Here is a 115,343-nt window from a genome sequence, read left to right on the forward strand (position 1 = left end):
CCCGGAGTCCGTGAGCGACGCCGAACTGCGCGGCTTCAGCTGGTTCACCTTCAAGGAGAACGTGGCGATCGCGCTCGCCGTCGCCGAACTCGTCGGTGTGGAGCGCCAGACCGCGCTCCAGGGCATGTGGGACGCCCCGCCGGACCCGGGCGTGCTGTCGGTGGAACGTTACGTCACCCCCGAGGGCAAGCGGCTGCGCTTCGCCAACGTCTTCGCGGCCAACGACCCCGAGTCGACGCTGATGAACGTCAAGCAGCTCGAGGACCTGGGCGCGATCCGGCGCCCGCTCAACGTGATCATCAACTGCCGTCCGGACCGCGTCGAGCGCAACGGCCAGATGGGTGCGATCGTCCCCGACCTCGCCCCCGAGACGGTCTTCTTGATCGGCCACCCCACCAAGAGCGCCCGCGACGCCATCCCCGCCGGCTTCACCGGACAGGTGGTGGACCTCGGCGGCGACCGCCGCGACCCCGAGGAGCTGACCGCCGACATCCTCGCGGAACTCGGCCCCAGCTCCTCCCTGGTGGCGATCGGCAACATCCACGGTCAGGGCGAACTGTTCCTGGAATGCCTCGCCGAACTGCCCGTGGACGATTCCGAGGACGAGCTCGTCTCCGTTCCCGCCGGCGGCGGCCTGGACCAGGAGACCATGCAGTTCGCCCTGCCCCGGCACATCGCGGTCTCCCCGCCGCCCGCACCCGAGCCGTACAGCTGGGTGGCGCCGCTGGAGACCCCGGCTCACGGCTTCCACATCCCCGGGCAGCGCGAGCTCGCCCGCCGGGCAGCCGCCCGCAACGACCGGTCCGGTGACGGGCGCCCCGAAGCAGACGCGTACCCCTCCTACGATCCCCACCAGTCCCCGAGGAACCGTTAGTGATTCCCGCTCATCTCACCGCTCAGACCGCCGCGCTCGGGATCGCCCTCGGGCTGGTCTTCTCGCTCGTCTGCTACCTGACCACCAACCTCTCGCCCGGGGGAATGATCACCCCGGGCTGGATCGCCCTCACGCTCGTCACCGACGTGCAGATGGCGGCGCTGATGGTCGGTGTCGCGGCGCTCACCTACTTCCTGACGAAGCTGCTGCAGCGCACCGTGATCCTCTACGGCAAGCGGCTGTTCGCCGCCGTCGTGCTGTGCGCGGTCCTCACCCAGACCACGGTGATGCTCGCCCTGAACCACGAGTTCCCGCTGCTCTACACCTCGCAGACGCTCGGCTTCATCGTCCCCGGCCTGGTCTCCTACCAGATGGTCAGGCAGCCGCTGGGGGCCACGCTCATCTCGACCACGGCGGTGACGCTGGCCACGTACGTGGTGCTGGTCGTCGGACTCCTGCTCGGCGCCCTGCCCGTGGCCTGACCCCCCGCCCACCGCCCCTCACCCCGCATCCCCAAGGAGAACCGGCCATGCATTCCGAACCCGCAGGCAGGAGCAAGAGTCCGAACCGCCGTGCCGTACTCGGCGCGGTCGCCGGAGTGGCCGTCGCCGGGGCGGTCGGCGGCTATTTCTGGGAACACCGCGGCAGCGGCGGAGACAGCGGCTCCGGCGGCTCCGGCGGCGGCACGGGCACCGGCGGCGGGCCCCGGACCTTCGAGCGGCTGGCCGACCCCGCCCGCACCGTCGTCCGCGACGCCGACGGCGGCACGCTCGCCACCTTCACCGACGGCGCCCGGACCGTCGTGGTCGCCGGCTCCACCCGCACCTTCAGCGAACCGCGCACCACCGACGCCAAGGTGACCACCGACGCCTGGGTGCGGGTGCTGCCGCACGAGTGGCAGCAGGGCATGGAGAAGGCCGGCTGGTTCAAGGCCTGGTTCGACAAGGCGCTCGACGACTCCGAGCCGGACGTCTTCGCGATCGCCTTCCAGTACAGCAGCGCCGGCGCGCCCGACAAGCACAACAGCCGCGGCGTGCGCTACGCGGGCACCGCCCACTTCGGACCCCGCAACCAGGAGGTCGCCAACCCCCTGGACTTCGCCTACCACGACGAGCAGTCCGACTTCTACGACTACCTCGGCACCCCCTGGACCTTCTCGGACGGCACCAGCGCGCAGCCCGAGCAGGCCCGCTACGGCGACGTCGACTGCTCCGGGTTCCAGCGCCTGGTGTGGGGCTACCGCATGGGCCTGCCGCTGCACAACACCAACGCCAAGGGCGCCGGCATGCCGCGCCGCGCCTTCGCCATCGCCGCCGACGGCCCCGGCCGCCTGGTGATTCCGCACACCAACAAGCAGCCCACCGAACTGGGCGTCCTGCAGCCCGGCGACCTGGTCTTCTTCGCCATCATCAAGGACCGGCCGAACTTCATCGACCACTGCGGCATGTACCTGGGCCTCGACGACCAGGGCCGGCACCGCTTCTACTCCAGCCGCTCCGCCGCCAACGGTCCGACCATGGGCGACATGTCGGGCCGCTCGCTCCTGGACGGCACCGACTTCTACGCCCGCGGGTTCAGGGCCGCCCGCCGCCTGTGACCACGCCGCCGCACCCGCCCGCTGATCCGAGGACCACTGCCATGGCCACCCCCGAATCCCCGTTCACCAGCACGCTCCAGATCCGACGGGTGGAGCAGCCGCCGCCCGCCCGGCCGGAGACCGCGCCGCGCTGGGAGCGGCCGGCACTCGCCGGCGTACTGGCCGTCGCCGCGGTGCTGTACTCCTGGGGCATCGGGCACGCCGCCCTCCACCCCTTCTACGGCGCGGCGATACGGTCGATGGCCGGCGGCTGGCGCGCCTTCCTCTACGGCGGACTCGACGCCGGCGGCTCCATCACCCTCGACAAGCTCCCCGGCGCCTTCTGGCCCGAGGCCGTCTCCGTCTGGCTGTTCGGCCCGCACACCTGGGCGGCCGCGCTCCCGCAGGTCGTCGAGGGCGTGCTCACGGTCTGGCTGCTGCACCGGATCGTCCGGGCCTGGGCCGGGCCGTTCGCCGCGATCATCGCGGCGCTGGCGCTCACCCTCACCCCGGTCACCGTGGCCCTCAACCGCGCCACCATCCCGGACACCGCGCTCACCCTGCTGCTGGTCGCGGCCGCCGGCGCCCTCCAGAAGGCGGTGCGCACCGAGCGGCTCCTGCCGCTGATCACCTGCGGCGTCTGGGTCGGCCTCGCCTTCCAGGCCAAGATGCTCCAGGCGTGGCTGGTGCTGCCCGTCTTCGCCCTGGTGTACCAGTTCACCGCGCCCGGCGCGCCGCTGAAGAGGGCGCTGCGCGCGCTGCTGGCCGGCGTGGTCGCCGTGGCCGTCTCCTGCTCCTGGACGCTGCTCGCCTGGCTGACGCCGGCCGCCGACCGCCCGTACTTCGACGGCACGTCCAACAACAATCCGTTCACCCTGGTCTTCGGCTACAACGGCCTGAGCCGCTTCAGCAGCGACGCCACCGCGCTCGGCGCCGTCGCGGGCACCGACGCCAGCCGCACCAGCGGCAACACCGGCTGGCTGATGCTGGTCAACGAGACGGTCGGCCCCCAGGTCTCCTGGCTCCTGCCGCTCGCCGTGGCCGCCGCGGTGCTGGGCGTCCTCTGGAGCTCCGGCAAGCCGCGCACCGACCCGCTGCGCACCGGTTTCCTGCTCTGGGGCGGCTGGCTGGCCGTCCACACCGTGGTGTTCAGTCTCTCCAACGGCAACCACGCCTACTACACCGCGGTCATCGCCCCGGCGATCGCCGCCCTCGCCGGCGGCGGCGTCCAGCTGCTGCGCAACGCGTACGCGGAGGGCGGCCGCCGGCGCGCGGCACTGCCGGCCGCCATCATGCTGACGGCGCTCTGGGCGCTGGCGCTCGACTGGCACACCCGCTTCGTCTCCTGGCTGCTGCCGATCGCCGTGATGCTCGCCCTGTGCGGCGCGGTGGGCCTGTGGGTCCTCGGCTCCCGCACCTCCCCGCGCCTCGTCCGCAGCGCCTTCGCCGCGGGGATCGCGGCCATGCTGGTCGTCCCGGCCGGCTGGTCCTTCGCGAGCCTCGACCCCATGTATGCGGGCATCTCCACCTCGCCGATGGCCGGTCCGGTCGGCAACGCGTACGCCGAGGCGGTCCAGAACCACGGCCCGCTGTCCCGGGTGGGCCTCGGAGAGCCGAGCACCCGTGACACCGCGCTGCTGCGGTACCTCACCACGCACCGCCACGGCGAGAAGTACCTGCTCGCCACCCAGGCCGCCTACGCCGCCGAGCCCCTGCTGCGCGCGGCGTCCGAGCCCATGCTCGTCATGGGCGGCTTCACCGGCATCACGCCCTACCCGACGGCCCGGCAGACCGGCTCCCTCGTCGCCGGCCACCAGCTGCGCTACGTCCTGCTCACCAGCAAGCGCCCCACCACCGCCTCCACCACCTGGGTCAAGTCCCACTGCACCCGCCTCAGGCCCGCCGCCTACGGCAGCCACACCGGCGGCAGCCTGTCGCTGTACGACTGCTACAAGCCGAAGACGGCGAAGAAGGCGAAGGCGAAGAAGAAGTAGGAGGGCGCCCGCGCACGAGGGGCACGCGAGGGTGAGAACCGCGTGCCCCTCGTGCGCGGGCCTCGTCTTCCGGCGGGTCTGAAGGGTCACCGCCGTGGGTGGACCCGGCCGAGAAGGCGCCGCCGGTCATCGGCGGAGCCGCGGGTCTTACGGAGCCGTGACGTGCGGGCGCGGTCGTGGGGGCGCGTGCCGCCCCGGGCATAGCGTGGAGGCATGCGTGTACTGGTCACCGGCGGTGCCGGGTTCATCGGGTCCCATGTCGTCGAGGCCCTCGCGGCGCGCGGACACGAGCCCGTGGTGTTCGACGTCCGCGCGGACGCCGGCGCCGACGTGCGCGACGGGGCGGCCGTCGCGCGGGCGCTGACGGGCGTGGACGCCGTCTGCCACCAGGCCGCCATGGTCGGGCTCGGCGTGGGGTTCGCGGACGCGGCCGAGTACGTCTCGCGCAACGACCTCGGCACCGCAGTCCTGCTCGCGGCCATGGCCGACGCGGGCGTACGGCACCTCGTGCTGGCCGGGTCGATGGTCGTCTACGGCGAGGGCCGCTACGCGTGCCCGCGCCACGGCGTCGTACGGCCCGGCCCCCGTGCCGTCGCCGATCTGGAGGCCGGGCGGTTCGAGCCGCGCTGCCCCGTGTGCGGCGCCGAACTGCGGCCCGGGCTGGTCGCCGAGGACGCGCCCGCCGATCCGCGGAACGTGTACGCCACGACGAAACTGGCCCAGGAGCACCTGGCGGCGGCCTGGGCCAGGTCGACCGGCGGATCGGCGGTCTCCCTGAGGTACCACAACGTGTACGGCCCCCGGATGCCGCGCGACACCCCCTACGCCGGGGTGGCCTCCTTCTTCCGGTCCTCGCTCGCCCGGGGCGAAGCGCCGCGTGTCTTCGAGGACGGGCGCCAGCGCCGGGACTTCGTCCATGTGCGGGACGTGGCGGCGGCGAACGCCACGGCCCTGGAGGCCGAGGCCGCCACCGGGGCGCTCACCGTCTACAACACCGGCAGCGGCGAGCCGCACACGGTGGGGGAGATGGCCCGCGCGCTCGCCGACGCCCACGGCGGCCCCGCGCCCGTCGTCACCGGGGAGTACCGGCTGGGGGACGTACGGCATGTGACGGCCGACTCCGCCAGGCTGCGGGCCGGCCTCGGCTGGAAGCCGGAGGTCGGATTCGCCGACGGGATGCGGGAGTTCGCGGCGGCCGAGTGAGCCCTCGCCCCGCCCGCGTACGCCCCGTACGCGTGCGCCCCTCCGCCCTGTGGTCGCACGCGCCGGGCGCCGAGGGCCCTGCCCCAAAGGCAGACGACGCTGCTTCGCGGACACGGCCTACAGCGCCGCCGGCAGCGTGACCTCGAAGCGGCAGCCGCCGGGGATGTTGTGCACGGCGGCACGGCCCTGGTGCGCCTCGACGATCCCTCGCACGATGGCGAGGCCCAGGCCCGCACCGGCCGGGGGCGTGCGGGCGTGGGTCCCGCGCCACCCGGTGTCGAACACGCGCGGCAGGTCCTCCTCCGGGATGCCGCCGCAGCCGTCGGTCACCGACAGCGTCACGCCCTCAGCCGCCCGTTCGGCGGTGACGGCGACCGTGCCGTCCGCCGGTGTCCGGCGGATGGCGTTGACGAGCAGGTTCCCGAGGACGCGGCTCATCTCCTTGCCGTCCACCTCGACCGGCACCGGCTCCACCAGGCCGCCCACCAGCCGTACGCCGTGCTCGCGGGCGAGCGGATCGGCGCCCGCGAGAGCGTCGCCCACCAGGTCGTACAGCGAGATCCGGGACAGGGACAGCGGGAGCGTGCCGGCGTGGATGCGGGACAGTTCGAAGAGGTCGCCGACCATGGCGTTGAGCCGGTCGACCTCCGTGCGGATCTGCCGGTGGTAGCGGCCGGGGTCGGCGGCGACGCCGTCCTCCAGGGCCTCCGACATGGCCCGCAGTCCGGCGAGCGGGGTGCGCAGGTCGTGGGAGATCCAGGCGACGAGATCGCGCCGGGAGGCCTCCAACGCCCTTTCGCGCTCGCGTGATTCGCTGAGCCTGGCGCTGGTGGCGGCCAGCTCGCGGCCCAGCGACTCCAGTTCGGCGGTCGCGGGCGCGCCGGGCGCCGCGAAGGCGCCCTCCTCGCCGAACGAGCGGGCCGCCATGGCCAGTTCACGGCTGCGCGCCACGACCCAGCGCCCCATCAGCAGCGCCGTCGCCAGCGAGACCACGGCCGCCATGGCGACCACGGTCGTCACCACGGACAGGTCGTGGGAGGACAGGAACATCGCCCAGGCCACCGCGAGTGTGCCCGCGAGCACACCGACCACGCCGACCGCGGTGACCACGGTGAGGGAGGCGGTCAGCGAACGGCGCCGGACCAGGCGGAGCACGCCCGCTCCGGCGAGGCCGGTGCCGGCGGCGCCCGCGAAGGCGTACAGGGCGATCAGCAGGGTGTCCCGCACGGTCACTCGGCCTCCGGTTCGAAGCGGTAGCCCACGCCCCACACGGTCCGGATCAGCCGGGGGCGGCCCGGGTCGTCCTCCACCTTGCCGCGCAGCCGCCGGACATGGACCGTCACCGTGGACAGATCGCCGAAGTCCCAGCCCCACACCTCGCGCATCAGGTCCTCCCGGCTGTACGCCCGCCCAGGGTTCCGCAGGAAGAAGGCGAGGAGGTCGAACTCGCGCAGGGTGAGGGCGAGTTCGGTGCCGTTCCTGGTGGCGCGGCGGGCCGCGGGATCGACGGCCAGACCGGCGGCGGCACGCCGGGGAGCCGGGTCCGCCGCACCCGCGTGGGTGCGGCGCAGCACCGACGTCACCCGCAGCACCAGTTCACGGGGGCTGAAGGGCTTGGTCACGTAGTCGTCGGCGCCGACCTCCAGGCCGAGGATGCGGTCGTCCTCGTCGCCCCGCGCGGTGAGGATCACGACCGGAACGGGAGCACGTTCGCGCAGCCGCCGGCAGACCTCCAGGCCGTCCATGCCGGGCAGCATCAGATCGAGGACCACCAGGTCCGGCCAGTGGGCGTGCGCCCGGGCGAGGGCGGCGGGGCCGTCGTCGGCCCGTTCGACGGTGAACCCCGCGCGGGCGAGGTATCCGGCGACGACCTCCGCGACGGTCGGGTCGTCCTCGACCACCAGGATCCGGGCGGCGCCGGGGGCGGGCGGCGGCACCGCCGCGGCGGTCCGGTCGATGGCATCCGCCCCTGCGGGCGCGTACGGCTGCTGCATGCCTCCAGCCTCGCACCGGCTCGCCGCGGACGCGGCACCCGTGTCCCCGTCCGGCACCGACGTCCGCGTTTCGTAAGGAGCGTAAGTCCTTTATGTCCGCTTCGCGTTCGTAGGGTGAAAACCGTGACCACCTCATCACCCTCATCAACGACCGGCGTCGACGTCGTGCTCCCCTGCCTCGACGAGGCCGAAGCCCTGCCCTGGGTCCTGGAACGGATCCCGGCCGGCTGGACCGCCCTGGTCGTCGACAACGGCTCCACCGACGGCTCGGCGGAGATCGCCCGCTCGCTCGGCGCCACCGTCGTCCACGAACCACGCCGCGGATTCGGCGCCGCCTGCCACGCCGGCCTGACCGCCGCCACCGCCGACATCGTCTGCTTCTGCGACTGCGACGCCTCCCTCGACCCGGCGCTCCTCCTCCCCTTCGTCCAGGAGGTCCGCGCCGGAGAGGCCGAACTGGTGCTCGGCCGACGGCGGGCGCACGGCCGCGGCGCCTGGCCCGCCCACGCCCGGGCCGGCAACCTCGCGCTCTCCTGGCTGCTGCGCCGCCGCACCGGACTGCGCCTGCACGACCTCGGCCCGCTGCGCGCGGCCCGCCGCGAGGCGCTCCTCGCGCTCGGCCTCGACGACCGGCGCAGCGGCTACCCGCTCCAGATGGTGATGCGCGCCGCCGACGCCGGCTGGCGCGTCACCGAGCACGACGTGCCGTACCTGCCCCGCACCGGCGCCTCCAAGGTGACCGGCACCTGGCGCGGCACCTGGCAGGCGGTCCGCGACATGAGCCGCGTCCTGGCCGAGCCCCGCGCCGCGGCCCCGGAACCGGGGAGGGCCGTACGGTGACCACGCTGCTCGTCATCGCCAAGGAACCGCTGCCCGGACGGGTCAAGACCCGGCTCACCCCGCCGTACACCCCCGCCGACGCCGCGGCGCTCGCCGAGGCGGCCCTCACCGACACCCTGCACGCCGTGGCCGCCGCCCCCGCCACCCGGCGCGTCCTGGTCCTCGACGGCCGCCCCGGCCCCTGGCTGCCCCCGGGATTCGACGTCGTACCGCAGTGCGCGGGCGGCCTCGACGAACGGCTCGCGGACGCCTTCGCCCACTGCGACGGACCGGCCCTGCTCGTCGGCATGGACACCCCCCAGGTGACCCCGGCCCTGCTCACCGCCGACTTCGCCGACTGCGACGCCTACTTCGGGCCGGCCGACGACGGCGGATTCTGGGCCCTCGGCCTGGCCCGCCCCGACCCCGCCCTGCTGCGCGGAGTGCCCATGTCCACCCCCCTCACCGGAGCCGTCCAGCGGCGCAGGCTCGCCGACGCGGGTCTCCGGGTGCGCGAACTCCCGCCGCTGCGCGACGTGGACACCGCCGCCGACGCGGCCCTGGTCGCCGCGCTCGCCCCGCACAGCCGCTTCGCCGCCCTGGTCACCCGTCTCGCGGCCGGTGACGGAGAGGACCGATGAGCGCCACGGCGGCCGTCGCCTGGGCCGGCGCCGACCCCTACGCCGCCGCACTGCGCGCCGGACGCGGCCCCCTCTTCCTGCGCCGCGCCGACGGCTGGCTGCTGCCGCTGGAGGTCGAGCGGTGGTGCGCGCGGGCCGACCGGGTCGACCGGGAGGTCCTGGACCGCTGCGAGGGCACGGTCCTCGACATCGGCTGCGGTCCGGGGCGGCTCGTCGCCGAACTCGCCGCCCGCGGCCGTACCGTTCTCGGCATCGACGTCAGCCAGGCCGCCGTCGACCGGACGGTACGGCTCGGTGGCCACGCCCTGCGCCGCTCCGTCTTCGAGCCGCTGCCCGGCGAGGGACGGTGGGGCACCGTCCTGCTGATGGACGGCAACATCGGCATCGGCGGCGACCCCGGCGCGCTCCTCGCCCGCGTGCACCGGCTCCTGGCCCCCGGCGGCCTGCTGATCGCCGAGACCGACCCGGTGGACGTCGACGAACTGGCCGAGGTGCAGGTCGTCGACGCCGTGCCCGGCCCCGTCGCCGAGGGGCGGGCCGGCGACGGCTCCTTCCCGTGGGCGCGGGTCGGCGCCCCTGCCCTGCTGCGCTACGCGCGAGGCTGGCAGCACACCGGTCAATGGACCTCCGGGGGCCGCCGCTTCGTCGCCCTCCGCGGCCCGGGCCGTGCACGGCGGCGCAGCCGCACCACCAGCAGCAGCGCCGAGCCGGCGAACAGGACCGCCGTGATCAGCAGCCAGCGGGCGAGGAACCCGTCCGTCGACAGCCCGGTCGCCGACCGGTAGCGCTCCTGGACCGTCCCGCCGATCAGCGGGAACCACACCAGCAGAAGCAGCGCGGAAAGGGCGGCCGGGACGCGGACGTACATCGTCCGCTCCCGGTGCCCCACGGCCCCCAGCGTGCCCGACACCGCCCGGTCGGCCAGCGTGTACAGCGGCAGCAGCACTAGGTCGTGCAGCAGCGCCGCGCCCACCACCCACAGCGCCACGCCCAGCCAGTCACCGGCGAGCAGCCGCACCCCGGCGTACGCGGCGAGCGCGAACGAGGCGCACAGCAACAGGATCTGCAGGGGGCTCCCGATCGGGATCCGCCGTCGCATCACAGGTCTCCGAAGGTCATACGGGCCACCCACTTGGTGTTGAGCACACCGGGCGCGGCGGGCACGATCACCCGCGCCGGACGGCCGTGGTCGGCGGACAGGTCCTCCCCGTTGACGAACAGGGCGAGCAGGGAGCGCGGATCGGCCACCTGATCGGCGCGCAGAGCGGCACGCCGGAAGGCGCCGTGCCGCTGGAGGGACTCCACCAGCACGTCCGGCGGGTCGCCGTCGAAGCCCACCAGCGCGGCCAGGTCGCGCAGCCGTACCCCGCGCCACCACTGGTCGGCCGTCGACCAGCCCTCCACACAGGCGATGGGCAGCGCCGAACTGTGCAGCGGCAGGCGCAGCAGATCGGCACGGCTGAGGCGCACCGACCTGCCGCCCCGGCCCGTGACGACGAGCCGCCACGCCTCCTCCGAGGTCTCCGCCGCGTCGATCCCGGCGTAGGCGGCCGTCTTGTTGATCTGGAAGCCGTCCGGTCCGCTCCCGGGATCCGCCCACCCGTGCGGCGCGAGCAGGGCCGTGCGCCGCAGCGCGCCCCCGATGCTCTGCCCCGCGGTCGTCACCAGCAGCAGGAGCGAGGCGCCCCCGACGAACCGCAGCGCCCCGCGCCGGGACACGGTCGGCGGGACCGGATCGGGCGCGGCCAGGTCGTCCGCCAGCTCCGTCCGCTCCGTTCCGCGCCGCTCCCGTACGGCCCGCAGGGCGGCCGGTGTCTTCAGCGCCGCGTGCGCGACGAACGCGGCGAAGAACACCCACGCGCCGTAGAAGTGCAGCGGGTAGAAGGAGCCGGGGAAGACGTAGGCGAGCTGCACGTTCAGGACGCCGGTCGTGAACTCGAACAGCCCGCCGCCGACCAGCAGCAGCAGCGAGAGACGCTCCAGGGCGTGCGCGAGCGAGCGGGCCGGGGGCAGCGTGAACAGCTTCGGCACCACGGACCACAGCTTGGCGAGCAGCACCGGGATCAGGGTGACGCCGAGGGTGACGTGCAGGCCCTGGGTGAGCCGGTACAGCCAGTACGGGTTCGTCGGCCAGGCGAAGAGGTAGAAGCCGAGGATCCCCTTGTCCGGGGTGGTGTCGTTCACCGGCGACAGATCCGGGTTGTACGCGGCGTACGACAGCAGTCCCGTCACGAAGAGCACCGTGATGCCGGCGAGCAGCACGAGTCCCAGGACCGAGGTGAACCGGATGCCGCGCACCGGACTGCGCCAGAAACCGGGGGAGGAGGGCAGCCGGGCGGCCAGGGGAGCGCGCGCCGGGTCCGGATGCTCCGGAACGGGCGGCGGGGCGTCGTCTCGCATGAGTCCGACCGTAGGCCGGGAGAACCCGGTGAACGGGTGCGCGACCCATGACGAAACGCTGACGTCCACCCGCCGGACGCCCACTTCGGCCGGTCTCCGGCCTAACGTGCCGGTGTGACCCGTGATCCCTCCCGTGACCGCAGCGCCGGCCGGCGCGACCGAGGCGCCGGCCGGCGTGACCGGCGCGCCGGACAGCCGGCCTCGGCCTCCCGCCCGCTCGCCGGCCTGCGTGGCGGACAGGCCTCGGCCCCCGGCCCGGTCGACGGCCTGCGTGGCGGGCTGCGCGCCGACGTGTGCGCCGCGCTCGCCGCAGCCGCGCTCGTCCTCGTCGCCGTGCTGGTCGGCCGGCACATCCAGGACACCCGCCGCACCCTGTTCGTGAACTGGCCGCCCCTGTTCGCCGACTGGGACCCGCACCTGGGACCGGGCACACCGGCCGCCGTTCTCGTGGCGGTCGCCGTGATCGCCTACGGGCCCACCGCCGCCCGGCGGCTGCCCTGGCGGGGCCTGCTCGCCGCGGCCTGGGGCACCGCCCTGGCCTGGACCTGGTCGCTGGCCCTGGTCGACGGCTGGCGGCGGGGCGTCGCCGGCCGCCTCACCGCGCACAACGAGTACCTCACGGTCATCGGCCGCTTCCACGACATCCCCGCGGCGCTGCGCGACTTCACCCAGCACATCGTGAGCGGCACCCCCGCGCCCTGGCCCGCCCACATCGCCGGGCACCCTCCGGCGGCCACCCTGACCTTCGTCCTGCTGGACCGCGCCGGCCTGCACGGCGGCGGCTGGGCGGCCGCCTGGTGCATCACCGTCGGCTCCTCCGCCTGTGCCGCCGTCCTGGTGGCGGTGCGCGCCCTGGCCGACGAGCGGCTCGCCCGCCGGGCCGCCCCGTTCCTGGCCATGGCACCGGCCGCGGTGTGGGTGGGCGCCTCGGCGGACGGGTACTTCGCGGCGGCCGCCGCCTGGTCCGTGGCGCTGCTGGCCCTCGCGCTGACCGGGCGGTCCCCGGCCTGGGCGGCGGGCGCCGGACTCCTCTACGGCCTGACCTGCTACCTGTCGTACGGCCTCACCCTGTTCGCCCTCGTCGGCGCCGCCGTCCTGGTGCTGGGACGGCGGAGGCTGCGCGAACGCCCGCACGTGCTCGTCCTGCTCCTGGCCGGCACGGCGGTCGTCCCGGTCGTGTTCACGCTCGCCGGATTCGACTGGTGGGAGGGCTACCGGCTGCTGGTCACCCGCTACTACCAGGGCGTCGGCGGCACCCGTCCCTACGACTACTGGGTGTGGGCCAATCTCGCCTGCACCGTGGTGATCACCGGCCTGGCGACGGCGCCGGGACTGCGCCGGGCGGCCGTCACCCTCGTCCGGGGGCGTGCCGATCGCACCGCCGCGTGGCGGCTCGCGTTCCTCGTGGGGACCGCCCTGCTCGCTCTGCTGATCGCCGACCTGTCCGGGATGAGCAAGGCGGAGACCGAACGCATCTGGCTGCCCTTCGCCGTGTGGCTGCTCCCGGCCTGCGCCCTGCTGCCCCGCCCCCGCGCGTGGCTGACCGCGCAGGCGCTGCTGGCCCTGCTGGTGAACCATCTGCTCCTCACGGGGTGGTGACCGGACACGCCCGCGCCGGGCCGGGGCTCCGGGAAACCGGGAAATCCGGGTTCCGGCGGCGCCACCGACGAGTTCCACCTCGCCTGTGCGTCTGCACACCAGGAACGACTTCTCGCGAGCCCGGGAGCGGCCCGGGGGAGGGCTGCGGGGCCGGCCGGCCCGAGGGTTGAGGCTTAGGGTGCGCCGGAACGCGGAGAAGCGAACCGTCCTTCCGGCCAGTCGTGTTCGGTGCCTCGATCTCTTTGCGTTCCACAACTCCGGTCCATTTCGGGCTCCTTCGGTGGCAGACGGCCGACGCGGAATCAAATGGCTAATTCCGCCCCATGAGTTGGGCGTGCCTCAGATGTCCCTAGGATGGGCGGCGACCAACATGAGCCGCGTTCTGGGGGCGCGGCGTGTCGGCGTGGCGCCGTTCTGCGCGCCCGCCGGGAGGAGATCAGTCCATGTTCCGTGTTCGAGGGCGGTCCATACCGTCCGTCCCCGCCGCAGTGCTCGCGTCGGGCATGCTGTGCGCAGGAAGCCTGGCCTTCGCCGGTACGGCGTCGGCCGATGACGGGGGAGACGCCAACGTCGCCGTTCTCGGTGACATCGCCCATGGTGGCCGGGTCGACATCCTCGACGGCTCCAAGGTCGAGGAGCGCCTGACCGGCGGCACCATCCGGCTGAAGATGCAGAACGGCACCCTGGAGACGTACTGCATCGACATCCACAACCCGACCACCGGTGGCACCCAGTACACCGAGTCGGACTGGGACCACTCGGTCCTGTCGGACAAGAAGGACCAGCTCGGCAAGATCCGCTGGATCCTCCAGCACGCCTACCCCGTGGTGCAGCCCGCGCAGCTCGGCGCCAGCGCCGGCGTCCAGCTGGACGAGGACACCGCCGCCGCCGCGACGCAGGCCGCCATCTGGCACTTCTCCGACGGCGTGGACGCCCACCCGGAGAACGACGCCGCCGACAAGGCCACGAAGTGGCTCGAGGACCAGGCCGAGGCGCACGGTTCCACGGACGAGCCGCTGCCCTCGCTCCAGCTCAGCCCCGACAGCGTGTCGGGCAACAGCGGTGACAACGTGGGCCCGGTCACCGTCAACACCAGCGCCGACAAGGTCTCGCTGGGCCTCGACGAGAAGTCCAAGGCCGCCGGCGTGACGGTCGTCGACGGCAGCGGTCAGCCCGCCACCACCGCCGCGAACGGCGACAAGCTGTTCTTCAAGGTGCCGGCCGGCGCCGCCCAGGACGAGGGCACCATCACCGCCTCGGCCACCACGAAGATCGAGGTCGGCCGGGTCTTCGGTCCCGTCGACAAGAAGAGCCAGACCCTGATCCTGGCCGGCAGCACCGACGTTCCCGTCTCCGCGACCGCCACCGGCGCCTGGGCGCCCAAGGCGGCCAAGGGCCCGATCCCGGCCGTCACCTTCGACAAGGACTGCGCCGCGGGCGGGGTCCAGGTCAGCGCCACGAACAGCGGCGACCAGGACTTCACCTTCGCGCTGAACGGCGAGTCGCACACCGTCGCGGCGGGCAAGACCGAGACCGTCCTGGTGAAGGTCGCCGAGGACCACCCGTACGACATCAAGATCGCGGGCGCGGGCGGCTACGGCCCCTGGGAGACCTCCGGCGTCCTGGACTGCAAGACCTCCAGCGGCGGCAGCGGCGGCGGTTCCTCCTCCGCCCCGGCGCCCAGCGCCTCCGCGAGCACCGCGGGCAACGCCCCCTCCACCAAGGGCGGCGGCGGTGACCTGGCCGAGACCGGCAGCAGCAGCGCCACCCCGCTGATCGCCGGCATCGCGGCGGTCCTGGTCGTGGCCGGCGGCGGTCTGGTCTTCTTCCTGCGCAAGCGCCGCTCCACCCCGTCCGCCTGACCTCAGCCGCGGACGACACCGACCCGGCGCCTGCCCTGACCTCCGCGGTCCGGGCCTGACCGAGTCCCACGAGGGGGCCGTCCCGGAGAGATCCGGCACGGCCCCCTTGCGTGACGGTGCGTGCCTGCCGGCTGCCATGGGCGGATCAGGCCGGTCCCGCCGGTGCGCGGGGCGCCCGGACGCCTCCCCTCCGGGACGCGTCCGGCGGTCAGGATGTATTCAGGCGTCCGGTGGCACGGTCGTTTTTCATGACCTATGAAAAATCCACCGACCCCGCTGTCGCCCCGACCGCGTCCACCGCTCCCGTACGGCACCGGCCGCGCTGGAACAAGGTGCCCGAGGTGGTCGCCTACTTCTGGATCATCAAGGTGCTGTGCACGACCGTCGGCGAGACCGCGGCCGACCTGCTGAACGAGAAGGCGGGACTCGGCCTGACCGGTGTCTCGGTGCTGATGAGCGCCCTGCTGGCCGTGGTGCTGGTGGCACAGTTCCGCACCCGCGCGTACAAGGCGGGCGTGTACTGGCTGGCCGTGGCACTGATCAGCGTCGTCGGCACCTTGATCAGCGACAACCTCACCGACAACATGGGCGTCCCGCTGGAGCTGAGCACCGCGGTGTTCGCGGTCCTCCTGGTGGCCGTCTTCGCCGTCTGGTACCGCCGTGAGCGGACGCTGTCCATCCACAGCATCGACACCCCCGGCCGCGAGTCCTTCTACTGGCTGGCCGTCCTGTTCACCTTCGCCCTGGGCACCGCGGCCGGAGACCTCGTCTCCGAGCGCATGATTCTCGGCTACTGGCTCTCCGCCGTCCTGTTCGCCCTGGCCATCGCCGCGGTCGCCGTCGCGCACTTCGCGCTCGGTCTCGACGCGGTGTGGAGCTTCTGGATCGCGTACATCCTCACCCGGCCGCTCGGCGCCTCGATCGGCGACTACCTCTCCCAGCCGACCGGGGACGGCGGCCTGGGCCTGGGCACCGTCGTGACCAGTGCGCTGTTCCTGGCCGTCATCCTCGGCCTGGTCGTGTACCTGGGCGTCACCCGCAAGGACGTGACCGAGCCGGATCGGGACGCCGGTCTGCCCGCCTGACGGTCCGTGCCCGCAAGGTGCGTGGGAAGCGTCCGGGACCGCCGTGCCACGGCCGGGGGTTCCGGATGCCGGTCTTCCCCCGCACGGACAGGCCGTACACCGGCGAAGGAACCTCCGGCCGTCGGATCACCCCGCCGGGAGCGTGACGACGAAGGCCGCCCCGGGCGCGTGTCCGGGATCGTAGGAGACCTCACCGCCGACGGCGCGGGCCAGCCGCCGGGCGAGCGGCAGTCCGAGGCCCGCGCCGTCGTGCCCGTCGCCGGTGTCCGCCCGGCGGCCCGGCTGGAACAACTCGTCCACGAACGCGTCGGGCACACCGGGGCCGTCGTCGGCGACCTCGATCCGTACGGCGCCGGGCAGGCGCCGGCCGGACACCGTCACCGTGGAGCGGGCGTAGCGGAGGGCGTTGGCGAGCAGCGGGCTCAGGACGCGTTCGAGGAGCGCGGGCGTGACCGCCGCCGCCAACTGCCCGGTCTCCACCCTGGTGTTCAGCCGCTCCGGCGGGGCGAGCCGCTGGAACAGCTGCTCCAGGACGGGCCCGACCTCCGTCGTCGCCGGCGCCGAGGCCGGTGTCAGGGCGTGCTCGCGGGCGTCGTCGAGGAGCGTGTCGCAGATCGTGCGCATGGACTGCGCGGCCTCGGCGATCGCCTCGTGCGCGGCGCGGGTCTCGGCGTCCGTCCGCGGGCGGGTCCGCCACCAGTCGAGTTCCATGACGATGCGCGTCAGCGGTGTGCGCAGTTCATGGGACAGCTCTCCGGTCAGCTGCTGTTCGTGGCGCAGGACGGTGCGTATGCGGTCCAGGAGGGCGTCCAGCGAGCCGCCCAGGCGGGCGAGTTCGGCCGGGTGGTCCGCCGCGCCGAAGCGGTCGTCGGAGCCCACGGCGCTCCACTGGGTGGCCTGGTCCGTCATCGTCCGCACCGGCCGCAGGGCCCGGCCGACGGACAGACGCGTCAGCACGTACGTGCATCCGAGCATCACGGCGTCCAGGGCGAGCGAGCCCAGCAGCAGGGTCTCGGCCGAGCCGCGGTACGGAGCCAGGTCCAGGGCGGTGACGACGGTGGCCGCCGCGCCGGGGCCGGGGAGCGGCTGGGAGCACAGGCGGACGGGCCGGTGACCGCCCGCCGTCGCGCACACCTGTCCCGGCCGTGCCGCCAGCCGGCCGGCGGCACGCGTCAGCGGGTCCGCCGCGGTCACGGAAGGAGGCTTCTCCAGCAGGCGGGTGCCCGCGTAGATCCACACGTTCGCGTCGAGAAGGTGGTCGTTGACGGTCTCCAGGACGCGCACGCGGGGGCCGCTGGTGTCGACGGTCGTGGTCACCGCCGCCGCCCTGGCGCGCAGTTCGTCGTCCGCCTGGTGCTGGAGGTGCTCGTCCATCACGGCGTTGAACGCCACGGTCATGACCGTCATCAGCAGGGCGGCGGTGGCCAGCGCCACGAGGGAGAGCCTGCCGCGCAGGGTGCGCGGGACCAGGCGGCGGAATCGGCGGAGGGCGGGCCTCATGACAGGCGGTGTCCGACCCCGCGCGCCGTGCCGATCGTCAGCAGGCTCCCCGCCGCGCGCAGCTTGCGGCGCAGCCGGCTCAGATACTGGTCCAGGGTGTTGTCGCTGACCTGCGCTCCCTCGGGCCAGCCGGCGCGCACCAGGTCGCGGCGGCGCACCAGCGTTCCGTCCGCGGCGACGAGCGTGGCCAGCAGCCGGAACTCCGTCGGGGAGAGTGCGACGCGCGCTCCGTCGACGGTCGCCACGTGATCCACCGCGTCGAGGACCAGATCACCGGTGGTGGTGCGGGAGCGTGGGGCGGCCCGTCTGAGCCCGGCCCGCAGCCGGGCGACGAGTTCGGCGAGGTGGAAGGGCTTGGGGAGGTAGTCGTCGCCCCCGGCCGAGAAGCCGGACAGGCGGTCGGTGAGATGGTGCCGGGCCGTCAGGAAGATCACGGGCGCGGTGAAGCCGTTGGCGCGCATGGCCTGGCAGACGTCCCGTCCGTCGGAATCGGGCAGTCCGACGTCCAGGACGGCCGCCGCGATGCCGGGGGTCGCCAGCCGCAGTGCGGTGGCGCCGTCGGGAGCGAGGACCGGCTCGAACCCCTCGTCCCGCAGGCCCCGGCGCAGTACGTCCCGCAGGGCGTGATCGTCCTCGACAACCAGGATCTTGGGGCGCATGATTCTCCGTCGGCTCTGCGGCCTTGCTCGTACGTGCCGGGGTGTTCCGTGCGCCGACCATGGCGATCCCCACCCACGCGGCCCGGCCCGCGAGGGCGCGGAGGAGATCGGACGACTACAGGAACGTAGACAGTCTACGTCCCTGTAGACGAGTGCCGGCCCGGGAGAGTTCCCGGGCGCCCAGGGGCCCGTACGTTCGGCGTGTCCTAGCGTTCGGCGTCCCCGCGGGACACGGCCAGGTACGTCACGAGGCACGCGATGGCCGCCGTCCACGCCAGGGTGACCGGGCCCAGCCCCAGCCCGAGCCCGCCACGGGCCTGGCCGACCGCCATCCAGTCGGCGAGGGACGCGCCGAGCGGGCGGGTGACGACGTAGGCGGTCCAGAAGGCCGTCACGGCGTTCAGGCCGGCGAAGCGGTGGGCGACGGCCGGTACGCAGATCGCGGCGGCGAACAGCGCGATGGAGCCCAGGTAGCCGAAGCCCGTGGTGGCCGTCAGGTCGCCGGCCGCGGTGCCGAGGGCGAACGTGGCGAGCACGGCCGCCCAGTAGAAGGCCTCGCGGCGCCGCGTGCGGACGCTGTGGATGGACAGGGTGCGCTCACTGGCGTACCAGAGGGCGAAGACGGCGGTCAGCGCGACGAGGAACAACGGGGTCGACACGGTGTACGAGATGCCGAGGCCGACGTGCAGGACGTCCGCCGCCATCGTGCCGAACACGCTGACCATGACCACGGCGGTCCAGTACACCCAGGCGATGTACCGGCGGACGGCGAACTGGACGATCAGCGAGGCCGCCAGGACCAGACCGCCCAGCGCTACCGCGGGAACCGGGCCGAGCAGGCGGGCCAGCAGGTCCGACGCCGTCTCGCCCATGCCCGTGGTGAGGACTTTGATCAGCCAGAAGCAGACGGTCGCTTCCGGCACCTTGTTCGCCATGGTCCGGAGGGGAGCGCGGGGGCGGTCGTCGAGGAGGTGCTGTGCGGTCATGGAAGGCACGATTGCACGGCGAAGTCACCTTTCCACAGATGTCTTTGCCATTGTTTTTGCATCCCTAACGCATGAATTTCAGAACCGGTCGATAAACCTGACCGCAACCTGAACGTCTTGGGGAAGTACCTGGTCAGGGCGGCCGTGCCGATGATAGTCGTGAATTTTCGCCGCCCGGGGAAACTCCGAGGCCGTCCCGTTTTCCGGTGCCGGTCCACGGTGCCGGGAAACCCCCGATCCGGCCCCGGGCGTCGCCACTCCGCGGAAATCCCGAAAAGGGGGGCGGGCCGGTCCGCGCGGGCCCGGTGTGACGGCCGGGACCGCACCGCGCGGCGGCCGGGCTCGCGGACCACACTGGGAGAGGGGCCGCCGACAGGACGGGGCGAGCGATGCGCGCATGGGTGGTGACCCGGCCGGGCCCGGTCGAGGAGGAGCCGCTGCGGCTCGTGGAACGGCCCGTACCGGCGCCCGGGGAGGGGGAGTTGCTGGTGCGCGTGCGGGCGTGCGGGGTGTGCCGTACCGATCTGCACGTCACCGAGGGCGACCTGCCCGAGCACCGGCCGGAGGTGACACCGGGCCATGAGGTCGTCGGCGAGGTCGCCGCCACGGGACCCGGAGCGGACGCGGACGCATGGGCACCGGGCGACCGGGTGGGGGTCGCCTGGCTGCGCGACACCGACGGCACCTGCCGCTTCTGCCTGCGCGGCGACGAGAACCTCTGCCCCGCCTCCCGGTACACCGGCTGGGACGCCGACGGCGGCTACGCCCAGTACACGACCGTTCCGGCCGCCTTCGCCTACCGCCTGCCGCCGGACGTCGACGACGTCGCCCTCGCGCCGCTGCTGTGCGCCGGCATCATCGGCTACCGGGCCCTGCTGCGGACCTCCCTCCCGCCCGGCGGCCGCCTCGGCCTGTACGGGTTCGGCGGCAGCGCCCACCTGTGCGCGCAGGTCGCCCTGGCCCAGGGCGCGACCGTGCACGTACTGACCCGCGACGAGGCCGCCAGGCGCCTGGCGCTCGCACTCGGCTGCGCCTCGGCCGGGGGCGCCCGCGACAGACCGCCCGAACCACTGGACGCGGCGATCCTGTTCGCGCCGGCCGGTGATCTCGTACCGGTGGCGCTGCGGGCGCTCGACCGCGGCGGGGTGCTCGCCGTCGCGGGTATCCATCTCAGCGACGTACCCGTCCTGCACTACGAGGACGAGCTGTTCTACGAGAAGGAGTTGCGCAGCGTCACCTCCAACACCCGCCGCGACGGCCGGGAGTTCCTCGGCATCGCCGCCCGGCACGGCGTCCGGGCCACCACCCACCCCTACCCGCTCTCCGAGGCGCCCCGGGCGCTCCGCGACCTGAAGGCGGGCCGCTTCGACGGCGCGGCGGTCCTGGTCGACGACTTCTGACCGGGAACGCCGGGGCGGCGCGGGCACCCTTGGCCCGCGCCCCGCCCGATGGTGTCCCGCCGCTGGTGTCCCGCCCGCTGGTGCCCGCCCGTTCCCGTTGGAGTGAACGGCGCGCTGAGCCGCCGCCGTTCGCCCTCCCCGGTACGTCATGGTGTGTTCGAGGCATTCATGAAGGAAAGGGGCGAAGTGGTGCGCAACAGGCTCATCGGATCGGTTCTGAGCGCGGCGGCGCTCACCATGCTGACCGTTCCTGCGGACGCCCACGCCGCGGCGGTCGCCTGCGGTGGCGGTGTGTCGACCGGCAGGGTTGCCGTCAACGGCTGCATCAGCGCCCAGCGCGGGAAGGAAGGCCGGGTCTACACGCGCGAGATCACGGCGCACGTCAGGCTGCGCAACACAGGACCGAGGACGGTGAACGTCTCCTACGAGGCGTTCTTCCGTGTCGTCTCCGGCGGCCACTGGGTGAAGCTGGGCAGCGGTCGTACCGATGTTCCGGCCGGCGGGACCGTCGGACCCGCGGAGGTGGGGAGTTCGACCCGGGTGTGCGGACCCGTGAAGGTCGAGATCCGCGTGCACGCCCTCGCCGCCGGGGGCGCCTGGAGCGGCTGGTCCACCGCGGCCACGGCACAGTGCCAGACCTGAGCCGAACCGGACCGAACCGGCGCCTCAGACGAAGCGGACCTCGGCCGAGTCCGCCCCGGCCGCGGCGAACGCGAGCAGCCGGCCACCCTCCTCGGCGAGCGCGGCGCGGTCCTGCGCGCTCAGGGCGGCGAAGGGCTCCAGGACGAGGGCGGCGGCACCGCGCGTCCGCTCGACGCGCCACAGGCCCGCCACGAAGCCGTCCACCAGGAACGTCGACCGGATCAGCCCGTTGCGTGTGAAGACGAGCCCGCGCCGCTCCTCGGCGAGGACGCGGGTCCGGTCGGCGTGGGCGAGCAGGATGTTGTCGAACTCCGGCAGGAAGCGCACCGGGACGGGGACGCGCGGGTCGGGGCGAGGGGCGTCCGGCAGGTCGAACAGCTCGCGGCCGTTCTCGTCGCGGAAGACCGCCAGTCGCGGCCCGAGCCGCTTCACCGCGTCGGCCAGCCGGGTCATGCCGGACCAGGCCTGGATGTCCTTGACCGAGGCCGGCCCGAAGGCCGCCAGATACCGCTCGATCATCGGATCCGGTGCCGTCGCCCTGGCGAGGGGACGGCCGAGCCACGCCTCGGCGCTGGTGTGCACGGCCTGACCGCTCTCGCCCCACAGTCCCCGCGGCGGCACCTGCACCAGCGGCACCAGACCGCGCACGACGTTGGCGAGGGCGAGCGGGTCCCGGTCCGGCCACCGCTCGGCGAGCAGGGCACCCAGGCCGCCCAGTGCGAGCGGCTCCCGCTCGACCAGCTCACGTCCCCGCGCGGCCACCTCCTCGATGTCCAGCCCGTCGAGTTCCTTCCCGAAGGAACGCATCAGCCCTTGCCGCAGCGCGTCCCGCAGGACAGGGCGCAGGGCGACGCAGTCGTCGGCCGTGACCAGGTGGATCGTGCCGCGCATCAGCGCCAGCCGTACCGCCTCGCGGTTCCTGACGAGGGAGGCCAGGTCCTCCGTACGGAATCCGGCGACCCGTGTCCACAGCCCGATGTACGGCGGGTTCGGCGCCTGGGCCTGCATCCCCACCAGGTGCGCGATCACTCGTGCCGCCGGCATGGAGGAGCGCTCCAGCAGCAACTGCCGTGCCAGCAGGCTGCGGTTGAGCGCCCGCCGGTCCAGCACCTTCACATCCCCCGACGTCACGACGGGAATCCCCTCTACCTGTGTCCGTTCGGGAAAGTCACCCCGTGAACTGTCCGTCCGAACGATAGTTTGACCATCGATCAGCTCCCGTAGTCCAGGTGAGGAAGCTCCATGCCGGCCGCACAGCAGATACCCGACATACTCTCCCCCGAGTTCGCCGCCGACCCCTACACCGCCTACCGGGTGATGCGGGAGACCGCTCCCCTCGCCTGGCACGAGGCCACACAGAGCTACATCCTCTCGCGATACGCGGACGTGGAGCGCGTCTTCAAGGACAAGGGCGGCGAGTTCACCACCGACAACTACGACTGGCAGCTCGAACCCGTCCACGGCAAGACGATCCTCCAGCTCAGCGGCCGGGAACACGCCGTGCGCCGGGCTCTGGTCGCCCCCGCCTTCCGCGGCGTCGACCTCCAGGAGAAGTTCCTGCCCGTCATCGAGCGGAACTCGCGCGAACTCATCGACGCCTTCCGGCACACCGGTTCCGCCGACCTGGTCGCCGACTACGCCTCCCGCTTCCCCGTCGCGGTGATCGCCGACATGCTGGGCCTGGACAAGGCCGACCACGACCGCTTCCACGGCTGGTACACCGCCGTCATCGCCTTCCTCGGCAACCTGTCGGGAGACCCGGAGGTGACCGAGGCGGGGCAGCGCACCCGCGTCGAGTTCGCCGAGTACATGATGCCGGTCATCCGCGAACGCCGGGAGAAGCCGGGCGACGACCTGCTGTCCACCCTGTGCGCCGCCGAGGTCGACGGGGTGCGGATGAGCGACGAGGACATCAAGGCGTTCTGCAGCCTCCTCCTCGCCGCCGGCGGCGAGACCACCGACAAGGCGATCGCCGGCATCTTCGCGAACCTGCTGAACCACCCCGAGCAGCTGGCGGCCGTGTACGCGGACCGCGGCCTGATCGGGCGCGCGTTCGCGGAGACCCTGCGCTACTCCCCGCCCGTCCACATGATCATGCGGCAGACCGCGAAGGAGGTCACGCTCGACGCCGGGACCATACCGGCCGGTGCGACGGTGACCTGCCTGATCGGCTCGGCCAACCGTGACGGCGCCCGTTACCGCGACCCCGACCGTTTCGACATCTTCCGCGACGACCTCGACGCCACGACCGCGTTCTCCGCCGCCGCCGGTCACCTCGCGTTCGCCCTCGGCCGGCACTTCTGCGTGGGCGCGCTCCTGGCGAAGGCCGAGGTCGAGATCGGCGTCGGCCAGCTCCTCGACGCCATGCCCGGTCTGCGCCCGGCCCCCGGTGCCGACCTGACCGAGCGAGGCGTCTTCACCCGCGGACCGAAGTCCGTGCCGGTGGAGTTCACTCCCGTGGCCCCTTAGGGGACGTCTCCCCGCTCTTCGTGAGCCCGCGAAGAGCGAAGGGGCACCCCCCGGGGCAGCCCTCCCCAATCGAGGCACGCCTTCGTGGTCCGCGCCGCCGACCGGCCTCCCCGCTCCCGTTCCCCGCTGGTGGGACCGGTCGCGGCTGCATAGCGTGATCGCATGACCACAGAAACGGCCCGCCCCGTTCTCGACGACCGGCGGTGGAAAGCGCTCGGGGTCTGTCTGACCGCGGGCTTCATCTCACTGCTCGACGTCTCGATCGTGAACGTGGCGCTGCCCTCCATGGAGCGCGGGCTCGGCGCCTCCGAAGCGACCCAGTCCTGGGTGGTGTCCGGGTACGCCCTCGCCTTCGGGCTCGCGCTCGCGCCGGCGGGACGGCTCGGTGACCTGCGCGGTCGCCGCCAGGCGCTGCTGTTCGGGCTCGCCCTGTTCACGGCCGCGTCGGTGGGCTGCGGTCTCGCCGCCGGCCCCACCTGGCTGGTGGTGTTCAGGCTGATCCAGGGTGCGGCCGCCGGTGTGGTCGCACCGCAGACCTCGGGGCTGATCCAGCAGATGTTCCAGGGCGCCGAGCGGGCCCGGGCCTTCGGGTTCCACGGCAGCGTCGTCGCCGTGTCCACCGCCGTGGGCCCGCTCGTGGGCGGCCTGCTGATCGAGGCGTTCGGCACCGACAACGGCTGGCGCTGGGTGTTCTTCGTCAACGTGCCCATCGGCGTGGCCGCCCTCGTCGCGGGGCACCGGCTGCTGCCCCGCCTCCCGGTGCCGGGGGACAGGAGGGAGAAGTTCGATCCGGTCGGCGTCCTGCTGCTCGGCTCGGGCGTGCTCGCGCTGCTGCTCCCGCTGGTCCAGGAACAGCAGTGGCAGGGGCGGGCGAAGTGGGCGCTGCTCCCGGTGGGCGCGCTGCTGCTGGGCGCCTTCTGGATGTGGGAAAGGGCCAAGAGCAGCCGGGGTGACGCGCCCCTGGTCGACCTCGGACTCTTCTCCCTGCGTTCCTTCACCCTCGGCACCCTGATCAGCCTCACGTTCTTCGGCGGGCTGACGACCATCTTCTTCGTCCTGTCCCTGTTCCTGCAGAACTCCCTCGGGTACACCGCCCTCGGCGCCGGCGTGACGATCCTGCCGTTCGCCGTCGCGTCCGCGGCCGGAGCGGCCCTCGGCGGGCGGCTGGTGACGCGGTACGGCCGCGGCCTGGTCGTCGCCGGCCTGAGCGGAGTGGTCCTCGGGCTGCTCGGCGTGGTCCTGGCCGTTCAGCTGGTGCCCGGCCGCGACGCGGGCTGGGCCATGGCGCTGCCGCTGGTCGTCGCCGGCGTCGGGTCGGGCCTCACGGTCTCGCCCAACACGACCCTCACCCTCACCCTGGTGCCGGTACGACGGGCCGGTGCGGCCGGCGGAGTGATGCAGACCGGCCAGCGCATCGGCTCGGCCGTGGGCATCGCCGTGGTCGGTGCCGTGTACTTCGCGCATCTCGCCGCCCGCGGACCCGCCACGAAGGCCCTTCAGCTCGGGCTGCTCACCGCCATGGCCATCATCCTCGTCGCCCTCGTGCTGGCCGTGGTCGATCTGCGGGCGCGCCAGACGCATCCGGGCCGCGACGACCTCGCGCCCGCGCCGCCGCGCGGCCTGGGGGAGAGCGGGGCCGGCGAGAAGGCGGCCAGCGGAGCCTGAGGCCCCGCCGGACCTGAGACCCGGGGCCCCGCCGGACCGGAAACCCGGGGCCCCAGGCCCGGAGCCCCCAGGCTTCGAGGCCCCGTAAGGTTCTGAGGCCCCGTCAAGCCTGAGGCCCCGCCCGGTCCGAGGCCCTGCGGGCCTCAGGCCCGGCGGGGCCTCGAAACGTGTGCACTGCCGTAGCGGCCGCCGTGCGTCAGCCTCTCGACGCGCGAGGCAGCCGGCGCGCCGCGAAAAGGACCATCGAGATCTTCAGCGCGGTCGAGATGGTCAATGCCTGCAGGAAAGGCATTCCCGTGAGCCACAGCACCATCATCATGGCCGAGAGGACGAGGAAAACGGGGAGAAGGTTGGCCTGCCGGGCCACGGAGCGCAGAACTCCGGTGAATGACCGAGGCCTTTCCGGCGTACCGGTCGCGCCAACGCGGATCTCTGCTTCGTCGACTTGCGGCATGCTCTTTCCTTCCCGCGGACTCGTTTCCGCCACCGAGCCTAGGCAGTGCCCGGCGGGGCTGCCACCGGTGCTGCTCCGTCCCGCCCGCGGACGGCCGGTGATGTGAACCTGTACGCCCGTTGGGAGGCATGCGGGCGGGTAAGGCGCGGGCATCCGCCGATTCGGTCCTACCGTCCGGACATGAAACGCAACCATGCTCGGTACGCCGCGTTCGTCGCCGTACTTCTCGGTGCGGGCCCGGGTGCATTCCCCGCCTCGGCGGTCTCCGTCCCGGCCTCGGCGGCCCCGCGGATCCTGACGGTGTCCCCGGGGCAGTCGATCCAGAAGGCGGTGGACGCCGCCCGCGCCGGCGACACGGTCCTGGTACGGGCCGGCACCTACCACGAGAGCGTCACCGTCAAGACCTCCGGACTGACCCTGCGCGGCGTCGGCCGGCACACGGTGATCGTGCCTCCCGAGAAGAAGGCCCTGCCGGGCTCCAGGGCGGCCGTCGGCTGCGTGGACGGCGGCAAGGGCATCTGCGTGATCGGCCTCAGGGACAAGCCCGTCGAGAACGTCACCGTCTCCGACCTGTCGCTGACCGGCTTCTCCCGCGTCGGCCTGTGGTCCATGGCCACCGACCGCCTGACCGTCCAGCGCGTGCGGTCCGAGAAGAACGGCCAGTGGGGCATCTCCCAGGAGCACTCCACCCGCGGTGTGTTCAGGGACAACGTCGCCCGCGACAACGGCGACGCCGGCCTGTACCTCGCCAACACCACGATGTCGGAGAAGGGGGCCACGGACAGCCGCGGCCTGCTCGTGGAAGACAACCTCCTGGAGGGCAACCGGAACGGCCTCACGGTCCTGCGCCTGCGCAACCTGTCGGTCCGGAGCAACGACCTGACCGGGAACTGCACCGGGATGATCGTGATCGGGGACGAGAACAAGCCCCGGGCCGGCGCGTTCACGGTCAGCGGGAACCATGTCCTGCGCAACAACAAGTACTGCGCCAAGACGGCGAGGCTGCCGTTCGTGCAGGGCTCCGGGATCGTCCTGTCCGGGGCGGAGAACGTCCTGCTGACGCACAACACGATCGCCGGCAACAGCGGCAAGTCGAAGATGTCCGGCGGGGTCGTGCTGTTCAAGAGCATGGTCGGCGTGGCCAACGAGAAGAACCGCGTCGAGGAGAACTGGTTCACCGGCAACGCCCCGGCCGACCTGGTCGACCAGAACACCGCCAAGAGCGGCAACCTCTTCCGCGGCAACACCTGCCGCGTCTCGGTCCCCACCGGACTGTGCTGATCCGGCCCGCGCGACCGCAGGCCCGATGAGAAAGGACGGTGTCCCTCCGCATCGCTCGCCATGAGCGGTACGGAGGGACACCGTCGTCCGGGCAGCGGGCGGGACCGGCCGTGCGGCCGTCCCGGACGGCTCAGACGCGAGCGAGCGCGGGCAGCAGACGCAGCGCGTTCTCGCGGTTGATACAGCTGCGTTCCCGCTCGCCGAGGGCGGGATCCGCGTCCAGCGCGGGTGCGGTCACCTCGCTGACCACGCGCGCGGGAGTGGGCGGCCAGTCGCTGCCGTAGAGGATCTGGGAGGACCCCGCCGCGGCCAGCAGACTCGGGGTGCCCGACGGGGACATCGGCGCCGCCGTGTCGTAGTAGAAGCGGTGCAGACAGTCGCGGACCCGGCCGGGATCGACGGCGGGCACGAGCTGACGGCCGAAGACCTCGACCCGGCTCGCGATGTACGGGAGGTACCCGCCGCCGTGCGGGAGGACGAACTTGAGCCGCGGGAAGCGGTCCAGGGTCCCGTTCATGATCAGGCTCAGCGCCGCGCGGGTCGTGTCCATCAGGAAGTCGCACACGAACGGCGGTACGCCCGCAGGGGCGCCGGAGGTGTTCACCTGCATGGGGTGCGTGCTGATCACGGCGCCGCGCTCGTCCAATTGCGCCATGATCGGATCGAGCGCGGGATCGCCCAGATACGTGTCGCCCGTACTCGTCCGCGCGCTGACGCCCACGGCCCCCAGCCGGTCCATCCCGTGCGAGACGGACCAGGCGGAGAGTTCGGCGTCGTCGAGGAAGAGGGGCGTGAAGAAGGCGAAGCGGCCGGCGTGCCGCTCGGTCAGGGCACCCGCGGCGTCGAGGGCGACACGCGTGCTCTCCCTGCGTGCCGCCGCCTCCTTGAACCGCCCCAGCATGGCGACGGTGAGGACGCTGGTGCGCGTGCCCGTCCGGTCCATCAGGTCCAGCGCGGTGGCCTCGTCCCACCGGGTCCACGGCGGCAGGCTGTCCCGGTCCGCGATCCCCTTCTCCTCGGCCCACCGCACCCATTCGGGAGCGGTGTAGTGGTGGTGCACGTCTATTCGGCCGTGCCGGGCGCCGTCGCCGCTCGGCGCGGCGGGCCGGCCTATGTCGCCCGGAGCGTGCAGGTCGGTCGTCATGGAAAGGCTCCCTGGGGTGAAAGGCTCCTGGTACGTCGGAGAGCGGATCAGCGGCTGAGGAGGCCCGCGAGGACGCGCGTCACCTCGGCGGCGGGGTCCGCGGGCAGGTCCGCGCAGCGCCAGGCGACGATGCCGTCGGGGCGGACCAGCACCGCGCCCTGAGCGGTCACACCGTGCACGGCGGCCCAGTCCGCGCCACCGCCGGCGCCCTGGGCGGCCGTCGTGTCGAGGTCGAAGTCCTGGCCGGCGCCGACACGGTAGGACACCAGCGGGACGTCGAGCTCGGCCGCGGCGGACCGGGCGGCCGCCGCCCACGGTCCGTCGGCGAGCCCGGAGAGCAGGACGAACGACCGCTCGTACAGATCGACGGTCGACCTGGTTTCCCCGTTCTGCGCGACGGTCATGTGCGGGGCGCGGGTACCGGGGTCCGCCTCCAGGCGGAGATCCGCCGGGATGGTCGGCGCCTCGGTGTCCCCGCCGGACACGGCCGTGGAGAGATAGCGGTAGCCGAGGGCCACGGTCATCAGGTCCGTGCTCTGGCCCCCGCCCTGCGCGGCCGCGTACCCGGGATGCTCCTCGCGCGCCGCCTGCTCGATGGCCCGGGAGATCGTCGCCAGGGCCACCGGACGCCGCTCGTCCTCGTAGGTGGCCAGCAGGCCCTCGCCCGCCCAGCCGCGCAGCACTCCGGTGATCTTCCAGGCCAGGTTGTGCGCGTCCTGGATACCCGTGTTGGACCCGAACGCGCCCGTGGGCGGCATCTCGTGGGCCGAGTCGCCCATCAGGAAGACGCGTCCCTGCCGGTAGCGGTCGGCGACCCGGTCCGCCGCGTGCCACGGGGCGCGCCCGGTGACCTCCACGTCCAGGTCCCGCACACCGGCGGCGGCCCTGACGTGGTCGGCGACGCGCGTGTCGGTGAAGTGTTCGAGCGTCTGGCCGCGCTCGGGGAACCACGGGATGTGGAAGACCCACTTCTCCTCGTTGTCGACCGGCAGCAGGACGCCGTCGCCCTCGGTCCCGTTCAGGTAGCAGACGAGGAAGCGCTGGTCGCCCACCACCTCGGCCAGACGCTTGCTGCGGAAGGTGACGCTGACGTTGTGGAACAGGTCGCCCCCGCCGCTCTGCCCGATGCCCAGGCGCTCGCGCACCGGGCTGCGCGGCCCGTCGGCCGCCAGGAGGTAGGCCGTGCGCACCGAGTACGTCCGGCCGCTCTCCCGTTCGCGCAGTTCGCACGTCACGCCGTCCTGGTCCTCGGTGAAGGAGATCAGCTCCGTACCGAAGCGCACGTCACCGCCCAGCCGGCGGGCGTGGTCCAGCAGCACCGGCTCCAGGTCGTTCTGGCTGCACGCGCACCGCAGCGTGGAACACACGTCCTTCTCCGGCGGCTTGCCGCCGGTGAGCCGGGCCGAGAGCCATCTGCTCGTGCCGCCCGTCAGTCTGTCCGTCTGCATGATGCCGTGATTGCCCGACAGATTGGCCGCGGCCTTTCTGATGTCCGCCTCGACTCCGGCGGTGCGGAACAACTCCATGGTCCGCATGTTGTTCCCCCGGCCCCGGGGGTGTTCGGACGTGGCGGCCCGGCGTTCGGCGACCATATGACTGACGCCCAGTCTGCCCAGAAACACCGAAGCGGACAGTCCGACAAGCGAACCGCCCACGACCAATACCGGCACCATTTCTTCGTCGCGCCTGTCCAAGGCCCGTCCTCCTCCAGTGACCCAGCGGTGGTTCGGGCAGCGATAAGCACTGATGGCGGCCCTGTGGTCGAACCTGTCACAGGGTTCCGGGGTCGGCAATCGAGCCTTCCCCCGGACGGCGCACTCGCCTTTTCCGTATCCGCTCCGCGCCGAAAAGGCCGGTCCGCGTCAGGGTGAATCGCGTTTTCCCGTTGCGCGTGGCGTCAATGGATTCCAGCGTTCACCCGACTCGCGCCAACCGCGGGAAGAGAGAAGGACCGTCGATGACCCAGATGCAAGAGCAGGAGACCGCGGACGAGACAGCCCGGGCAGTGGACGCGGCGTCCCGAGGTTGCCCCGTGTACCGCTCCAACCCGCACCCCCTCTACGAGCATCTGCGTGACCACGCGCCCGTGTCCCGGCTCACCCCGCCGCACGGCGTGGACGCGTACCTCATCACGCGGTTCGAGGACGCGAAGGCGGCCCTGGCCGATCCCCGGATCAGCAAGGACATGTACGCGGCCATCGACGCGTACCGCTCCATCTTCGGCGACTCCTCCATCGCCCTGGACGACAACATGCTGTTCGCCGACCCGCCGAAGCACACGCGGCTGCGCCGGATCGTCAGCAAGGCGTTCGTCCCCCGCCGCATCGAGGCCCTGCGCCCGCGGGTCCAGGAGATCACCGACACGCTGCTCGACCGGTGCTCCACCGAGGAGCCCGTCGACCTGCTGTCGGCCTTCGCCTTCCCGCTGCCCCTCCAGGTGATCTGCGAGCTGATCGGCGTCCCCGAGGAGGAGCGGCAGGAGGTCCAGCAGTGGTGCAGCGTCGTCGCGCGGACCGGGTTCAGCAAGAAGGACAAGGACCGGCTGGCCGAGGCGGAGACCACGCTCCGGGAGTACTTCGAGATCCTCATCGCCCGTAAGCGCAAGGCCCCCGAGGACGACCTGCTGAGCGTCCTCATCCAGACCAGCGACGAGCAGGAGTCGCTGAACGACGGCGAACTGCTCTCCACGCTGTGGGTGCTGCTGTTCGCCGGCCACAAGACGACCGCCTACCTCATCGGCAACGCCGTCTACACCCTGCTCACCCACCCGGAGCAGCTCAAGCAGGTCGTCGAGTCGCCCGACCTCATCCCGAACGCCGTCGAGGAGATCATCCGCTTCGAGGGCTCCGTCGAGAACGCGACCTTCCGTCACGCGCTCGAGGACATCACCATCGCGGGCACGCTCATCCCCAAGGGCTCGCTGGTGCAGATCGCGGTCACCTCCGCCAACCGCGACGCCGACGCGTTCGAGAACCCCGACGTCTTCGACATCACCCGGCAGGGTGTGCAGAGCAGCCACCTGGGATTCGGCACCGGCCCGCACTACTGCCTCGGCGCGCCGCTGGCGCGGATGGAGATGCAGATCGCCCTGGCCTCGCTCTTCCGCCGCTTCCCCGGGCTCTCCCTGGCCTTCCCGCCCGCCGAGGCGAAGTGGCTCACCGTGCCCTTCCCCGCGTTCCGCGGCCTGACCGAACTCCCCATCGCCCTGGACCCGTCCAGCGTGCTGCGGGACGTGGCCTCCGGGATGTCCGGCAAGGGCTGAGCCCACGGGCGCGAGCCCGTGACGACGCGCGCCGCGCACGTACGGCGACGCGCACCGGGACCCGTAGGGGGCGTGAAGCACCGGCTTCACGCCCCCTCCTTCGTCTACGCGGTCAGGCGGCCGATCTCCTGCGGGCCCAGGCCGGTCAGCCGGGCGATACGGGGAGCGGGGATTCCCGCGCTCAGCGCCCGGTGCACGAGCGCCTCCCACCCCTGCGTCGTGTCCCGGAAGTCCACGAGCTCACGCTCCATGTCGGTCACCGACTGGGGCGCGCATTCCTGCTCGACGGCCTCCGCCTCGGACCGGCTCAGCGGGATCGGGAGCCGTTCGGCGTCCTCGGGGATCAGCACCTCTGAACCGGCGGGCAGGATCCGTACCTGCTCGGCCGAGGCCGTGACCCCGTGCGCCGACAGCCAGCCGCGCACCGCCGGTGTCTGCGCGCACTCCAGCGGTTCCACCGCGCCCATCGCCGTGCCGAGCAGCGGGTGACGGTCGGGAAGAATGAACAGGTAAGCCTCATCGGCCATCGCGTGCAACCGCCTTGTCAGTCTGTCCGGTGCGGGCACCGAGCGTACCGCCGTCGTCCCCGCCGTCCTGCCCGCCGCCGGGCCCGACGGCACGGCGGCGGGCACCTGTCCACGGACGCGGCCGGCCCCTCGGGACCCGCACCATGTGGTCGAACCGACGTCTGCCACGGGGGCGCCGGTTCAATCCTGCGTGTCACCAGTTGATCGCGTCGTCCATCGACTGCTGCCAGTACGTCACCTTCACGGAGTCGTCCACGTAGACGCCCTTGGCGGGCAGCGCCGGGTGGGCGCCGGTTCCGGTGCTCCCGGTGCCGGAGCGGCCCTGGAAGTAGACGGTGAGCGACTTCTCCGTGTTGCCGTGGGCGCCGCTGCCGTCGGCCGCGGACAGGTTCACCGAGGCGTAGCCGGACTCACCGGGCTTGAGCGTGACGACCGCCTGCGGCTTGGAGTCCTCGATGACCGGCGGCACCGACTGCGCCGACCCGAAGCGGACGGACGGGTAGCCGTAGAGGAAGCACGTCGAACCACCCGTATTGGTGACCGTGAGGAGCATGTGGTTGACGGGGCGGGTCAGGAGAGCGGCGACGGTCCTGGTGCGGGAACCCTCGCACGTGACGGTCCCGCTCACGGCGCCGCTCCTGCCGCCGCCGCTCGCGGACGTGCCGGCCGCCGAGACGTTCGTACCCGACGCGCCCGACGTGCCGGACGAGCCCCGCGTACCGGACGAGCCCTGCGTGCCCTGCGCCGAACCGGAGGCGCCGGACTTCGCGTCGTCCCGGGAGGAGGAGTCCCCGGAGGGCGCGGGGGTGACGGAGGACGTGAGGGCGGAGGTGTGTGCGGACGGGGTCTCGGCGCGGACCCCCGAGCCGTCGTCGCACGCCGTCAGGGAGAGGGCGGCGAGCGTGCCGGTCGCGGCGACGGTCAGGAAACGGGTGCGGAGATTCCGGATGCTGGACATACGGGTGGAGCCCCTTCGGTGGTGCGGTGGGTGTGGTGCTTGGATGGCAGAAGCCTGTGCGGTGATCCGTCCCAGCCGCAATGAACGGCGGCCAGTTGGGGACGCTGGAACGCGGAAACGGGCGTTGACCAGGGAAGACGTCAGGCGCCTGGAACGCGGGAATGGGACGCGCCGCGCCGGGGGGAAAGGGGAGGACGATGAACGAGACGCCTGGAGCGACGGGAGCGGCGGGGGTGACTGCTCCGGCGGGAGTGACGGCGGAGGCGAGCGCGCTGGCCGGACTGCTGCGGGACTTCAAGGACCGCTCCGGAGTCAGCTACGGGGCGCTGGCCAAGCGGCTCCACATGAGCACGTCGACGCTGCACCGGTACTGCAACGGCACTTCGGTGCCCAACGACTACGCCCCGATCGAGCGGCTCGCCCGCGTGTGCCGGGCGTCCCCGGAGGAACTGGTCGAGCTGCACCGGCGCTGGATCCTGGCGGACGCGACGCGGGGAAGCGGAAGGACACCGGGGCCGGGCACGCAGGCGGGCGCGCGGGTCGCCTTAGGGGCGGACAGGACCGCTTCTCCTTCGGCCGACACGGTCGCCTCCGCGGCGGACGGGCCTGCTTCCTCCACGGCTTCCTCCACGGCGGGCACCGCGGTTTCTTCCACGGCGTCCGCCGCGGCGTCCTCCGTGGTGCACACGGCTGCGGACACGGAGGTCTCCGCGAGCGCGGGCCGGGAGTCCGCCACGGCGGCGGGCGCGGCCGAGCCGGTGTCCGCGGCCGGGGACGGGGAAGGGGAAGGGGACGGAGCCGACACGGGGCGCGGGGCGGACGTGGCCGGCGCGGCGAGGCCCACGGATCCGGGCCCGGCCGCCGATCCGTCCTCCGTCACCTCGCCTCCCGCACAGAGGTGGCGCCGTCGTACCCTGCTCCTCGCCTGCGCCGGAGCCGCCGCCGCGCTGGCCGCCGCGGTGATCGTCGGGAATCCGCTGCCCCCGGGGCACGCCGACGGCAGCAGGACGGTCGCGGGTACGGCCGACGACGCGAAGCCGACGGCCGGCGCCACCACCTCCAGGGCCGACCGGCGCGGCGCGGGCAAGCCGTCACCGTCGTCCGCCTCCCCGTCACCGTCGGAGCGGGTGGCCACGAAGAGCGCGGCGCCCGCCGGACCGCCCGCGTCGGCCCCGGCCGGAACCCGCCCCGCCGGCGAGCGCCCGGTGGCGGTCCCCGTGAACGTCGCCACCCGGCCGTTCGTCTACGAAAGCCCGTGCAGCCAGCACTTCCTGGTCGACAGTGAGCCCGAACAGGTCGGGCCGCCCGCCGCGGAGCAGGACGCGCCCCGCTGGGCCGCCGCGTACGGGGCGGTCTCGTCGGGGGAGCAGCGCGTCGGCCTCACCGTGCAGGGCGCCGGGAGCGACACCGTGGTCCTGGAGGCGTTGCACGTCCGCGTCCTCACGAAGGCCGCACCGCTCGCCTGGAACGACTACTCGATGGGCGTCGGCTGCGGCGGCAGGGTCGACACCAAGTCCTTCGGCATCGACCTCGACAGCGGCAGCCCGACCGTCACCGCCGGGAGCGGCGGGCGCGACTTCCCGTACAAGGTCAGCGAGTCGGACCCGGAGGTCTTCTACATCACCGCCCACACCCGTGCGCACGACGTCCGCTGGGACCTGACCCTCGACTGGTCCAGCGGCGACCGCCACGGAACGGTCCACATCGACGACAACGGCCGCCCGTTCCACACCAGCGGCTCCACCGGCCGCCCCGGGTACGACTATCCACTGGGCGGCAGCGAGTGGATCCCGCGGGAGTAGGACGCGTACCGGCCCGCACGGGCGTACGGGGACCCGTGCCGGTCACGCGCGAGCGGCCGCACCCCGGCCAGGAACCGGTCGGGGTGCGGGAAGGGCCGCTCACATGGGCCGCGAGAGCAGGCGGACCTCTCCGGGCGGCCACGCCGCGTCGTCCCGCAGCGGCGTCCACATGGTCCGCAGCGGCATGATCACGGGCCCTCCGGGCTGCTCGACGCGGACGTCCCGGTCTAGGGGCAGCCAGCCCAGGCGCCGGTAGAGCGCCACCAGGGGCGGCCGGCAGAAGAGAAGTCCGTACGGCGGCCCCAGCGTCCGCGCGTGGTCGACGGCCGCCGACACGACCGCCCGTGCCAGCCCGTGGCCCCGCAGGTCCGGTGCGACCGCCACCCCGCCGACCCCCACCACCTCCGTCCCGGCGCCGGCGACCGACAGGGGCAGGCGCAGCAGACCGGCGTGCGCGACGAGACGGCCCGCACGGCGGATCCCGAAGTGGATCTCCTTGGGCAGCCAGGTCAGTCCGGCGTCGGCCACGCCGAAGGGATCGTCGCTGTCACCGAGGATCTCGGCCTGCTCGCTCCTGGTGTACCCCGTGAGCCGCACCACGGACGGTGAGCCTGAGGAGTGGCGGTCTGTCATCCCGGCATGATCCCCCTCGCCCCACCTCCTGGCCAACTCCCCACAACGGAGCGCTGATCGTGCGTGCCGTACATCGGCCGCCCGAGCCGTCCGAGCTGTCCGGACCGTGCGGTGGAGGGGGGCGGGGTCTCGGGCCGCGTAATCTTTCCCTGTGTCAGACTCCCGTCGGCGTCGCGTCGCCGTCCTCGTGCTCGAGGGAGCGAAGCCGCTCGATGTCGGGATCCCCGCGCAGGTCTTCACGACCCGCGCGAGCATGCCGTACGAGGTGCGCGTGTGCGGCGCGACACCCGGACTCGTGACCGGGGGCGACGGCCTCGCCTATCACGTCGCCGACGGCCTCGACGCCCTCGCGTGGGCCGACATCGTCTTCGTCCCCGGCTACCGTTTCCCCGACCGCGACGACCCGCCGCGGACCGTCGTCGACGCGCTGATCGCCGCCCACGACCGGGGCGCCCGGCTCGCCGCCATCTCCACGGGCGCCTTCGCGCTCGCCGCGACGGGTCTGCTCGACGGCAGGCGCGCCACGACGCACTGGCACTACACGCGGGCGCTCGCGGCCAGGTATCCGCTCGTCCAGGTCGACGAGAACGTGCTGTTCGTCGACGAGGGCAGCGTGCTGACCTCGGCCGGCGCCGCCTCCGGCATCGACCTGTGCCTGCACATCCTGCGCGGCGACCTCGGCGTGGCCGCGTCCAACCACGCGGCCCGGCGCCTGGTCGCCGCCCCCTACCGCAGCGGCGGGCAGGCCCAGTACGTGCCGCGCAGTGTTCCCGAGCCGCACGGCGAGCGGTTCTCCGCCACCCGCGAGTGGGCGCTGCACCGGCTCGGTGAACCCCTCACCCTCGACACGCTGGCCCGGCAGGCCGAGGTCTCGCCGCGCACGTTCTCCCGCCGCTTCGTCGAGGAGACCGGCTACACGCCGATGCAGTGGGTGATGCGCGCCCGCATCGACCTGGCCCGCGAGCTGCTCGAACGCTCACAGCGCAGCGTCGAGCAGATCGCCGACGACGTCGGGCTCGGCACCGGCGCGAACCTGCGCCTGCACTTCCAGCGCATCCTCGGCACCACACCGAGCGAGTACCGGCGCACCTTCACCCGGGGCGACTGACCCGCCCGGGTGACGCGTGGCGGGATCCTTTTGAACCATGGCGATCCCGCCACTGTCAGCCGTGCGCGCGGCGCGCGAACCTGATGGCGAACGGAAGGGACACCATTCATGACTCGCATCGCCATCAACGGATTCGGCCGCATCGGACGCAATGTGCTGCGCGCCCTGCTGGAACGCGACAGCACCCTGGAGATCGTCGCCGTCAACGACCTGACGGAGCCCGCCACGCTCGCCCGGCTGCTCGCCTACGACAGCACCGCCGGCCGGCTCGGGCGCCCGGTGACCGTCGACGGGGACACCCTCGTGGTCGACGGCCGCAGGATCACGGTGCTGGCCGAGCGGGAGCCGGAGCGGCTGCCGTGGGCCGACCTCGGTGTCGACATCGTCCTGGAGGCCACCGGCCGTTTCACCTCGGCGAAGGCCGCCCGCGCGCACCTCGACGCGGGCGCGAGGAAGGTGCTCGTCAGCGCCCCGTCGGACGGTGCCGACGTCACGCTCGCGTTCGGCGTCAACACCGACGCCTACGACGCGGCCCTGCACACGGTCGTCTCGAACGCCTCCTGCACGACCAACGCGCTCGCACCGCTGGCCTCGGTCCTCGACGAACTCGCGGGCATCGAGCACGGGTTCATGACGACGGTGCACGCGTACACGCAGGAGCAGAACCTCCAGGACGGTCCGCACCGGGATCCCCGCCGGGCCCGTGCCGCCGGCGTCAACATCGTGCCCACCACGACGGGCGCCGCCAAGGCGATCGGCCTGGTCCTGCCGAACCTCGACGGCAAGCTGTCCGGCGACTCGATCCGCGTCCCGGTGCCGGTGGGCTCCATCGTCGAACTCAACACGACCGTCGCCCGCGACGTCACGCGCGAGGAGGTGCTGGCCGCGTACCGCACCGCCGCCGAGGGGCCGCTCGCCGGCGTCCTCGAGTACTCGGAGGACCCGCTCGTGTCGTCCGACATCACCGGCAATCCCGCGTCGTCCATCTTCGACTCGGCCCTCACCCGCGTCGACGGCCGCCACGTCAAGGTGGTCGCCTGGTACGACAACGAGTGGGGCTTCTCGAACCGTGTGATCGACACGCTCGAACTGCTCGCCGCGGGCTGACCGGACGCCGGGGGCCGCGGTTGTACAGCGGCCCGCCGCGCGAGATACAACATCGACATGAAGACACGACCGACGCGGGCGATGTGGTGGGCCGAAATGGCGGTTTTCCTCACGGTGGCCGCGGTGACCCTCGCGGCGATCGCCTTTCTGGGGTCCCTGGCGGCCGCCGGCCGCCACGTGACCCTCGACGCCATGCCGTCGGCCCTGCTGATCGCGCTGTCCGTCGGCGCCGGGATCCTCGCGAGCGGCCGGTTCCGTGCGTGGGGCCTGCGGCGCAGGCCGTGAACCGGGGCCGCCACCGGACACCGGGGGGCGGCCCGGCGCGCCGCGTGTCCTCGGGCACGGGCCGCGTATCCGCGACCGTGCCCCGGACGCCGGGGCGCGGTGGGTTCAGCGGGCCGCGTGGGCTCCCGGAGACGTGGCGGTGAGCACCGGTTCCAGCGCCCCGGTGCGCAGCCGCGTGACGAGCGGGACCCCGACGCGTCCCATGACCGCGGAGATCAGCAGGGCGCAGGGCATCGCGATGAGGGCGGCGCCGAGCACGTCGTGCGGGTAGTGGTCGCCGAGGTAGACCCGGGTGAAGCCCTCGAAGACCGCGAACACGACGGTGATGGCGGACAGGCGCCGGTCCAGCAGCCACAGCGCGGCCACCGTGGCGAAGGCGGTGGTGCTGTGGCCGCTGGGGAAGGCGTAGTCGTCGCGGGCCGGGCAGGCGTCGACGATGTAGGCGTGCGGCAGCGAGTAGCAGGGCCGCGCCTCGGCGACGATCTTCTTGATGACCTCGGTGACGGCGAACGCGCCCGTCACCGCTATCGGCGCGGCCAGGGCCAGCGTCATCTCACGGGCGTCGCGGCGACGGGCGTTCCACCAGCCCATCAGCATGAGCACCGCGAACACCCCCAGGCCCGCGTTGGTCCACAGAGCGATCGGCGTGTTGAGCCACCGGGTGTCGTGGGCGAAGTCGGTCACGGCGGTGAAGAGCGGGCCGTCGATGCGGGAGCCGTCGAAGGCGAGCTGGACGGCGGGACGGGCTGACATCAGGCGGGGTCTCCCAAGAGCGTGCGACAGGGCTGCCTGGAGATCCCCACGGTCCGGCCGGTACGCCGGCCGGTGCTGCCGGTGCCCCGGAACAGGGACGGGCCCCGGCGGGGGCCGACCACCGCTCATCCGCTGGAGTTCTACAGGACTGTAGACGATGAACGGAGGGTAGCCAACGCATGAACGCGAGGCGTACACCGGGGGTGTTGACCAGGTAGGGCGGGGGAGTCCGAGATCCTGATTCATCTGCATTCGTCCCGGCAGGAGCCGGTCACGGACGCGCACGGCAGGATTTCCGGAACCGGAGGGGGGCTTCCCGAACCAGCGGAACGTCCCGAACCTGCCTGCCTGCCACGGCTGTTCGGCGCATCCTCCGGTCCGCCCGGGTTACCGGCGCTCCGGCCAGGCGCACTTGCCCGGCATTCCCGTCCCCGGACAGGGAACCATTCAGGCGCCTGGCGCATTCTGCGTGGTGTAACCATCTTGCGGAAAGGACGGCCCACGCATGATCACGCTCACCAAGGAAGACGGCCCGGCGGACCTGGACGGAGTGACGCATCTGTCCATCGGGGTCTCCTGGGATCCCACCGCCGGCAGCAGCGGCGGGGTGCTGGGCGTGCTGCGCCGCAAGACCGGCACCGACCTCGACCTGATAGCCGTCGCGATGCAGGGCCGCGATCCGGTGCGTTTCGCCGGCCTGGACTCGTCCGACCCCATGGGCAACGGCTCCCTGATCCACAGCGGCGACAACCAGACCGGCCGCGGGGACGGTGACGACGAGACGGTGACCGTCGAGTTCGCCCGGATCCCGCCCCAGATCACGTCGATCGTGTTCGTCGCCGCCGCCTACAAGAGGGGCAGTTCCTTCCAGAAGGCACGCAACATCAGCTTCAAGGTCTACGACGCGACCGGAGGATCGTCGCAGCAGGTCGCCGACATCTGGCCGAGCCTGCTCACCCAGGACAACGGCTGCGCCGTGGCCAAGGCGATACGGGTCGGCGGCACATGGAAGCTCGAAGTCGTCAATGTGACGGGGAAGATCAAGCAGGGCGACGAACACGCCCTGATGCGCTTCGCGATCAGCAAGTAGCCCGAGGCGGCGAGCCCCGGCGGGGGAGCGCGCGTGCGCGGCGCCTGCCGCTGCCGCCGCACTCCGAGGCGGGCCGCGGGCTCGTCGTCATCGGCGGCCGGCGGGGCGGAACCGTGCGTCGAGCCGGGGCGCTTCGAGCCGGGGCGCTTCTAGAGGCCGCGGTCCTTGTTCCACCGGCTGATGTACATCGCGTAGAGGACGTTGCCGATGCCCGCGGTGAAGCAGAACAGCACGACATGGACGCCCATGGACTGCCGGCGCCGCCGGAACGCCCCGCCCGCGAACGCCGTCGCGGAGACCGCGTTGTTGATGACGATCGGAGGCTGCGGAGCGTACGGCTGCCCGCCCTGCGCGGCGTAGGGCTGCCCGGCGTAGGGCTGGCCCGGATGCGGCGGATAGGGCTGGCCCGGCTGCGCGCCGTACGGCTGAGCGGGCTGCCCCGGGTACGGCTGAGCGGGCTGCCCCGGGTACGGCTGAGCGGGCTGTCCCGGATAGGGGTGCGCGGGCTGTCCCGGGTACGGCTGGGCGGGCGGGCCGGGAGGAGTGCTCATGTCGTGCCTCAGATGTGTGTGTCGTGTGAATACGGCACTGGATAGTAAGGCTTTGGGGCACTCGGTGTGAAATTCCTCTTACCTTTCGGTTCAGTTGCTCCGCCCGCTTCGTACCCGGCTCGGTCCTCCGGCTGAACGGCGCCCGCACGCCCGGGTGCTGAGGGTGCGGGCACCGTCCGGCGCGAGGGGTCGTCCCGTGCATCGGCGCCCTTCAGCCCCGGGCCCGGTCATGGCCTCTACCGCCGCGAGACCCCGGCGGGCGCTCCGGCCCCGGCCACGGACGGGGCCGCCGGCTCTGAGCGGGCGCAGTCGTGCACGGCCTGGAGAAGGGCGGCGATCTCCTCCTCCGTGTTGTAGTAGTGCACCGACGCCCTGACGAGCTCCTCGAGTCCGCGGCCGTCCATGTCCAGCCGGGTCGAAGCCGTCCGGGACACGCTGACGTTGATGCCGCGTGCGGCCAGCGCCGCCTTGATGTCCGGGGCCGGCACGCCGTCCAGGGTGAACGTTGTGATGCCACAGCGCCGTACACCCCGGTCGCGCACGGTGACGCCGGGGATCTCGGCCAGTTGCTCGCGCAGCGCGGCGGCCAGCCGGGTCACCCGGGCCTGGATCCGCGGCAGCCCCCAGCCGAGGGCGTGGTCGATGGCCGCGCCCAGGCCGAGGCGGGCCGCGTAGTTGGCCTCCCAGGTCTCGAACCGGCGTGCGTCCGGGCGGATTTCGTACCGGTCGGCGGCCGTCCAGGTCGCGGCGTGCAGATCCAGGGTCGGCGGGTCCAGGCGATCGAGCACCTCCCTCCGGACGTAGAGCAGACCGGTCCCACGGGGGCCGCGCAGATACTTGCGGCCCGTCGTGGAGAGCATGTCGCACCCGATCTCCCGCACGTCGACGGCGAGTTGTCCCACCGACTGGCAGGCGTCGAGGAGATACAGCGCCCCGGCCTCGCGCGCGACCCTCCCCACCTCGACCGCGGGGTTCACGAGACCCCCGTTGGTGGGGACATGGGTCATCGAGACGAGCCGCACCCGCTCGTCCGTCATCGCGCGCAGGGCGTCGACGGAGAGCTGGCCGTGCTCGTCGTCGGGGACGACCTCGACGCGGGCGCCGGTGCGTTCGGCCACCTGGAGGTAGGCGATGAAGTTGCTCGCGTACTCGGCCATGCTGGTCAGGATGCGGTCGCCCGGCCGGAACCGGATGCCGTAGAAGGCCATGTCCCAGGCCCGGGTCGCGTTGTCGACCAGGGCGATCTCGTCCCGGTCGCAGCCCAGCAGCCGTGCCGCGGAGTCGTACACCGCGTCGATCTGCACGGAGGCCTGCGCGGCGGCCTCGTAGCCGCCCGTCTCGGCCTCCAGGTGGAGGTGCCGCACGGACGCGTCGAGGACCTGGCGGGGCATGAGGGAAGCGCCCGCGTTGTTGAAGTGCGCAACCTTGGCGCATCCCGGGGTGTCGGCCCGCGCCCGGGCGACGTCACTGAGCGTAAGGCCCCCCTGGGCCACGATCTGTCCTGCTCGTGTGTACGTCACTTCTCTTCTCCCCTCGCGTCCCGGATCTTCCGAGAGCCCCGGCGAAGCAGACCCGCGGTGTCCGGTCTCCATGCCATGAGCATTGCCTCCGAGCGTGTCGGCCTACCCTGACGGCCTTCCGAAGGGACCCGGCCGACTGGCCGGAGTGAACCGGCCGGCAGGCCGGGTTCGCGGAGGGACGTGCACCGTCGGACATGAAAACGGGATTCACCCCGCGGGCGACCGGACTCAGGCCCTGACGGGTCCGGTGGCCCTGGCCGGTCCGGCGGGGGCTGGTCACGGCCCTCCACACTCCCCGGGAATTCGGCTGTCCTCGCTGCTGGGCATTTGTAAGCTCGGCCCCATGTGCAGGTACGCCTTCGCCCACTACAAGCTGCACTACGCGTGTGTGTCGTGCCGGGTCAGCTTCAAGCGGCACCCCGACGGCACACGCGGGCACACGTGCCCGAACTGCGCAGGGCCGCTGCTGTGCGCGGGCCACGACTTCGCGGCACCCCGCCGCGGCGACCGCAAGGCCTGGTCGGTCGTCACGGCGGTCCTGAACGCGGGGCTGCGCTACGAGGGCTTCGAGCCGTGCGGCTGCGGACGGGAGCCGAAGTTCCGCCCCCGTACCCGCGCCCAGCTGCGCGCCCGCCGCAGAGCCGCCGCCCGGACCGGCATCCCGCTGGCGGAACTGCTCGGCCGCCGCGACCCGCAGGAACCCGGCTGACCCGGCCGCCGCACGGCACAGCCCCGCGTGATGTCCGTCCGGTGGACCGGTGCGAGCATGTCCGGGAAGCGGAACGCGACGGGCCGGACGATCCGTACGCACGCGGGATCGTGGCCCGCTGGGGGACGCCCGCCGGCGCTGGGCGGTGACTGCGTCCGTGTTGTCGCGTCCCGGTTCGTCCCGGGCGAAGCGGAATGGCGCGGGCTAGAGTGGATGGGCGAATTCGGGGCATCGGCGCCCCCGTCGGGCAACGGTCCTGACCGCTGCTTCATCGCGGCGCACGCCGTCGACACGGAGAGGCTGGACGTGTCCGAGGAGACCACCCCCGCCTGCCTCGGTTCCCCGCTGTACAGCCACGCGCTCGCACGCGCGGTCGTCCACGGCGCCTACGAGCAGGTGGAGGAACGGCCGACCACGGGGGCGGAACACCAGCGGGGGAGGGGGGCCACCGTCAGCTGCCGGAGGTGACGTACATGAGCCCGACCGAAAGCCCGAGAATCACCGGGGTCCACCATCTCTCGTTCACCGTGACCGACGTGGACGACAGCCTGGACTGGTACCAGCGGCTGTTCGACGCCGAGCGCGTGGATCACAAGTTCGATCACCTCTTCCGGGAGGAGACGGGCTACGGGGTGCTGCTGGTGACCCCCGACTCCGGAGTCGTGATCGGGCTGCACTCGAACACCGGCAATCAGCACGAGGGGTTCCTGGAAGCGCGGACAGGACTGGACCATGCCTCCTTCCAGGTCGGTTCGCGCGCCGACCTGGAGGCCTGGATGGCGCGGCTCGACGAGCTCGGCATCGCGCACACCCCCATCCGGGACGAGACGGAACCCTTCGCGTACTCCACCGTCGTGTTCCGCGACCCGGACAACATCCAGCTCGAATTCATCGCGACCGGCTGAGTTCGAGCCTGAGCCACGGCACAGCCCGGCACAGCCCGGCGGAAGAGGCACCGTGAACGAGACGTTCCAGGCCGGTGCCGCACGGCGCCCGGCCGGCCCCCGGGCCCGCTGATGCCCCGGCCGACCCGGCGGCCCGGCGGGACGGAGGGCCAGGACGCCCACGACGGCCAGGACGCCCACGACGGCCAAGGCGCCCACGACGGCCAAGGCGCCCAAGGCGCCCACGGCGTCACGGACGTCCAGGAGAGCCGCCCGGCGTCCCACGGGCCCGTGGCGTGGCTGCGCGGCCGCGATCCGGGGCTGACGGCACTACGACGCGCCCTGCGCGCCGCGATCGTGACCCCCTCGCTCCTCGCCGTCACCTACCTCGGCCTCGGCCGGCCGACCGTCGCGGTGTTCGCGGCCTTCGGCTCGCTCGTCCTGACCCTGTTCGTGGACTTCGGCTGCCCGATGCGCGAACGGATCGAGGCCCAGACGGCACTGCTCCTCGGCACCACCGTCATGGTCCTCCTGGGGAGTCTGGCCGGGCGGACGGCCGGGCTCGCCGGTGCGGTGACCTTCGTGGTCGCGTTCTGCGTGCTGTTCTCCGGCATCGTCAGCTCCACCCTGGCCGGGGCGACCACCTCGCTCCTCATCGCCTACGTGCTGCCGGTGACGCTCGGCGGACCCGTGGACACCGTCCCGGAGCGCGTCGCCGGCTGGGCGGCCGGCGGAGTGGTCTCGGTCGTCGCCGTCGCCCTCCTGTGGCCGGCTCCGCCCCGCGAGCAACTGCGCACCGCCACCACCCGGGCCTGTTCCCTGCTCGCCCGCAGACTGCGCGCCGAGGTCGACTGCGTGCCGGAGAGGGCCGCGCACGAGCAGGCTCTCGAAACGGCGGTCCGCGAGGCGCGGGAGGGCCTCGCCGACCTGCGGAGGACGTTCTACGGCACGCCGTACCGGCCGACCGGTCTGTCCATGTCGGGCCGCGCCCTGGTCCGGCTGGTCGACCAGGTGATCTGGCTCGGCTCCGTACTGGAACAGGAGCCGGCGAAGAGCGGGGACCCGCTGAGCGAGGCCGTGGTGTGCGAGGTCGAACTGGCGACCGCCGTCCTCCTGGAGAACAGCGCCGCGCTGCTGCGGGCCGAGACGCCGCCGCCCCGCAGCCTGGACCCCCACCTCGCCCGGCTCGACGCGGCCCGGATGAGGCTGGAACGGGCCATGGTCGGGCTCCTCCCCGAGAAGGTCGCGGTCGCCGCGCCCGGGCCCGCCGGAGGGCCCGGAACCGGTGGCGGGCCCCTCCCCGCGCCCGCCACCGCGGCACAGCACGCCCCGGCCACCGCTTCGGGCCCCGTCCCGTCCACCGCCCCCGAGCGCGTCCCGGTCCCCGCTCCCGGGGCCGCCGACGCGCTGATCGGTGCGCTGGGGCCCAGTTTCCGCGCCCAGAACATGAGCTTCGTGGTGACCTCGATCGCGGGTGACATCGAACTCGCCGTGACGGCACGCCTGCGCGGCAGGCGGGACCGGCTGCTCGGCCGCCGGCCGCCGGGCAGCGACTCCGCCCTCTCCTCGGCGCAGGAGCGCTTCGCGGCCCACCTGAGCCGCAACTCCGTGTGGCTCCACAACAGCCTGCGCGGAGCCGCCGCGCTGAGTGTCGCGGTGGTGGTCGCCCACCTCACCGGTCTGGATCACGCGTTCTGGGTGGTCTCCGGCACGCTCGCCGTGCTGCGCTCCAATGCCGTGAGCACGGGGCAGACGGTCTGGCGGGCGCTGCTGGGCACGGTCCTCGGCTTCGCCGTGGGCGTGACGCTGATCCTCGCGCTGGGCGGGCACCCCGTCGTGCTGTGGCTGCTGCTGCCCCTGGTGATCGTCCTGGTGGGGCTGGAGTCGGCCGTCGCGGCCTATACGGCGGGACAGGCCGGTTTCACCGTCGTCCTGCTGGTCCTCTTCAGCATCATCGCCCCCCAGGGCTGGCGGCTCGGGCTGGTCCGGATCGAGGACGTGGCTCTCGGATGCGCCGTCAGCCTGGTGGTCGGCCTGCTGTTCTGGCCGCGCGGCGCGGCCGCCGCGCTGGGCCGGGTGCTGTGCGAGGCGTTCTCCGACGGCGGCCGGTACCTGCGTGGTTCCGTCGTGTCCGGGCTGAGCCGCTGCGACGGCACGGGGGCCACGGGCACGGCCGCAGCGGCTAGGGCGGCCACGGCGGCCACCGTACCGGCGTCCGGCGGTGACGGCCGGCGCCGCGCCTCGGCCTCCGCGCGCCGGCTCGACGACGCGTTCCGCGAGTACCTCGCCGAACGCGGCGCGAAGCGGCTCGTGCTGGCCGATGTGACCGCGCTCGTGGACGCGGTCGCCATCCTGCGGCTCACCGCCGACGCCGTCACCGACCTCTGGTCACGCGCGGGACACGCGCGCGCGGGCGACCGGGGCGCGGCGGGCGCCGAGATCCTCGGCTCCTGCGAGTCCGTCGTCACCTGGTTCGAGTCGGCGGGCGCGGCACTGGCCGGCGACGGCGACGCGCCCGGCCCCCCGGTGGGCCGACCGGCGATGGACGCGGCCCTGCGGGAGAGCGTGCGCCGCGACCTGACGGCGGGCACGGAACAGAGCGCCGCGACCGCCGTGCGAATGGTGTGGACGGCGGACCACCTCGATACGACGCGCCGCCTCCAGGCCGACATCGACGCCCCCGTCCGCGCCGCGGCCGCGGCTGTCGCACGCCGGTAGCGCGAGGGTCCGTCGCGACGACGTGATGGCACGTCTCCTGGGGACGACGTCATGGCAGGTGTCCCGTGCCGAGGCGCCGGCGCGGTGCCCGGGGTGCCGGGCCGGGGGAGTGCCACCCGGCCGGGTCGTCACATGGCCTCCGCCGTCGGCCGACCGTGCCGGGGCTCGCCCTGGTCCTCCTCCTCGGGGCAGACGCACTTGGCGAGGCAGCGGGTGCGGGACAGCGCGAACACGCCGTAGACCACCAGAGCGGCGCCCAGCAGCGCCGGCAGGCTCCACCATCCGCCGCGGGGTGTCTCCGCGTACAGCGTCACCCCGAGCAGGAAGCTCACCGTGGCGTCCCCGAGGGTGAGCGCGGGCTGGGAGCCGATGAGCGGGCCACCCTGCATCGCGTAGCCCAGCAGCAGGATGGACACCGATCCGGCGACCGCGAAGCCGTAGGTCTGCCAGGCCAGGAAGAACCCGACCGCGCCCTGTCGCGACAGGATGTCCATGGACGACTTCACCAGCGCGGCCGTGAGCGCGTTGCCGACCGCCGCCGCGGCTGCCAGGCAGGCGGCCCGCGCCAGTCCCTGAGGACGGCGCAGACCGGCGAGCACGAGTGCCGTGCCGACACCGCCGAGGACGACGAGTGTCGGCACCCACCACATGCCGGGCACCTGCGGCCGCCCCCCGGAGGGAGCGGCCGAGAACAGTGCGACGGCCAGGCCGGCGAAGATGCAGATCACGCACCCCCACGCCTTGCGGGACACGTCGACCCGGAAGACCGCGCTGCCGATCACGAGGGCCAGCGGCAGTTCGAGGATGAAGATCGGCTGCACGGTGGCCAGCGACCCCCACATCAGCGCCAGGGCCTGGAACAGCGCCGCGAACACGGTGCCCAGGATCCCGACGAACCAGGCGGGATTGCGCAGCAGGTCCCGGACGAGACCGAGTCCCCGGCCGTGGGCGTCGGGCACGTGGACCACCGCCCGCCGCTGCAGCACGGTGCCCAGGGCGTTGCTGGCCGCGGCCGCCACGGCGAAGAGGACCGCGAGAAGCATTCCGGTCGCACCGCCTCCGCGTCAGAGGATCTTGAGCATCTCCTCGGCGAGCGGACCGGAGGACGCGGGATTCTGCCCCGTGTAGAGCGTGCGGTCCACCACGGTGTACGGCTCCCAGGCCGGTCCCCGCGAGTAGTCGGTGGGCAGCTTCTTCAGCTCGTCCTCCAGCAGCCACTTGGCCTTGTCGGCGAAGCCGACCCCCGCCTCCTCCTCGTTGGTGAACCCGGCGACGCGGTAGCCGGCGAAGGGGGTCTCGCCGTTCTCGTCACGGGTCGCGAGGATCGCGGCCGGGGCGTGGCAGACGATGCCGAGGGGCTTGCCGGAGTCCAGCGCCGCACGCAGCAGCCTGCCGGAGTCCGCGTCGAAAGCCAGGTCCTCCATCGGGCCGTGGCCGCCGGGGTAGTAGACCGCGTCGAAGTCGTCGAGGTCGATCTCGTCGAGGGGGACGGGGTGGCGCAGTTCGTCGGCGGCCTCGATGGCGGCCTCCATCGCGAGCGCGTTGTCCTCGCCGCCGTTCATGCTCGGCCGCAGGCTCATCGTGTCCACGACGGGCACGACGCCGCCCGGCGTGGCGACGGTGACCTCGTGACCGTCCTTGGTGAACACGGTGTACGGGGCGACGAACTCCTCAGCCCAGTAGCCGGTCGGGTGCCGGTGACCGTCCCGCAACGTCCAGTAACTCGCACCGGTCAGCACGAAGAGAATTCTGGCCATGAGCACTTCTCCCGCGAGAGGAATCGAAGGCGGAAATGACGAGGAGCCCCGGGGCATGACGGCTCCTGATCAGATGTTCACAGGCTCCAAAAGTAACGCGGCGTGTGGGCGGCAGCAACTTGCGGAGTTCCGCCCGTCCGGTGACCGGTGCGGCGAATTCCCGGCGCCGCCGTCCGGAGAATCCGGCGGGGAATTCACGTGCGCCCCACCGGAAAAGCCGGAAATCACTCCCCCGTGACGGGTGCCCCGCTCAGCCGGCGACGGTGTGCCGGGCGGCGGCCAGCGCGCGGTGTACATCGGAGATGACGATGGACCCCTCCCCGACCGCGGAGGCCACGCGCTTGACGGATCCCGAACGCACGTCCCCGACGGCGAAGATGCCGGGCACGCTGGTCTCCATGCTCGCCGGACGGGAGCCGTCGGGGTAGGCGTCGGTCCTCGTGACCTCGGAACCGACCAGCACGAAGCCCTTGGGGTCGGTCTCCAGGAGGCCGTTCAGCCAGGCGGTGTTGGGGGCGGCGCCCAGCATCAGGAAGACGTTGGAGACCGGGTGGCTCTCCGTCCTCCCGGTCCGGTTGTCCTTCCAGCTCACGGACTCCAGCCGCTCCTCGCCCTCCAGGCCCGTGATCTCGGTGTGGACGTGGACCTGGATCCGGGGGGACGCCTCGATGCGCGTCAGCAGGTACTGCGACATGGTGGCGGCCAGTTCGGGTCCCCGCACCAGCACGTGCACCCTGCGCGCGAACTGGGAGAGGAACACCGCGGCCTGCCCGGCGGAGTTGGCCCCGCCCACGATCACGATCTCGTCGCCCAGGCAGAAGGCGCTCTCCAGCGCGGTGGCGGCGTAGTGCACTCCGCTGCCCTCGAAGCGCGCGAGTTCGGGAAGGCCGAGCCGCCGGTACCGTGCTCCCGTGGCCACGACCACGGTACGGGTGCGGATCCTCTCGCCGTCGTCCAGGCGGAGCACGAAGTGCGAGCCGTCGCGGTCCAGTTCCTCCACCCGGCGGGGCAACGCGATGCGGGCACCGAACTTCCGGGCCTGCACCTGGGCGCGTGCGGCGAGGTCGTGACCGCTGACGCCGAGCGGGAACCCCAGATAGTTCTCGATCATCGAGGAGGTGCCGGCCTGACCGCCGGGTGCCTCGGCCTCGATCACCACCGTCCGCAGCCCCTCGGACGCGGCGTACACCGCCGCCGCCAGCCCGGCCGGTCCCGCTCCGACGATGGTCACGTCCGCCGTCTCCGTCACGTCGATCCGCTCCTGGATGCCCAGCAGCGCGGCCACCTCGGAGACCGTCGGATCCTCGGCGTGGACACCGCGCTTGCAGATGACCAGGGGGAGACGCGCGTCGGCGGGGATGCCGTACTCGGCGAGGGCCTCGGCGGCGGCCGGGTCGTCCGCGTCGATGTGCTGCATCGGGTAGTCGTTGCGTTCCAGGAACCGGTGGATCGTGAGCGTGGACGCCGCGGTGCCGGGCCCGACGAGGATGACCTTGCCGTAGCCCTCCTGGATGTAGGTCATGCGGCGCAGGATGAAGGCCTGGAGCAGGGTCCTGGCGATGTCCGGCTCGTTGGCGATCAGTTGGCGCAACTGGGCGGGGGTCAGACGGATCGCCGAGCCGTCACGGCTGACCTGGGCGTGCACGAGGGACTGCTGCCGGTTGACGAGCGACAGCTCTCCGGTGAACTGGCGCTCGCGGTAGACCGTGATGACGCCTTTCTCCGATCTCCTGCCCGATTTGTCGCGGTAGAGCTCGACGGCCCCCTCGGTGACCAGGTAGAAGCCGAAGTCCGTGTCCCCGCAGGTGTACAGGACCTGCCCGGCGCGGAGTTCCTCCACCGTGCCGTACTCCCGCACACGCTCCACCTGGGCCTCGGGGAGCACGGGGTAGACGTCCCCGGTCCTCAGTCCCCAGCTGCTGGGGCCGTCTCCGCTCATCGCCAGCCTCATTCGGATCGGAAGGCGGGAACCGATTCTCCCCCGAGTCGAATTCGCTCACCGGGAGCGCGCCCGTGCGGAGCGCGTTTCCGGATTTCCCATTCTCCGGGGAAAGGAATTCCGGGTGCGCCGAGCGGGTCGTCTCGCCATCTCCGCAGTTCGGCGGGCATTGCCCGACGGGCACGCAGAACAGCACCATTAGATACCCGCCCTCCAGGGTGGTCAAATCATTCCCGTAGGGTCCTGGAACCCTCGCGCGGCCGTGTGCCCTCGCGGTGTCTTCCGAGCCGTTCTCCGGGTGCGCGGCCGGGGGATGCGCAGGATTCTGGTGATGTTCCGGGCGGCTGCCGCGTCACCGGCGGACAGGGCGTGTTCCCTGCCCGCCGCACCGCGTGCGCCGCCACCCGCGGGAGAAACCGAGGCCCCCATGCAGATGCGAGCAGCCCGGATGCACGGTTACAACGAACCCCTGCGCATCGAAGAGGTTCCCGTCCCCGAACCCGCGCCGGACGAAGTGCTGGTGAAGGTCGCCGCGGTGGGCATCTGCCGCAGCGACTACCAACTCGTCGACGGCTACTTCAAGGGCCCGTTCCCCGTGGACTTCCCCTACATCCCGGGGCACGAGGTGGCGGGCCGCGTGGTCAAGCTGGGCAGTGAGGTCCCGGACACGATCGACTACTCGGTGGGCGACATGGTCGTGGTCAACCCCAGCTGGGGCGACGGCACGTGCCGCCAGTGCCGGGAGGGCAACGAACAGCTCTGCAGCGGCGAGGGCAGGTGGGTCGGCTTCGGGCCGCAGGGCGGTTTCGCCGAGTACATCCCGGTGCAGTACAAGCACGCCGTCCCGGTCTCCGAGGAGGCCGCGGAGCAGCCCGAACTCCTCGCCCCGATGACCGACGCGGGCCTCACCCCCTACCGGGCGATGAAGAAGCTCCGGGACACGGGCAAGGTCGGCCCCGGACGCGTCATCGGCGTCACGGGCATCGGCGGCCTGGGCAGCTACGGCATCCAGTACGCCAAGCTGCTCGGCGGCGGCGCGACCGTGGTGGCCCTGGCCCGCACGGACAGCAAACTGGACGTGGCCAAGGAGAACGGCGCCGACCACGGGGTCAACGTCAGGGACAAGTCCACCGAGGCCATCCAGGACGAACTGGAGAGCCTGACGGGAAGCAGGACCTTCGACGCCGTCCTGGACTGCGTCGGCAGCGAGGAGTCCATCCCGATGGCGTTCGACCTGCTCGGCCCCGAGGGCGCCGTGGCGAGCGTCGGTCTGATGAGCCACCACGTCGGCATCGACCAGTTCCCGTTCGTGGGCACCGAGCGGACCTACCTCGGTTCCTTCTGGGGCAACCACGAGAACCTGGTCGAGGTGCTCTCCCTCGCGGAGAAGGGCCTCGTCAAGCACAACGTCACCAAGGTCAAGCTCGAGGACGTCAACGAGAACCTGGAGGCACTCGGCAGGGGCGACGTCGTCGGCCGCCTGGTCATCGTCTTCGACGAGGACTGACCCCGGCCCGCGTACCGCCTCCGGGCGGCCCGCGCGCACCGAAGTGACCTGCGAGCACGGAACATGATCATCGATATGACCGGCGCCACCCCGTCGGGGACCGGGCAGACCGCCTGCTCGAAGTCCCTGCACACCCCGCTGCGGGACTTTCTGCGCACCGAGACGGGCAGCGCGCTCGTGCTGGTCGTCACGGTGCTCGCCGCGCTGGTGTGGGCCGGTTTCGCGCCGGGCGTGTACGAGGGCGCCTGGACGACACGGCTGTCGGTCAGCGCGGGTTCCGCCGGGCTCGGCCTCGACCTGCGCGGCTGGATCAACAGCGGCCTGATGGCCCTGTTCTTCTTCGTGGTCGGCCTGGAGGCACGCCGCGAGTTCGACATGGGCGAGCTGCGCGAGCGGCGCCGGCTCGCCCTGCCCCTGGCCGCGGGCGTCACCGGGATGGCCGTACCCATCCTCATCTTCCTGGCCTTCGCCGGCGGCGACGGCGCCGGTCACGGATGGGGCGCGGCGATGTCCACGGACACCGCGTTCGCCCTCGGGACCCTGGCCCTGCTGGGGCGGCGCCTGCCGTCGGCGTTGCGGACCTTTCTGCTGACCGTGTCCGTGGTCGACGACTTCGTCGCCCTCGCGGTCATCGCCTTCGCCTACAGCGGCAGCATCTCCTGGCCGGCGCTCCTCGCCGCCGCGGCCGTCTTCGCCGTGGTGCTGCTCCTGCGCAGGGCGGGCGTACGCAACGGCGTGGTCTACGCGGTCGGCGCGGTCTGTGTCTGGGTGGCGCTGCTGGAATCGGGCATCGATCCCGTCGTCACCGGGCTGGCGTTCGGTCTGCTCACCTACGCCTACCCCGCCTCGCGCAGTGAGCTGGAGCGGGCCACCGGACTGTTCCGGCTCTTCCGGGAACAGCCCACCCCGGAGCTGGAGCGGAACCTGCGCCAGGGTCTCGCCGCGGCGATCTCGCCGAACGAGCGGCTCCAGCAGCTGTTCCACCCATGGACCAGCTACGTCGTCGTACCCCTGTTCGCCCTGGCCAACGCCGGGATCCACGTGAGCTGGAACGGCCTCGTCGAGAGCCTGGGCTCACCGGTCACCCTCGGCATCCTGATCGCGTACGTCGCCGGCAAGCCCCTGGGCATCTTCCTGGCCGAGTTCGTCCTCACCCGCGCGAGCCGCGGCCGGCTGCGCCCGCAGGTCGGCTGGGGCTCGGTGCTCGCCGGCGGCACCGCGGCAGGGGTCGGCTTCACCGTCTCCCTGCTGATCGCCACGCTCGCCTTCACCGGCCGGGAACTGACCCAGGCCAAGGTCGCCGTGCTCGCCACCGTGCCGGTCTCCCTCGTGCTGACCTGGGTGGTCACCGGCCTCGTCCACGCGCTGCCGCACATCGGCCGCTCCAGGGCACTGCTCGGGACGGCCGAGGGCATCACCGACCTCGCCGTGCCCGTGGACCGGGACCGCGACCATGTGCGCGGCCCACGCGACGCCTCGGTCACCGTGGTCGAGTACGGCGACTTCGAGTGCCCCTACTGCGGACTGGCCGAGCCCGCCCTGCGCGACCTGCTCGCCGACGCCGGTGACGTGAGCTACGTCTGGCGCCATCTGCCGCTGCACGACGTGCACCCCCACGCCCAGCTGGCCGCCGAGGCCACGGAGGCGGCGGCCCGGCAGGACGCCTTCTGGCCCATGCACGACGTCCTCCTCACGCACCAGGGCGCCCTGCGCATCTCCGACCTGCTGCGCTACGCCGAGGAACTGGGGCTGGACACCGACCGCTTCGAACGCGACCTGCGCACCCACGCGGGAGCCGCCCGGGTGGCCGAGGACGTCGAGTCCGCCGACCTGAGCGGGGTCGCGGGGACACCGACCTTCTTCGTCAACGGCCGGGTCTACCGCGGCCCCTACGACCTGAGCGGTCTCGCCGAGGCGGTCCGCGCCGCCCGCGAACGCGCCGCCCTCACCACCGGCTGACCCCGCACCGCGGGACACCGGTCGTACCGGTGCGGGCCGCGGCAGCGTCCTCGGACATCGGACCGACCCGCGGTGTCCCGGGGGACAACCCTTCGCCTCCTGGTGAGTCGAACAGTGCGGCGCTGTACGGATCTTGGTCCGCATCGCGCCCCACCGTTCCGTCCGACGACCGGAGTCGACATGCCTCAGCCCCGCCCCCTCCAGCGCCGCCCGCTTCGCCGGGGCGCACTGACGCTCGCCACCGGTGTCGCCCTGGCGCTCGGCAGTTGCCTCCTTTCCGTGCTGCCCGCCCAGGCCGCCACGGCCACGGCGGCCGGCGCCACCGCCCCGAGCGGCAAGCACCTGCACGACGACTACAACGGCGACGGCTTCCCCGACGTCGCGATCGGCGCCCCGGACACCGCGCTCGGCGCCCGGCGGAACGCCGGTGCGATCACCGTGCTGTACGGCTCGGCCAAGGGGCTGTCGAAGTCCGGCCGGCAGGTGCTGACCTGGTCGAGCCGGACGTCCGCCGCGTCGCCGCAGACCAAGTACGGCTCCACGCTGCGCAGCGCGGACCTCGACCAGGACGGCTACGCCGACCTGCTGTCCACCGTGTCCTGGACACCGCCCGGTGGCCGGGCCGGCACTGCGATCGTGGTCGACTGGGGCGGCCCCAAGGGGCTTTCGGCCGAACCGACGCTGCTGCCGTCGGCGCCGGACGGCCCCCCGGTCGAGGACTTCGCGGTCGCCGACGTGGACGGCGACGGGCACCCCGACGTGGTGCAGGTCGGCATCCGCACCACCGCCACGCCCCAGGACGGCTCCGTGCTGCACGGGCCGTTCACCCGGACCGCCTCCGCCGGCAGCCGGACCACGTACTTCGACGTCGACCCGGACCGGTACCTGTGGTCCCGGTCGCTCGCGGCCGGCGACGTGAACGGCGACGGCATCGCCGACATCGCCGTACGCACCTCCGACCCCGAGGAGCCGGACTCGCGCGGTGTCGCCCTGCTCCTCGGCGGCCGGGACGGCTTCACCCGCAAGGGCGAACTGAAGGACACCCAGGGCCACCGCGTCGGCGGCGAGGAGGTCGCGATCGGCGACCTGAACAAGGACCACTACGCCGACATCGTCGTCGGCCACCACGACGACCGCTACGACAGCGACCTCGAACTGCCCACCGTGGGTGGGGCGGTCGCCGTCGTCTACGGCGGCGCGGCCGGCACCTCCACCACGCTGAAGCCGGTGTGGATCAACCAGGACACGCCCGGTGTCCCCGGCGCGGGCGAGCGGGGCGACGGCATGGGCACGGGGGTGTCGATCGGCGACACCGACGGGGACGGCTACGCCGACGTGGCCACGGGTGTGCCCGGCGAGACCTACGACGGCATCGCCCGGGCGGGCACCGTGCTGGTGCTGCGCGGCGGAGCGAAGGGCCTGACGGGCACGGGGGCCAGGTCGTTCGGCCAGAACACCTCCGGCGTGCCCGGCGTCGCGGAGAAGGACGACAGGTTCGGCACCTCGACGGCCCTGGTGGACGCGGACGGCGACAGGAAGGCCGAGTTCGTCGTGGGCGACCCCGCGGAGAACGGCTCCGACGGCGCCGTGTGGGTGTTCCCCGGCACGTCCGCGACCGGATCCTTCTCGTTCGGCGCGGCCACGGTCGGCCTGCCCGCCTCCAAGAGCGGCTTCGGGGCGACGCTGGGCGGCTGAGCGGGGCGGACCCTGGCGGCCGGCCGCCTCGCTCGGCCGCCTCCGCTCGGCTGCCTCCGCGCGGTGGCGGCCGAGCGGAGGCGGTGCGCCGGCGGACCGGCGCCACAGCAAGATCATGCCGACGTGACAGCAACTTGGAGCATGGCCCTGCGCAACCCGGCGAACCTAGGTTTGAACTCACGTTTCGCCGCTGACCGGCGGTTCGTTGAGATGGAGGATTCCATGAAGTTCCCCTGGCGCTCCCGTATCGCCCTCGGTGTCGCCGCGGGTGCCGCGGCGGTCATCGTGCCGCTGACCGCCCCCGCGGCCTCCGCCGCCACCAGCCCCTACGGCCCCGGGTGGGTGCTGGTCGGCGGTGAGAACTTCTCCGGCGGCTACTGGCAGTGCATCGACGAGATGACGGCCTGGGTCAAGCAGACTCCGAAGTACGACATGGTCGGTTGCAACGCCGACCCGCAGCCCGGCATGCCCAACTTCTACGACGAGTGGATGCATCTCGCCAAGTGACGGCGCGGTGAGGCAGGAGAAGTCCGACCCCCCGAGGCATCTCGGGGGGTTTCGCTCTGTCCGGGGACGGCCGGCCACGCGGAATGGGGCTCTGCGGTCGCCCACCGGGAAACCGCCGGAAAAGGGTGGGAAATTGAGGCCGTCTGCTCATCACGTATACCCGCGACCGGTTTTGTCAAGACGCGGGATTGCGCGCAGTTGAGCTCTTTGAGACGTGTTCCGAAGTCCTGTCGCCGATAGGGTTTTACCTGATCGCGATCCCCAAGTGCCAGGCAGGGGAAAGCGCGCGATCACCGAATCACCGAGGAGTGTCTGTGCTCAGGAAAACTCTTGTCTCGGCAGTGCTCGCAGCGAGCGCCATGGCCGGTGTGGGACTCACCGCGGGCGCCGCGTCCGCCGCTTCGCACACCGCCGGCGGGATCATCAACGTCAACATCCCCGCCGGGGTCTACCCGTCGAACGGAGCCTGTTTCGACGCGGGCAACGCCGGTCTGTCCCAGGGGCGGTGGATAGCCTTCAGGTGCGAGCGCCTCGGTGACGGCCAGAGCGAACTGTGGGTCGGCGTCTAGGTCCGACGCCCGGTGACCGTCCATCTGTGCGACGGGCAGTTCCTGGAGTTCCCACACGTGCACGAGGAGTGTCAGTGCCTTTGATCAAGAAGTTCTTCGTCCCGGTGGCTCTCACCGCGAGCCTCCTCGGAGGCGTCGGGCTCACCGCCGGCACCGCGTCCGCCGACGCGGGGCCCGTCGGCACCATCGGGAACCCGGGCGGCCCCGGCAGCCTTCCGGCCGGGGTCTATCCCTCGGCCGCCGCCTGCAGCTCGGCCGGCACCACCGGTGTCTCGCAGGGCCGCTGGAAGTACTGGGGCTGCACCTCCCTCGGTGGGGGCCAGTACGAACTGTGGGTCGTCGCCTGACCCCACCCCCCATACCGACGCGCCGGATCCCCCGGCGCGTCACGCCGGCGCGCCGAGACTGTTCCTGGCGCGCCATGCCGGCGCGCCGACCTCCCCCGCGGCGCGCCGGCTCCCGGCCGTGCGCAGGCCGGTCCGCCGGTCAGGCGGCGGTGACGTCCAGCAGAAGGCCGAAGGCGTGATCCGCCTCGCGGAGCACCGCCGCCGCGTCAGGGCCGCCCAGGCGCCAGGCCGTCCGGTAGCAGGCGATGGTCAACTGGGCGGCGAGGACGGCGGTGGCCGTCGGGGTGCCGTGGTCGGTCAGGTGCTTCTCGAGGAGTTCGGCGTAGTGCCGCGTCTTGCGGGTGTGGCGGTCCTCGAGCTCGGGGTGCTGCGTGACCAGACGGTGGTAGACCGCGTGATGACCGGGATTGCGGGCGGCCTCGGCGCAGATCACGCGCAGCAGCCGACGCGCTGTGGCCAGTGCCCGCGCGAGATCCCGGAGCGGCTCGGCGGGCGTGTCGTCCATGGCCGCGGTGAGCGCGTGCAGGAAGTCGTCCTCGGTGGAGAAGACGACTTCCTGCTTGTCGCCGAAGTAGCGGAAGAAGGTGGTGCGGCCGATCTCGGCCCGCTGCGCGATCTCGTCCACGGTGACGACATCGAACCCGCGCTCCATGAAGAGCGCGAAGGCCGTCTCGATGATCCGTTCCCGGGTCTGACGGCGTTTGCGGTCCCGCAACGACTCCACCGGAACCTTGTTCGCGCTCATTCGGCCAGGATATCCGCCCGTTCCGTACGGCGGTCGGCGTCGACGAGGCGGCCGGCCTCGCGCCACAGCTCCTCCTCGCGGGCCTCGGCGTACGACTCCGGCGACGACGGCACGGCGCGGCCGCGATCGAGGTAGGACCCGGTCGGCGCGGTCGGCCCCGCCAGGACGGTCCGGGCGAGCAGCGCGCCCGCCTGCTGTGCCGTCATGCCCCGGCCGAGGCGTCGCTGAAGCTGGAAGAACCCGTTGAGCACGCCCCGCACGGGCCCCGGGGCGTGGCGGAAGAAATCGGTGCCCGCGACGAGCGCCGGGTTGTACGAGTAGACGCCGACGCCTTCGGGCAGACGGCGGGCCAGCGCGTGCGTCAGGTGGATGACACCGAGCTTGCTGGTCGCGTACGCCCGCCCGGCCTGGCGCGCGCCACCGGCGCGGGGCGTGGCCAGTCGTTCCGGCGCCTCCCAGCGCGGCGGCGGAGTGGCGCCGAGCGTATGGCGGAACTGCCCGAAGTGGCAGTCGCTGGAGGTGAGCACGATCCAGCCCGGAGCGGCGAACCGGGGCAGCAGCTCCCTGACGAGCAGGTAGTGGGACAGCACATTGACCCCGAAGGTCATCTCGTACCCGTCCGCGGTGTGCAGGTCGGTCGTGGTGACCGTCAGGCCCGCGTTTCCGAGGTAGCCACCGAGCGGCGGCAGGTACCCGGTGTCGAGACCGCGCAGGATCTCGTCCGCCGCCCGCTTGACCTCGGCGAGCGAAGCGAGGTCGCAGTCCACGCCGGTGACGGCGGAAATGCCGGTGGCCCGCACGAGTTCGGCGGCGAGGCCTTCGCTGTCGCGGCGGGCGAGCACGACGTAGTGGTCCTGCGGCCGTTCCTGGATCAGTAACTCGACGGTCTCGCGGCCGAAACCGCGGGTCACGCCGGTCAACACGATGGTCCGGCTGTCCATGGGGACTCCTTGGTATCGAGTTCCAAGTGGTACTCAGTACCATAACACCCGGGCCCGGGCCCGGCCCCGGCCCGGCGCCCGGGGCCGGGCTCACCGGCGATCTCCGCCGATCGTGAATGACGTATGAGGGGCATGGCTGTTCCTGCCGCTCGGGTGTCCGGAGAGAGTCGGCATCAGGGGTGCGGCTCCGCCGTGGCCAGGGCTTCCGCGGACGTGCCACGGCGGAGCGGTCGTCCGGCCGTCGGTCCACCGGCCGGCGCTCCACAGCAAGATCCATGCGCTGCTTGGGCAATCTCAAGCATGGCTACGCCTGTCGGCGGGTCCTACCTTTCAGGTGTGACATGCAGTTGCATCGGTGCGGGAGCGTGTACGACCTGTCCCGGGCGCCGCCCTCTCGGCCCCGATCCGGGCGGTCGCGCGGCCCGGACGGTCCAGGGGTGACGCGGCGCGGATGAGCTGCGGTCCCCTCGGTGCCCCTCAAGGAGGCGGCGGCGCCGGAGTGTTCAGCAACGGCCGCACGCCCAAGCCGTGTTGTGCGTGAGCGGACCGTCGCCGGGCGCCATGGCCCGGCCGTCGCGGATGTGCCGCCCGTTCGCCGCGCGAGGGGCCGTACCCGGCACCCGGGACAGCGGACCCGTCGCCCGTTCCCGCCGGTCCCGCGTCACAACGTCCGGGCGACATCGATCGACCTGACTCGGGGCGGGCCTTCTCGGGAGGCGCGCCCCGCGGATCAAGAATTGCAGAGGCCTGATGTCCCACACACTCACGATCGCGGTCGTCGAGCACCACAGCCTGGTCCGCCGGGGGATGGCGAGCCTGCTCTCCGGACTCCCTTCGGCCGAACTGGCCGCGGTGGTCGCCGAACCCGCCGACCTCGACCCGGCGCTCCCGCGCCTGGATGTCGTGGTGCTCGGGCCGTCACCCGACAGCGAGCGTTCCCTGGAAGCCGTGGTCGGCCAACTGGCCCGGTGCGGCCGGGTGCTGGTCGTCGCCGACTTCACCCGCCCATTGGTCGCCACCGCCCTGCGGGCCGGCGCCTTCGGCTGCGTCACCCGGGACGGCGGGGACGATGAGCTGATCCACGCGGTCACCACCGTGGCGCGCGGCGGAGTGCACATCTCTCCGGTGCTCACCGCCCGGCTGCACGCCGAGCTGCGGACGCCGGCGATGTCGACGCCCGCGCTGCTGGCCCACCGCGAGGTCGAGACGCTGCGCCTGGTGGCGGCGGGACTGACACACCGCCAGATAGCACGCCGTATGGGGCTCACGGAGGCCACCGTGAGCACGTATGTGAAGCGGATACGCAACAAGCTCGCCGTGGGGAACAAGGCGGACCTGACCAGGAAGGCCATCGAACTCGGCCTCGAACCCGGGGATTCCCACGTCCTGCCCGACGGACGGCCCGGACGTGACCGTGTGTAGTCCGTCCGGCCCCCGCGAGATGCGGGTCCGCCGGCCTCCCGGGCGGGGCGGTGCCGGACCCGCCGCCTCACAGGCTCCGGCCCAGGTCCAAGAACCAGTCGAACGCACCGAACGTGCCCACGGCCATGGCGACCGCGGCGCCGCCCAGCACCGAGGCCAGGCCGGCCGGCCATCCGGGACGGATCCTCGGCGGACGTTCCGGGCGGGACGTCAGATGCCGCAGCCCGTAGCCGATCATGCCGACCGCGGCCACACAGGCCACCGCCGGGGCCTGCCACCCCGACCGGCCGAGGCCCCCGGAGCCGATGACCAGCAGCATGCACAGCGCGGCGGCGCCGGCCGCGGCGATCGGGACTCCCTCGACGAGCCGGTTCGCCTCCCCGGCGCGCAGCAGCAGAGCCACTCCGAGACAGGCCGCCAGCCCCGTGCCGTAGGGGGAACCGGACGCGGCCGCCATCACCAGTGCCGTCGTCAGCACCGCGGCCAGTACGCACGTCCATCCCATGAGCACCGTGCCGGCGACGTGCATCGCCTCGGCCACCCGGTCCTCGTCGTGAACCTCCCCGGCCGGGGTGCGAAGCGCCTCGTCGCGCCGGTAGACGTAGGCGACCAGGCCGCTCGACACGGGCGCGGTGCAGGTCAGCAGGACGAACGCGACCGCCGCGACGACCGAGGCCGACTGGGTGCCGTTCGCGCCGAGCAGCGCGAGCACGCTCCCCACGACCGCCGCCGCGAGAGCGGCGGCCAGTACCGCGCAGGTGGTCACACCGAACGCCGCGACATACGCCAGCACCGCACCGACCAGGGCGCCCAACAGCATTGCGCCCACGGTGAGTCCGCGCGGGGTCAGGAGTCCGACCGCTCCGCCCGGGAGTCCGGCGGCGCCCAGCGTGCGGCCGGCGAGCGCCAGCAACGGGACCGAGGTCAGGGCGATCGTCTGGCGCAGCCACCACGGCACCGCCCACCGTCGTTCGCCGGCCGCCCAGGCCAGCCCGGGCAGCAACAGCCCGGTGCTGACCGCGAGATCGGTCAGCACACCCGCGCCGAAGCGGCCGCTCGCGCCGATCACCGTGAGCGCGGCGACCAGCCAGCCCAGTCCGAGGGCGGTCATCGTGGTCACCCGGGTCCGCACGTCCCAGGGGCGGTCGAGGGCCCCCTCGGCCAGCTCGGCGACGCGTTCGGCCACGTCGTACACCACCGGCTCGTCGAACTCTCCGGCGGCCGCGTCCCGCAGGTGGAGCACCTGGCCGTCGACGATGCCCAACTCGGCCAGCGAACGCTCCGGGGCGAACGCGCCACCGACGGTGCCGGCCAGGGACCAGGCGGACGGCATGACCTCGTCGTCCTGTTCGTGGCAGAGCCTGGCAAGGGCGTCGACATAGCTGACGATCGGCGCGTGGGAGGGCACTGCCAGGTCGACCTGGCGGCGCGCGCCCACAACGGTGATGCGGCAATGCTCATCCACGAAGAACGCGTCCCTTGAAGTACACAGTGAGGCGTGAGTCATTCTGCGGCCGATTCGATGTGCCGACGAGTACCCATTTCTGATGTCCCCTTTAAAGTCCCCGCGAATTCGACGCCTTGGACACCGGAAGGGAATTCCCGCATCATCGGATCGCGCTACTCTGACGGGACGGCACCGGGCCGGCTTCGACAGCCAGGAATTCGACGCCCGACCACACCAAGTGGCGGCAGTGGCCTCGGCACGCAAGGAACGGCACCGGCGCAGCGGCGCATCATGACACCTTGGCGGTGAAAGAATCATGACGACTCACGTCGAACATCCCCCTTCCCAGCCCCCAGGCGACGGCACGACCGTCGGCGGCGTCCACTACAGGGTCACCCCTGAGTACCTGTCCAGCGCCAGGAGCGACACGTACACCACGGCGGACACCATCCGTGAGCAACTTGCCGAGCTGAAGAGCTACGTCACCTCCCTGGAGAGCACCTGGGGCGGTGTGGCCCACGACACGTTCAACGTCCTCATGCAGGAATGGAACGTCTATGCCGCGATGCTGCACGACGCTCTCACCGACATCGGCAAGGGCCTCGACGGCACGTACGTCAACTACATCGGCTCCGAGGAGCAGAACATCAAGACCCTGCAAGGGCTCGGTGCCGATCTCACGGCCCCTCCCGTCGGGAACTTCGACTGACGGACAGGGCGTGTACCGCCCCGGCACCGACCGATCGTCACCGACCCACCGAGAGGTTCGCAGATGAGCACCACGCCCAGCTCCTCCGTCGACGGCGCACAGATCTTCGTCGGCCAGTCGCTCGGCTCCGCCGGCACGCAGATCCAGGCCAAGGCCCAGGCCATCGCGGACGAACTGACCGCGCTCCGAGCCAAACTGGCACCGCTCCAGGAAGCCTGGCGCGAGAGCCAGGCCGCGGACTACTACCAGGGTCTGCAGAGCGAATGGGACCTCGCCGCGAACGGACTCCTCGGCCCGGACGGCATCCTGGGCCAGATCGCCCACGCCATGCACCTCAACTGGGCCAACTACACGGAAGCCGAAGGGGCCAACATCCAGACGTGGCGGCACTGAACGCGTCGCTCCCCGAGGCCGTACTGAACGCGTCGCTCACCAGGACCGTCGTCCCGCTCCGGCGGTGGCGAGGCCGCGAGCGCCGGCCCGGCCGTTCCACGGACATCCCCTCCACTTGAAAGGACCGTGCGCGAGCATGAACGACGAGGACTGGCGCGGCTTCGCCTCCGCCTTCCACCGGGCGGTCCGGCCCGACGCCAGGCCGGGGCAGGCCGTCGGAAGGGTGCTGGCGACCGGTGTCGCGGCCGTGGCCGTGGTGACCCTCGGCGCTCTCCTCGACGGTGCCCTCGGGGGCGGCCGGGCCATCGCGGAGCCGGGAGACGTCAAGCCGATCGCGACGCCGTCCCGCCCGGCCCCCGGTGCCCAGCAGGCCGGCCGCACCTGGACCGCGGTGGCCGGTCCCGGCTGCGCCTCGGACCGGAGCAGCAGCTTCACCGCGTACGGGTACTACACGGGGACCAACAGCGACCAGACCACCGGCTGGACCGGCTCGGACCACGGCGGCTACAGCGGCGGCAGCTGTACCGGGGGATACCTGTCCATCCCGGTGTCCGGCAAGGCCGGCTCCTACGACGAACCCCGTTTCGCCCTCTGGCGTTTCGACTTCGGCGACACCTTCACCAGCGCCTCCTGCACGCTCGACACCTACATCCCGCGGAACTCCGACCGCCAGTACGTGGGCGGGGACCCGGCGTACTACTACTACTTCCAGACCGACTACTCCTACGGTTCGGCCGCCTCTCCGCTCGGCGGCTATCTGGTCTCCCAGGTCTCCCGGCCGGGCCAGTGGGTCACCGGGAAGGCCTTCAAGGTCCGGACCGGGCTGGTGACCGTCAAACTGGTGGACGCCGGCGCCCACGACTCCGCCAAGGCCGCGAACGCCCATGTCGCCGCCGCACAGGTGCGGATCACCTGCAACGCCGTATGAGCGCGGGCACGGCAGCCGGACACCTGTTCCTCGCGGCGGGTGCCGGGTGAAGGGCGGGCTGCGTGTCGGCGCGCGCGGATGGGGCGGCCACCGCACCGTCATGGCCGCGGTACGGGCCGCCGAGCCCGGGGCGCTCATCTCGATCCAGCCCGGCACCTACGCCGAGAACGTGGTCCTGGACCGGGACGTCACCCTGGTCGCCGAGAAGGGCCCGGGCTCGGTGCGTCTCGTCGGTGCCCGCGGTCCGACGCTCACCGTCGTCGCGCCCGGGGGAGTGGTCCGCGACCTGGTGATCGACAACGCCGACGGGGATCCCTCCGTCACCGTCACTTCCGGGACGACGGTCTTCGAGGGGTGCGAGATCAGCGGCGGCCCGGTCCGGGTCACCGGCACGGCGGCTCCGGTGCTGCGGGAGTGCCGGCTGCACCACACCGGCGACGTCGGCGCCTACCTCGGCGGGAGCAGCGCCGCGGTGCTGGAGCGGACCGAGATAGCCGACGTGGGCTCGGCAGGCGTCCACATCGACCACGGTGCCGCCCCCGAGCTGAGACAGCTGACCGTGACCAGGGCCCAGGGACACGGCCTGCGGTGGAGCGGCTCCTCCCGCGGCGTCGCGGAGGAGTGCCGGATCACCGGGACCGGCGAGGCCGCCGTCGCGGTGGACGGCGCGGCCACGCCCCTGCTGCGGGCGTGCCGGATCGGCGAGAGCTCCACCGCGGGCGTGGTCGTCACCGGCCGGGCGGGAACCGGCCCGGGAGCCGGCGCGAACCGCCCTGCCGACGACCTCGGGGACGGGGACGAGGACACCGGGGCGGACGGCGCGTCCGGTGTCGTCCTCCGCGACTGCGAGATCGCGCGGACGGCACGCGACGGCGTCCACGTGACAGGGCAGGCGGTCGCTTCCCTGGTGGACTGCACGATCAGCGAGGCGCGGGCCGCCGGTGTGGTGGTCGGCGGCGAGGGCCGGCTCCGGCTGGACCGGACCACCATCACCGACACCGCCGACTCCGGGATCGCCGCGGGCGGCAGCGCCCGGGTCGATGTCCGGGGCGGGGCAGTGCGGCGCGCCTCGGCCAACGGCGTGTACGTCTGCGAGTCGGCCCGGCTCGCTCTCACCGGCTGCGAGGTCGGCGACACCACCTTCACCGCGGTCCACGCGGGAGGACGCGCCACCGTGACCATCCGGGACTGCGGCCTGCGCGGCTCCCGGGAGCACGGGGTGCGCGCGGCCGAGGACGTCCTGCTCACCGTGTCGGACACGACGATCGAGGACGCCGGGCTGTCCGGTCTCGCGGTCGACGGCGCCGACCTGTCCGCGCGCCGCTGCCGGATCGCCGACGTGGGGACCGGGATCAGCCTCAGCACCGAGCACCGGCCGCTGATCGACGGCTGCGAGGTGACCGGGACCACGGGCCCCGGCCTCGACATCGCCGCCGGCACCGCCGCCCTGGTCGTGGACACGAGCGTCACCGGCACCGGAGCGGCCGGTGTCCTCGTCAGGGAACGCTCCGCCGTGTGGCTCACCGACTGCTCCATCACCGACACCAAGGGCACCGGCCTGGTGGTGCAGGAGCGCGCGACACCCCGGGTGCGCGGACTGACCGTCGCCCGCACCGGCAAGAACGGCCTGTACATCGCCGACCGTGCCGCGGGGCGCTACGAGTACTGCGACGTCAGCGCCACCGGTTACCCGGCGCTGTACGTGGGCGCCCGCGCCACCCCGCTGCTGCGCGGCTGCCTCATCCACGACACCGACGAGGCGTTCAGATGTGACGACGAGGCGGACCCGGTGTTCGAGGCGTGCCGGGCCGAGGACGTCAAGGAAGGCGGCCTGCCGGACGGCGCCGGCGAGGAGGCGCGCCGAGGGGCTGGGCGACTCTCCTCCGGTACACGGACCCTGGCGGCCGGCACCGCGGCCCCCGGGCCCGGAGCCTCGTCGGCCGGGCCGGACGAGCCCTCGCCCGCCGAGGCGGCGGAGAACCTGTCCGAGGTACTGAGCGAACTGGACGCCCTGGTCGGTCTGGACGGGGTGAAGCAGGACGTCAGCACGATGGTCAAGGTGATGCGGATGGTCCGGCAGCGCACGGAGGCCGGACTCGCGTCACCGCCGCTCAGCCGGCACCTGGTCTTCGCGGGCAACAGCGGTACCGGCAAGACCACCGTGGCCCGGCTCTACGGCCGCATCCTGGCCGCGGTCGGCCTGCTGTCCCGCGGTCACCTGGTGGAGGCGGACCGCGGCGCCCTGGTCGGCGAGTACGTCGGTCACACGGCTCCGAAGACCACGGCCGTCTTCCGCCGCGCGTCGGGCGGTGTGCTGTTCATCGACGAGGCGTACGCGCTGACACCGAGCGGCCAGGGCGCGGACTACGGACGGGAGGCGGTGGCCACCCTCGTCAAACTGATGGAGGACCACCGGGACGACGTGGTGGTCATCGTCGCCGGCTACCCGGACGAGATGGAACGGTTCATCGGGGTCAACCCCGGGCTGGCCTCCCGCTTCACCCGCACCCTCGTCTTCGAGGACTACGACGACGCGGAGCTGGTGCGGATCGTCGAATGGCAGGCCCGGCAGCACGAGTACGAACTGGCCGGCACGACCAGTGCGGCGTTGCTCGACCACTTCGCCTCACTGACGCGCGACGACCGGTTCGGCAACGGCCGCACCGCCCGGCAGACCTTCCAGCGGATGACCGAGAACCACGCCAAGCGGGTCGTGGAGATGACCGAACCGAGCACGGAGAACCTGGTCACGCTGCTGCCGGAGGACCTGCCGGGCAGACTCGGGTGAGTGGCCCGGACCTCCTCGGCCGGCGGCCGGCGCGGGGCCTTGCGGGCCTCACCCGTCGACGAAGGCCGAGGCGTTGTCCATCGTGGCGTACGCCTGACCGCTGTTGTTGAGCAGCGCCGGGAACTGCCCCATCGCCACGGAGGTGTTGCCGATGGCGTTGAGGAGGTTTTTCATCTTCGGGATGATCGAGTCGGCGAACGCCTGCGACTCGCCGTCGTACTTGCTCGGGTTGAACGTCTCGTTGTGCGGCATCAGTTGCGACTGCGCGTCGGTGGTGACGGCGACGCCGTACGTGCCGGCCTTCTGGCCGAAGAAGTTCTCCTCCTCCGCTCGCGAGACCTGCTCCTTCAGCGCGTCGAATTCGCCGATGACCGCGGAGCAGGCGTCCAGGCACAGCTGCTCGGCCGTGCGCAGGGCGGCGAGCTGGACGCGGAAGGCGCCGCTCTCCAGCGCGGACGACGACCCCTCCGTGCCCTTCGACCGGGGAGTCGGCAGGAAATCGGGCGCCTGGGTGTAACTCATGTGCAGAGTCGGCACGTTGCCGCTCAGCTCCGGAGGCGTCTTGTCCTTGTCGTCATCGGACGCGTCTGTCTCCGGCGTTCCCCCGTACACGCTCGTGTAGTCGGCTGCGGCCTTCTTCTGTTCGCCGTTCTTGCCGTCGATCGTGGGCACCCAGGGAGTCGCCTGGTACGCGGACTTCTCGGGATGGACGTCCTTGCCCAGGGCTTCGCTGTCCGACATCGTCGCACGATCCTCTCCGAGAGCGCCCAGACGCTCGACGAGACCTGCGGCGGTCCGAGCAACGCCATTTCCCGCACCCGGCCGCCTCTGATGATCCGTCCGATTCTGTCGCCCGGCGCACCGGCCGTCGATGTCCCCGTTTCTGGATATGGCCATCGCCCCTAAGTGGGCCTACTGCCGTTCAGGCCGGGATCCCTAGGGTTGAAGGGCATCGTGAGTGACGTGAGAGCGGAGCTGGGCTGTGACGGCATCGACGTCGGGGACTTCGGGCGATCAGCAGTTCTACAAGCCCGTCGACGTCCGGACCGTGGACGGTCACCAGGTGCTCGGACTCGACGGTGCGGACGGGTCCTTCCTCTCGGAGGACGGGACGGTCTACGTCTCCCCGCAGGGGAAGGTCATGCACGGTCTGACCGCTCCCGACGGCACCTTCCTGCCGAACGGTGAGTCGCGGGTCATCGACGGCCGGACCGTGTGGGGTTCGGTGGGGGACGACGGGTCGTTCCTGTCGGAGGACGGCAAGACGTATGTGACTCCTGACGGCAGGGTGGAGCACGGCCGGCTTTCGCCGGACGGTCATTTTCTGGTGTCGAAGGTCGTCGGCGGGCAGACGCTGTGGGGGAGCGAGACGAAGGACGGCGGCTTCCTGTCCGAGGACGGAAAGACGTACGTCGATCCGTCCGGGAAGGCGGAGCACGGTCTGACCGCTCCTGACGGGTCTTTCCTGCCGAATGGTGAGTCGCGGGTCATCGACGGCCGGACCGTGTGGGGTTCGGTGGGGGACGACGGATCGTTCCTGTCGGAGGACGGCAAGACGTATGTCACTCCTGACGGGAAGGTGGAGCACGGGAAGCTCTCGCCGGACGGTCACTTCCTGGTCTCGAAGGCCGTCGGCGGGCAGACGCTGTGGGGCAGCGAGACCAAGGACGGCGGCTTCCTCACCGAGGACGGAAGGACGTACGTCGATCCGTCGGGGAAAACCCTGCACGGGCTGACGGCCCCCGACGGTGTTTTCCTGCCGAACGGTGAGTCGCGGGTCATCGACGGCCGGACCGTGTGGGGTTCCGTGGGGGACGACGGATCGTTCCTGTCGGAGGACGGGAAGATCTACGTGACGTCCGACGGGAAGGTGGAGCACGGGAAGCTCTCGCCGGACGGTCACTTCCTGGTGCCGAAGGCCGTCGGCGGGCAGACGCTGTGGGGGAGCGAGACCAAGGACGGCGGCTTCCTGTCCGAGGACGGAAAGACGTACGTCGATCCGTCGGGAAAGGTGGAGCACGGGCTCACCACACCGGACGGGCAGTTCATCAAGGGCGGCACGACGCAAACCATGCCGGACGGATCGACCGCCTACGGCTCCATGGCCGGCGACGACTTCGTCACCTCCGACGGTCGCACCGTCGTTCTGGACAACGGCACCGAACTGCACGGGCACACCGACCCGTCCACCGGCATCTTCACCACCGACCGGGGAGACACCTACTTCGTCGGCGACAAGGGTGTCACCCACGGCAAGTTCAGACCCGCGGACGGCGCGTTCGTACTGGACGGGGACAAGGGCGTGGTGATGACCCCGCATTCCTGGAAGGTCGACCTCCAGAAGATGCGGGACGTCATCTCCGCCGTCCGCGGCAAACGATGGTCCATCCGCGACGCCCACGACATCGTGAGGTCGAACTACGCCGTCGTGGCCCACGCCTGGTCCTCGCCGGCCGGTGACACGTTCTCCGATGTACGCGCCCAGGTGCAGACGGCGATGTCCGACCTCGAGGACCTCATCGGGAACCTGGTCGACCGGCTCGGAGCCACCTACGACACCTATGTGAAGACCGAACTGGCCAACACCGAGAACGTTTCCCAGTAGCCCAGGAGCCGTGATGTCCTCCCTTCCCGCCAACTGGGACTCGGCCACGATCGACGTCGATCCGAAGACCCTGCACACCGCGTACCTGGCCGTGCTGCACGCGGTCGGCGACATCGGCGACGATCTCAACGCCATCACCGACCAGTTGAACCAGTTGCTTGTCTCGTGGACCGGTGACTCGTCGAGCGCGGCGAAGGAAGCGCAGGACTTCAACGACAGGTGGACCGACGTCTGGACCCGGCTGTACGGCACGAAGGACAACCCGGAGAAGGGGGTTCTCAACCGGCTCGTCGCCGGGATCGAGACGGCTGCCGTCACCTACAGCCGGGGCGAGCGGGGCGTCTCCGACGCCTGGAGCCGCTGGCAGGCAGCCCTGGAAGGCATGAACGTCGACGACTGGGGACTCGGGCCGGACGACGACGTCGCGGACGCCCTCCCGAAGCACACACCACCGCAGTCGCCGGCGAGCGACTACACGCAGGCGCCGCCCGAGGAGAACACGGTGAAGGACGAGGTCCAGGTCCAGGGCGACGGCAAGGGCGGCGAGACCCACACCACCGCGATCGAGCAAGAGTTCTGAGGCCGGACGGACCATGGACAAGAACATCACGTTCGACCCCGACCCGGTCTTCGAGCTGGGCAACGCCTGGATCACCTTCGGCGATGTACTCGACGAGCAGCTGGCTCAGATGGCCGGCGCCCAGTTCGACCTGGTCAACGGCGCGTGGATGGGCGAGGCGGCGAACTCCATGTCGTTCGCCTTCGACAGCAGCTACGTCGCGGCGGACGGCAACCTTGTCGGAGGCGGCCTGCGGCCGCTCGTCGCGCAGGTCGTCGAGAGCTGCTGGGACCTCGGCGAGTCGATCAACTACTTCGCCATGCTGCGGGCCGAGCAGGCGGCGTCCGAGAGCAAGATGTCCCTGGCCATGGTGCTCGCCGCGATCATCGGCGGGATCTTCGGCCTCTTCAGCATGTTCATCGGCGAGATCGTCGGACTCATCGGAGACGCGCTGGAGGCGCTCATAGCGGCGCTGGGCGCGGTCGCGAGGACCATCGGTGAGGCGATCAGCCAGCTCACCAGGATCGTCCCCGAGGTCGAGGGCCTGATCGGCGACATCGCCGAGGCGGTCGCGCCGATGACCCAGGGCATCGCGGACATCACGACGGGCATCGCCACCGTGGGCGCCAGGGCGGCCACCGTCGTGGTCGACGGGGCCGCGGGCGCCAAGAACCTCCTGGACGCCAACGCGTGGCTCCGGTATCCCGTCATGACGACGGTGTACGGCGGTGACTTCGTCGGGTCGAGCGCCGCCACGACCGCGGTGACGGACGCGATCCTGGGCACGCACACCGACTGGTCCCACTGGTCGCCGGTCCCGACCACCGGAGAGGGATGGGAGGAGTTCGTCGTCGGCGGCATCATGATGCTGCCCCTCATCGGAGCCGGCGGAGCACTGAAGGCGGGCTTCGGGAAGTACCGGACGTGGCGGGACGGCGGGGCCGAGGTCAACACCCCCGATGTCAGGATCGGAGGCGCGTCGGACGTCACCCCGCCGGCACTCGGTTCCAAGGGGAGGGTCGGGACCGGGGCCACACCGCCCCGTCCCTCCTCCCCGCCGCGCACCATCACCAGCGGGTCGGCGACGGTCAAGCCGACGGTCGACGGTCCCACCAACTCCCGCAGCGTGGTGCGCACCGGGCCCGGCGGGGGAACGGTGCGCACCCCCGTGGACGTCACCGGCGTCCGCACGAAGCCGGCCGCCGCGGAGCCGATGAGGACCTCCTCGCCCCCGGTGACCAGGGTGCAGGACCGGACCTCGCACGCGGCCCCCGTGACGGACGCCGGCGCCCCGCCGGCCCGAACCGGATCGGCGCGGGGCACCGACCGGCCGCAGGTGAGCACACCGCACGACGGTCTGTCCCCTGCGGACCGGCCGGCGTCGACGCCACGCCCCTCGGACGAGCGGCCCGTGCTGTCGGGCCGTCCCGGATCCACGGCTCCCGACGAGGTGACGCGTCGCCAGGCGGGACCGGACAGCGAGCCCGTCCGGCCGGTCGACGGAACGGATGCCACGGCGAACCGGGTGCCGCAGTCGCGCCCCGGGACACGGGACGGGCAACCCGGCTCCGAGCGCGCGCAGTCGGGGACGCCCCGGCAGGACCCCACTGCCCCGCGCCGTGACGAAGGCACCCTGCCCGGCACCGCCACGCCCCGGACGACGACGGGAGAGAACGCCGCGCCCCGGACGCCGACCGGAGAGAACGGGGCGTCGCGGAGGGCACCTGAGGACGGCACCCCGGCGGACCGCGTCCGGACACAGGAGGGGACCGACGGCGTCCGTACCTCCTCCCGCCCCGTCACCGACCCGGCCACCGCGGGCACCCCGCCCCGCCGCAGCGCGCCCCGTGACGGCGACACGTCGGCCCGGGTCCCCGGTGACGACGTACCAGCGGCGCCGTACCGCACGTCACCGTCGGACACCGTGTCCAGGACCTCGGGTCCGTCGTCCTCCCGCGCGGGGGCAGGCTCAGGGCAGCTCCGGTCCCTCACGCCCGCTGAGGGCCGTGAGCCGCTGCCGGACCGGTCCGCGCGGGCGGGCCGTTCGGGCGGTGTGGACGCGGCGGAAGGTGTCACGCGTCCGGCAGACGCTCCTGCTCGGCCGTTGCGGGGCGAGGACCGGCCCGCCTCCACCTCGCGCTCCGAGCGCTCCGAGGCCGAGCACGCAAGCACCGTACCGCCGAGCCGGAGCGACATGGCGGCAGGCGGCAGGAACGGCGAGCGGCCCGTCCCGGGAGAGCGCGCGTCCGCCGGATCGTCGTCGGCCCGCCCTGTGACGCCCGCCGAACCGGCCGAGGGGACGCGTCGCCCGACCGGTACGGGGGAACCGGAACCCGGACCGCGGGGCGCCGGACCCGGGCGGAACCCCGAGGTTCCCGACCCGGCGGAGAACCGGCCGGCGGAACGGCGCGGTGACACCGGGACGGCTCCCGCCGCCCGTTCTTCCGCGCCGCGGCGGACTGCCGAGCCTGACGGCTCCCCCGAGCCGCAGCGGCGTTCCGCGGTCCCGGCCGGCAGGACCACCCTCACCCCGGAACCCGTCGGCCGTACCTCCGAGTCCGCGGCCCGGGCGGTCGCGGACCAGGACACCGGCTCCGGCGGCACCTCGCGCCGTCCGGCGCCCTCCGACCAGGCCTCCCCGCGCCCGGGGTCCGCTCGCGACGCGGCGCCGGCCGACGAGACGACCGCGGCGCCGACGCACGGACAGGACCGTCCGGCGGACGCGGACCGGGACTCTTCGCCCGCCGCCCCGGTCCAGGATCCGGCCGCGGCCGGATCCCGCCCGCCCGGAAGCGAAGACGTGCCGTACTCATTCGTCCTCGACCGGCAGGCGGGGCGCGAGGGACTGTTCCGAAATTGGAAGGACGCGCTGCACTCCGGCGCCCGGGCGCGTCTGCAGAAGGAGGAAGACGCGTTCCACCAGCGGGTGAACGCCCTCCGCACGGCCTGGGACACCTACCGTCAGTTCCGTGACGACCCGGCGGAGAACTCCTTCCTGCCCGACGGGGAGATGATCGCGGACCTGGAGGCCGTGGCCCGGGAAGCCGGCGTACCCGAGCGTCTTCTGGGCTCGGTGGCGGACACCGTGCGCGACGCGGTCAAGGAACACTGGGACGACGTGACCCGGGCACTGGCGTCGACCCTGGAGCCACGCCTGCACGAGGTGAACGAGCCCGTGCTGCCGGGGGACCGGCTGGACCGGGTGACCCAGCGTCTGGAGCCGGTGCTGCGCGACGCCGCGCCCGGCGTGTCGGCGCGGGACCTCGCGGCCCGGGCACTGGAACTGAACGAACGCTTCGAACCGGAGGGCTGGGCGCGCAAGGCCGGTGTGTCCGACGAGTACGTCGCGGAAGCGGCGCACGCCTACTACCTGACCAGGTTCCAGGAGATCCGGGAGAGCGGCAAGGACCTGAAGGGGCTGACCGTGATGGAGCGGGTGGCCGAGATGCTGGCCGAGCCGCCGTCGGTGGCCCGGCTGGCCGAAACGATCGGCGACCGGGTCGACCAGGGCGGCCGCGGCCCGCTGGCGAGGACCGTGGCCGAGACGATGGTCCGGGAGGACGCCCGCTACCGGACCCCGCAGCCGCGTCCCTGGCGCGAGGGCGCGGCGGAGCGGTTCGCCGCCCAGGACGCGTCGCTGCGCGAGGCGTACCAGCGCGGCGAGATGAACAAGCGGACCTTCGAACGTCGGCTCGGCGCGCTGGAGAAGTCGCTGCCGCAGCGGTACCGCCTGGAGGCCGAGGTCCTCGTGACGCGGCAGCGGATGGAGGAGGACTTCGACCGGGCCCTGTCGGATGTGGAGGCACGCCCGACCGCGGCCCGGCTCTACGGCCGCGACGGACTCTTCGGCGGCGGCGACGGCCGGCACGGCCGCTGGATGATGTCCCCGGCCGACGAGGCGAAGGTGCGAGCCGACTTCCTCGCCGAGACCGTCGAGGAGGTCCAGGGCATCGCCCGGCGGCACGGCATAGCCGAACCGACGCGGAAGGTGGGCCGCAAGGCGGACCGCCCGGCGGCCTGGTCGGCTTTCCGTCGTGACGTCCGGAAGTGGTACGAATCGCGCAGGGACGGCCTCCAGACGCACCTCGAACTGGCCGAGCAGGCGACCCGTCAGCTCGACTGGATGGCCGACTCCCGCGGGCTGGACCGGTCGTCCAAGGAATGGCAGTCGCTGCGCGACGACTTCCTGGCCGAGCACACCGAGGCCACCAGGGCCCTCCCCGGCGGGAGCGTCGTGCGGACGCTCCCCGTCGACCAGGCCCTGGCGGGGATACGCCGGTTCGACTCGCGGCTGACGGAGCTGGAGGAGCGCTGGGAGGGCCGCCTCGACGCCAAGGTGGCAGAGGACTCCCTGATCGCCGACGCCCGGCAGGAGCAGAGCCGTCTCCACGACGTGTTCACCCGGGACACCGGACGCGAGGAGACGGAGGAGTGGGGCGTCCCTGACCTGGACGAGAGGGTACTCGCGGACCACCTCGCGGACTTCCGCAAGGAGGGACCGCGGTTGCTCGACGGCCGCTCCCCGAAGGATCTGTCCCGTGCGGACTGGGACGCCTATATCACCGACCTGGCCGACGTCCACGTGACGCTGATGAAGCGGATGCCGGGCAGGTACGACCTGCACGTCGGCCTGGAGCATGCGGCCCGCGCGGCGGACGAGACCCCGATGTGGAACGCCCTGCGGCCGGATCACGCCACCGAGGCGGAAGTGGCCCGGGTCCGCGCCGACTTCCGCTCCGCGATGGCCGACGCCTACCGCCGGCACGTGGGGATGCCGGATGAGGGTGTCTGGGCGGCCGGTGAGCTGGACGCGCGGGAGGCGGCGTACCGGCGCGAGAGCTTCGCGCCCTACGCCGACTCGCTGGTGGACCGTCTCCAGTACGAGGCGGACCTGAGCCGCGCACTGAGCGACGGCGCCGACGACTTCCACACCCTGACCGTCAAGGTGGACGACGCGGCCGGGACGGGCGGCCGGCGCCGCGACATGAGCGAGGGCGCCTTCAAGACGGTGTCCGGCGAGTTCCGGGACGACCTCGCCGGGCTGCACCACATGGTGTACGGCCCCGCGGACCGCGATCTGGCGGGCTGGCTGAGCCGTGAGCGCGAGGACGGCGACGTCTTCGGGACCCGGCTGCGGGAGAACGGGGACCGCGCCCGGGCCGAGGCCGACGCAGCCGGGCAATCGGCGGACGCCGAGGCACGGCGGACGCACCTCGGCGCGCTGTTCCGGAACATGCAGCAGCGCACGCGTACCTCCCAGCACATCCGACAGCAACTGCAGGAGCGCGCGCAGTCGTTCCGCGACCCGCGGGTCCAGTCGTACGTACGGGACGCCACGGACATCGACGGCCTGTTCCTCCAGGAGTTCCGCCAGGCCGGCGACGGCGTCGCCCGGGAGCTGGCGGTGGCACGGGCCGGCTTCCGCCTGCGCTGGCTCACCGACACCGCCCGGCACGAGGACGCGGCGTACCGGTGGTGGGAGAGCGATCCGCTGGCCGGGCCGCGCCCGCGGACCAACCTGCCCGTGCCCCCCTGGCGCCGGGCCGAGGCGCCGGTGCCGGGCCTCGCGCCACAGCCGGTGCAGGACACCGCCACCGTCTCCGTTCCCGGCCGGCGACTGCGCGGGGCCCTCGTCGGCCTGCGCCCGCAGATGGAGCTCCGCGCCGACGCGTACCGCGAGTTCCAGCGGCGGCTCGCCCACCGCCAGGACCGTGACGAGCTGACCACCGCCCAGTGGAGCGAGCCCGTCGAGACGGTCCGCGACTGGTTCGCCGACCGGTGGACGCAGCGGCCGCCCGTCGTCCCGGAGGATCTGGAGACGGAACTCCAGCAGCGGCTGGACCGTGCCGGCGCCGTGATCCGGGCCAAGGACGTCTTCAGGCGTGAGGTCGAGACGGCCGGCCTCGCCGATTCCACGCCCGGCTTCGGCCACGGCGAGGCGGTCAGGGCCCTGCGGGACCGGTTCGTCCAGGAGATCGGCGCCCTTCCCCCCGCGCCGGGAGCACGGACCGACGCGTCCGCCCCAGGGGCGGTCGACGCGCTGGTGGAGCGCTACCGGGAGAGCTACCGGCAGGCCGCGGAAACGTCGCGGCAGCTCGTGGAGAGGCAGCGGCTCGAACGGCGGGCGGCCGAAGCGTTCGACGAAGCCCTCCTCGTGCGGACGCCGCAGACCGGCGTGACGAGCCTGGCCCGTCCGGGCGCCCATGTTCCCGGCGCGGGGTCGTGGTACGACCGGCAGATCGAGGAGATGCGGCAGCGGTACGTACAGGACCACGTCGCCGGCCGCACCGGCCAGGACGGCGCCGAATCCCTGGTCCGCCTGAACGCGAGCACCCAGGCGCGGGCGCGGTCGCTGGCAGACCGGGCCGCGCGCATGGACGGCACACTCCGGCGGATCGACGAGCTGGTCGGGAACCGCCCGGCTGTCGCCTGGTCCAGGCGGCTGACCACCTGGTACGAGCGGGAGCAGCGCCGGATCGCCCACGCTTTCGCGGACGGTCTCTCCGAGGTGACGCCCGACGGCCTTCCGCGGGCCCTGACCGGCCTGGAGTCCCTGCTCGACGACCTGTCACGGGTCGCCCAGGACAGGCATGCCGCGGAGCAGGAGTTCGACCGGGTGCTGGCCGACGACGGCATCAGCCCGGTCGACCTGACGTCGCAACTGGCGGCGGCCTGGGCCGACGAGCGTATCCGCCGGCTCCGGGAGGAGCACGTCCAGGCCTATCTGGAGCAGAGGGCGGACCGGTACGGCGAGCGGGAGCCGGCCGAGGCACCCGCCCCGGCATCCGGCTCCGTGAGGTCCGACGGCCGGCGAGAACCCGCTGCGCTCGCCGGGGACGACCTGATCGGGGTGGTGCGTCCTTCGGATCCGGCGTCCGGAGCGGACGAGGAGCCGGGCGCGGGTGTGGGCCGCGGTGGTCCGGAGCGCGATCCGGACCTCGTGGCGGCGGTACGGCGCATGCTGGACAGGGCCGGACACCGCGGCGTTTCCGCGGATCAGGAGACGGTGGCCCGCTGGCACGAGCGGCTTCCCCGGCACTGGCTGGGGCCTGTGCCGCGCCCGCTGCGGGAGCGTGCGGGCCGCGTCGCCCAGCTCATCGTCAACGCGGCGAGTCCGCGGCCAGGGTTGCTGGGCGGTGCGTCCGGCAACCCGTACAGCGTCGTTCTGGAGGAACGCGCCGGCCTTGTGGAACACGTGGGCTTCGAGGAGCGCCTCGGCGTTGATGAACGCCCCGGCTTCGATGAACGCCTCGGCAGCAAGGAGGAGCGCCCCGGTTTCGAGGGTCCGAAGGCCGGTCCTGTCGTCGACGCCCTGGCGAGGGCCGCCGGGGTCCACCAGGGCGACGGTTCCGCGGACCCCTGGGCCACGAGCCGTGTCCGGCAGTACGTCCGCACGCTCGGCGAGACCTTCGGCCCCACGGTCGTGGCCTCCCCCGCCTGCAACGGCCTCCTCGGACAGCTCCACAAACTCGACACACTGCGCTGGAACACCGGCCCCGACGGCCGGCCGGCCACCCACTCCGCCCCCCGCATGAGCGCCGGCCTGCTGCGGACCGTCACCCGGGACGTGCTGGGGCTGCCCGAGGACACCGCTCAGACTCCCGGGCACTGGACCCGAGTGCTGGACATGGTGGCCACCGCCCACGACCGGACGCCCTGGGCCCGGGTCGAGGACCTCGGCGTCGACCGGCCGCCACCACCCAGGCCACGGGTCCACTTCGAGGACGGCACCACGCCCAGGCGGCCGGACCGTGCCTCCTTCGTGCAACTGCCGAACACCACCGCCGAATCCATCCTGAACATCCACCGCAGGCCCCGCGTCGACCGCGAGATGCAGCCACCGCCCCCCTTCGGGCGAAGGGTGACCTTCGAGGACGGCTCGCGCCTCCCGGCCTACATCACCGGCGACGGCACCGAGTCCGGCATGTCGGGCACGTACGGCACCGGCGTCGTCCGGCTGCGGGGCATCGAGCAGGTCGCGGACGAGATCATCGAACGCGCAGGACTGTCGGGCCCCGCGGCCAAGGACCGGGCGAAGGCGAGGGCCGAGGCCCTGGACGACCTGCGCGGCGCGCTGCGCGACACACCCGGGGTCTTCCACGGCGACGGCTACCGCGGCCCCACCTTCCTGGACGACCGGGGCTGGGCGCGCCGGCTGAGGGTCGTCACGCGGCCCCACGACGAGTGGGAACGGATCCCCGACGGCCACGGCTCGCCGTCCAAGTTCGACAACGCGCAGCGCAGCCAGGTGACCACCGGAGCGAACACCCAGCAGAGGAACACCCTGCGCATCGCCCCGGCGGCCTCGCTGGGACCCGCCGGCGGCTACGCCAGGCTCGGCGTGGGCGTCGGCTACAGCCGCACGTACGACTACGTGATGCAGAACCAGACGCTCAGCCAGGTCGAGACCAGGATGAGCGACACGTCCCACCTGTACCTGGACGACGTGCAGTACGAGGTCCACCTGGAGGGTTACCCGTACGGTCGCAGCGCCTGGGAAGGCCATGCCCCCGGGGAGTCGCACTTCACCTTCGGTGTGCGCAACGGCCTGGCCGTACGCCTGTCGGAGGGTGAGACCGTACCGGGCCCGGCGGGCCGGATGCCCCTGGAGATGGACGTCGACCCGGACGTGAGCTACCGCCTGGTGCACACCGAGGGGTTCGGCCCGGTGGACAGGATCAGGCAGTGGGCGCTGGACCGTCTGGGACGGTCGGCGGGGCGGCTCGGCACCTCGGCGCACGACGAGGTCTCGGAGTTCTTCACCACGGAGAACTTCCACCGTATGGCCGGCAGGCTCGCGCAAGGGCCCGTCACCACACGCCAGCTGGCTGCGGACGACTGGAACAGGAAGCCGCTCGGCGCCTTCGTCGTGGACCGGGTCGTCCCCGGCAGGGCCACACTCCTGACGGAGACGACCGCCGCCGAGATCCGCGCGACCATCCAGGCGACGATCAGGAACGAGCGGATCCTCGGCAAGACCTACAGCCAGGAGATCAGCGCCACCTTGGGGCCCGGTTCCGGTCTGCCGGATCTGTTCGGGCTCGCGGCCGGCCTGCGTGCGGTGGCCGGCTGGGTGTTCCGCTACGGGCGCTCGACCGAGCACGGATCGGCCTTCGGCGGATCGGGCAGCCGGAAGATCGCCGGGCGGGCCAAGAAGGTTCCCACGGGCCTGTATCTCGTGCAGAAGACCGTCCACGTCCGCCTGACCGGAGACCGGGAGACCACGTCGTTCGACACGTGGAGCCTCGATCGCATGACGGCGACCGAAGCGCGCCGCCTCGCGGGCTGGGACGACGGTACGGCCCTGGACTCGCGCAAGGCCAACGAGCCGTCCGCGCCCGTCTACCTGACCGGAGACGAACCGGTCGTCCTCGCCATGAGCAGGCCCGAGGCCTTCCTCCACGACGACCCGGCTCCGCGGGCCGAGGACGCGTCCCTGGAGAGCGGGCCGCGCGGGGCGACGCTGGAGGAGTTCACGGAGCGGGTCCTGCGGGCGGCAGCCGAGAAGTATCCCGGTATGGTCGCCCCGTTCGAGGACTTCGGGGATGCGAAGGACCCCCGCTGGCGAGGGTACGAGCACTACCGGACGGCGCTCCAGAACACCCTGGAGGTCATCCAGGCGCTCAGCCCCGACAGCATGCTCCGCGGCAACCTGAAGACCGTGGTCACCACAGGTCTGCCCATCCAGCTCGTCGTGCCGGGCCGTCTCCACCGCGCGCACCGCTACATCTGGATCAAGGGTCGGCCGCTCACCGACGCACGGTACGAGGGCACCCAGAACGACGTGCTCGTGCGTACCGGTTCACATGGCACCGACCGTCTGGACGGGACGCAGAACGTCGTCCAGGCGGTCGAGAACGGTGTGGTCGGGCGGGTGCAGATCGCCGACGCCAGGCACGACCTCCTGGGCCGGCCGGAGAACCTCGGACTCGTGCAGGCGGGCCCCCGCTGGGGCAGTCAGAGGGGCGGGAGGACCGGATACGGCTCGACCACGTCGTTCGAGTCCCTGTCCGTGAGCACGTCGCCCTCCCATCTGTACAGCTTCAAGGTGGAGTTGTCCGCGTCCACGGGCGGCTACCGCAGGTTCAGGCAACTGGTGCGCGGAGCGCTGTCGTTCGGTCTGCTCGCCACCCGGTTCTTCCTGTCACGGGAGCCCGAGGAGGAGCTGGCCGGTGCACGGGTCAGCGGACGCGTGCTGCTGTCCGTGCCGTCCGAGCACGCCCAGCTGACCGATCCGCACGCCGTCGTCCCGGACGGCCCGCGCCACACCGAGTCGGACCTGACGCCCTCCGAGGCGGAGGCCCTGGCGACGGGCGGCCCGGACGGCGCACAGGCGCAGGAGGGCAACCCGTTCGGGAACCTCCCGTACTACGTGATGAGCGTGGGCGCCCACCAGGAACTGCTCGACGGGGTCGAGCAGGTGATGGACACGGTGTCCCACGGCAACTGGCAGTTCACACAGAAGGGAGCCCCCGCCCACTCGGCGATGACGCGACCGTTCTCGTCGGCGTACCTCGACGCCGGCTTCGACCAGACGTCGGGGCCGGCGGGAACCCGCGTCAACGGCCTCTTCGGGCTCGGCCCGTACCTCAACCGGCTCGGCACGCTCGTGCACCGCACCGGCGTCGGCAACCTCAGGGCCTGGTCCAAGCCGGTCAAGATCGACACGGAGCACACCCTCGGTGCGGACACCACGGTCTCCGGTGCGCACGCCACCACCCATACCTTCACCTTCGGGCTGACGGGCTACGCCGGGCACACGCACGAGACCACTCCCACGGTGGAGGGCCGGTACGGCTTCGCCGCCGGTATCAGCCGCGGCAGAACCCTCGCGAAGTCCGTCAGCCGCTCCGTCACCGTCGAACTGAACCCTGCGGACGCCGCCCCCAAGGTTCTGGTGGTCGGCGACTCGCGGCACGACATCGCCGGTACCGTGCGCGGCGACGGCCTCCTCGCACCGCTGCACGCCCTCGCCACCCGGACGCGCAGCCTCTGGGCGGGCAAGCGCTTCACGTTCGCCTCCGACTGGTGGGGGCACGTCTCGGAGAAGGTGGCCCACCGCCTCGGCCTGATCCGGGACGGGATGGGTGAGGTTCCGCGCTACACGGCGCACGCGTGGCGTCAGCCGGAGTGGCTGCGCGCCGGCCAGTTCGGCTCCTACCCGGTGGGCACCCTGGACGCGACGAAGGTCCTGTCCGAGTTCGACGGGATCCTGCGCGACCTCGGCGCGGACGACTCGAGCCGCGACCGGGTGTGGAGCATGGGCACCCCGCGGTCCCTGCGCGCCCTGCGGGAGCAGATGACGTCGGGCGGGGCGGCGTCACGCACCCGCGTCGGCAGGTACGGCCGGGGCCGGGTCACGGTCCTGGGGCGGAGCCTGGAATACCGGGCCGAACTCAGCGCGGCCGAGCCGGTGTTCGACGGCCTCGGGCACAGTACGGTCATCACCGACGGCCGGATCGCCGCCGAGAGCACCGAGACCGTGCGGTCCGACAGCCGCTCCAAGACGTTCGGCCCCATGGCCGGCGACCTCGTGCGCACCGGCGACGAGCTGGCCAACGCCGCCGGACCCTCCTACTCGGAGCAGGGCTCCACCAGTCAGCAGGTCCAGTCGGTGGACTCGCACGCGCGCATGCGCAGCACGTTCTTCACCGCGGACGAGCCGTACGCCGAGTACCTGACCCGGTACACGATGAGGCTGACACTCACCCTGCACGACGGGACGACGGCCACGGCCGAGGGGCCGGTCGGAGAGCTCAGGGACCAGGTCCCGCTGAGCCTCAGCGAGCCCGCGCCGACGGTCGCCGCGGACGGCGCGGTCGCCACGGACGAGGCCGTCACTGCCGCGGACCGCGACGACGCCGGCGACGGCACGGCCGGCACCGCGCAGCCCGCCTCCCACCGTGCGATCACGCCGGACCCGTTGGGAACGGCCGCGGTTCCCCCTCCCGAAGCCGAGGTCCACGTCTGGGACCCGGTGGACGTCACCGCGCAGAACATGGAGAAGTGGCGTGCGACGGCGCGTCCCGACGGCCGGTCCACGCCGTTCACCCTGCCCGACGCGGGTTTCCACGTGCGTCAGGTGGTGGGTCTCGACAACGTGCGCACCGCGGCGGACATCGCTGTCGCCAAGGCGTACGGCACGCCGCTCGGCGAGGGGCTCACCCCCGGATCCCGCCTGCGGGGAGACCGGCTCACAGCCCTTGTGAAGGAGATCCGCGAAGCCGGCCCGGCCCGCCCCGGCACGCAACCCGCTGCCGGAGCGCAGGACGTCGCGCTCGGCAGCGACCTCCCGTCCGGAGTCCGCCTGCGGGGAGACCGGCTCGTGTCCACGGCGCGGAAGGCCCGCGAGTCCGGGCTCACCAGCCCCGGCACGGAGTCGGCCCTCGCCCTCCACGACGGCACCGCCGCCGCCCATCTCGCGGCGTTCTTCTCCGACTCCACGCAGCCGGAGGGTTATCAGGTCGCCGGCCTGTTCGAGGACACCTTCGTGGGCGGGGCCGAGGGCGACTACCGTCTCTACTCCCGGCCCGACGTCGGCGCGGCGACCCTCCTGACGGTCGCCCCCAGCGCCGCCATGGAGAGCGCCGAGCGCAGCACCGGTGCCCACGGATCGTCCGTGGGACGCGGCGGAGGACAGCAGCCGGTCTTCGGCGGCGGTCCCGGTGTGGTCGGCAACGAGGAGACAGGGCGTGTCCTGCCGGGGCTGCGGAACGCCGACGTGGGCACGTCGGAGACCGACACCCGACGACAGGGCCGTACCGAAGCGGGTCAGATCACGCTCAGGCCGGCGGCCGGGCGCGCGTTCCTGTTCGCCGTCCCGACGACGTGGCTGGGCGTCGCGGACGTCCACCGCACCATCAAGGACAGCCGTTTCGGCGCGTGGGTACGCAAGGGCTTCGGCCCCTTCGGCCTCGCGCCGGGCCGGCAGGCCGTGGAGACCGAGGCGCACGTCATCGCCTGGGTGCGCGAGGACGTGGCCCGCGAGCTCGGCCTGGTCACGGACGAGAACTTCCCCGAGGCCGTGGCGGACGGCTGGGACAAGGTCAAGAACGCGGCCGACGCCTGGGTGGCCGCGGACAACGCGTACTGGACGACCCGGCGCGGCATGCCCGACCTGCGCGCCGCGCATCGGGAGGCGCGGGCCGGACTCCGCGACGCCAAGGGCGAGCTGACCCGGGCCCGGCGGCACGGTGACGCGGAGGCCGAGGCGCGAGCCCGGTCCCGGGTCAAGGACGCCACCCGGGCGATGACCAGGGCCGCCAAGGCCCAGCGCACGGAGTGGGAGGCGCTCGGCAAGGAGCTGGCGGACGCCGAGAAGGCCGCCGCCGACCTGAGCCGCGTGCGCACCGAGGCGGACCGGCTGACCCGCTACCACCGCCTGACGGCCGAGGAGCGTCAGGGCGTGGCCGAGCCGCCGGAGGTGTCCTGGACGCCGGCCCCCCTCGCGGCCGACACCTCGGCGCCCGCCGAGCGGTGGACGACCGCGCCCGTTGAGGACGACGGTCACGTGGTCCTCACCACCCCCGACGGCACGCGCACGTACGAACTGCGGGACGTGCCCCGGGACGGCGACGCGTTCTTCCGCTCCTTCGCCGACGCCCTCACACACGTCGACCAGTACCGTCTCGGCCAGTTCGTCGAGGCCGACACCGCCGAAGACACCGGCCGCGCGGTGCGGGCCCTGCTCAGCGAGTACCTGACGGACCCGGACAACGCCGACCTGCTGGCGTTCGTCGCGCCCGACACCAAGGACGTCTTCGGCCCGGAGGAGCTGGCGGAGGCGGGCGTCCGGTACCCCGAAGGCTCGACCGGGCAGCGCGAGTTCGACGCGACCGGTCACATCCCGCTGCACGCTCTGCTGCCCGACGAGGCCCGCGCCGCGCTCGCTGCCGCCCAACTGCGCAGGTCCGGCGACGCCGACGGGGAGTCCGGCTGGAACCACGGCGCGGCCGACGTGCTGCCCGCGCTCGCCGCGCGCGCCTTCGGCGTGAAGGTGACCGTGGTGCGCGACGGCGGCTCGTCCGCCGACTTCGTGCCGCCCGGGGCGAGGAGGACGGGCGAGGACCTGCCGCACGTCGTGCTCTACCTGGCGGACGAGCACTACCAGGCCGCTCTGACGGGCGCCCCGCACGAGGGCAAGGGCAAGGGCAGGGCCCGGGACTTCATGGAGCCCCCTTCCCGGCCGGCTCCTCCCGTGCCTGTGGCGGACGACGAGCACGGTCCGGTGACCGAGGCCGTGCCGCCGGCCGAGGATCCGCAGCCGGACCCTGTCGTGACAGATCCGCAGCCGGACTCCGTTGTGAGGGATCCGGAGCCGGACTCTGCCGTCGTGGCGCCGCCCCGGGATCCGCAGTCAGACTCCACCGTCGTGAGGGATCCGCAGTCGGACACCGCCGTGCAGGGCGCCCCACCGCTGTCCGCGCCGGAGCCGGAGATCCTTCGACAGCTCCGCGAGGAGGAGCTGTCGGTGGCCCCGCCAGGGGATGTCGCCCGTGGCGAGGCGGAGCCGGCGGGTTCGGCCGGTCGGGACCGGGTCACCGAGGGCGCCCCCGCGTTGCAGCCTCGGCCGGAGCCGGAGCCGGAGCCGGAGCCGGAGCCGGAGCCGGAGCCGGAGCCTGCGCCCGCCTCCCTCCTTGCCGCGCCCTCCCTCGCCGAGCCCCTTGTCGCCGGCCCTCCCGTCGCCGGTACCTCCCGGGTGTCCGCCCCCGCGCCGCGGTCCACACGCGCCGAAGCGGCCGGCGACGGAGTCATGGCCGACCCCTCGGTGCTGCCCCACGCCCTCCGGTGGTTCGGCGGCGACCCGATGGCGCCGGAGGCGGACGCGCAGGACACGGCGCTCCTGACCGAGGTGTACGACCGCATCCTGCGCGAGTACTTCGGCGAAACGGTCGCCGAGCACGCCTTCCTGGCGCTGGTCCGCCTGGACGTCCTTCGGCAAGCCGATCCCGGGCTGCGCGAGGCACCTCTGGATCTGGACGTGCTCGCTCGCCGGATCCTGCTCCTGGACGACACCGCGGCGGTCTCGTCCCGGGAGCGGGAGACGGTCCTGCGGTTGATGGACGAGGTCGGTCCACAGGCTCGCGGCCTGGCCGAACTGACCGCTCACCACCTCGTACAGCTGGGTGTGCTGACGCCGCAGTGGCTGCTGACCGGTGCGCGGGGTGAGATCCACGGACTGAACTGGACGGGCCGTCACATCGCCGGCATCGACGTGACGACCATCGGTGACGTCGTCGAGGAGAACGGGACCGTGTTCCGCTTCTCGGCCCGGCGTCCTCCGTGGTACGAGGGCGGGATCCCGCCCTATGTCGTCATGGCCGACGGCGACCACTCGCACGTCAGGATCCCGGACGTCAGCGGGACGGTCCACCGTGTGCCGGCGGACGTGGTCGGCGAACTCCTCAACCGCGCCACCGGACCGGACACGCTTTCCGCGCAGGTTCCCGTGCTGCTGCTGGTGCCCGGCGTCGGAGCCGGAACGGTGAAGCTGCCGCGCAGGGTCGCGGATCTGACCGGGCGACGCACGTGGTCGACCAACGGCGGCCTCGTCTACACGCAGAACCCGGGTCAGCCCCTGTCCCTCTCCACACCGATGGGAGGGGCCGCCCAGAAGAGCGTCTGGATCCCGTCCGATCCCGGGCTGTCCGAGGAGTCGTTCGAGGACGGCACTGCCGAGCCCTGGTGGAACGAGGTGTCGTCGACGACCCTTGTCGCGGACGACGGCCGCCGCGTGTCCGGCAGGATCTCGTTCCCGCCGGACGAACTGATGAGGCGCAGCCACTCCCAGGGCTGGAACTCGGCGGACGTCGTGAGCGTCCACATGCCCACGTTCAAGCCCGCGGAGCCATACCCGCAGACGCCCACTGCCCCGACCGACGACTACAACATGACGGCGCACGGGGGTCCGGGCTACATCGACTTCGGCATGGCGAACGGCGTTTTCCGGACCACGGACGGGCCCGCTTCGGGCCGGTGGATCGCGAGGCGGCCCAGCCTGAACCGGAAGCCCGCCTCCGCTGCCGTCAATCTCGACTCGTGTTTCGGCGCGTCGGCCGCCGGGACGGTCCGCCCCGGCCCCCTGTCCGGGGTGACTCCGCCGTTCGTGGCCGATCCGTTGCACGACGATCACCAGCCCGTGGCGCAGCATGTGGCCAACGAAGCAGGCAGGCGGGTGCGCGCCGGTACCACGGTCATGGGACAGATCGAGACCTGGCGTGTGATCTACAGCGATCACCGGGGTCGCCCCGGCGCCCTTCGCGAGTTCATGCCCGAGCCGGCCGGCGAGGAGCTGGCGAGGCGCGCCCGCGTCGCGGGCCTCCACCGCGGGTCAGGATCGCCCACCGAGGCGACACGGGGAAGGGCCCTGCGCCTGGTGCGGGCGCTGCGGCTGGCGTTCGGCCCGGACATCGACACCCATCCCTCGTACACCCGGCTTCTCGGGTCCCTGGGTTCGCTGGACCGGATGTGGGCGGCCGATCCGCGGCTGCGCCGCTTCGGCCCGTTCACCATGGATCTGTTCGACCACCTGACCGGAGCCGCACGCCCGGGGCCCGACGACTACCGGGATCTGCTCGCCCAGGTGACGAGGACGGTGGCATCGGCCGACGCCCGCGATCTCAGCCTGCGGTCGCCGCTGCTGGGGCGGACCGCCGATCTCCTGGACCGGGTCCCCGACCTCGACGCGGAGATCGTCCGCACCCTGCGGCTTGCCCGGGGCCCGGGCGGGTACGACGCCGTGATCGTGGGTGACGCGGAGCGGTCACGGTTCTTCTGGGCCACGGCGAAGACCCTGTCCTGGGAAGCGCGGGCCGCCACCGACCTGGCGGTGCTCGGCGCCCGTGTCCTGCACGTGGAACAACTGGAGCCGGCACACCGGGAGGAACTGCTCCTCACCGTCGCCCAGGCGGCCGCGGACGGACGTGACCTGGATGATGTGGAGCAACTCGCGGCATTCCACCTGGAGATCCTCGGCGCGTTCGGCGAGGGCACGGCACTGCGCGGGGACGACGGCAGCGTCACGGGCCGCAACTGGGCGAGTCCTGGGACCGACGTACGGATCCGTGCGACCGGCCTCGACGTACTGGAGGCGCAGCCCGGCGGCGCCGCCATGGTGAGTACGCAGGTGGCTCCCTGGGAGGGCACCGGTCTCGGTGGGCCGTTCTTCGTCTGGGCCGACGGCGGTCCTGACCATGTGCTGCTGCGACTGCCCGGTGGGAACCACCGAGTTCCCTACGGGGAGCTCGGCGAGCTGCTCGGCTGGGATCCCGAACTCTCCCGCCACACGTTGCAGCTCAGGGATGTGGTCCTGATCGTCCCCGAGGCCGGGGGCCGCGCGCACCTGGGCGGAGGAGTGCACACCCGACTGGTCGGGCTCGTGTCCGACCGCACCGGGCGCGCCGTTTGGGCGCCGTCGCGCCAGGCCACTCTGGGTGACCGGGGCACCGACCCCGCCGCCCCGCGTCCTGTGACGCTCGCGGCGGGGAACGGCGCGGCCGTCGAGGCGTGGACCGCGTCGTACCCCGTCTTCCCAGACGCACCTGTTCCCATCGGGTCCCGTCCCTCGAGCCCGTCGGAAGGGTCCGTGACGGTCACGGCCGGCACTCCGCCGGCTCGGCAGGGTTCCCCGGTGCTGTTCGGCCCCGAGGCCGCGGCCGCTCCGCGGAAGGGCGGTCGAGTCGCCCTCCCGGCGGTCGGTGAGGCCGGCTCGCTGGTGGGCGTGCCGCACGGCACCGCGTCCGCGGTGCAGCGTGGGGTGGCCGCGCGTCTGGGCGACGACGCCTGGTGGGCGGTGCGCGGGGAGGCGCTGCCGGAGCGGCGGGTGCACCGGTGGATGAACCCGGTGTCCAAGAGCCGCGACGCGCGGGGCCGTCCGGCACAGACGACGGTCAACGCCTCGTTCGACGTGCGGCGTTTCCGGTACGGAGGGGAGGCGTACACCGATCTGGAAGTGCGGGTGGCGTTCCGCAACGCCGTCTCGTTCTCCGGTCCGGAGGTGAACCGGCTGTGGGAGCGCATGGGCTGGGGCATCGAGCAGGTGTTCAACGCGCCCGGGCACCGTCTGCCCAACGGTGATCTGCTGCACGTGACACCGGTGCTGGTGCCTTTCGGGCCCGGGAGCGGCGTGCACTGGGTCGCGGAGCTGTTCGGCACCGGGTCGGGACAGCCGGTCTCCCACCACCGGTTGCGCGTCGACATGTCGGCGCGGGCGGCCGTGCACGAGTTCGGGCATCAGTTGGGTCTTCCGGACGAATCGCGCCGGTCGGGCGAGCCGGACTCCCGTCTGCACGTGCCGGGCAGCCTCATGGGGGTGTACACCGAGCCCGTCGACCCTGAGACCGCGGCCGTCGAAGGCCCGGGCCAGGAACTGGCCGGTGGCGGACTCGCCCAGGGCGGCCTGCGGGACCGGTATCTGCGCCGGCTGGAGCGGATCATCGGTGACGTTCCGCTGCCCGCGGAGTCGGCGGCAGCGCCGGCGGATCCGGTGGCAGAGCCGGCGATTCCGACGACCTCCGACGTCGGCACCGCGTCCGCGGGGACCGACCCGCACTGGGTCGGCGGCGATCCGAAGGCACCCGAAGGCATCCGGAGCGCGCTGGACCTGGACCCGTCGGCCCCGGCCCAGCGGACGTCCCGCGACCAGGTGGGCCTCATACCCGAGATGGTGATCCGGCGACTGGCCTCCGGCCGGTCCGCGCTGCCGTACCGGACCAGTGACGTGACGGGTGGCACGGCAGACCCGGAGCGGGGTGGGGCGGCATTCCAGATCGCCATCGACTTCCACGCCAGGGACGGCCTGGACGAGCACGAGATCGTGGACCGACTCGCGGCCGTCCTGGGCGCGATGCGCGTCCAGGGGTTGTCCCGTCAGGTCTTCCCGCAGTGGGGAGTCTCCTCCGGCTGGCAGATCACCCCGCCCACCGATCTCGAGACCCTGCAACTGATCTCGCCGTGGCTGAGGGACACCGAGTCGGACTGGCACGGTCTGCGGACGGTGCTGTCCCTGATGCGGAAATCCGGCGACTTCACGCCCTTCTCGTGGGGGGCGGCCCGTGTCCGGGTGAGCGTCCCGGGTGGAGTGAGCGAGGCCGAGCAGAAGGTGCTGGCGGACGTGGTTCGTGGCCACCAGGACGTCCTGTTCCGGCTGGCGGCCGACCCGGAGACCGGCCACGGCCCCCGCCATGTGCGGGCACTGCCCGCCCCGGACCACCTGACCGGTCCCGCGGCCGGACTGCTCCCGGTCGATCCACTCATGGCCGTGCGCCAGGCCGGTGCGGGTTCGCCCCATGTCGATTTCGCGCTCTGGACCGCGTCGTTCGACGAGGGGCTGCTCCAGGCCCGGGTGGTGCTGTCGCTGGGCCTGGTGAGCGGGGCGAGGCGACTGGCCCAGCACCCGTCCTGGCACCCGCCGGTCCCGCAGCCGCCCGGGACCCACGCGGGCGTGACGCAGATCCGGGCGAGCGCTCCCGGCACGCAGGCCGTGTTCCGGCTGGACGACCCTGCCGAGACCACGGGCCTGGGGTCCCTGCTGAACGCGACCCTGCTGCGCCCGTCCGACCGCACCGTGGTCGGCGGACTGTTCGCGATGACACGATGGTTCGGCGGCGCGACCGAGCAGGTGCCGGGTTCCGGCGCGGAACTCGTCCCGCAGGGCGTGCCCGGCCTGGAGGACCTGGTGCCCCTCGGCCGTCTCGTCCTGGCTCCGCAACAGGGTGGCCTGGTCTTCTCCGACAGGGACGAACGGAACGAGGCCGAAGAGGCCGACGTCGTCCGGGCCGCGCGGGAGTCCTTCGGCCGGAGCGACGCGTTCGTGCTGCGTCCGATGCGGGTGACGCAGTCCTCGCCCTCGCGCCCCCTGGTCGACAGCGCGGCGGGACCACGCGTCCTGACCGCCGAGCAGATGGGTGCTCTGCTCCGGTGGGCGGGCTGGACGGTGGAACAGCCGCTGGTCATCCCCTGGTTTGAGTCGGCCGCGTGGAGCGAGTGGGAGTGGCCGCTCGCGCTGTCCGCCGTACTGGGACGCCCCGTGTACCTGGACGTCGGCGGCTACGGGATGCCCGCGGGCGCTCTGCGCCAAGCGGACCTGTTCGTTCCCCGCGACCAGGTTCCCGCCGGGCTCCCGCTCGTGACGGACGGTGCGGACGAGGTGGCGCTGCCCCCGGGTTCGTGGTTGCGGGTGGCGGCCGAGGGCGTGCCGCTCCAGGACGGTCCGTTCTCCTGGCCGGCCGGCACCGGTTTCGTCCCGTACCGGCCCGCCCTGCCGTTCCTCGCCTGGCCGCCGAACCGCGGTGGCCAGGCCACGGACGCGTCGCTGGAGCATGAGCGCGATGTCCGGACCACCGGCTTCGACGCGCCCGGTCCGCGGGTCGTGGACGCCGACGCGGTACTTCGACAGGCGCTGGAGGACCTGCTGCCGTCCGGGGCGCCGGCCCCGGCGGAAGCGACCGGCGCGCACGCCCGCCGGTGGTGGCCGAAGGGGCACGAGACGGCGCACGAGGACGTCGAGGCGGTCGTGGAGGAGATCGCGCTGGCGTTCGCCGAGGGGCGTCCGGCCCTGCCGTACTTCCTCGAGGACGCGACCGGCGGCCTGGCCGATCGGTACAGAGGCGGACTGACCTTCGGTCTGGAGATCGAGTACAGCCTCACGGAAGATCCGGCCGCAAGTGTGTCGGACCGGAACGAGGCCATACTGGCCGACCTGCGAAGGGCGGGGCTGATCCAGCAGTCGGGCATCCTGGGGCACAGCAGCGCGATGAAGTCGGGTTACAGGGAAGCCCGGGACGGCTGGGTCCTGGAGAAGGACAGCTCCGTGTCGGGACTGGAGCTGGTCTCGCCGATCGCGCGGGACACCCCGGAGTTCTGGGCGGACTTCCGGGAGGCGTTGCGGATCATCCGCTCGCACGGTGGGGTGGCGGGCGCCGAGACCGGCGGGCATGTGCACGTGGGCCTGCGGCAGTTCGGCAACGACGTACGGCGGCACACCGCCTTGTGGAAGGTGTACCGGTCGTTCCAGGACGTCCTGGTCAGGCTGGGGACCAACCCGCGTCTGGGACAGCACCGCGGATCCCACTTCGCCCACGTCGCGGTCGAGCCCTCGGAGGGCTACACGATGGTCGGGGACGTCATCCCCGGGCGGAAGTACTCCGCGCTGAACTTCATGTCCGTGGCGGGTGTGGGCTCCGACCACGTGGAGTTCCGGGTGAAGGACGGCTCGCTGGACGAGGCGGAGTGGCAGGCATGGATCAACGCGGTCCTGGGGCTGACCCACTTGGCGTTGCGCGAGGGTGGGACCTCATGGCAGGCACCCGCGCCGGTGCTGCCGGGCACGCATGCCGGAGTGGTGCAAGCGGTGCGGGCGACCGGACCGGAGGGACTGCGGGTCTTCGACGCCGGGCTCGCGCACGAGAGCACCGGTGTGCGGTCGCTCGTGGACGCCGTCTTCTGGCGGCAGGACATCAAGAACCAGGTGCTGGGACTGTTCCAGCTCAACCCGTGGTTCGGCGGCCTCGCGGGGCAGGAGCCGGGGCCGGACAACTGGCTCGTTCCCGCCGAGCTGGACGGCCTCGACGACCTCGTTCCCCTGGCCCGGCTCATAGCCGTTCCGGGAGACGACGGGGCCTCCCTGGCACCGGGCCACGACGTCGCCCCCGACGAGGTGCCCGGCTACCTCGACAATCTCGCCGAGTTGTTCGGCCGCCGGCACGATCCCTTCTCCGTGGTGCTCAAGACGGACACGGACCCGTCCCTGCCCCTCGTGTACGGAAGAGGGGGACAGGCCGCGGTCCACCCGGCGGCTTTCGCGAGGCTGGTGCGGTACCTGGGTTTCTCGCCCGGGCAGTCGCTGGTGCTCGTGGCGATAGGGAACATGCTGCACGAGGCCGGGCTCCTGTGGCTGCGTGAGCTGGCCGGCACGCTCGGCCGGCCGGTCCACGTGCTGTTCGACGGGCAGGAGCTGGGAGGCGACGACTCGGCGTCGCACGACGGCGACCCCTTCGTCCAGCGCTTCCTCACCGAGGACGGGACCGAGCTGGACATTCTGGGCGAGGAGAGCCCGGCAGAGGTCTTCGGATGGGTACGGGTCCTGCCGCGCGATCTCGGGGTGCCGGACGGCGCCTGGCCGGCCGGCACCCGGTGGGAACCGGACGAGTCGCAGCCGGCCGCGGCCTCGGACGAGGCGATGGACGTCGACGAGGACGGGCCGGCCCAGCACGCCTGGGACCCGATGGACACCGATGAGAACGGTCAGGACTGGTACGGCGGGGATCCGATGGCCCCGGAGGCCGACCAGGACACGTACGCGCCCGAGGCCCTGGAGCAGGGTTCCGGACCGATGCCCGCCGCGGGAGCGGCGACCGGGCCGGAGGCCGTGGAGGCCGCTGCCCGCGCGACGGCGGACCGGCTCGTGCGGGGTGAGCCGGCGGTGCCGTACATGACGCGTGACGCGACCGACGGCATGGCCGATCCGGCACGGGGTGGTCTGCGGTTCGGTGTCGAGATCGAGTTCGATCTGCCGCTGGACCTGACCGACGAGCGACGTGCCGAGGTCTACCAGGACATCGTCGACGACCTCCGCGACGCCGGGCTGACGGAGCAGGACCGGATCGGCTCGTACCACGGGGCGCGGGACAACGGTTACCGCGGCTGGTTCCTGGAGAAGGACCCGACCGTGACCAGCGGTGCCGAACTGGTCTCGCCGCAGTTGTACGACAGTGAGGACACGTGGACCGCCCTGCGCACCGCGGTACGCGCGATCCGTGCCCGTGGCGGTGTCGTGACGACGCGGACCGGTGGCCACGTCAACGTCAGCAGTGGGCATTTCGCCGATGACAGCGAGCGGTACGAGGTGCTGCGCGCACTGTTCACCGGACATCAGGACGAGTTGTTCCGCTGGGCGGCCCACCCCGCTTCGGGCGCCCACCGAGGCACGAAGCACGCGAGGCCGCTCGGCGAGCGGGAGCTCGGCGGCTACCTGGGCACGTGGAACGCGCGCAGTGGGGTGCGGGACGACGCGCTGAGCTTCGAGCACGTCGAGGGTGCGGCCGACGACCACGTGGAATTCCGGCTGTGGGACGGGAGCCTGGACGAGGCAGAGATCCAGACGAGGGTCAAGCTGTCGCTGGGGCTCGTGGACGCGGCGGCACGCCTTACGCTCGATCAGGTGCGTGGGCTGCCCCGCCATGAGGAGGTGGGAGCGCACGCGGCCGTCGTACAACAGGTTCTCAGGGGGGCTGACGGCACGGGCACACCGGCGGTCTTCGCCCCGGACGCGGCGGAGCTCACCGCGCGGGCGCGTGCTCTGCTCGACATGTTCTTCCGGCGGGACGCAGACATCGACCAGGCGTTGAGCCTGTTCTCCGTGACGCCGTGGTATGGCGGCCGAGGTGCCAGGTCGGCCGACGACCCAGCGACGGGGCTCGTCGATCCGGCGGGAATCGCGGGACTTGAGTCGCTGCGCGACCTCGGCAGCGTCTTCGTCAGGCGGATGCCCGGTAGTGCGGTGTTCCGGAAGACCGAGGCGGTGACCGACCGGGGTGAGGAGACCGTCACGGCACAGCTGCGCCGGTCGCTGGATCGAGCCACGGCGCTTCGGCCGCGTGAGGCTCCCGGCCACGCGGACGCGTTCGTGGCACTGGTCGAACTCGCCCGGCACCGTGGGCAGTACCGTCCTCACGCGTTCGGGTTCGCCGGCGACCGGTATCTGGAGGTGGCGGACGCCGCGAGGCTGCTGCCCGCCCTGGGATGGAACCCGGGAACACCCCTGGTGGTCGCCGATCCGGTCGAGGACACCAGGGCCGGGCTTGTCGCATGGGCATCGGAGCTGGCATCCGAGCTTCGGCAGCCGGTGTATGTCCCGGCGTCCCCGAGCGGGGGCGAGGACATCGAGATGCCGGGGAGTGTGTTCCTGACACCTGGCGTCGAGGCCTTCGGCCCGTCCGGTCCGCTCGCCACGGGCGAGGGTGCGCTCGCGCCGTCCGGTGAGTTGATGGCGTTCCCGGCCGACATGTGGTTCAAGCTGTCGCCCCGGGGTGTTCCCGGAGACGCGGCGGAGCCGGCGAGTCCGGCGGTATGCAACCAGGCCACCGGAGCCGAGCCCACGCTGCGGCTCCGGCTGGAGGCGGACCCGTCGGCTGCTTCTTCCGTTGCCGGCACCTCCGCGGGGGCCGTCCCCGCGCCGTGGTCCGCGGCGGCCGGCTCGGCCTCCGGCGTGTCCGCCGACCCGGCGGCCTCGGCGATCGCCGGACTCAATCTGGAAGCGCTCCCGCGGGGAGAGCGTGCCGTGCCGGGTGAAGGACGTGTCACCGGTACGGCCGATGCCTTGGACGACGGGTCCGTGACGGATTCGGTGGTCTCTGTTTCCTCCGCGCCGGGGCAGGTGCTGCCGTCCGCGTCGGGTACGGGTCTGCGGATGTCCGGACTGGGACAGGCGGACTGGGAGCGGTCTGTGCGGGAGGCACGGGCCGGGGTGCCGGGTGTGCGGGTGGACACGGAGCGGGTGGAGTTCTCCACGCCTGTCACGTCCGTCGGGGAGTTGCGCAGGGGATTGGTCCGTTACGACCTGCGGCGGCTGCGGATGCCGGGTGTCGTGGTGCGCGATCACACGGTCCGGGTGGTGCTGCGTCCTGGTGGGACTGCTGCCGGTGCGGGTGAACCGGTGTCGGCCGCGCATCTGGGAGAGGTGGAACAGCGATACCGGGATGTCGTGACCACGTTGAACGAGCAGGCACGACTGTTGTCCGGGGCGGGGAACGGCGTGGGCCTCCGTGAGGGGGGTGCGAGCGGTGATGCGTTCCACTACACGGTGGAGTTCGTCGCCGACGCCGCGGATCGCGCGGGCGACGGTGTCGCTCCGCCGCACCTGGCGATCGTGGTGGAGTCGGCGGGGACTCCGGTGACGCAGAACCACTGGCCGTCGGACATCACCGATGCGGAGATCGCTCACGAGATCCTGCACGGCCTCGGCGTGCTGCACGGCGACGGTGGTCTCATGTCCGCCACCGTGTCCTTGGGAGAGCTTCCATCGGACGCGCTGCGGGCCGAGCACGTGAGGGCCATCGAGCAAGTGGCCGCCACGCAGGTCGAGATTCCCGCCCCCTACGATCTCTCGCTTCCGCCCGTGACTGGGCCCAGCCGGCCGACCGCGCAGGACGAGCGCGCGTGGTACGGGGACAGGGACGACACCGCCACGTGGACGCTTGCCGCACCCAAGCGGCGGGCGGAGACTCCACTGGAGCGGACCGGTCGTCGGCCTTCCGTGCGGGGTGCGGCAGAGGCGGATCGGCCGCAGGCCGCCGAGCCCGGGGTGGCGTCCGGCAGGGAGGGCAGTAGTGCCGAGTCCGGCCGAGGGGGCGGCTGGGCGGCACGGCCGGCGGAGCTGGCTGCCGATATCGTCGGAAGACGCGCCGCGTTGGTCGCATTCCCCGAGAATCCTGCCGTCGTCGCTGAGTACCGCGCAGCCTTCGAGGCACTGGACCAGGCGCTGGTCGCCATGGGGGATGACGTCTACAGCAGCCCTGCCGATGAGCAGGCTGCCCGTAACCTGCGCGCTGCCCTCACGTACTACGTCGGCTACGGGAACCTTGCTGTTCCGCCGGACACGACGGTGGCTGTGGACGGCGAGGAGGTCGACCTGGGGGAATGGCTGCAACAGATCGGTGAAGCCGGCGGCCTCCACGCGGACCGACTCTGGGCCATGCCGTTCCTGACGGCATGGGGCATGGACTGGGGCGAGGATCACCTGCCTGGAGGAGACGCCGCGGAACCGGCTCCTCCCGGCGGGAGCCCGGCGGCATCCGGCAGGCAGGCCGGCCTCGGCCGGAACAGCGCCCCCACAGCCGGACGGCCGGAGTTGGGCGATGCCCACAGTGCGGACACGGCGCTCGGGACGTCCGAACACCAGCCGGCCGCTGTCGGCGACGTCGTCGGGGATGCGCTTTCCCAGCCGCTGCCGTCAGAACGTGTTCTGCCCGTCCGGGGTTCCGAACCGCCGGACCTCTCCGGGCCGGTACGGTCCGACGAGGTGAGCCGGTCGTCGCGCGCCGGAAACCGCAGGCGGCGCAACGTCACGGAACGTCAAGCACGCGAGCTGCAAACGTTGGCTGAACAAGTGGCCACTCCCTCTGCCCTCCGGGGTACTCAAAGCCAAGAAGCCGGCAGCGCCGTCCTCGCGCTCCACAAGGCGCTGGCTCGCATCCAGACCGACACGAGCTACTTGGCCGCCGATCGGGGAGCGGCCCGGAATCTGCGTGCGGCCCTTGCCCATTACGCGGCCGCAGGGCACTTGGACGCTTCCCAAGGCCATCGGGAGTCTGTGGACGGCGAGGAGGTGAACCTGAGTACTTGGCTCAACAATCTACGCAGCCATGCACTGGCAGAGGGCCGGAAGTGGGTGAAGCCGGTTCTGGATGCCTGGAGTATGCGTTGGCTGCCGGATCCTGCGACGTCTGGTGGTGATGGTGGTCGGAGTATTGCCGCCGTCGGCGGTGGTCTGACGGATGCTCTGCCGGGGCTTGCTGCTCAGGTGGTTGCTGAGGTCTCTGCGCGGCGAGCGGTCGGGCTTGGTCAGTATCCGGCAGAGCATGCCGAGGGCCGGGGGCCCGGTGAGGCTGTCGCCGCCCTGGACGAGGCGTTGACCCGCGTCCAGACCAACCCGCACGGCAGCGTTGCCGATCGGCGTGCTGCCGGGAATCTGCGTGCCGCCCTGGTCTACTACGCCGACAACGGACACTTGGCTGTCCCAAGTGCCAGGCCGGTGAACGTGGACGGCAAGGACATCGACCTGAACAAGTGGCTGCACAACCTCCGCGTCCAGGGTCTGACAGAGGGGCGGGAGTGGGTGAGGCCGCTTCTGGACGCGTTTGGCATGCAGTGGGAGGTACATGGCCAGGATCGGGTCGTTCGTGGTGGTGGCAGTGATCTGATGGGCGCTCTGCCGAGGTTTGCTGTCGAGGTCGCCGTACGGCGTGGTCAGGACCTCGCGGATCCTGCTGTGAACCAGGGACTCGATGAGGCTGTCGCCGCCCTCGACCAGGCGCTGACCCGTATCCATGAGTACCCGTACCACGCCGATGCCGATCGGCAGGCTGCCTGGCATCTGCGGGCCGCCCTGGTCTACTACGCCGGCAACGGGCATCTGAACGCTCCGCGGAGCAGAACGGTGCGCGTGGCCGGCGAGGACGTGAACCTGGGTGAGTGGCTGCATACCCGCCGCAACCGTCCCTTGGCAGAGGGCCGGGAGTGGATGAGGCCGGTCCTGGACCCGTGGGGTATGCGCTGGTGGAGAGCTCAGGCACCGGCCGGGAGCGAGGTGGGGGCGGTCGCTTCTGCGGGGGACAGCGCGATGTCCGGTAATGCGGGCGGTCAGGTCGGCCTCGGCCGGGACAGTGACCTGACTGCCGCGGGATCGGAGCCGGCCGGCGTCTTCGGTGTCGACATGACCGTCGGTTCTCCAGGTCAGGACCTGGCGGCTCCGGGCGATGACTTCTTGGACGTGCTTTTCCCGGACGGCGGTCCGGCCGGTGGGGATATGGATCTGATGGGCGGGTTGGATATGTCGGCCGTGGAGGGCGGCTCGATGGACTGGTTGGGCGTGTCGGGTGGCCTGCTGGAGTCGGATCCGGCCGTGCCGCCCGTCCAGGGCGCCGAGTTGCCGGGTATTTCCTGGCCTGCCTGGCCCGAGGAGGTGAGCCGGCTGTCGCCCGCTGGAGAGGAGGTGACACAGGTCCCGCTCAGTGGCGACGCCGACCTGCAAGCACTTCCCGTCGACGCGTTCGCGCAGGAATCCATGACGGGGGAGCACCGATCCTGGATCGACTACCTGGACGAGATAGAGGCAGAGGTCTGGGATGCGGGAGGCGGCCAAGAGGGCCTGTTCGACGGTGGCGAATTTCCGCCTCAGGAGCAGACCGCGCCCCGTCCGCGACGAAGGCGCGCGCAGAACAGCGAAGCACGCAGGTGGACCGATGTCACGGAACGTCAGGCACGTGAGCTGCAGACGTCGGCCGAACAAGTGGTCGCCGCCTATACGGACAAGGGTCCTCGAAGCCAGGAAACCACCACTGCCGCCGCCGTCCTCGACGAGGAGCTGTCGCGCATCCAGACCGGCCGGGATTACTCGCCCGACGCTCGTCGTAGCGCCCAGAATCTGCGTGCCGCCCTGGACTACTACGCTGCTGAAGGACACCTGCACGCCTCACGAAGCACAAAGAGGCGCGTGGATGGCATGGACGTGAACCTGGGTGAGTGGCTGAGATCCATGCGTAAGCCAGACCTTCGCAGAGGTGTGACCCGGCTCTGGGTCGATCCGGTGATGGACGCATGGGGTATGCGCTGGGGACCGGGTTACGTGCCCGCTGGAGGCGGGACGGGTACGGCCGCAGGTGAGAGGGAGCCTGACACGTCCGGTGGTGATGGTGGTCGGAGTGTTGCCGCCGCCGTCGGCGGTGGTCTTATGGACGTTCTGCCGGGGCTTGCTGCTCAGGTGGTTGCTGAGGTCTCTGCGCGGCGAGCGGTCGGGCTTGGTCAGGATCCGGCGGAACGTGCCGAGGGCCAAGGGCCCGGTGAGGCTGTCGCCGCCCTCGACGAGGCGTTGACCCGCGTCCAGAGCAGCACGCACGGCAATGAGTTCGACCGGCGTGCTGCCCAGCATCTGCGGGCCGCCCTGATCTATTACACCGCCGAAGGAGACTTGAACGCCCCACGAAGCCGAACGGTGCCCGTGGACGGCAAGGACGTGAATCTGGGCACCTGGCTGAACAACCTCCGTATCACCGGCTTGGCAGCGGGCCGGAAGTGGATGAAGCCGGTTCTGGACGCCTGGAGTATGCGTTGGCTGCCGGATCCTGCGACGTCTGGTGGTGATGGTGGCAGGAGTGTCGCCGCCGTCGGCGGTGGTCTGACAGATGCTCTGCCGGGGCTTGCTGCTCAGGTGGTTGCTGAGGTCTCTGCGCGGCGAGTGGTCGGGCTTGGTCAGGATCCGGCGGAACGTGCCGAGGGCCGGGGGCCCGGTGAGGCTGTCGCCGCCCTGGACGAGGCGTTGACCCGCGTCCAGACCAACCCGCACGGCAGTGATGCCGATCGGCGTGCCGCCCGGAATCTGCGCGCCGCCTTGGCCTATTACGCAGATGAGGCCCACTTGGATGTTCCCCAATCCCAACCTGTGCCTCTGGACGGAAAGGAGGTGAAACTGGGGCTTTGGGTGAGACGCCTCCGCGTCGACGGTTTGCGGCCGGCCCAGGAGTGGGTGAGGCCTGTCCTGGATGCCTGGGGTATGCGCTGGGGTTCTGTGCCGGACGGCGGTCCGGCCGGTGGGGACATGGATCTGATGGGCGGGTTGGATATGTCGGCCGTGGAGGGCGGCTCGATGGACTGGTTGGGCGTGTCGGGTGGCCTGCTGGAGTCGGATCCGGCCGTGCCGCCCGTCCAGGGCGCCGAGTTGCCGGGTATTTCCTGGCCTGCCTGGCCTGAGGAGGTGAGCCGGCTGTCGCCCGCTGGAGAGGAGGTGACGCAGGTCCCGCTCAGTGGCGACGCCGACCTGCAAGCACTTCCCGTCGACGCGTTCGCGCAGGAATCCATGACGGGGGAGCAGCGATCCTGGATCGACTACCTGGACGACATGTGGGCAGACGACGGTGCGCTGATAGCCCCCCTGGACGATCTGCTCGACAGCTTCGACTTCTTGCTGCAGGAGGAAAATCCACTGCCCTTGCGGACCGGCAGTACCGAGGACGGAACGCCTGGCGGGCTGCGTGAGGTCACGGGAGATCAAGCAAGCGAGCTGCAGAGGCTGACTGAAGCGGTGGTCGCCGCCTTTCGGCCGGGGGATGCCGAGAACGAGGGAATGCGTGCAGCCGCCGCCGCTCTCGACCAGGCTCTGGCGCGTGTCCAGGACAGCCAGGGCTACGCCGACGGCGACTGGCTGACTGCCTTGAATCTGCGTGCCGCCCTTGTCTATTACGCCGGTGAAGGACACCTGGACGTTCCCCGAGGCCGGCAGGTGACTCTGGGCGACGAAGAAGTGAACCTGGGCGAGTGGCTGCACGACCGCGGCGTCGACGGTCTGGTGACGGCCCGAGAGTGGGCGAGACCGCTCCTGGCGGCATTGGGCGTGCGTGGGGAAAGGCTTTCCGGGGAGCACCCGATGATGTCCGGTCGTGAGAGCGGCCTGCGCGATCCCGGCCATGTCGACCCCCGGAGGGTCATCCTGTCACGCCTTGCCGTCAACGTCGCTGCACGGCGTGCCCAAGCCGTTCGGCTCGGACAGGACGTCATGGAGAGTGAAGAACTCGGTGAGGCCGTCCAGGCGCTCGATCAAGTGCTGAAGCGCATCCAAACCGCCCCGTATCGCGGGGTGTTCGATCGTGTGGCTGCGGTGAAGCTGCGTGCTGTCCTGGTCTATTACAGAAAATACGGGCACGTGAACGTCCCGTCGCGCGAAACAGTGCCCCTGGACGGCGGGGAGGTGCGCGTCGCCCGTTGGCTGAAGGACCTTCGCTCGAAGAACAATCCAGGAATCCGTGATTGGGTCGCCCCTGTCCTGACGAATCTGGGTATACGCTGGGGGAGCCGTCATCAGTCGAATGGAGACCTGATGGCCGTCCTGTCTGCGCGCGTTGTCGATTTCACCGCGCGGCGCGATGAGGTGGGCGAGGCGGGGGAGAACCTCGTTGGCCCCAGCGGGAGTGAGGAATTCCAGGCAGCCGTCGTGGCGCTCGACAGGGCCCTGGCCGATATTCAGTTCAGTCAGTACCACAGCTTTGCCGACACACGAGCCGCAGTGAACTTGCGTGCGGCTCTGGCCCACTACGTCGACGAGGGGGATGTGAACGCCCCTCGGGGTGCGGTACGTTCCGTGGGCAGCGAGGCGGTGAATCTGAGCAATTGGCTACAGGTTCTTCGTTCCCATGGCCTGGCGGAGGAGCGGAAGTGGGCCGCGCCGGTCCTTGAGGCACTGAGAGTGCGCTGGGGGAGGCGTTACGTCCGCGCTGAAGACGGCACGGCCACGTTCTCCGGGCGCGTAACGGGTCCCGCCGGCGACGTCGGCCAGGCTGGCTCCGGCAGCCGCGACATCCTGCTGACGTCACTGCTGGAACAGGCAGCCATCGTCGGAATCAAGCGCCATGAGGCTCTCGAACTCGGTGAAGAAGCCGGAGACAACAGTCCAATTCGTGAAGCCGTGATGTCACTGCGGACAGCTCTGACGAGGTTCCAGGAAAGTCCTTACCGCAGCACTGCGGACCGATTTGCCGCGATCCAGTTGCAGGCAGCCATCGGCTACTACCTCGGCAAGGGGCATCTGAACGTCCCGACGAACGAAGAAGTACCTCTGGACGGTGGCCGGAGTGTGAACCTGGGCCAGTGGCTTGCGGGATTCCGCCTCAATCGGACTGTCAGTGCGGAAGTCAGGCTCTGGGTCGCTCCGGTCTTGGAAGCTCTGGGACTGCGCGCGGAGAGGATTCGGGCGCGACCGGGCGGTCGGCGGACACGAGTCGCCGCGCAAGGGGCGGGTGCGGACGTCCCTGTCGGGCGGCCGGTGAGAGATCCACAAGCTCCTGTGGGCGACCTGAGGCATCCCGAATGGGACCTCATCGACGAAGAATGGGAACTGATAAAAGACTCTCTCGAGTCAGCGTTCGGGAGTGGCGTGGGACGGCGGGATGTCCGACGCTCTTTCAATGCGGTGATGTTCCGTTTCCGGACCGGCATCAGGCGGGGTGAGGAATTTCCCGTCGGCCGGTACGGCGGTGCAAGTGTCGGTCGGAAACATTTCTATCTGTGGGCGCGGACTGGCGCGTTCTCCGAAATGATGGAAACAGTGACGGAGAATCCCGGAGTGGTGCACCCCGTAGTGGAAGAGGCGTTGTGGGCGGTGTACGAAGCGGCCCAGGACTACTTGAGCCAGAAGATTCTCGACAGCATCCCCCCGACGGTGACAGGTCACGTGCCATCGGGTACGCAAGGAGACCCGGGAGGTGACGGAGCGCTGTGACGGAACCCCTCTCCACACAGCGCCGGCGGTGCTGAAGCACCGGCCGCGCACCCGGACCACCCGCCCGCCCACGACGACTACGCCCCACCCCACGAGGAAAATCGATCATGACGAGCACCACGAGGCGGAATCGCCCCGGCCGGCCGCCAGGGCCGCCTCCCGTCCGTCAGGACGGCACGCCCTACCGCTTCGAGATGGTCCACGACGGCGGCACCTGGCGCACCTTCGGTGACCGGCCGGCCGAGCTGCTCGCGGCGCTGGTGCCCGGATACCCGGGCCCGGACGACCCGGTGGCCGCCGCCAGGGCCCGGATCCGGCACGCGGTCCGTATCCAGGTGCTCGTTCAGGCCGCGGTCAACACCGAGAAGGGCGAGTCCGGTTGCACGCGGGAGCAGCTCGACGTGCTCCGCGGCGACCGGACGCGGCAGCCCGAGGTGGACGAGTGGTCCGCCCCGGTGCCGCTCGTACTCGTCGACTGCTTCTACGCGCCGACCACCGGCATACCCGTCCCGGTGCCGGTACCGCCCGGCGAGATCTGGTGGCTGCGCACGCGTACCGAGTGGGACTACCTGCGTTCGCTGGCGCGGCTCGGTCTCATCGTGCTCGCCGAGCGGTCCGGCACCGGTGAGCCGGCCGCCCCCCACACCGAAGGAGCCTGACCATGCCCGACGATTCCCGGAGCCCGTTCGAGGCCCTGGCCCGCCGCGCCGAGCGGATGAGCCAGGACATCGGCGAAGCCCGCCACCGGATCGAGGAGCTGGAGACCACCGGCTTCGGCGGTGGCGGCCTGGTCCGGGCCACCGTCTCCGGCGAGGGACGGCTGGTCGGCCTGGAGATCGACGTGTCGCTGATCGACCCGGGGGACCCGCAGACGCTGTCGGAGACGGTGATCGCCGCCGTGGACGAGGCCGTACAGGCGATGGCCGCGCGGCGCACCGAGCAGATGTCCCGGGTGACCGGCGGAATCGCCGACATCATCGACCAACTGCACCAGGTGCGTCCTCCCGGCGCACGGGTGGTGCCCAAGGTGCCGGCCCGTCGCCCGGACGGCAGGCCCTCCCGATATCCCACTCCTCCCGACTGGCCCGGCGGCGACGGCCGCTGACAGGCGTCCCCGATCGGGGGCGGAGCGGTGAGGGAAACAGGGGCTACCGACGACGCGACGCGGACTCCTACGGTGAGCAGGCTCCTGCGTTCTGGGGAGACACCCGGCCCCTTCGAGTGCCGGGCCTGCCGCCACTGTCACTGACGAAGAGCGCTGATGTCCCGGATCATGTTTCATCGGCCCGCCCGGGTCCTGCCGCCGCAGTTGCCGACCGAGCCGGTGGTGCTCGCCGCCCCACCGCAGCCGGTCGGAAAGGATTCCGCCAACTGGCTCGTCCTGCTGATGCCGTTGCTCTCCAGCATCAGCATGGGCGCCTATCTGATGTCCGGCGGACGGAAGATGCTGATCCTGCTCGGCATCTGTTTCGTCGTGCTCTCCCTCGCCAGCACCCTGGGCATCCGGCTCCAGTCGCGCCGCAGCAACCGCAAGGACAAGCTGAGGGCCCGGGACCGCTATCTGGCCCACCTGGTGGAGGTGCGCCAGATGGCCCGCCAGGTGGCCGAACGGCAACGGCTGGTGGCCGCCTGGGCCTACCCGTCGCCGTACCGGCTGTGGGCGATCGCCACGCGCCGCCGCCGGGTGTGGGAGCGGCGGATCAGCGACGCCGACTTCCTGCGGGTGTGCGTCGGCGTGGGCACCGCCCCGCTGGCCACGCCGGTCCGCCTGGCCACCCGCAACGACCCGACGGTCGAGTACGACCAGCGCGCCAAGCAGGCCGCGGACCGGCTGATCGAGTCCACCGCGACGGTGGGCTGCCAGCCCGCGGTGGTCGATCTGTCCAGAGGCGGCGTGGTGAGCGTGCTGGGCCCGGCGGAGGTGGCCCGGGGAGTGGTCCGGGCGATGGTCTGTCAGATCGGGGTGCTGCATTCCCCCGATGACGTGGGCCTGGTCGTCGTCGCCGGTGACGGGGACTGGGAATGGGCCAAGTGGCTCCCGCACACCCACGAGCCGGAGGCCACCGGGGACGCCGGCGTGGTCCCGCTGGTCGCCCAGGACATCGGCGGAGTCGCCGACCACCTGCAGACGACCCTCGACCAGGCCCTGGAGCAGTCGGCCTCCCGGCGTGGCGTGCTGGAGCGTGACCAGCCCGACGCACGGCGGCGGACGGTCGTCGTCCTCGACGGATACGACCCCAGGGCCGACTGGGCCCGCTCACAGCTGGTGGCGGAACTGCTCAGGACGGCGGGTCCGCAGAGCGGGATCACGGTGGTCTGCGTGGTGCAGCGGGAGAGCGACGAGCCGTCGCGCGCCGACGTCCGGGTGCGCGTCGAGCATTCCGGCATGCTCACCCTGGACGCCCGGCCGCCGCAGCGGGGTGCCGCCCCCCTCGTCGAGCCGGTCTCCGACGCGCTCGCCGAGTGGCCGGAGCCGGCACTGTGCGAGTCCATAGCCCGTGCGCTGGCCCCGCTGCGCCTGTCCGTCGAGGGTGAGGAGGTGCTCTCCCAGGTCATGCCACTGCCGCGCATGCTCGGCATCGCCGACCTCGACACCTTCGAACCGGAGCGGCTGTGGACCGAGGTGGACGACGACGGTGTGCTGCGGACGCCCATCGGGTTCGACAGCAACGGCCAGCCACTGCTGCTGGACCTGAAGGAGGCGGCGCAGGGCGGCATGGGTCCGCACGGGCTCGTGGTCGGCGCCACCGGCTCGGGCAAGAGCGAGCTTCTGCGCACGCTCGTCACCGGCCTGGCCACGGTCCACTCGCCGGAACTGCTCAGTTTCGTGCTGGTCGACTTCAAGGGCGGCGCCACCTTCGCCGGACTGACCGAACTCCCGCACGTCGCAGGCATGATCACCAACCTGATCGACGATCTCGCCCTGGTGGACCGGGTCCGCGACGCCCTGGTCGGCGAACAGCAGCGGCGGCAGCGGATACTCCGCGACGCCGGCAACATCGACAACGTACGGGAGTACCAGCTCCGGCGGGCGGCAGGGCAGCGCGCGCCGGACGGCAGCCCGCTGCAGCCCCTGCCGTACCTGCTGGTCATCGTGGACGAGTTCGGTGAACTGCTCTCCACTCGGCCGGAGTTCATCGACCTGTTCGTGCAGATCGGCCGTGTCGGCCGGTCGCTCGGCATCCATCTGCTGCTCGCCACCCAGCGGTTGGAGGAGGGGAAACTGCGCGGCCTGGACGCCAACCTGTCCTACCGGATCTGTCTGCGCACCTTCTCCGCAGCCGAGTCCCGCGTGGTCATCGGCACCCCGGACGCCTACCAACTGCCCCCCGTGCCCGGCTCGGCGTACCTGAAGGTCACCGACGCCGTGTACGAGCGGTTCCGGGTCGCCCACGTCTCCGGGCCGCACCTGCCGGCCGCCGAGCGGGACGGCGACGACGCGGCCGGTTCCGCCGACCTGAAGTTCTTCGGGCTGCGTGTGCCGCCCGACCCGGACACCGAGCCCGCGGGCGCGTACGAGACCGAGCAGGTGCGTCCGCCGATCACCGGTCCGACCGAGATGCAGGTCATTGCGCGACGGCTGGGCACCGTGGGCCAGACCGCCCACCAGGTGTGGTTGCCGCCACTGCCCGGCGCGCTCCCGCTGGACGACCTGGTCGGCCCGGTGGCCACCCGGCCCGGCCGTGGCCTCACCGCGGAATGGTGGCCGGACCAGGGCGAACTGCGGTTCCCCGTGGGCGTGACGGACGTCCCGCTGCGGCAGCTCCAGCAGCCACTGATCACGGACTTCGTCCAGGCGGGACACCTGATGGTGGTCGGCGCGCCGCAGTCGGGCAAGAGCACCCTGCTGCGCACCCTGATGCTCTCCGCGATGCTCACCCACACCCCCGACGAGGCTCAGTTCCTCTGCCTGGACTTCGGCGGCGGCTCGCTGCTCCCCTTCCGTACCGCCCCGCACGTGAGCGGGGTGGCCGGCCGGCACGATCTGGCGCAGGCCCGGCGGATCCTGGCCGAGATCCAGCAGCTGATCGACGAGAGGGAACTCCAGTTCCGCGGCATGGGGATCGACTCGGCCGCCGAGTTCCGGCGCCGCCGCGCGGCAGGCGCCCTGCCGCGCGGGACACGCGCCGCCGACGTCTTCCTGCTGGTGGACAACTGGGCCGGTGCGCGCGGCGAGATGGAAGGCATCGAGGCGGCGGTGCTGGATGCCGCGGCGCGGGGTCTCGGCGTCGGCGTGCACCTGGTCGTCACCACCAACCGCTGGGCCGACATCCGCACCTCGCTGCGGGACAGCATCACGGGACGGCTGGAGCTGCGGCTCAACGACCCGGCCGAGTCCGAGGTCAGCCGCAAGGCGGCCCGTGCGTTCGGCTCCATCCCCGCGGGCCGGGGCCTGGCGCCGCCCGGCACACAGTTCCACGTGGCGTTGCCCCGGCTCGACGGCCGGACCGACGAGGAAGGGCTCGCGGAAGCGCAGTCCGACGCCCTGACCAAGCTGGCCGGGGCCTGGGAGGGTGCCCACGCCCCGGCGATCCGCATGCTGCCGGAACGGCTGACCGTCGCCGACATGGAACTGCGGGAGAAGGAGCCGTCCGGGGTGCCGGTCGGCATCGCCGAGCACGACCTGCGCCCGGTGTACGTCGATCTCACCGACACCGATCCGCACCTGCTGGTGTTCGGGGACTCGGGCGCGGGCAAGACGGAGTTCCTGCGCACCTGGATGGCCGGGACGATGGCCCGCCGCTCCGCCTACGAGGTCAGGTTCATGCTGATCGACTACCGGCGTGGCCTCCTCGGCACGGTCCCGGAGGAGTACTTGGGCGGCTACGCGGGCGACGCCGGTGCCGCGGCCGCGTATGCCGCGGCGCTGGCTGACAAGTTGCGCGAACGGCTGCCACCCGCGGACGTCACGGTACGGCAGTTGCGCGAGCGCAGCTGGTGGAAGGGGCCCGAGCTGTTCCTGGTGGTCGACGACTTCGACCTCGTGTCGAACAGCCGGCAGTCCCCGCTGGACCCGCTCGTCGATTTCCTGCCCCAGGCCCGGGAACTGGGTTTCCACGTCGTGGTCGCCCGGCGGGTCGCTGGAACACAGCGCCGCCAGATGATGGAACCGATGCTCAGCCGGCTCCAGGAGGTCGGCACGGGCGGCCTGGTGCTCTCCGGAGACCCGCGGGAGGGCGCGATCCTCGGCGGCCTGCGGGCCCAGCAGCGTCCTCCCGGGCGCGGGGTCCTGGTGCGCCGGTCCGCGCCGCCCGCCCTGGTGCAACTCGCCCTGGACAGATGATCTTTCACGGGCGGCCCGGTCGCGGCCCGGGGCCACCGGAACGCCGTCGATCCGGGTGACCGCCCGGGACGCGCCACGATCCCGGGCCGCCCGCCGTCGTGCGCCGGAGCCCGGCAGCCGGTGAATGTCCGCCAGTCCACGCGACGACGAGCCGACGGCCGAACCGAACGCGGGCCTCCCAGCGGCCGGTGCCCGCGCGTCGCTCGTCGGTGCTCGCACGTCGCCCGTGGGCGTCCGTATCTCTCGCCCGTCGGTGAACTCTCCCTGCATCACAGTGAAGGAGACCAGGACCATGCCCAGACCACAGCCTCCCCGGGACCCCGCGGCGGGTGACACGCCACCACGACTGGGATCCGTGCCCAGCCTGTCGTTCCGCCGCGCTGTCGCCATGCCCGGGGTCCCGGACAGCGGGCCGGCCCGCACCCGGCCGTCGGACGAGCCGGACGGGTCCTCAGCCCCGGCGGGAAGGAACCAGGCCCCCGGGACCGGCGCCACGCCCGGTTCCCCGGACACCGCCGACGGCGAAGGGCGAGCGGGCCGGAAGCCGGCGGCGAAGGCGGCACCTGCCCGGGAAGGAGAGGACGGCCCCCGGGGCAGTGACCCCGGCGCGCCGTCCGCGCCGTCCGCGCCGTCCTCACCGTCCTCACCGTCCGAGCCGTCCTCACCGTCCGAGCCGCCCGAGAGGCGTGGCGGACGGAGCGGCAAGGACCGGGGCGGGGACGGCGTCGTGCCGCCCGTCGCCCCGGAGGCCGGGGACACGACCACCTCCGCGGGCGGGGCCCCGGACCGGACTCCGCCCTGGCGGCGGCCGTCGCCCCGGCCGTCGCCCGGCGGCCGGCCGGAATCCGCCCCGGGCCGGCCGGAGAGCCCGGGCCCGTCGCGGTCTCCCGCCTCGTCCGGGGACACCGGGTCCACACGGGGCTCCCTGTTCACGCGAGGGCCGGTCGGTCGGTCGTCGCACGGTCCGTCCTCGGCGACATCCGCGTCGGCGCAGGCCCCCACGCGGACGCCCCGGGCCGGCGACGTCCCGCCCCCGGCGGCGGACACGGTTCCGGACGGCGGGACCGGGGACTCGGGCGCGCCGTCCGGCTCGTCCGCGCGGAGTCCCCGTCCGGCAGGTCCGGCACAAACCGCCGCGCCCTCGGGCCTGGGCGGGTCGTACCGGCGGCCGGCGGTGGGCTCACGCCCGCTGCCGGCACGGCCCGGGGCGCCCACTCCTCCGGAGGCCTCCGTCCGGCCGTCGCGCGACGGGAGCGGTAAACGCGCCTCCGGCACGTCCGATCCCGCGCGGCCGTCACGGAACACGGCTCCGCCCGCCTTCTCGTCCGGTACGACGCTGCTCTCGACCCCGGGCGACCGGCCCGGCGGCGACGGCCCGGGCGGCGACGGCCCTGACGCGGATCGGGCCTCCGACGACCGGCGTCCGCCCTTCCGCAGCTGGGGCGCCGCGCTGATGGTCACCGCGGCCGTGGTGGTCGTGCTCGCGATCACCGTTCCGTTCGTGCTGTCCACCTCGAAGCACGACGACGTGGCCGCCCCAGCCTCCAAGGTCACCGAGGCCGCGCAGGAGCAGCAGCGGACCCACAGGATCGGGTCGCTGCCCAGCACCTCACCGGTGCGCCGCTCCCCGTCCGCGTCGCCGGACCGGAAGAAGCCCGCCGCCGGGACCGGTGTGCCGGACACGCCGGTGGAGCAGCCGACCACCCCCCAGGTGGAGAAGAAGGCCAAGGCCGCATCGAAACCGGACAAGCCGCTCTCCCCGGCCGCGGTGGAGCGGGCCCGTGCCAACACCGCGTCCCACACCACCGGGGCGCTGCTGAAGAACGTGGCGTCGGGGCTCTGCGCCGACCTCCCGGGCTACGGCAACGGCAAGTCCGACGGCGGTGTCAACACCCATGCCTGTGACGGCACTTCCGCCGACAACCAGCAGTGGGACCTGCAGGCGACGGGGAGCGCGCAAGGGCCGGACGGCGCCGAGCTGTTCGTGATCAGGAACCACAAGGACGGGCTGTGCATGACCCCGGTCTTCCGCTCCGGGGACAGCACGGCATGGATCAGGGAAGGAACCTGTGACACGTCCACCACGGGCAACGGGCTGTGGTGGCTGATGCCCCGCGCGGACGGCAGCTACGCGGTCCGCAACTACAGCCTCGGGAGCTGCCTGAACGAAGCGAACCCGGCTCCGGGCGGTTACCACGACGACCGCCTCGACCAGGCGCCGTGCGCGGAGGGCGGGTCGGCCAGGACCGGCTGGTCCTTCGCCTGAGCGCGAGCTGCCGATGACCGGCGGACGACCGGAGGCCGGGGCGGGTCCGCCCCGGCCTCCGGCGTCACCGCCAGACCACCGGCACCCTGCACCGCGACGGCCAGCGGGCGTCCGGCTCCTGGGTGTCCGTCGGGGAGTCCTCTTCCGGCGCGCCGACGAGCGGGTCCAGCGCGCCGGTGAGAGCGGACGCCACGGCGCGGTCCCTCTCGTCCAGCCCCGCCGCCGACGGTGTACCGACCGGGACCTCCCGCAGGAGGATCACACCGGTCCCGTGGACCCCGTGCACTCCGAGTACCCGGAAAGCGGAGCCGGGCCCGAACACCACCTCGTCCCTGTGTCCGGCGGGGTCCGCGGTTCTGGGCAGCAGCGGGCCGACCCGCCGTCCGTACTCGGACCAGATCGCGTACCGAGCGGACGAGATGCCCCCGGCCCGCGCCACCGGCAGCGAGCTCACCGGCAGCAGCGCGCGCAGCACCCTCCCGGTCACGCTCTCGGCCGGCACCGGCGCGGACCCGGCCCGCAGCACCACGCCCCGGTGGCGTGGCAAGTGGTTCAGCCCCGAGGCGACACAGGCGGCGTAAGGCAGCAGGCGGGGGTCACGGTTGTGGAGGGCCGCCGCCAGCCTCCGTGCGTGCGGCGGGCTTTCGGCTTCGGCCAGATACAGCCGGAGGGCGAGCAGATCGGTCGGGTCGGGCGCCGGCTCGTCGGAGCCCGGGACGGACAGCGAGTCCAGGAGCCGGCCGACGACGCTGTCGTGGGCCGACCGGATCCGGGCCGGGACCAGGGCCAGGAAAGCGGCCCGTTCGGCCTCGGTGGCGCGGTGGCCCGGACCGGGTGCGATCGGCCCCCGCCGCTGCCCGAGGTCCGCGTCGCCGGCCGGGGATTCCGGACCGGTGACCGTGCCCGGGTGCCGGGGCGTCCCGCCCGGCGCGGTGGACGACGGCGGGCGGGGCGGCGCGGAGGACGTCGGCGCGGCGGGTGGTGCGGAGGAGGATGGCGGGCGGGGCGGCGCGGAGGACGTCGGCGGGCCGGGCGGCGCGGCGGCTCCGGCTCCACGCGGCGACGGGCCGGAAGCGCCGGACCCGGGAGTGCCAGAGCCGCGAACGCCGGATGCTGAAGCGCGGGGTCCTGAAGCACCGGAGCCGGAAACGCCGGATCCGGAGGCGTCGTTACCGGAAGCGGGGGAGCGGGAAACTCCGGAGCCGAGGACGCCGGAGCCGAAGACTTCGGAGCCGAGAACGCCCGGGCCGTAGGGCCGGACCGCGCCACGGGTCGGGGTGGGAGCCGGCACTGCCGGTGGCGTAGGGGAGTGCGCGGCCCCCGGCCTGAGTACCGGGCGGGCCGGAGCGGCAGGGTCATCCGCCGGCTCCGAGCGCGGGACGGAGACCGGGCCCTGCCCTGTGGCGCGTGAAGGAGTCGGAGGAGCGGCCCGTTCCGGAGGATCAGGCACGATCGCGGGCGCGGCCGCCGCCTGCGAGGAGGGCGGGGGCGTCGGCGGGAGGGCGGGGGAGACTCGCGAGTCGCCCCGCCGAGGCCGGGAAGCCGGCTCGGCCTCCCGCGCCGGGCCCCCCTCTCGCCTGACAGCCGGTCCCCCCTCTCGCCGGACAGCCGGGGCCGTCCCCCGCGGGACAGCCGGGCCATCCGCCCGCGGTGGAACCAGGCCACCGTCCCGCGGGACAGCCGGGCCATCCGCCCGCGGTGGAACCAGGCCACCGTCCCGCGGGACAGCCAGGCCATCCGCCCCCGGCGTACCCATGGCCGTCGGTACCACCCGCCGCCCCGCCGGCACCGGCGCCCTCGTGCGCAGACGGCGGATCCCGTGGGCCGCCATCATCCGGCTCAGCTCACGCATCTGGTCCGCGCCGCACTCGCCGTAGACGTACAGCACGGCGCGCTCCCGCATCTCCGGGGCCAGGGCGGCGAGGAGTCTGTCCAGCAGGGACAGCACGGGCCTGCCCAACGGCTGCCCGGGAAGACCGAGTTCGATGGCGGGTTCGTCCGGATCCACCTGCCGCTCCGGCAGGGCGTACGGCGTGTCGGAGGTCCGGGTGATGCGCAGGCCGGACCGGACCGCGGCGACCTGCCACTGGTCGGAGAGCCGGACCACGCCCGCCCGCGCGGTCCCCAGGCCGGGCACCGGCGGCTGCCAGCGTATGAGGCGGGGCGGCGCGACGCGACCGTCGACAGCCGGACGGCACGCCACCGCCTCCACGAACGGCTGCCACGCAGGGGCACCGCCCCCGCCGATCAGCACCGTGCTCACCCGGTGCCCGCCCCCTCCGGAGACCGGGCCGTCGGTCATCACCGGTGCCCCGGTGAGAACCTCCACCTCGATACCGAAGGCGTCGGCGGCCGCCTGCCCTGCCGGGAGCAGATCGATGTTCCGTCCGGGAGCGAGCAGTACCGCGGAGCGCACCTCGGGCGAGAGCGATGCCAGCAAATCCACGACGTCGCGCGACGACATCTCGGCCTCGTCCCCGGGCGCGCCCACGAGCACGACCATGCGGGTCTGGCTGACCGGCACCGCGAACGAGAGATCGTCGGGACGAGGCGGGGGCATGCCCTTGGGGCGGCACAGCACGCCCGCCGGGATCCGGTACGCCGCACTCTCGCCGACCGGCCCGGCGCAGAGCCGGTCCGCGTCGGTCTGCCAGGACGGCGCCGGCAGTTGCCGGCCCACCGGTTCCGGCTCGTACCGTCCAGGGGTGAACCGCCACCAGCCGGAGCCGGACGGCCCGTCAGCGGCCCCGCCGGCCCTGGACTCGGCGCCGTCGGCCACGGACCCCGCGCCACCCGGCACGGCCCGCGGCTCGCGCGGCACGAACAGGGACCCGCCCGGTACCAGGAGCGCGGTCCCGTCGGGCGCCGTCACCCGCACGCCCCACCGCTCGGCGATCCGGCGTGCCGCGGACGGCCCGCCGCCGCGGCGATTGGCGGCGTGGGACATGACGAGGAGGACATCGGCGTCGTCCTCCGCGCCGAGTCCGCCGAGCACTTCGCCCAGACCGGCCCAGACCTGTTCGCTCTCCGTCCCCACCACGACGGTGTGCACCGTTTCCGCCTGTGCGGCCATGGCGTACCCGAGCTCGGCCACCGACATCGGATCCGGGGGCGGTTCAGTGGCGCCGCGCACGATGTGGATGCCGTCGATCTCCTCGACGACGACGGAATCACGGTCGCCGGGACCGACCGCCCCGGGGGGTGCGGCCACCTCTTCCCCGCCCTTGTCGCGTTCCGTACCGCGGCGACGGGTCCACCGCTTCACTGGCCGTCACCGGACGCGGGACGGCGAAGCACAATAAAGATCACGATCACTATTCAGTCAGGTAATCGACGCCGGCGAGTGGCTTCTCGGAAAGAAAAGGATGACGCCCGCGTCGTCGTTCGCGATGCCGGCCCGGCGTATCCCCTCACCGCAAGATCAAAGCGATGGATGGGCAATTTCGAGCATCGCCTCGCACCGGCGGAGACTTTACGTTTGGCGCGTGACCTACGGCAGCACTGTGACGGCATCCTCACAGCTCGGCCCTGACATTCCCGGCGCGCGGGAGACGGACGCACCGGCGTTCGCGGCCCACGCCGCCGGCTCGTCCGAAGCCATGCCCCGCGCGACCGCGCGTCCGCCGTCCCGCGCCCCGCTCTCCCTGAGGTGCCCGAACCCCTGACACGGCTTCACCCCGGCTTCCGGGGGATCCCGTCGAGTGATCAAGATCCGCCGCGCAGGTATCCGCCGACGCCGGCGCGCCGACCGGTGGGCACAAGGCTTACGACCGTGGAAGTTGGCTTCTCCTCATGAGAGTGCGCAGTTGGTCCATCCGCAACAAGCTCGTCGCTCTGCTCGTGCTCCCCTTGATGTCGCTCGCCGTCCTGTGGGCCTACGCCGCCTATCTGTCCCTCGGTAACGCGATGACGCTGGCGCACGAGAACACGCTGGGCAACCGCCTCGCCATCCCGATGATCGAAGTGTTCAACGCCGTCGGACACGAACGGCGGGACTCGGTCGTGGTGACCTCGGGGAAGAGCGGAGGGCGTGCCGCGCTCGACGCGGACCGGCAGCAGACCGAGGCCGCTCTCAAGTCCTACCTGGCCCAGTCCGACGACAACGATGTCCGGGACGCGGAGAACTCCCTCGTCCGCCACGCCGTCGACAGGGCCGGGCGCTCCATGTCGGGCCTCGACAGGATCCGGCACGGTGTGGACGAGGGGACCCTGTCGTCCGGCCGGACGATGGCCGCCTACAACGAGGTCACCAACGCGATCGAGCGAGCCCTGCACTCCATGGTGATCCTGCCCGACCAGAACGCGCAGGCCTACGGCGAGGCGCTGTACAACCTCGCGCCCGTCGGGGACCTCCGCTCCCAGGAGGACGGGCTGATCTCCGCGGCGGCCGCGAGCCCCTCGCGCCGGATGACCCCGGACGCGTACGCCGCCCTCGTCCAGGACATCGGCTCCCAGCGGTACCTGATGGGCCAGGCACTGGAGGACCTGCCGGCCGCGCAGCGCTCCCAGTTCGAGAAGCTCGGTGCACCGGGCGGTCCCGTCGGCAGGCTCACGGCGCTGGAGGAGCAGGCTGTCGCCGCGGGCGCGAAGGCGAAGCCGCTGCCGTTCCCGGCGGCCACGTGGCGTGCCGTGTACGACGCCGAGGACAAGGCTGTCAGCGCGACGTCCGTCGACGACATCTCCGCGCTCTTCAAGCGCACCGGGCCGCCGGCCCACCGGGCGTTCGTGGAGCTGATCGTCTCCGGGGTGCTCGGTCTCGTGGCACTGGTGGCGTCGGTCGTGATCTCGACGAGCATCGCCCGCTCACTGGTCAACGACGTGATGAAACTGCGCAGTTCGGCACGCAACCTCACGGACGACCGACTGCGCGACGTGGTGGGCCGGCTGCGCAGGGGGGAGAGCGTGGACGTACGCGGCGACATGACCGAGCCGCACTTCGTCAACCACGAGATGGCGCAACTGGGCGATGCCTTCCAGGCCCTCCAGCTGACGGCCCTGGAACTGGCCGAGGAGGACATCAGGCTGCACCGCGGCATCAGCGACGTCTTCCTCAACCTCGCGCGACGCAGCCAGGTGCTGGTGCACCGCCAACTCGCCCTGATCGACACGATGGAGGCGCGCGAGGAGAACCCGAAGGTACTCGCGGACCTCTTCCTCCTGGACCAGCTCGCGACCCGCATGCGCCGGTACGCGGAAGGCCTGATCATCGTCTCCGGCGCGCCTCCCGGGCGGTTCTGGCGCCACCCCGTGCCGGTCGTCGACGTCATCCGCGGCGCGGTGTCGGAGACGGAGCAGTACGCCCGGGTGGTGGTCATGCCCGTGCCCACCGTCGGCGTGCTGGGCCGGGCCGCCGCGGACGTCATCCACCTCCTCGCCGAACTGGTCGAGAACGCCGAGGCGTTCTCGCCGGACGACAGCCAGGTGCGGGTGAGCATCAGCAAGGCGTCGGGCGGCCTCGTCATCGAGATCGACGACCGCGGCCTCGGCATGCAGGAGGAGGACATGGCCCTGGCCAACGCCCGCATCACCGCGGAGTTCGACGTCAGCTCGCTGGACAGCACGCGGCTCGGCCTGGTGACGGTGGGCCGGCTGGCCCAACGCCACGGCGTGAACGTGTCGTTGCGCAACTCCCCGTACGGAGGGGTCTCGGCGGTCGTGCTGATCCCGCACACGCTCCTGGAGTGGGACGCGAACGCCCTGCCTGGGCCCAGCGCGGCGACGGCCGGCCGGCTCCACCTCTGGGACGGGGGAGCCGTCCGGGGCGAACTGAGCGACGTGAACGGCACCTCCGTACCGGTCCACCGGCCGGGGCAGTCCTCCGGCCCGATGTCGCCGTACGCCGCCGAGGCCGAGCAGGTCCCGGAGCCCGGCCACGTGTACGAGACGGTGCCGCTCGCGGACCACAGCGCGTACCCGGTGCCGCCCGCGGACCACAGCGCGTACCGGGCGCCCGCCGACCACAGCATGTACCCGGCGCCGCCCGCCGCTCACGGGCCGTACCCGCGCTCGCCGGTGCCGCCCACGGCTCACATCCCGTACCCGCCCTCGCCGGAGCGGGCCGCCGTCGGGCAGCCGGAGCCGTCCGAGGCGGACTACGACGAACAGGACACCGTCGACGGGCTGCCCCGCCGGGTGCCACAGGCCAGTCTCGCGCGGGAACTGCGGGAGGAGCCCGAGGGGGTGCGCCGACGGCCCGCGATGGACTGGGGCGCCGGGCCCGCGGCGCCCGCCGGCCCCGGCAGGACGCCCGGCGCGGCGGCCGGGCCGGGCGGTGCCGAGCGGTTCGAGCAGCGGCCCCGCGGAGGAGCCTCGTACGCGGTGCCCGGCCAGGGGTATCCGCCGGCCGCGCGCGGCCGGCACGCGGGGGAGCGGGGAGCGGGTCCGGTGTCGCTGTTCGGCAACGGGGCGCCCGCTCCGCCCGCGGCCGCGGCGGCCGGGACCGATCACGAGGGCCGGCCGGAACACGTCCGCACGCTCATGTCGGCCCTGCAGGCCGGTGCGGCCCGGGCCCGCGCGGATCAGAGCGGCAACGGCCACGCGTAGGGCGTGGGGGACTCCGCCCTCCGCCGTCCGTCCGGCGCCCGGACCGTCAAGTGACGCTCGCGGCGCCTCGACCACCACGTTCCCCGGCCACCACGTTCCCCGGCCACGACGTTCCCCGACCACCAGGTTCCCCAACCACCACGTTTCCCGACCACCAGATTCCCCAACCACCACGTTCCCCCGTCCCCGCGAACGCTGTCCGCGGAGCGACTCACCCCACCAGAAGTGCCCACGAAGGGAGCGGCGGTCAATGACGCTGCAACAAGCCTCCGAGTATTCCGACCCCGGTACGGAC

71 protein-coding genes (2 of these 71 cut by a window edge) are annotated in these 115,343 nt (G+C 72.4%); 47 read left to right on the plus strand and 24 right to left on the minus strand.

Annotation, left to right across the window (positions count from 1 at the left end; translation table 11 throughout):
* The 5 genes from pgsB to ACIPRD_RS07760 all read left to right on the plus strand — a co-directional run.
* Positions 1–874: the 3' portion of a poly-gamma-glutamate synthase PgsB gene (gene pgsB, locus ACIPRD_RS07740; protein WP_401560946.1), read on the plus strand. It extends 587 nt beyond the left edge of the window; the window shows 874 of its 1,461 coding nt (coding positions 588–1,461); the start codon falls outside the window, past its left edge; it ends in the stop codon at positions 872–874.
* Positions 874–1,356, plus strand: coding sequence for a poly-gamma-glutamate biosynthesis protein PgsC/CapC (locus ACIPRD_RS07745; RefSeq protein WP_356408444.1), 483 nt, complete (start codon positions 874–876; stop codon positions 1,354–1,356). The genes pgsB and ACIPRD_RS07745 overlap by 1 nt, the downstream gene beginning before the upstream one ends.
* Positions 1,357–1,403: 47 nt before the next feature.
* Positions 1,404–2,471, plus strand: a complete 1,068-nt coding sequence (locus ACIPRD_RS07750) for an NlpC/P60 family protein (protein WP_356408441.1) — start codon at positions 1,404–1,406, stop codon at positions 2,469–2,471.
* Between the two features lie 41 nt (positions 2,472–2,512).
* Positions 2,513–4,444 carry a glycosyltransferase family 39 protein gene (locus tag ACIPRD_RS07755; protein WP_401560950.1) on the plus strand — a complete coding sequence of 644 codons (1,932 nt, stop codon included), beginning with the start codon at positions 2,513–2,515 and terminating at the stop codon, positions 4,442–4,444.
* Between the two features lie 213 nt (positions 4,445–4,657).
* Entirely contained in the window at positions 4,658–5,647 is a 990-nt protein-coding gene (locus ACIPRD_RS07760) for an NAD-dependent epimerase/dehydratase family protein (protein ID WP_401560953.1), read from the plus strand.
* Between the two features lie 117 nt (positions 5,648–5,764).
* Here the strand turns inward: ACIPRD_RS07760 and ACIPRD_RS07765 are convergent, their stop codons facing one another.
* Positions 5,765–6,874 carry a HAMP domain-containing sensor histidine kinase gene (locus tag ACIPRD_RS07765; RefSeq protein ID WP_356408613.1) on the minus strand — a complete coding sequence of 370 codons (1,110 nt, stop codon included), beginning with the start codon at positions 6,872–6,874 and terminating at the stop codon, positions 5,765–5,767.
* A gap of 2 nt (positions 6,875–6,876) precedes the next feature.
* Positions 6,877–7,641 carry a response regulator transcription factor gene (locus ACIPRD_RS07770; protein ID WP_401560956.1) on the minus strand — a complete coding sequence of 255 codons (765 nt, stop codon included), beginning with the start codon at positions 7,639–7,641 and terminating at the stop codon, positions 6,877–6,879.
* 114 nt (positions 7,642–7,755) lie between these two features.
* Between ACIPRD_RS07770 and ACIPRD_RS07775 the strand changes: the two genes are divergently transcribed.
* From ACIPRD_RS07775 to ACIPRD_RS07785, 3 genes are read left to right on the plus strand one after another with little or no spacing between them, the layout of a single operon-like run.
* Entirely contained in the window at positions 7,756–8,481 is a 726-nt protein-coding gene (locus tag ACIPRD_RS07775; RefSeq protein ID WP_401560959.1) for a glycosyltransferase family 2 protein, read from the plus strand.
* A complete protein-coding gene (locus ACIPRD_RS07780) occupies positions 8,478–9,101 on the plus strand; it encodes a DUF2064 domain-containing protein (RefSeq protein WP_401560962.1) in 624 nt (207 codons plus the stop codon). The genes ACIPRD_RS07775 and ACIPRD_RS07780 overlap by 4 nt, the downstream gene beginning before the upstream one ends.
* A complete protein-coding gene (locus tag ACIPRD_RS07785; RefSeq protein ID WP_401560964.1) occupies positions 9,098–9,886 on the plus strand; it encodes a class I SAM-dependent methyltransferase in 789 nt (262 codons plus the stop codon). Before ACIPRD_RS07780 ends, ACIPRD_RS07785 begins: the two co-directional genes overlap by 4 nt.
* Before the next feature lie 313 nt (positions 9,887–10,199).
* Here ACIPRD_RS07785 and ACIPRD_RS07790 read toward each other — a convergent pair whose 3' ends face one another.
* Positions 10,200–11,501, minus strand: coding sequence for a molybdopterin-dependent oxidoreductase (locus ACIPRD_RS07790; protein WP_401560967.1), 1,302 nt, complete (start codon positions 11,499–11,501; stop codon positions 10,200–10,202).
* A 267-nt stretch (positions 11,502–11,768) separates the two neighbouring features.
* Here ACIPRD_RS07790 and ACIPRD_RS07795 point away from each other — a divergent pair, with 267 nt between their 5' ends.
* The 3 genes from ACIPRD_RS07795 to ACIPRD_RS07805 all read left to right on the plus strand — a co-directional run bounded on the left by ACIPRD_RS07795 (position 11,769) and on the right by ACIPRD_RS07805 (position 16,047).
* Positions 11,769–13,100 carry a hypothetical protein gene (locus tag ACIPRD_RS07795; RefSeq protein WP_401561879.1) on the plus strand — a complete coding sequence of 444 codons (1,332 nt, stop codon included), beginning with the start codon at positions 11,769–11,771 and terminating at the stop codon, positions 13,098–13,100.
* A gap of 443 nt (positions 13,101–13,543) precedes the next feature.
* Positions 13,544–14,962 carry a thioester domain-containing protein gene (locus tag ACIPRD_RS07800; protein WP_356408416.1) on the plus strand — a complete coding sequence of 473 codons (1,419 nt, stop codon included), beginning with the start codon at positions 13,544–13,546 and terminating at the stop codon, positions 14,960–14,962.
* 248 nt (positions 14,963–15,210) lie between these two features.
* Entirely contained in the window at positions 15,211–16,047 is an 837-nt protein-coding gene (locus ACIPRD_RS07805) for a hypothetical protein (RefSeq protein WP_401560971.1), read from the plus strand.
* Between the two features lie 126 nt (positions 16,048–16,173).
* Here ACIPRD_RS07805 and ACIPRD_RS07810 read toward each other — a convergent pair whose 3' ends face one another.
* The 3 genes from ACIPRD_RS07810 to ACIPRD_RS07820 all read right to left on the minus strand — a co-directional run bounded on the left by ACIPRD_RS07810 (position 16,174) and on the right by ACIPRD_RS07820 (position 19,192).
* Positions 16,174–17,547 carry a sensor histidine kinase gene (locus tag ACIPRD_RS07810; protein ID WP_401560974.1) on the minus strand — a complete coding sequence of 458 codons (1,374 nt, stop codon included), beginning with the start codon at positions 17,545–17,547 and terminating at the stop codon, positions 16,174–16,176.
* Positions 17,544–18,206: a response regulator transcription factor gene (locus ACIPRD_RS07815; protein WP_356408407.1), complete on the minus strand. Its 663-nt coding sequence runs from the start codon at positions 18,204–18,206 to the stop codon at positions 17,544–17,546. Before ACIPRD_RS07815 ends, ACIPRD_RS07810 begins: the two co-directional genes overlap by 4 nt.
* Before the next feature lie 206 nt (positions 18,207–18,412).
* Positions 18,413–19,192, minus strand: a complete 780-nt coding sequence (locus ACIPRD_RS07820) for a hypothetical protein (protein ID WP_356408404.1) — start codon at positions 19,190–19,192, stop codon at positions 18,413–18,415.
* A gap of 389 nt (positions 19,193–19,581) precedes the next feature.
* Between ACIPRD_RS07820 and ACIPRD_RS07825 the strand changes: the two genes are divergently transcribed.
* Entirely contained in the window at positions 19,582–20,592 is a 1,011-nt protein-coding gene (locus ACIPRD_RS07825; protein ID WP_401560978.1) for a zinc-binding alcohol dehydrogenase family protein, read from the plus strand.
* 186 nt (positions 20,593–20,778) lie between these two features.
* Positions 20,779–21,234 carry a hypothetical protein gene (locus tag ACIPRD_RS07830; RefSeq protein ID WP_401560981.1) on the plus strand — a complete coding sequence of 152 codons (456 nt, stop codon included), beginning with the start codon at positions 20,779–20,781 and terminating at the stop codon, positions 21,232–21,234.
* A 24-nt stretch (positions 21,235–21,258) separates the two neighbouring features.
* Here the strand turns inward: ACIPRD_RS07830 and ACIPRD_RS07835 are convergent, their stop codons facing one another.
* On the minus strand, positions 21,259–22,365 hold the full coding sequence (locus ACIPRD_RS07835; protein ID WP_401560984.1) for a winged helix DNA-binding domain-containing protein: 1,107 nt from the start codon (positions 22,363–22,365) through the stop codon (positions 21,259–21,261).
* Positions 22,366–22,476: 111 nt separating this feature from the next.
* Here ACIPRD_RS07835 and ACIPRD_RS07840 point away from each other — a divergent pair, with 111 nt between their 5' ends.
* Together ACIPRD_RS07840 and ACIPRD_RS07845 are read left to right on the plus strand one after the other, a co-directional pair.
* Positions 22,477–23,703, plus strand: coding sequence for a cytochrome P450 (locus tag ACIPRD_RS07840; RefSeq protein ID WP_401560987.1), 1,227 nt, complete (start codon positions 22,477–22,479; stop codon positions 23,701–23,703).
* Between the two features lie 162 nt (positions 23,704–23,865).
* On the plus strand, positions 23,866–25,368 hold the full coding sequence (locus tag ACIPRD_RS07845; protein WP_401560990.1) for an MFS transporter: 1,503 nt from the start codon (positions 23,866–23,868) through the stop codon (positions 25,366–25,368).
* 196 nt (positions 25,369–25,564) lie between these two features.
* Here the strand turns inward: ACIPRD_RS07845 and ACIPRD_RS07850 are convergent, their stop codons facing one another.
* Positions 25,565–25,822: a hypothetical protein gene (locus ACIPRD_RS07850; protein ID WP_356408384.1), complete on the minus strand. Its 258-nt coding sequence runs from the start codon at positions 25,820–25,822 to the stop codon at positions 25,565–25,567.
* 180 nt (positions 25,823–26,002) lie between these two features.
* Between ACIPRD_RS07850 and ACIPRD_RS07855 the strand changes: the two genes are divergently transcribed.
* The gene (locus tag ACIPRD_RS07855; RefSeq protein ID WP_356408381.1) at positions 26,003–27,103 is read left to right on the plus strand and encodes a right-handed parallel beta-helix repeat-containing protein; all 1,101 of its coding nucleotides are present in this window, start codon (positions 26,003–26,005) and stop codon (positions 27,101–27,103) included.
* A gap of 130 nt (positions 27,104–27,233) precedes the next feature.
* Here ACIPRD_RS07855 and ACIPRD_RS07860 read toward each other — a convergent pair whose 3' ends face one another.
* Positions 27,234–28,247, minus strand: coding sequence for an amidohydrolase family protein (locus tag ACIPRD_RS07860; protein WP_356408378.1), 1,014 nt, complete (start codon positions 28,245–28,247; stop codon positions 27,234–27,236).
* Positions 28,248–28,294: 47 nt separating this feature from the next.
* Entirely contained in the window at positions 28,295–29,920 is a 1,626-nt protein-coding gene (locus tag ACIPRD_RS07865) for an FAD-dependent oxidoreductase (RefSeq protein WP_401561882.1), read from the minus strand.
* A 284-nt stretch (positions 29,921–30,204) separates the two neighbouring features.
* Here ACIPRD_RS07865 and ACIPRD_RS07870 point away from each other — a divergent pair, with 284 nt between their 5' ends.
* Positions 30,205–31,509: a cytochrome P450 gene (locus ACIPRD_RS07870; protein ID WP_356408375.1), complete on the plus strand. Its 1,305-nt coding sequence runs from the start codon at positions 30,205–30,207 to the stop codon at positions 31,507–31,509.
* A gap of 104 nt (positions 31,510–31,613) precedes the next feature.
* Here the strand turns inward: ACIPRD_RS07870 and ACIPRD_RS07875 are convergent, their stop codons facing one another.
* Together ACIPRD_RS07875 and ACIPRD_RS07880 are read right to left on the minus strand one after the other, a co-directional pair.
* Positions 31,614–32,036, minus strand: coding sequence for a DUF6003 family protein (locus ACIPRD_RS07875; protein ID WP_356408372.1), 423 nt, complete (start codon positions 32,034–32,036; stop codon positions 31,614–31,616).
* A 193-nt stretch (positions 32,037–32,229) separates the two neighbouring features.
* Complete coding sequence (locus ACIPRD_RS07880) at positions 32,230–32,994, minus strand: DUF4232 domain-containing protein (protein ID WP_401560995.1); 765 nt, start codon at positions 32,992–32,994, stop codon at positions 32,230–32,232.
* 197 nt (positions 32,995–33,191) lie between these two features.
* On the opposite strand from ACIPRD_RS07880, the gene ACIPRD_RS07885 reads away from it, so the two are divergent.
* Positions 33,192–34,796 (plus strand): helix-turn-helix domain-containing protein, encoded by a 1,605-nt coding sequence (locus ACIPRD_RS07885; protein WP_401560997.1) that lies wholly within the window; start codon positions 33,192–33,194, stop codon positions 34,794–34,796.
* A 99-nt stretch (positions 34,797–34,895) separates the two neighbouring features.
* On the opposite strand, the gene ACIPRD_RS07890 is transcribed toward ACIPRD_RS07885, so the two are convergent.
* Positions 34,896–35,429 carry a GNAT family N-acetyltransferase gene (locus ACIPRD_RS07890; protein WP_356408364.1) on the minus strand — a complete coding sequence of 178 codons (534 nt, stop codon included), beginning with the start codon at positions 35,427–35,429 and terminating at the stop codon, positions 34,896–34,898.
* A 151-nt stretch (positions 35,430–35,580) separates the two neighbouring features.
* On the opposite strand from ACIPRD_RS07890, the gene ACIPRD_RS07895 reads away from it, so the two are divergent.
* The 3 genes from ACIPRD_RS07895 (at position 35,581) to ACIPRD_RS07905 (ending at position 37,929) form a co-directional block, all read left to right on the plus strand.
* The gene (locus ACIPRD_RS07895) at positions 35,581–36,537 is read left to right on the plus strand and encodes a helix-turn-helix domain-containing protein (protein ID WP_356408361.1); all 957 of its coding nucleotides are present in this window, start codon (positions 35,581–35,583) and stop codon (positions 36,535–36,537) included.
* 108 nt (positions 36,538–36,645) lie between these two features.
* Positions 36,646–37,644 carry a type I glyceraldehyde-3-phosphate dehydrogenase gene (gene gap, locus ACIPRD_RS07900; RefSeq protein WP_356408358.1) on the plus strand — a complete coding sequence of 333 codons (999 nt, stop codon included), beginning with the start codon at positions 36,646–36,648 and terminating at the stop codon, positions 37,642–37,644.
* Positions 37,645–37,701: 57 nt separating this feature from the next.
* Entirely contained in the window at positions 37,702–37,929 is a 228-nt protein-coding gene (locus tag ACIPRD_RS07905; protein ID WP_356408355.1) for a hypothetical protein, read from the plus strand.
* Positions 37,930–38,034: 105 nt separating this feature from the next.
* Here the strand turns inward: ACIPRD_RS07905 and ACIPRD_RS07910 are convergent, their stop codons facing one another.
* On the minus strand, positions 38,035–38,682 hold the full coding sequence (locus ACIPRD_RS07910) for a phosphatase PAP2 family protein (protein WP_356408352.1): 648 nt from the start codon (positions 38,680–38,682) through the stop codon (positions 38,035–38,037).
* Between the two features lie 505 nt (positions 38,683–39,187).
* On the opposite strand from ACIPRD_RS07910, the gene ACIPRD_RS07915 reads away from it, so the two are divergent.
* Positions 39,188–39,772, plus strand: coding sequence for a TerD family protein (locus ACIPRD_RS07915; RefSeq protein ID WP_401561003.1), 585 nt, complete (start codon positions 39,188–39,190; stop codon positions 39,770–39,772).
* A 149-nt stretch (positions 39,773–39,921) separates the two neighbouring features.
* On the opposite strand, the gene ACIPRD_RS07920 is transcribed toward ACIPRD_RS07915, so the two are convergent.
* Entirely contained in the window at positions 39,922–40,323 is a 402-nt protein-coding gene (locus ACIPRD_RS07920) for a hypothetical protein (protein ID WP_401561006.1), read from the minus strand.
* Positions 40,324–40,559: 236 nt separating this feature from the next.
* Positions 40,560–41,843, minus strand: a complete 1,284-nt coding sequence (locus ACIPRD_RS07925) for an aminotransferase class V-fold PLP-dependent enzyme (RefSeq protein WP_401561009.1) — start codon at positions 41,841–41,843, stop codon at positions 40,560–40,562.
* Between the two features lie 343 nt (positions 41,844–42,186).
* Here ACIPRD_RS07925 and ACIPRD_RS07930 point away from each other — a divergent pair, with 343 nt between their 5' ends.
* The 4 genes from ACIPRD_RS07930 (at position 42,187) to ACIPRD_RS07945 (ending at position 46,154) form a co-directional block, all read left to right on the plus strand.
* A complete protein-coding gene (locus ACIPRD_RS07930) occupies positions 42,187–42,552 on the plus strand; it encodes a hypothetical protein (RefSeq protein WP_401561012.1) in 366 nt (121 codons plus the stop codon).
* Between the two features lie 213 nt (positions 42,553–42,765).
* Complete coding sequence (locus tag ACIPRD_RS07935; RefSeq protein WP_401561015.1) at positions 42,766–43,020, plus strand: hypothetical protein; 255 nt, start codon at positions 42,766–42,768, stop codon at positions 43,018–43,020.
* A 5-nt stretch (positions 43,021–43,025) separates the two neighbouring features.
* Complete coding sequence (locus ACIPRD_RS07940; RefSeq protein WP_401561018.1) at positions 43,026–43,457, plus strand: VOC family protein; 432 nt, start codon at positions 43,026–43,028, stop codon at positions 43,455–43,457.
* Between the two features lie 111 nt (positions 43,458–43,568).
* Positions 43,569–46,154, plus strand: coding sequence for an FUSC family protein (locus tag ACIPRD_RS07945; protein WP_401561020.1), 2,586 nt, complete (start codon positions 43,569–43,571; stop codon positions 46,152–46,154).
* Positions 46,155–46,282: 128 nt separating this feature from the next.
* Here ACIPRD_RS07945 and ACIPRD_RS07950 read toward each other — a convergent pair whose 3' ends face one another.
* From ACIPRD_RS07950 to ACIPRD_RS07960, 3 genes are all read right to left on the minus strand, one after another.
* Positions 46,283–47,197: a DMT family transporter gene (locus ACIPRD_RS07950; RefSeq protein WP_401561023.1), complete on the minus strand. Its 915-nt coding sequence runs from the start codon at positions 47,195–47,197 to the stop codon at positions 46,283–46,285.
* Positions 47,198–47,218: 21 nt separating this feature from the next.
* Positions 47,219–47,911 (minus strand): type 1 glutamine amidotransferase domain-containing protein, encoded by a 693-nt coding sequence (locus ACIPRD_RS07955; protein WP_356408324.1) that lies wholly within the window; start codon positions 47,909–47,911, stop codon positions 47,219–47,221.
* Positions 47,912–48,161: 250 nt separating this feature from the next.
* Positions 48,162–49,850 (minus strand): FAD-dependent oxidoreductase, encoded by a 1,689-nt coding sequence (locus tag ACIPRD_RS07960; RefSeq protein ID WP_401561026.1) that lies wholly within the window; start codon positions 49,848–49,850, stop codon positions 48,162–48,164.
* Between the two features lie 427 nt (positions 49,851–50,277).
* Between ACIPRD_RS07960 and ACIPRD_RS07965 the strand changes: the two genes are divergently transcribed.
* The 6 genes from ACIPRD_RS07965 (at position 50,278) to ACIPRD_RS07990 (ending at position 56,434) form a co-directional block, all read left to right on the plus strand.
* Positions 50,278–51,357 (plus strand): NAD(P)-dependent alcohol dehydrogenase, encoded by a 1,080-nt coding sequence (locus ACIPRD_RS07965; RefSeq protein ID WP_356408318.1) that lies wholly within the window; start codon positions 50,278–50,280, stop codon positions 51,355–51,357.
* Positions 51,358–51,432: 75 nt separating this feature from the next.
* The gene (gene nhaA / locus ACIPRD_RS07970) at positions 51,433–53,316 is read left to right on the plus strand and encodes a Na+/H+ antiporter NhaA (RefSeq protein ID WP_401561030.1); all 1,884 of its coding nucleotides are present in this window, start codon (positions 51,433–51,435) and stop codon (positions 53,314–53,316) included.
* Positions 53,317–53,496: 180 nt separating this feature from the next.
* Entirely contained in the window at positions 53,497–55,011 is a 1,515-nt protein-coding gene (locus ACIPRD_RS07975; RefSeq protein ID WP_401561033.1) for an FG-GAP and VCBS repeat-containing protein, read from the plus strand.
* 222 nt (positions 55,012–55,233) lie between these two features.
* Entirely contained in the window at positions 55,234–55,518 is a 285-nt protein-coding gene (locus ACIPRD_RS07980; protein WP_401561035.1) for a hypothetical protein, read from the plus strand.
* Positions 55,519–55,859: 341 nt separating this feature from the next.
* Positions 55,860–56,087, plus strand: a complete 228-nt coding sequence (locus tag ACIPRD_RS07985; RefSeq protein WP_401561038.1) for a hypothetical protein — start codon at positions 55,860–55,862, stop codon at positions 56,085–56,087.
* A 74-nt stretch (positions 56,088–56,161) separates the two neighbouring features.
* Positions 56,162–56,434 (plus strand): hypothetical protein, encoded by a 273-nt coding sequence (locus tag ACIPRD_RS07990; protein ID WP_401561040.1) that lies wholly within the window; start codon positions 56,162–56,164, stop codon positions 56,432–56,434.
* 139 nt (positions 56,435–56,573) lie between these two features.
* Here the strand turns inward: ACIPRD_RS07990 and ACIPRD_RS07995 are convergent, their stop codons facing one another.
* On the minus strand, positions 56,574–57,179 hold the full coding sequence (locus ACIPRD_RS07995) for a TetR family transcriptional regulator (protein ID WP_356408302.1): 606 nt from the start codon (positions 57,177–57,179) through the stop codon (positions 56,574–56,576).
* Entirely contained in the window at positions 57,176–58,120 is a 945-nt protein-coding gene (locus ACIPRD_RS08000; RefSeq protein ID WP_401561043.1) for an SDR family NAD(P)-dependent oxidoreductase, read from the minus strand. Before ACIPRD_RS08000 ends, ACIPRD_RS07995 begins: the two co-directional genes overlap by 4 nt.
* 750 nt (positions 58,121–58,870) lie before the next feature.
* On the opposite strand from ACIPRD_RS08000, the gene ACIPRD_RS08005 reads away from it, so the two are divergent.
* On the plus strand, positions 58,871–59,542 hold the full coding sequence (locus ACIPRD_RS08005; RefSeq protein ID WP_401561046.1) for a LuxR C-terminal-related transcriptional regulator: 672 nt from the start codon (positions 58,871–58,873) through the stop codon (positions 59,540–59,542).
* A gap of 67 nt (positions 59,543–59,609) precedes the next feature.
* Here ACIPRD_RS08005 and ACIPRD_RS08010 read toward each other — a convergent pair whose 3' ends face one another.
* A complete protein-coding gene (locus tag ACIPRD_RS08010) occupies positions 59,610–61,007 on the minus strand; it encodes an EsaB/YukD family protein (RefSeq protein ID WP_401561049.1) in 1,398 nt (465 codons plus the stop codon).
* A gap of 298 nt (positions 61,008–61,305) precedes the next feature.
* Here ACIPRD_RS08010 and ACIPRD_RS08015 point away from each other — a divergent pair, with 298 nt between their 5' ends.
* The 5 genes from ACIPRD_RS08015 (at position 61,306) to ACIPRD_RS08035 (ending at position 65,807) form a co-directional block, all read left to right on the plus strand.
* The gene (locus tag ACIPRD_RS08015; protein WP_401561052.1) at positions 61,306–61,698 is read left to right on the plus strand and encodes a WXG100 family type VII secretion target; all 393 of its coding nucleotides are present in this window, start codon (positions 61,306–61,308) and stop codon (positions 61,696–61,698) included.
* A gap of 63 nt (positions 61,699–61,761) precedes the next feature.
* Positions 61,762–62,091: a WXG100 family type VII secretion target gene (locus tag ACIPRD_RS08020; protein WP_401561054.1), complete on the plus strand. Its 330-nt coding sequence runs from the start codon at positions 61,762–61,764 to the stop codon at positions 62,089–62,091.
* Complete coding sequence (locus ACIPRD_RS08025; protein ID WP_401561056.1) at positions 62,079–62,210, plus strand: hypothetical protein; 132 nt, start codon at positions 62,079–62,081, stop codon at positions 62,208–62,210. The genes ACIPRD_RS08020 and ACIPRD_RS08025 overlap by 13 nt, the downstream gene beginning before the upstream one ends.
* Before the next feature lie 17 nt (positions 62,211–62,227).
* Positions 62,228–63,019, plus strand: a complete 792-nt coding sequence (locus ACIPRD_RS08030) for a hypothetical protein (protein ID WP_401561059.1) — start codon at positions 62,228–62,230, stop codon at positions 63,017–63,019.
* A gap of 100 nt (positions 63,020–63,119) precedes the next feature.
* Positions 63,120–65,807 (plus strand): right-handed parallel beta-helix repeat-containing protein, encoded by a 2,688-nt coding sequence (locus tag ACIPRD_RS08035; protein ID WP_401561061.1) that lies wholly within the window; start codon positions 63,120–63,122, stop codon positions 65,805–65,807.
* Between the two features lie 48 nt (positions 65,808–65,855).
* Here the strand turns inward: ACIPRD_RS08035 and ACIPRD_RS08040 are convergent, their stop codons facing one another.
* The gene (locus tag ACIPRD_RS08040; RefSeq protein WP_401561063.1) at positions 65,856–66,548 is read right to left on the minus strand and encodes a hypothetical protein; all 693 of its coding nucleotides are present in this window, start codon (positions 66,546–66,548) and stop codon (positions 65,856–65,858) included.
* A gap of 241 nt (positions 66,549–66,789) precedes the next feature.
* Here ACIPRD_RS08040 and ACIPRD_RS08045 point away from each other — a divergent pair, with 241 nt between their 5' ends.
* From ACIPRD_RS08045 to ACIPRD_RS08075, 7 genes are all read left to right on the plus strand, one after another.
* A complete protein-coding gene (locus ACIPRD_RS08045; protein WP_401561066.1) occupies positions 66,790–68,412 on the plus strand; it encodes a WXG100 family type VII secretion target in 1,623 nt (540 codons plus the stop codon).
* Positions 68,413–68,425: 13 nt separating this feature from the next.
* The gene (locus tag ACIPRD_RS08050; protein WP_401561068.1) at positions 68,426–68,992 is read left to right on the plus strand and encodes a WXG100 family type VII secretion target; all 567 of its coding nucleotides are present in this window, start codon (positions 68,426–68,428) and stop codon (positions 68,990–68,992) included.
* Between the two features lie 13 nt (positions 68,993–69,005).
* The gene (locus tag ACIPRD_RS08055; protein ID WP_401561071.1) at positions 69,006–100,955 is read left to right on the plus strand and encodes a lonely Cys domain-containing protein; all 31,950 of its coding nucleotides are present in this window, start codon (positions 69,006–69,008) and stop codon (positions 100,953–100,955) included.
* Positions 100,956–101,062: 107 nt separating this feature from the next.
* The gene (locus tag ACIPRD_RS08060; RefSeq protein WP_401561074.1) at positions 101,063–101,614 is read left to right on the plus strand and encodes a hypothetical protein; all 552 of its coding nucleotides are present in this window, start codon (positions 101,063–101,065) and stop codon (positions 101,612–101,614) included.
* 2 nt (positions 101,615–101,616) lie between these two features.
* Positions 101,617–102,060 carry a YbaB/EbfC family nucleoid-associated protein gene (locus tag ACIPRD_RS08065; protein WP_401561076.1) on the plus strand — a complete coding sequence of 148 codons (444 nt, stop codon included), beginning with the start codon at positions 101,617–101,619 and terminating at the stop codon, positions 102,058–102,060.
* Positions 102,061–102,228: 168 nt separating this feature from the next.
* Entirely contained in the window at positions 102,229–106,239 is a 4,011-nt protein-coding gene (gene eccCa, locus ACIPRD_RS08070; RefSeq protein ID WP_401561078.1) for a type VII secretion protein EccCa, read from the plus strand.
* A gap of 1,453 nt (positions 106,240–107,692) precedes the next feature.
* Positions 107,693–108,505 (plus strand): RICIN domain-containing protein, encoded by an 813-nt coding sequence (locus tag ACIPRD_RS08075; protein ID WP_401561080.1) that lies wholly within the window; start codon positions 107,693–107,695, stop codon positions 108,503–108,505.
* A 64-nt stretch (positions 108,506–108,569) separates the two neighbouring features.
* On the opposite strand, the gene ACIPRD_RS08080 is transcribed toward ACIPRD_RS08075, so the two are convergent.
* Entirely contained in the window at positions 108,570–111,716 is a 3,147-nt protein-coding gene (locus ACIPRD_RS08080) for a hypothetical protein (protein WP_401561083.1), read from the minus strand.
* 581 nt (positions 111,717–112,297) lie between these two features.
* Here ACIPRD_RS08080 and ACIPRD_RS08085 point away from each other — a divergent pair.
* Both ACIPRD_RS08085 and ACIPRD_RS08090 read left to right on the plus strand, forming a co-directional pair.
* Complete coding sequence (locus ACIPRD_RS08085) at positions 112,298–115,048, plus strand: nitrate- and nitrite sensing domain-containing protein (protein WP_401561086.1); 2,751 nt, start codon at positions 112,298–112,300, stop codon at positions 115,046–115,048.
* Positions 115,049–115,298: 250 nt separating this feature from the next.
* Positions 115,299–115,343: the beginning of a roadblock/LC7 domain-containing protein gene (locus ACIPRD_RS08090; protein ID WP_356408290.1), read on the plus strand. The gene runs 402 nt beyond the window's last position; only the first 45 of its 447 coding nucleotides appear in the window; its start codon is at positions 115,299–115,301; its stop codon lies beyond the right edge, outside the window.

This window comes from Streptomyces sp. NPDC090108, from assembly GCF_044747185.1.
Classification (GTDB): Bacteria; Actinomycetota; Actinomycetes; order Streptomycetales; family Streptomycetaceae; genus Streptomyces.

Bases quoted from the DNA above. Each gene is read 5' to 3' on its own strand.
- ACIPRD_RS07865 (WP_401561882.1), bottom strand. From the start codon at position 29,920: ATGGTGCCGGTATTGGTCGTGGGCGGTTCGCTTGTCGGACTGTCCGCT.
- ACIPRD_RS07945 (WP_401561020.1), top strand. From the start codon at position 43,569: ATGCCCCGGCCGACCCGGCGGCCCGGCGGGACGGAGGGCCAGGACGCC.
- nhaA (WP_401561030.1), top strand. From the start codon at position 51,433: ATGACCGGCGCCACCCCGTCGGGGACCGGGCAGACCGCCTGCTCGAAG.
- ACIPRD_RS07880 (WP_401560995.1), bottom strand. From the start codon at position 32,994: ATGTCCAGCATCCGGAATCTCCGCACCCGTTTCCTGACCGTCGCCGCG.
- ACIPRD_RS08055 (WP_401561071.1), top strand. From the start codon at position 69,006: ATGGACAAGAACATCACGTTCGACCCCGACCCGGTCTTCGAGCTGGGC.
- ACIPRD_RS07850 (WP_356408384.1), bottom strand. From the start codon at position 25,822: ATGCCGCAAGTCGACGAAGCAGAGATCCGCGTTGGCGCGACCGGTACG.
- ACIPRD_RS07855 (WP_356408381.1), top strand. From the start codon at position 26,003: ATGAAACGCAACCATGCTCGGTACGCCGCGTTCGTCGCCGTACTTCTC.
- ACIPRD_RS07875 (WP_356408372.1), bottom strand. From the start codon at position 32,036: ATGGCCGATGAGGCTTACCTGTTCATTCTTCCCGACCGTCACCCGCTG.
- ACIPRD_RS07930 (WP_401561012.1), top strand. From the start codon at position 42,187: ATGTGCAGGTACGCCTTCGCCCACTACAAGCTGCACTACGCGTGTGTG.
- ACIPRD_RS08005 (WP_401561046.1), top strand. From the start codon at position 58,871: ATGTCCCACACACTCACGATCGCGGTCGTCGAGCACCACAGCCTGGTC.
- ACIPRD_RS07755 (WP_401560950.1), top strand. From the start codon at position 2,513: ATGGCCACCCCCGAATCCCCGTTCACCAGCACGCTCCAGATCCGACGG.
- ACIPRD_RS08085 (WP_401561086.1), top strand. From the start codon at position 112,298: ATGAGAGTGCGCAGTTGGTCCATCCGCAACAAGCTCGTCGCTCTGCTC.
- ACIPRD_RS07940 (WP_401561018.1), top strand. From the start codon at position 43,026: ATGAGCCCGACCGAAAGCCCGAGAATCACCGGGGTCCACCATCTCTCG.
- ACIPRD_RS07815 (WP_356408407.1), bottom strand. From the start codon at position 18,206: ATGCGCCCCAAGATCCTGGTTGTCGAGGACGATCACGCCCTGCGGGAC.
- ACIPRD_RS07935 (WP_401561015.1), top strand. From the start codon at position 42,766: ATGGGCGAATTCGGGGCATCGGCGCCCCCGTCGGGCAACGGTCCTGAC.
- gap (WP_356408358.1), top strand. From the start codon at position 36,646: ATGACTCGCATCGCCATCAACGGATTCGGCCGCATCGGACGCAATGTG.
- ACIPRD_RS07955 (WP_356408324.1), bottom strand. From the start codon at position 47,911: ATGGCCAGAATTCTCTTCGTGCTGACCGGTGCGAGTTACTGGACGTTG.
- ACIPRD_RS07920 (WP_401561006.1), bottom strand. From the start codon at position 40,323: ATGAGCACTCCTCCCGGCCCGCCCGCCCAGCCGTACCCGGGACAGCCC.
- ACIPRD_RS08015 (WP_401561052.1), top strand. From the start codon at position 61,306: ATGACGACTCACGTCGAACATCCCCCTTCCCAGCCCCCAGGCGACGGC.
- ACIPRD_RS07860 (WP_356408378.1), bottom strand. From the start codon at position 28,247: ATGACGACCGACCTGCACGCTCCGGGCGACATAGGCCGGCCCGCCGCG.
- ACIPRD_RS08040 (WP_401561063.1), bottom strand. From the start codon at position 66,548: ATGTCGGACAGCGAAGCCCTGGGCAAGGACGTCCATCCCGAGAAGTCC.
- ACIPRD_RS07905 (WP_356408355.1), top strand. From the start codon at position 37,702: ATGAAGACACGACCGACGCGGGCGATGTGGTGGGCCGAAATGGCGGTT.
- ACIPRD_RS07800 (WP_356408416.1), top strand. From the start codon at position 13,544: ATGTTCCGTGTTCGAGGGCGGTCCATACCGTCCGTCCCCGCCGCAGTG.
- ACIPRD_RS07785 (WP_401560964.1), top strand. From the start codon at position 9,098: ATGAGCGCCACGGCGGCCGTCGCCTGGGCCGGCGCCGACCCCTACGCC.
- ACIPRD_RS08060 (WP_401561074.1), top strand. From the start codon at position 101,063: ATGACGAGCACCACGAGGCGGAATCGCCCCGGCCGGCCGCCAGGGCCG.
- ACIPRD_RS07820 (WP_356408404.1), bottom strand. From the start codon at position 19,192: ATGACCGCACAGCACCTCCTCGACGACCGCCCCCGCGCTCCCCTCCGG.
- ACIPRD_RS07915 (WP_401561003.1), top strand. From the start codon at position 39,188: ATGATCACGCTCACCAAGGAAGACGGCCCGGCGGACCTGGACGGAGTG.
- ACIPRD_RS07950 (WP_401561023.1), bottom strand. From the start codon at position 47,197: ATGCTTCTCGCGGTCCTCTTCGCCGTGGCGGCCGCGGCCAGCAACGCC.
- ACIPRD_RS07975 (WP_401561033.1), top strand. From the start codon at position 53,497: ATGCCTCAGCCCCGCCCCCTCCAGCGCCGCCCGCTTCGCCGGGGCGCA.
- ACIPRD_RS07980 (WP_401561035.1), top strand. From the start codon at position 55,234: ATGAAGTTCCCCTGGCGCTCCCGTATCGCCCTCGGTGTCGCCGCGGGT.
- ACIPRD_RS07890 (WP_356408364.1), bottom strand. From the start codon at position 35,429: ATGACAGACCGCCACTCCTCAGGCTCACCGTCCGTGGTGCGGCTCACG.
- ACIPRD_RS07750 (WP_356408441.1), top strand. From the start codon at position 1,404: ATGCATTCCGAACCCGCAGGCAGGAGCAAGAGTCCGAACCGCCGTGCC.
- ACIPRD_RS07885 (WP_401560997.1), top strand. From the start codon at position 33,192: ATGAACGAGACGCCTGGAGCGACGGGAGCGGCGGGGGTGACTGCTCCG.
- ACIPRD_RS07910 (WP_356408352.1), bottom strand. From the start codon at position 38,682: ATGTCAGCCCGTCCCGCCGTCCAGCTCGCCTTCGACGGCTCCCGCATC.
- eccCa (WP_401561078.1), top strand. From the start codon at position 102,229: ATGTTTCATCGGCCCGCCCGGGTCCTGCCGCCGCAGTTGCCGACCGAG.
- ACIPRD_RS08050 (WP_401561068.1), top strand. From the start codon at position 68,426: ATGTCCTCCCTTCCCGCCAACTGGGACTCGGCCACGATCGACGTCGAT.
- ACIPRD_RS08035 (WP_401561061.1), top strand. From the start codon at position 63,120: ATGGCCGCGGTACGGGCCGCCGAGCCCGGGGCGCTCATCTCGATCCAG.
- ACIPRD_RS07790 (WP_401560967.1), bottom strand. From the start codon at position 11,501: ATGCGAGACGACGCCCCGCCGCCCGTTCCGGAGCATCCGGACCCGGCG.
- ACIPRD_RS08075 (WP_401561080.1), top strand. From the start codon at position 107,693: ATGGTCACCGCGGCCGTGGTGGTCGTGCTCGCGATCACCGTTCCGTTC.
- ACIPRD_RS07845 (WP_401560990.1), top strand. From the start codon at position 23,866: ATGACCACAGAAACGGCCCGCCCCGTTCTCGACGACCGGCGGTGGAAA.
- ACIPRD_RS07960 (WP_401561026.1), bottom strand. From the start codon at position 49,850: ATGAGCGGAGACGGCCCCAGCAGCTGGGGACTGAGGACCGGGGACGTC.
- ACIPRD_RS08065 (WP_401561076.1), top strand. From the start codon at position 101,617: ATGCCCGACGATTCCCGGAGCCCGTTCGAGGCCCTGGCCCGCCGCGCC.
- ACIPRD_RS07965 (WP_356408318.1), top strand. From the start codon at position 50,278: ATGCAGATGCGAGCAGCCCGGATGCACGGTTACAACGAACCCCTGCGC.
- ACIPRD_RS08020 (WP_401561054.1), top strand. From the start codon at position 61,762: ATGAGCACCACGCCCAGCTCCTCCGTCGACGGCGCACAGATCTTCGTC.
- ACIPRD_RS07995 (WP_356408302.1), bottom strand. From the start codon at position 57,179: ATGAGCGCGAACAAGGTTCCGGTGGAGTCGTTGCGGGACCGCAAACGC.
- ACIPRD_RS07770 (WP_401560956.1), bottom strand. From the start codon at position 7,641: ATGCAGCAGCCGTACGCGCCCGCAGGGGCGGATGCCATCGACCGGACC.
- ACIPRD_RS07760 (WP_401560953.1), top strand. From the start codon at position 4,658: ATGCGTGTACTGGTCACCGGCGGTGCCGGGTTCATCGGGTCCCATGTC.
- ACIPRD_RS07810 (WP_401560974.1), bottom strand. From the start codon at position 17,547: ATGAGGCCCGCCCTCCGCCGATTCCGCCGCCTGGTCCCGCGCACCCTG.
- ACIPRD_RS08000 (WP_401561043.1), bottom strand. From the start codon at position 58,120: ATGGACAGCCGGACCATCGTGTTGACCGGCGTGACCCGCGGTTTCGGC.
- ACIPRD_RS07825 (WP_401560978.1), top strand. From the start codon at position 19,582: ATGCGCGCATGGGTGGTGACCCGGCCGGGCCCGGTCGAGGAGGAGCCG.
- ACIPRD_RS07840 (WP_401560987.1), top strand. From the start codon at position 22,477: ATGCCGGCCGCACAGCAGATACCCGACATACTCTCCCCCGAGTTCGCC.
- ACIPRD_RS08030 (WP_401561059.1), top strand. From the start codon at position 62,228: ATGAACGACGAGGACTGGCGCGGCTTCGCCTCCGCCTTCCACCGGGCG.
- ACIPRD_RS07870 (WP_356408375.1), top strand. From the start codon at position 30,205: ATGACCCAGATGCAAGAGCAGGAGACCGCGGACGAGACAGCCCGGGCA.
- ACIPRD_RS07805 (WP_401560971.1), top strand. From the start codon at position 15,211: ATGACCTATGAAAAATCCACCGACCCCGCTGTCGCCCCGACCGCGTCC.